The following is a 115,343-nucleotide window of genomic DNA, read 5'->3' as shown; positions in this document are numbered from 1 at the left end:
CGAGTTAACAGCGCTCATTGCTAAAAATCCAAAGATAAACCACGGAATCGGAAGTGATTTCCAAGAAAACTTTTTCTTCGGTTCCCCATTCATCTTTTGTTCCAAACGACTGCTCCAGATTCCTATACCAATCGCGATAGGTACGAGCAGAGCCACTCGAGTCAATTTGACGATCACAGCAATATCTACAGCACCATTTCCGCCAGGTGCTGCTGCTGCAATCACGTGAGCAATCTCATGCAGGGTAGCACCTGAAAAAATTCCATATCCATTGGGTGTAAAACCAAGAATAGGATAGAGAAGCGTATACAGAAGCGTAAAGATAGTGCCTAAAATAGCTACAGTCGCAGCACCAATCGCTGTTTCCTCATCGTTAGCCTTGATTTGAGGAGCAATAGCCACGACAGCGGCCGCACCACAAATAGCTGTTCCACATGCCGTTAAAATTCCTAGCTTCTTCTCTACTTTAAACCAGCGTGTAAATAGATAAACCACAATCAATCCAAAAATAATAGCTAATACTGCCATCGCAAATACTTTTGGACCTGCATGTAAAATATCCATCAGATTTAATCTCATACCGAGTAGAATAATACCGAATCGAAGCAACTTTTTGCTTGAAAAATTTGTACCTGCAATCACTTGTTGCGGAACACCAGCCACAGCACGCCATGTAATACCGATCAAAATAGCAATAACCAATTGTCCCATAATACTCAAAATGGGAAATTGAGCCAAATACCTAGCTACTAAGGCAATGACCAAGGTGATCGCTAACCCTATGATGAAACCAACTGTCCGCTTCTCTTGTTTGACGAGCGTTTTGGCCTCCGTTTTGACTTCCATTGTATCTCTCCATTCTATCTGTCAACAAACATGCTTGCCGTTCATGCTTCCACTATAAGTTCTTTTGATTAACATGTGAAATACAGATCTACAATGCTTATCATTAGAAAAACTTATCATAAGAAAAAGGAAGGTGTACAAATAAATAAAAACGCATGCTTTCCTCCCTAAAAGGAGTTACATGCGTTTGTATAGTACGTAACGTTAATCCACATTTTTATTTGTATCAGGCTCTAACGTCCAATGATCGCCAGTAACACGCCTGGTAAAGATAGTAAGGTAATTTTTTTAGAATCTTCCTCCTAGGACTGTTTTACTGTGGCAACTCCACATAAAAAAAGATCATATTATCACGAGATTCAGCCCAGATTTTTCCGGCATGTAATTCAACGATGCTTTTAGCAATGGCTAGCCCTAATCCAGAACCCTCCTTTGCCATGCTACGAGATTCATCAACCTTATAAAAACGCTCAAACAAACGATCTAGTTCCAAAGAAGTCAGATTGGCTCCCTTATTTCCAATCGAGATACGAATAGAACCTCCCGACTGTTCTGCACTTACTAGAATCTCTCCTGGTTTATCGCTATACTTAATGGCATTAATCAACAAATTATCAAACACACGCACCATTTTGTCTGCATCTACATGTACTAATAGGTGCTCCAAAGGGAAATTTTTCTGAAAGAACAAGTCCTCTTCCTCCGCTTGTGGAACTAGCTCCTCCATTAACTGCTCTAGCATTTCTAACATATCAACTCGCTGTTTTTGCATTCTGACACCATTATTGGACAGCTTGGTATAATCAAACAAGTCTTCAATTAAACGTTTTAATTGTTCCGACTTATTAACAGCGATTCCTGCGTACTCTTCTAATTGCTCATCGCTATGATAGCTCTTATCTTTAATCAGTCGTAAATAGCCCATAATGGAGGTAAGTGGAGTACGTAGATCATGTGAGACATTCGTGATCAGCTCATGCTTCGTTTGCTCTGCCTTGCGCTCCTCCTCTCTAGTATGATGCAATTGCATCGCCATCACATTAATATTGTTAGCCAACTGTCCTAATTCATCGTTACTGTTGACCGGTACACGAATGTCCAAGTTCCCCAATGCCATTTCTTGGATACCCCGTGAAATACTTTGTATTTGGTACATTTTGCGCTTTGTTAGGTAATAAAAGGCGAAAATAAATACACCAAAACCGATTAGACCAGGCAACTGACTATAGCCTGTTCGATAGATAATAGACGGTTCCGGCATACCTCGGACAATTAAATACAATTTTTTTCCTTCTAAATCCACAGGATAGAAGGAAACGAACTCTTTCTCCTCATTCCCATAGCCTTGCTGATAAATACGCATATCCATGGCATTTTGTATAACAGAATGAATATCAATCATAGCTTCAGAGGCTTGTTTACTCTTATGCAACACTTTTCCTTGTTCATCTACCAATAAAATGTGGTACTTCCCGCCATTCGAATGGTCATCTATCATCTCTTGTAGCGTAGTATCCGACTGATAAGTTGAATCCTGTTGTCTCTGTTCATTTTCTAACTGGAAAATTCTTATCAAATCACGCGCTCGATTATCAATACTCTCCATTCCCGACGTATAATCAATATACGCTGTTTGTGTTAGCATATAGGGGTTAAGGACACTCGCTACAAAAAATCCAGCCAGTACACATAGCCCAAATCCAGCAATTAATTGTATACGTAAACTTGTTTTACCCTGTGCAATGACTTTTTTAGTAAGCTTATAACAAGTATAAAATGTATATGGTATCAGCCTAAACGGGTTCCATTTCAACTTTATAACCTACTCCCCATACGGTTTTGATGTAGCGAGGTTTACGCGGATTCTGCTCAATTTTCTCTCTGATTTTGCGTATATGTACCATGACGGTATTATCAGATTGATAAAATGGCTCATTCCAGACTCGTTCGTAGATTTTTTCGGCGCTAAACACGATCCCTTTATGGCGAGTCAATAGTTCTAAAATAGCAAATTCTCGAGGAGTTAGTTTCACTTCTCGCCCATCTATCTTCACTTCATGTGTGGCAACATTGATCGTTAAGTCATCTACTACCAGTTCATCGGTCTTCACTTCTGAAAAACCGCTTAACCGCATGTAACGTCTTAATTGCGACTTTACCCGTGCCAACAGTTCCATCGGGTTAAACGGCTTTGTTACATAATCATCGGCCCCGGTGGCTAATCCAATAATTTTATCCATATCCTCCGCTTTGGCGGACAGCATGATGATCGGGACATTTTGTTTTTCCCTGATCCTCATGCAGGCAGCCAATCCATCCAGTCTAGGCATCATAATGTCGAGAATAATTACGTGTACTTGATTTTGTTCCAGTATTTTCAACCCTTCCAGTCCATCAACCGCTTTTAAGACGTGGAAACCCTCGTTACTTAAATAAATCTCAATCAAATCACGTATTTCTTTTTCATCATCAATGATTAAAATGGTTTCCTTCATCATCGAATTCCTCCTGTGAACTACGTAGCATCCTTGTTCATTCTACTTGCTTCTCATCGAATTTGTCTGTTATTTACGACACCGATAGACAAAAGCAGGAGGGATGTTTAACGGCTCAAAAGAGATAGTTACCTCGCGAAAGGTCTCTTTCAATTGTTTTCTCATTTGTAAGGAATATTGAAAAGCGACAAAAGCTCCACCTGGTTTTAAAGATTGGATGACTTCAGCTACGATCTGTTCCCGAAGCTCCGGTGGAAAGTTCATAAACGGTAATCCACTAATAATGACATCTACTTGTTCAACACCTGCTTGTTCCAAATCCGCTGACAAGCATTGAGCATCGGAGTGATGATGAAAAGAAGGAAACCGATTTTGTAAATCAGCTCGCAATTTATGATCTTGTTCATACACAAACACTTTTGTGTCAGGTAAGATTTTATGTTTCAGTTTCTGAGTAAACACACCGGTACCTGCTCCTAATTCAGCCACTGACGTAACTTCCGACCAGTTAATCCCTTCTAACATTCTTTTGGATAAACGTGCTGAGCTCGGTGTCACACTTCCTACCTCACGAGGTGATTTTACAAATGTAGTAAAAAACCGAACTTTATCTCTAACATAACGTTGCATAGCTAGACAAGTGGTCGTTTCTACAGCACTTTTATTAACTTTCATCTATGCTCTTCCTTTCTTGTCTGATCCTTTGTCTTATTTTATAAGACGGATCTTAAAAAGAAAGGGTACAAGTTCTTAAAAAAAACTTAAGATTTAAAGGTCCTTTTGTTAAGAAAGAGGACGTCCAATTGAGTTATCGTAGTTGAGAAAAGCTAAATGATAGTTGTGTATAGCTGATTCATATTCGTTTTCTCGCTTCTCTAGCTCTTCTTCGGCCGCCATAGTATCCAATGTAGTAGCAAGACCACTTTCATAACGTAACTGTGTTAAACGATAATTCTCTTTGGAAGCTTCTCGGGCTTTATCAAGTGCCTCGATACTTTTCCTAGCCGAGGTCAGATGTTCATAGTTACGAGTAACTTCTAACAAAATATCGTTTTTGAGTTGTTCTTTGTTCATCTCTGCTGTTTCTAAATCATTTTTTGCTAACTGTCCTTGGAAGGAGGACAAGATCGAATATTTCTCAATCGTATCAACATTCTTTTTCGCCGCTTTTAGTTCTTCGTCACTTTTCAGAATTTCAGCTCGTTGTACGACAGCTAAACGCTTGGCTTCCTCCAACGGTGTAATCTCTGCATCCTGCATATCCTTAGGTACAGAAAGGTCCCATTCTTTGACCAAGTCCTCTGCCAAAAATTGATTCAGTGATAAAGTAGAAATGCTGACCTGATTACGAGCTTCTTCATAACTGGCTTGCGCTTGGGCTAATCCCGTTTCAGCTTGCATAACATCATTTTTGGATCTTATTCCCACTTTTAGAAAGGCATTTGCCATATCTACCTGCTTTTGTGCACGCGCTAAGCTTTGTTCCTTCAACTGTAATTCTTGTTTAGCATGCCACAGATCATAAAAAGCTTTCTCTCCACCTAGCTTGATCTTATCCTCCATAGCTTGTAACATATATTTGTGACTGTTTCGTGCCGCTTCTGCTTTGGCTGTTTGCACATATTTCTGCTGTGCTTCGCCAAGCGATGAAATATTAGATTCTTTCATCTTTACCGAAGTATATATGGCTCTATTAGCATTAATATCAGCCGTATCCACATCAAGTTGGTATTTTTTCAGATCAATATTTTGTTTTAAAGCCAACTCACCTGCTTTTTCTGGAGTTAGCTCGCGTTTATTTTCAATCGTTTGGGAGTTCAAAGCCCCCTCATTAGTTGCGTTGACCATTGCAGGATAACTGGAGTGCATCAGCGCAGCTATCACCACTATTGATAACCAGGCTTGTTTTGAATAGGGAACATTCATTATTCGTTGGTTCCTCCTTTTATATCTCTTGATGCTTTATTCAGTAAATTACTTCACTCACAAATCGTAAGCACATACCAACATTCTTTGCCTATTATCCACCTGTATTATGTTACCTTTCAATCAGTAAATGTTTCATTTCCTTCCAATACAAATCCAACATTCCCAGCTTATAGTATGAATAGGCTCCAAAATATTTATTTCCTTGCGATTTCCCATCAAAAAATAGCTTACTTGTTAACCTTTCTTCCTTTTTCTTTGGTCTTCTGATAAGTTAAAATCATATTCTGAAAAATCTACTTTTCAGAAAGAACATAGAAAGAAGGATGTAAGTGACCTCTGAGGGGAAACAACCAATCGTTATCTTATCGCTTATTACAGCCCTATGCCTACTCGGAGACTCGATGCTATACATCGTATTGCCTGTTCATTTTTCTGAAGTAGGGTTAACGTCGCTTGCTCAGGTTGGTCTCTTGCTGTCCGTAAACCGTTTGGTACGATTACCACTCTCTCCTTTTATCAATTGGCTCTATCAAAAAGTTGACCGTAAAATCTGCTTACTTGGAGCCGTTTCTCTGGCTGTTCTCACCACCGCTAGTTATGGCTTTTTGCATTCGTTCTGGATGTGGATAATCATTCGTTCCTTGTGGGGATTAGTCTGGGGAATCTTGCGTTTAGGGGCTTATTTAACCATCGTGGATATTGCTACAGACAAAAATCGTGGTCAGCTAACAGGTACATATAACGGCCTTTATCGTTTAGGTAGTCTGTTTGGCATGTTGCTTGGTGGGTGGCTTGCCGATCAATTTGGTATGCAATTTACAGCGCTTTTGTTTGCTGTGGGAACCTTATGTGGTATTCCTTATATCTTGCGTGTTATTTCCACAAAACCGAAGCTGGTTGCTTCTGATAGGTCTTCTAACGCTTCACCTTCCAGCGAATCTAGTAACACAACCAAATCCCCTGAAGCTCCTGTTACCTATACACAACAGTCAGCGGATGGTATGCCTGACGTCAAAAGCATCTGGAAAAATCGTCAAATGTCGTTTTCTCTACTAACAGGTGCCTTGATCGCCATGCTATTCCAAGGCATTTTTTCAGGTGGTGTGAGTCAATTACTCGCCTATTACTACTCCGAACCGCTACTACTTGCCGGTTTAACGCTGGGGGCTGCTACATTAGCTGGTTTTTTGCAAGCCATGCGTTGGATATGGGAACCCTGGCTAGCTCCTTGGATTGGTAGGGTCTCAGATGGAAAATGGGGAAGAAGACAACTACTGTGGAGTTCTCTGTTCTGTACAGCTATTTGTCTATTTTTCATTCCTATTGAAAAATCCTTATGTTGGATGATTGTGGTTCTGTTACTCGTTCAGCTTTTAGCTACCGCTCTCACTACCTTGTCAGATACGCATGCTTCGGATATAGCAGCAATCCACAGTCAGCATAAAGGGACTATTTTGACTGCCTACACGATGGCAGTTGATCTAGGAGCTGCACTCGGTCCACTAATCGGATTGTCAGTTATTCAGCTTTGGAGTCCTTTACCACTCTATTGGGGAGCTTGTCTAGTCATTTTTCTATTAAGCATCACTTGGTATCTAACGAAAGAGAAGCGACTTGATACTTCCGATCATATAAAAAAGACGTGTAGATAGCCTTTCTCCTGTCGGAGTCGGGCTTTCATACACGTCTTGTACATATATTTTTACCTGTTCAAAGTAGAATTAGCTACTATACGCGAGGCTTTCTACTTTCAGATGATGGTCTGCTGCTGCTAGGTGCTTTACCACCGCTACTACGACGACGGTCATCACTGCTACGACGACCACCTTCTGAACGGCCGCCACCACGATAGTTGCTACCACCGCTACGACGATCACCACTACCACGGCGTGGACCACCACCGCGCTTATCATCACCGAAAGGACGGCGTTTTTTAGAGCGAAGAGGTGCCTCTTCGGTCAAACGAATTGGAGTTACATCAGGCTCTTTTGTCAGCATTTTCAAAGCTGCTGCCACCAACGTAACAGAATCATTTTGTTGAAGCAAGGATTCAGCCAAACCATGGTAATCACGGTAGTTTTCTTCACCGATTACAGACAACAATTTGTCAACTGTAATGCGCTGTGCGCCTTCAATTGCTTCCGTCATTGTTGGTACAGGACGACGATTCATTTTGCGCTTTGTAACTTGTTCAATCATACGCAAGTGATCGATCTCACGAGATGTTACAAAAGTGGTCGCAACACCTGTTTTACCTGCACGACCTGTACGGCCAATACGGTGAACATAGCTCTCAGGATCTTGAGGAATATCAAAGTTGAACACGTGCGTTACACCACTGATATCCAATCCGCGAGCTGCTACATCTGTTGCAACTAGAATGTCGATGGTACCTTCTTTGAACTGACGAAGAACACTATCGCGTTTCGCTTGTGTTAAGTCACCATGGATACCTTCTGCAGAGTAACCGCGTTTGTTCAATGCTTCGCTCAATTCATCTACACGACGCTTTGTACGACCAAACACAATTGCTAATTCTGGAGATTCAATATCCAACATGCGAGTCATTACATCAAACTTCGATTTTTCTTGAACTTCCATGTATACTTGCTCGATGTTTGGAACCGTTACTTCTTTTGCTTTCACGGTAATTTTTTCTGGGTTTTTAAGATAGCGTTGTGCCAAAGATTCGATCTGGCGTGGCATTGTTGCTGAGAACAACAAAGTTTGACGCTCGTCTGGGATTTGCTCTAAAATGCTTTCGATTTCTTCAATGAAACCCATGTTTAGCATTTCATCAGCTTCATCCAATACCAAGGTTTGGATATTTTGTAGACGGATTGTGCGACGGTTGATGTGGTCAATTAGACGACCTGGAGTTGCAACGATAACGTGGGGGTTCTTTTTCAATGCGCGCATTTGACGCATGATATCCTGTCCACCATAGATTGGCAAGGTTTTAATACCTGTGTATTGACCCAGCTTGATCAATTCCTCAGATACCTGTACAGCCAACTCACGAGTTGGAGCAAGTACAATCCCTTGAATGTGGTTAGAAGCGGTATCGATCTTTTCAATCATTGGGATACCGAATGCTACGGTTTTCCCTGTTCCTGTTTGTGCTTGACCGATCAAGTCTTTTCCTTGTAGTGCAACTGGAATGGTTAAAGCCTGGATTGGAGTCGCTTCCTCAAAACCCATGTTACTAATGGATCGAAGTACGGATGGACTCAATCCTAGTTCATTAAATGTAGCCAAATTTTTTCAATCTCCTTTGTTTACGGATGAAATCCTAAATGCTTTTATACATAATAAGTGCCAGAAGACGTAACATCTATAGTTTGCCACTTTATTGTGTATATAAGCCTCTTATATTTTATTTGCTTCTGATAAACCTATCAGTGGAATGATCGTCTGTAAGCACTCGTTTTTCACAAAAAAAAGCATTAAGCAGAATTCACACTTAATGCCTGCACATTCTCGTGTTTTATAAAAAAATGGCATTAAAAAGATGGAACAACAAGTCCATCGCCATTGGTTACTCGCGAATTTCCCACGGATATAGGCGTTTCATCGCAACGTATTAACAATATCATGTCTTTTGATGAAAAGCAACTAATTACAACCGAAGGAACCCTTTTACATTGCTTGATCAAATGGGAACTATGTACTTTAACACCATAATAAAATGAAGTGTAGTTCCTGCCATAACGAACAGATGGAATATCTCATGAAACCCAAAACGGTTGGGGAAAAAATCAAAAATTTTAGTCGCATAGATGATGGCACCTATGGTGTACATTACGCCACCAATAATAATTAGGGCAATGGCTCCGACCGGTAAGTGATTGATTAGTTGGACAAATGGAACGACTGCAATCCAGCCCAATGTCACATAAAATGCTGTAGAAACATAGCGCGGTGCATTAATATAAAAAATTTTCAGGAACATTCCAATCAACGCCAACGCCCAAACTGCACCGAGCATACTCCATTTCCAGCCACCCGTTAAGCCATAGTAAAAAACTGGCGTATACGAGCCTGCAATGAGGAAATAAATAGCCATGTGGTCAATTTTTTTTAACATCATTTCTTTTGCTGGCGTTGTCTTCACCCAATGGTATAAGGAGCTTGCGCCAAATAACAAGATGACACTAACCCCAAAGACTGTTAAAGTGATCAGCTTGGAAACGCTGTGACGGGACAAAACGATCAAAAATACGAGACCAACAATACCAGCCAGGAACGTAATAAAATGCGTCCATGTATTAACAGGTTCTTTCATTTTCCAAAAGCGTTTCATCTTTCCTATCTCCCTTCCTTCGTATCGGACTTGCATAATAATAAGCCCTATTGTATCACTCCATAAGCACGCCGAATAGAAATACTTTCATTTTTAACAAAACATTCATCTTCACCAATAAGATACTTCTTGCGATGTGCTTGGGTTACTGTGGTTTTACTTGCTATTGCGGTACAATATCTGTAAATCAACGGTTTAGAGAAAGGAAGACAGAAATATGGCTCAAACCTTCATGATACTAGGCGGCATAGGTGGTCTTCTATCCGTAGCTCTAGGAGCATTCGCAGCTCATGGTTTGAAAGGGAAACTCAGCAATAACATGCTTGCCAATTTTCAAACCGGTGCACAATATCAGATGTACCATTCCCTTGCTTTAGTGATCATAGCGATATTGGTAAAAGTTCTTGGGACAAGTACACTACTTACTGCTGCTGGATGGTTGTTTGTGGTGGGCATCGTACTCTTTTCTGGAAGCTTATATGCGCTCAGCTTGTCAGGTATTCGTAAGCTTGGTGCCATTACCCCACTCGGTGGACTTGCTTTTCTAGCAGGATGGACTTGCCTACTACTTTGTGGAGTTACTTGGTCCGCATAACTGTTTTTCGATAAATAAAAAACTTGCAGATAATACCTAATTTTTGTATTATTTTTCCATGTCCATTAAATCAATCAATGATAACCAGCGAATAAAAATTTTAAAAGCGCTGGCAGATGAGACACGCCTGCAGATCATTCGGGTTCTTTTTCAAAAAGAACAAGAGGCAAAGTGTGGAGAGGTCGGTGAACTTTGTCATATGTCTAAATCTAATGCCTCTTATCATTTTCGAACCTTGCGAGAAGCGGGACTCATCCATATGCGTAGCGAAGGTCAGTCTAAATTTTTACGTATTAAACAAGAAACTTTTGAACAATATTTACCTTCATTCCTCGATACCTTATAGGGAGAGAGGAATTTTTTGTTCATTACTTCAATACTTATGGAACTATTCAGCACCTTGCTATCCAGAGACGACGTCTAAATCAATCTGTACTGAAAAAAACATACGAATCGGGGTATTTCTTAGCTCCCGATCCGTATACTTGTTTTCTTCAATATCGGTGACAGTTTCATCGCCTATGAACCCTTCGAAATAGAGAAAAGAAGCGGTTCAATGTCGTCAAGAGTGGAGAAAATAGCCTCAAAACGTTTGGGAGGTTCTAAGTCGAATAATTCTTGTATAGCAAAGAATGGGTTTGTCAGAACCGACTTAGTAACTCTGGAAGATATCTATATAGACTGCGATATCAAACGATAGAGCGAAGTTTTGCAGATTCGAAAGAACTGCATGGACTTCGCTACTGCCGCTTACGGGGAAAAGCAAATGTACAGGAGCAGGCGCTACTGACGGCAACTGTACAGAATATAAAAAAGATCGCTCTTCACCTCACTAAGAGTAGCTAAGGTAGAGAACGATCTTTTTTAATGCACTTCGTGCAACGAGAACAATCAAATACTGCTTGAGGTTAAAAAATAAATGGGTTTCTCCACAGTCTGAGGAGCTCAAGTTTATTTGAGCTCCTTTTTGTTATCACAATCATATTTTCTTATTTGCTGCTCTTCCCAAAAATCTCTTCTTGCAGACGACGACCTGTCGGTGTTGCTGCAAGTCCACCTTCAGCTGTTTCACGAAGTGCTACTGGCATTGTTTGTCCGATTCTAAACATCGCTTCAATAACTTCATCACATGGAATTGTACTAGTTACACCAGCTAGCGATAAATCAGCTGCAATCATAGCATTTGATGCCCCCGCTGCATTACGTTTTACACAAGGTACTTCTACAAGCCCAGCAACTGGGTCACATACTAAACCAAGCATATTCTTTAAGGCAATTGCCATAGCTGTAGCTGCTTGATCTGGCGTTCCACCAGCCATTTCAACAGCAGCAGCAGCTGCCATTCCACTTGCTGAACCAACTTCAGCTTGACATCCTCCAGCCGCGCCAGAAATACAAGCATTGTTTGCAACAACCATACCAAAAGCTCCTGCTGTAAATAAAAATTCAATCATTTCGTCACGTGTTGGCTGCAATTTTTCTTTCAGTGCAAACAGTACACCTGGTACTGTTCCAGCTGATCCTGCTGTTGGTGTTGCACAAATGATTCCCATCGCTGTATTTACTTCATTTGTTGCAACTGCTTTACTCACCGCATCCAAAATCGTATGTCCAGATAAGCCTTTTCCGCTCTTCATGTACTCTTTAACTTTCACAGCATCACCGCCTGTTAAACCTGTCGGTGACTTCACTCCTCGAATACCACGTTCTACGGCTTGCTCCATCACGATTAAATTCTTTTCCATTCCGGCAAGCACTTCTTCACGCGTGATACTTCTTGTCTCTATTTCACATTTAATCATAATTTCTGCAATTTTTACATTTTGTTCTTTAGCTTGCGCCACTAGTTCCGCTGCGTTCCGAAACATGCGTGTTCCCCCTGTAATTAATCCATAATGGTTACTTGACAAATATTTGATTGCTCTTTTATTTCCTCAATCATTTCGTCTGCTAATAATTCATCTGTTTCAATGACCATAAGCGCTCTTCTTCCTTTTTCCTTACGTGAAACACTCATCGTACTGATATTAACTTCATGTTTCGCAAGTATAGAAGATACAGATGCAATTGCTCCAAAGCGATCGTTATTTACAATAAGAAGTGCCGGACTTGTTCCTGATAGCTGAAGATCAAATCCATTTAACTCCACAACTTCAATCTTGCCGCCACCTATTGAACAAGCAACGACTTCGATTTCTTCTTCTCCTTTATACAGACGAATTCTCGCTGTATTTGGATGTGGAGCATTTGCTTCTTCTTCAATAAATTCCACTTCAATTTCGTGCTCTTTTGCAATTTCTAACGCATTTGGAATTCGTGTATCATCCGTTTCAAATCCTAATATTCCACCAATTAACGCTACATCAGTCCCGTGACCACGATATGTTTTTGCAAACGATCCATATAACGAAATCTTAACTCTCTCCGGTTCGTGACGAAACAGTTGACGAGCAACTTGCCCCATTCTTGCCGCACCTGCTGTATGTGAACTTGACGGGCCAATCATAACCGGACCAATAATATCAAATACTGTGCGATATTTCATCATAATTCCCACCTAAACTTTTATGATTAAAATTACTTACTACTATTCTATTAAACTGCCGGATCTATTGCTTTTCCAGCCGTACCACGAATTTGCTCCGCTGTACGAATTGGATAGTTTTTGAATAACAGTGAGCCAATATATCCTGAAATAATACCAGATACCATAATACATAAGAAACATAATGTTACTTTCACTGGATCATTGAACCCGTACATAACCATAAGTCCTGCAATTGGCGTTGCTGTTCCTGTTGCATTATTAATAAGATCAAACATTGAAATAATAACTCCCGCTGTTGCTCCACCAATAAAGTTTGTTACATAAACCGGAATTGGATTTGCTGAAATTAGATCCGCTTGCGTTAATGGTTCAATCGCAACTGCAATTGTCGTACGCTTATCTCCAAACTTCATTCGTTTAAAGAATACGTAGTTCATAAAGGATGAACTTGTTACCGCTAATGCACCAATTGCCATCGGTAACCCTGTTAATCCAAGCAATGCTGTTAATGCCATTGAGCTTAACGGTGCAGTTGCAACGACTGTAATAATACCACCTAGTATAATTCCCATAATAATTGGATTTGCATCAGTTGATGATGTAATAACTCCACCGATTTGCTGCAATGTTGCTGTTACAATCGGATCCATTCCTTTTGCAATTAATCTTGTTAATGGTGCTGCAATTACAATACAAGCAATTAAATCTAATCCTTCTGGTATGCGTTTTTCAATTTGTTTTACTAAAAATGATATAAGATAACCAGCAATAAACCCTGGAAGCAATCCAAATTTTAACACAGAAGCCCCTACAAGCATGGCATAAACAGGTGATACGCCCATCGCTAATGCAACTAAAGTTGCACCAGCTACGCCGCCTAGACTACCGGCAGATTCCCCAACCTCTTTTAAAAATGGTATACCGATTAAATCACCACCAACGTATAGCTGAAAAGCTTCAACTAAGAAACTAGCAACTGCTGCACTTGCTAAAGCTCCCATTGCCTTCATACCGTTTGGTGCTTTAAAACTAAAGAGTGAAAAAAGACTTAGTACAAATAATAGTAATATCGTTCCCTTAAGAATCTCCATGATTTCATCTTCCTTTTAATCAATTTTGTTATGAAAAATGACTAAAATGCACTTTAAATTATGATGAATTGTAATACGCCTCTCATTATAGCTCGTTTTTTAGGAAACGCTTACTTTTAGTGAATTTTAAAACTTCTGAATTAAAAACCTTCTACCTTTCTTATATTAATGCTATATAAAAAAACAGCGACAGCCTCGGACGAGAAAACAAAGTCCTAGACTACAGCTGTTTTTTGAACTATCTAATCCGTTAGTGAAGGGATTCACGTTTCTATTCCTTCTTATATATTCTCCTCTTTTACCTTGAAGTATCTATTGCCAGATCCAGGTTTTTACAGCCCTCTCTTTAAATTTACCAATCATGCCCCGTAGCCATCAATGTTCTTTAAGAACAAAATTATTTTATACTTGTGTGAGAAAAAATTTTTTCTAATACGTTATATAAGGTGTAAAAGCGCTCCGGTGTTATGGAAGAATGTATTAACGTTGTTTTTCTTTCGATTTGGAACAATTCGGACAAGTTCAATGGGGATTCGAACGATTTTAAGAAATGGATTTGCGCCGTTGCAAAATTCAAGTCTATTGATTATTACAGAAAGGCCAGTAAGAAAATGGAACCCACCTCCAATTACATGGAATTAAATGCAGGGATTTCTGCTGAAGATGAGCTAATCATGTTGGAAAACAGAACCGAGCTTATTAACCTAATTAACCATCTTGAGCCTGTTGAGCGGGATATTTTCATCATGAAGTTCTTTCTTGGTTTCAAGACCGAGGACATTTCGACAAAGCTCGGCTTGACCAAGGCCTCGGTAGACAATCGAATTTATCGAGGGAAGAAGAAACTGAGCAAAAGAGCCAGAAACCTCATGTTAGGAGAGAACGGAATATGAAAGATATCTACGAATTGTTGAACGACGCTAGCATTGACGCAAACGAATTCGAGGAGATGGAAGTTACTGAGCTCGAAAAGGTCAAAGTTAAAAGCGCCTTAAAGAAATCGATAAGCAAGAAGAAGATGGGTTGGAAAAACAATGTCGCGGTGGCTTCCTTAATGGTCGCCTTGTCGGCTACAACACTGGGATTGGCTTTCCCCGCTTTCGCAAACGGCATTCCTGTCATCGGAGACATCTTCAGATATTTGGACACCGGAATAACAGGACTTCACGACAATTACAAGGAATATTCCACCGAGATGAACATGGCAAAAGAAAGCAATGGCATCAAAGTAACGATAAACGATGCGATCTTTGACGGGGAAACCGTGTCGTTAACGTTTTCCATAGAAAGTGAACAAGACTTAGGCGAAAATCCCACTACGCGAGGCAACCCCGACCTCGAAGGGTCCCGAGGGATCGCAGGACTTTCTAAAATTTCAAAAGTCGGTGAAAACCAATATGTGGGTCTGTATCAAGCCACAGACCTAACCAATAGCGTAGACGATACGTTGGGAATAACGTGGGATCTGGACAGTATTATCGTCCCAGACAAACAGGAAGAAATTAAAGGCGACTGGAAATTTGAATTTACTTTAAACGCTACGAATAGCGATACCCAACTAATCGGCCAAAGCGTAGAGCAAAGCAGAGTAAAGGTGAACCTAGACAAAATATCCATCACCCCAATGTCCTTTATCGTTTGTTACGACCAAGAGGTATCCGAGATTGTAAGAAACAAATGGCACGGGGTCGATGTTGAATTGGAAGTCAAGGATGATTTGGGGAATGCCTACTCAGGCCAAGGTAATGGTGGAACAGGCAGTGATTCTTATAATATCAGCTGGAGCAAAACTTTCGGAAAACTGGATCCGAATGCGTCGAAGCTTATTGTAACTCCTCACGTCACCTTAAGAAGTTATAATTCTGAAAACTATACTTCCGTTGAGCTGATGGGGAATGGACCAAAGCTACTTCCATTACCAACTAAACTCGGAACAGGGAAAGAAGAGTTTGTCCTGAATGACATTGTTATTGAACTAAAGAATTGAACCTCTCATGGCTAAAGCCACGAGATTCCTGCGCTATCACATCCAACGAAGTGAGAATTAGCAGGCTATCCCCGTAGTCCCTACGGTTATTGAAAAAAAGTGTACGTTGGACTCTTCTCTCTGACCTACTGCTTGGTTTTCGCTTTTCGGTCAGAGAGGACGAAGGTGCTTGAATGTTTTACGCCACAAAGCATTCCTTATGGCAACCCCATACATTCAGTTTTCGAAGAAGCTAACTTATAAAATAAGTTAGCTTCTTTATTCTATTATCCTTGTTTCAAAGTTCGCTTCAGGAATTCTTTCGTCCGTTCTTGTGTCGGCTGATTGAAGATGCGCTGTGGTGTGCCTTCTTCGGCAATGACGCCTTTATCCATGAATACGACACGACTGGATACTTCCTTTGCAAATTCCATTTCGTGTGTGACAATCAGCATTGTGAGTCCTGTTTCAGCAAGCTCTTTCATTACCTTAAGTACTTCTCCGACCATCTCTGGATCAAGTGCTGATGTTGGCTCGTCAAACAGCATCACATCAGGCTCCATAGAAAGGGCTCTTGCGATAGCAACCCGCTGTTTTTGTCCACCGGAAAGCTGTCTAGGCTTTGCATTTACATAAGAATCCATGCCTACCTCTTTCAAATATTTGAGGGCGATTTTTTCCGCCTCTTCTTTTGATCTTTTCAATACTTTTACTTGTCCTACTACACAATTTCCAAGGACATTGTGATTATTGAATAAATTAAATTGCTGGAATACCATGCCCAGCCTTCTCCGGTAAAGATGAACATCGTGCTTATCATCAAGAATGTTCTCACCTTTACAGATTATTTTACCGCCGTTCGGTTTTTCTAATAGATTCACACATCGGAGCAGTGTGGACTTGCCCGCCCCTGATGAACCGATGATTGAAACGACTTCTCCCTTGTTTACTGAAAAGTTTATATCCTTTAATATTTCATGGCTTCCAAAGGATTTGCTTAAGCCTTGAATATCAATGACTGTCTCCATTTTATACCCTCCTCTCTCAGCTACATTCCTGGTGTATGATTGGCTTTACGCTTAATATCTTCCGCCGTGTCAATTTGACTGGCAGTAATCATATAATTATCCGAGCCATCCAATTTTCTTTCAAAATAACGCAAGATAAGCGTAATTGAATAAGTCATCACAAAATAGATAATGCATGCGATAAAGAACGATTCGAAATATCTAAAGTTATTGCCTGATACCGTTTTTGTCTGGAAGAATAACTCTGTAACAGAGATTACACTTAGAACAGCGGTATCTTTAATATTTATGATAAATTGATTCCCGGTAGCAGGAAGTATATTGCGGATCACCTGAGGCAAGACGACATTCATCATCGTTTGAATATGGTTCATCCCAATAGCCTGCGCCGCTTCAAATTGACCTTTATCAACGGATATAATTCCCCCGCGGACGATTTCAGCCATATAGGCACCAGTATTAATCGAAACAATGACTACACCTGCGATAATCGGATTTATATGCCAGCCAAATGCTAATGCAGCTCCGTAGAATATGGCCATCGCTTGCACGATCATCGGTGTTCCTCGGAAAAATTCAATATACATTGATAAGATTACGTTCAAGGTTTTTAGGAAAAACCGTTTTACTCCCCGTCCAGGCATTGGTATCGTGCGAATGATACCTGCCAGCAGCCCAATAATCGCACCAACGATTGTCCCTATTAAAGCAATTAGAAGGGTAATTCCTGCACCGCGCAGAAACATCGGCCAGTTTTGCTCAGCGATTCTTATCATCCAATCTAAGCTCATACTTCTTGTAACCTCCTTAAACACTGAAGCCGACTACATCAACATGCAGCCAGCTTCATCATTATTATTTTGCTGCTGGCTGATTCTTAATGGCAGCATCCATAATATTGATTCGATCTTCCTCTGAGATACCTGCTAGTATTTCATTTATTTTTTCTGTAAGTTTACTATTTTTTGCTAAGCCTACTGCAATGGCTGTATCATCTTCTGATGTCTTAAAGCCTTCTGTAAATTCTACCATCGCAAAGTTATCATTTGCTGCTGAAGCACTTACTCCTTCAGGACGTTCAGATACATAACCATCAATTACGCCTGATTCTAAGGCCACACGCATCGCCGGGAAGCTATCCATTGCCGGTCGCTGTGAAACGCCATCAATCTGGTTGATGACTGAATAGTGGAATGTGTTCAATTGAGCTGTAACCTTTGCCCCTTTGAAATCCTGTATAGAAGAAGCATTTTCATATTCTCCGCCTTTTTTAACGACCATCACTAAATCTGATTTGTAATAGTTATCAGAAAAATCAATCGTTTTCTTGCGCTCATCAGTTGGTGACATCCCTGCTAAAATTACATCAATTTTGCCAGAGGTTAAGGCAGGAACAAGTCCATCCCATTCAGTTTTAACAATGACTAGCTCTTTCCCTAATCCTTCAGCAATCTTCTTGGCGATTTCCACATCATACCCGCCTGCGTATTCTACATTGCCATCAATTTTTACACCGCCGTTTGCATCATCCATTTGTGTCCAATTAAATGGTGCATAGCCTGCTTCAAGACCTACTTTAAATGTGCCGCCCTCTGAAGAGTCTCCTGAACTACCAGAATCACTTGTCCCGCATGCTGCTAATAAAATACTAGCTATCAATGTGATAGCCGCAAATAAAGATAACTTTTTTCTCATATTATTTTCCCCCTTTATTTATTATATTAGTTAGATATTCAAAATATAAAAAAGTATACAAAAAAGACCCGAGATGAACTCAGGTCTTTAACATATACCGCTAACCTAAATCCTCTGCCTTTCCCATTTGAGATAGTTCACCTCAATAAACCGGGTCGTTTATTGAGACAGTCCTGCAACTCTTAACTGCAGACCCAATATGCAATATTTAAGGATACTGCATATTTCGGCGACATTTCCTTCTCTCTAGCATCTAAGCTCCTTACGCTCCGCTAAAGACTGTTAAATACCGCGCCTCTACCTCACCAGAAAAAGTGAGGTTATATTCAGTTATTAATATAAGGCTACAATAATATGATTGGATCTGTCAATACGGAATGATAATAGTTTTAGTCCTATCTCCTTTTAACTGCGAAAAATAAGGCTCTATTAATAATAGTTAAATAATTCCTATTGATATACCTAGTACTACGAGGAGCATGCTAATTCCCCACATCCAGAAAAGAGAGTAGCGGATATGACGTCCCATTTCCAGACCGGCTAAACCTAACGCAAGCCAAAGAGCTGGTGAAAGCGGGCTCACAAACGTACCGACGATATTTCCGATAACCATGGCGTACGCAGTGGATAAAGAAGCGACTCCAAAGCTGGCAGCAATTTGATCTACCACTGGAAGCAGCGCAAAGTAATACGCATCTGTACTTAATATTAAATCAAACGGCACAGCTAACAAACCGACGATAATATGCAGGTAAGGAGCAATGGTTCCTGGAAGTACCTTAACGACGTCATTGGCAATTGCATTGAGCATTCCTGTCCCATTTAGTATTCCTAAGAATAAGCCAGCTGCAAGAATGATAGATGCCATTGTAAGAGCATTTGGTGCATGTGCACGCAATCTATCCATCTGATCATTTACCTTTAAGAAGTTAAGCGGCAATGCAATACTTACCCCTATCATGAAAGCCAAGCCTGCTGGGATGATTCCTGCCACAAGCACACCAACTACCGTTAATGCTAAAAAAGCATTTATCCAAAGTAATTTAGGACGAGCCAAATCGTTTTCCTGCTCAGACTTGATTGAAGCATCCTGTTCTTCTACTGCTTCTTCAAGAGATGCTGCAGACTCTAACGAACCATAATTCCTGATGATTTTTCTCTTCTCCCTCATGCCTAGAAGAACTGCTAAAGCAATCATTAGAATCATACCGATGATTTGGATAGGAATAAGCGGTTTCCATAATTCCGTGACATCCATTTCTAAGACTGAAGCTGTTCGTCCTAAAGGACCAGCCCACGGAATCATATTCATGATACTTGCACTTCCCCCTACTAATAGGAGTAACAAATATGGATTCATTTTTAAACGCTTATAAACTGGTAAAAGCGCAGGAATGGTAATTAAAAATGTCGAAGCACCAGATCCATCTAAATGGGCAATCGCTGCCACTAAAACTGTTCCGACACTAACTGTGATCACATTTCCCTGTGAAAAAACAACCATTTTATTAATTAATGGATCAAAGAGTCCAACATCTTGCATAATTCCAAAAAAGATAATAGCAAAAATAAACATAATCGCAACATTTATGACAGAGCTTACGCCGCTTCCAAAAAAACTTCCAATTTCTACGAAACTATAACCCGCCATTAATGCGCCTAGTAACGGTGGTATAACCATTGCAACAATCGGAATCACTTTTCCGCTGATAAGCAATGTGACAATAATTAAAATAGTAATAAGACCAATCAAACTAAGACTCAAAATGATATCCCCTTTCCGTGATAGCAACTTTTCACACTTAACCTCATTCCATATAGAATGAATGCGTTTACAATTCAGTGTAAAAATTATCGTTTTAGATTAGTATGAAATTATCACGGATGCAGCGGAGTATAAATATTCTGAACATAAAAACAATATTTTTTCATTTTAATGATTTTGTTCATAAGTTTCACAGATTATATATCTTCGTTCCGGCCTTCCTACAGTACCATAGATGAGCTTCGTTTTTACCACTTTTAGAGAAACTAAATATTCTAAATAACGCCGCGCAGTAGAACGGCTAATGCCTAGCTCGGAACTTAATTCAACAGCCGTAATTCCACCAATTTCCGTTTTTGTGAATAAGCGATGAATCTTATTCAAAGTAAGAGAGTCAATTCCTTTAGGGAGATCTGCATCAACCCTTGCGGAAGAATCAGGAATACGACGAAAGCCAAATAAAGCATCTATATCACCTTGTTCCATTTCCTTCTTGGATAACAGGATGCCCCGGTATTCTTTATATTTTAATAATGTTTGACTAAAGCGCTCCTCATCTACAGGCTTTACGATATAATCAAACACGCCGCCGCGAAGAGATTCCTGAATAGACTTTACTTCCTTTTCAGCAGTGACGATGATGATATCAGCTTCATGGTAAGAATGACGAATCTGCCAGAATAATTCCATTCCTTCTACATTGGGTATATATAAATCCAATAAAAAGATATCCGGAATAGTTTCACTACTTTCAAGATAATCTAACATTTCTTTTCTGCTCTTTACTATTTTTTGAACGGCAAAGCCAGCTGTTTTTTCAACATATTGACGATTAATATCAGCCACTCTAAAATCATCCTCGATAATAAGTACATAAAATATTTCCTTCACAGCTATCCCCTTCAATCCTTTGGTATGATGATAATAAAACAAGCTCCTCCGAGTTCTCCTTCTTCTAAAAAAATCTCACCGCGAGCACTATTTAGCATCAGCTTCGTAAGAGCTAGGCCTGTTCCTCTATGGTTGCCCTTCTTAGTTGAAAATCCTTGTTCAAAGATGCGAGTGATATTCTTTTCAGCCACCCCCGAACCCGAATCTTCAATTTCAAAAATACAATCGTCCCCAATATCAGTAAAAAAGATTGAAACCTTACGCTGACCGCCTTCCTTTTGTTTTACCGACTCCAATGCATTTTCAATCACGTTACCCAACGCAGTTAAAAGCACATCCTGCTTCACCTCTGAAAATGGATAATCTAACCTGCTGTCTGGATGAATGACCATAGAAATGCCAAGCTGATTTGCTTGGTTAAACTTCCCTTGAAATAATGCCTGAATAAGAGGGTCAGCTACTTTTTCCGATAAAAACTTCAACCTATCTTGCTGGATATTACTTTCTTTTTTTATAAAATCTATCACCTCATTTTTTCGATTGTTTTGCACTAACCCAAGTATGATATGCAGTTTATTGGAGTACTCATGTGTTTGTGCCCGCTGCGCATTAGCATATTGTTTAATTCTAGAAAGTTCCTCTGTCACTTTTTCTAACTCCGTTTTTTTACGGAAAGTATAGACAATCCCCGTGAATGCATCTTCACTAAAAATGGGTGTCTGATTGACAAGAACGACATCTTCACCAAGCACCATTTCCCGGTTAAAAAATCGGCTTCTATGTTTCACATACGCATCAATATCTAGTGAAGGAACAATCACTTTAATTAATGAGCCCACATAATTCATTTGTTTCTGCGCCAATTGTGTGAACAGAATGTCTTTGGCCGCTTTATTAATAGCCGTAATTGCCCCATTATTATCCACTGCAATAATTCCTTCATGTGTTGACTGTAAAATAGTTTCCTTCTGAAGATACAAATGAGAAATCTCCTCAGGCTCCATATCATGCAATAATCCTTTTATATAATAAGCAATAAAGATAGCTCCAGAAATTCCCAATAGAATTATAATACTTAATGTTAACCATAATGATTTACTTTGGTCCGCAACAATTCTTTGTATATCATTATTGAGAAAACCAACAGACACTACCCCCACAATCTTCCCTTCAAAGAAAATTGGCACTTTTCCCCGAATCGATACCCCTAGCGTTCCTTCCTTCTTTGATTCATAGGACTCGCCATGAAGCAAGGCCCTATCATTATCGCCTCCTACCATTTTCTCCCCAATATAGCTCGGATTAGGATGTGAATATCTAATTTCTTCCGTATCCCCAACAACAATAAATTCTGCTCCTGACTCCTGCTGTATCGGCTGAACGATATCTTGAATCACTAAAGAGGGCTCTTCCAATTTAAAAGCTTCTCTAATTTCCGGTATATTCGCTACACTATGTGCAAGACTTAAGGCTCTTTTTCCTATTTGCTCTTCAGCCATATTCAATATAAAACGTTCTAGAAATACAGCAAAAATAATACATATTCCAATAATCAAAAAACTGATGAGCAAGATCATCTTCAGCTTTAAATTAAATTTTATATTAGAAAACCGCTTCATTTTTTCATACTCCTAAAAGTTGAAAGTATTATTTTTCAGCTATGGTTAAAATAATTGCATTAATTCTTCTCGGATCCGGCGCACCACATCACCAAGCGTCAAATCAGTACCATCACTCATCGCTGAAATTCTAGAAAATTCTGCGTCAGGAACTGAACAACTGGCATCAAAGTAGATTCTCTACATTATAAGAAATAAACTCTGGAAAATCATCCAGAAAATCATCAGGGAATACTTTACATATCAGATTTTTACTCAAAATTTCATATAAAAACTCCGTCATTGATAACGGATACTCGTAGTTTTTGGATCTCGAATCATAGGTTAGCAATAAGATTAACATTTTCATCGTTCACAAAAGGGGTTAGAATCCACAAAAAATCATCTATACCACCCGTTCCATACAAACTTATAAACTGTTTATAATCAGATGGAAATTTTGTCCCAATGATCTCTTCAATTTCCTTCCAGCCGTGCACCCCCTCTGTGTTGAATGGTTTAGCTGGGAGCGTTAGGACAAATTGACAGTTTTTTTATGGACATAATTAATCCTTTCTGGACACCGCATCCTCTTCAATCCGAAGGTAATGACTTTATTTTCACAGAACAGTTCCGTTTATACGTTATACGTTTTTCACAATAAAGCAAAAGAAAAAAGCATTACCACAAGCATGTCCCGTAAGGGAAATTGCCATGATAATGCTGTTATTGAATCCTTCTACTCCTCGCTAAAGTCGGAAGAATTCGCCTGTTCGTTTGGGAGGTTTTAAGTCGAATAATTCTTGTATATCAAATAGGCTTCCTTGTTTTATAATAGACACTGGGAGTCATCACCACTTTCTTAAGTTTAGATCGCACTTAACTCATGATACTAAACCTTTATTTTTGCATGAGCGTGTTATAAAAGACTTAATGACTGAACAGGCACCTGTTGGCGTAACCACTTCACCTCTTCGCTCAATACTTTGGCTGGGTTTGGGCCAAACCATTCAATAGAAGCAAAATGCTCTGTCTTGGCAATAACATCTAGAATAGAACTATAGTCTACTGCCCCATATGCTAAAGGTACAATTCCTTCTCGACTTCCACTTGGTGAATACACGTTATTAGGCTGAAAAACACCGAGATGCTCAGAAGAAACGATATTTTTCAAATGATAGTGGCGCACCCATGGTTGTAGCTTTTCAAAGCTTTCAATTGGATCAGCGCCAGATTCCCAGACATGCAGAAAATCGAGATTGATTGCCATTGATTTATGATTAATTTCTTCTAGTAAAGTCAGCGTCGAGGGCAAGTCATCAGTCAGTGTGTTGGGGTGGGTCTCTAAAAGCAATTCCATCCCATTATCACCGCAAAGATCGCATAGTTCGCTCAAATGCTTTACATATAGCGCACGCTCATTGGCAGATACCTCAACACTTGCCTTCTGCCCAGCAAACGTCCGTATTCGATTGACCCCTAACCATTTAGCTAAGGAGATCAACCGTTTGCCTTTATCCAATGTTTTTGAGAATGGTTGGTGTGAAGATATATCTAAATAGTCGCTGAGCATCGATACCTGCATGTCGTGTTTTGCTAAGGTCCGAAGCTGTTCTTCTGCTTTTTCTCGATCCCCATCATACAAGTGCTGAGCGTGAATACCCCATAATTCGATACCGTCAAAATCATGATACCTAGCATATTCAACCATATCGGCAAAAGAGATTAGCTGATGGCGAAAAGAAATTGTGCATAGCGAGAATTTCATCTATCTTACCTCCATTCCTCTTCATTTAGGGTCACAGCTTCTCTATCTATCAGCGTCCACTGTACGAACTGTCTCTCTAGTTCTTCCTTAATTTGTAGCTCAATCGCGTCTGCTTCATCCAGAGCCTCGATGATAGGCGGTAGCAGTGCTAGATTTTTAGTCATAGACATTTTAACTGCCAGATATTGTGCCGTTGTAAAAGCCTGTACAACATCTTCAATTTGATAGGCCAACCGTAAAAATTCATCACGGGAATATTGTAAATAATCTTTAAAAAATAGAAACGCATACTCATAACTATATTTACGAATCGCAATCACTTTCACCTGTTTTACAGCCGGTAGTAGCATATCGAGAGAATATCCATTCTTCTCCTCTGCCATATCTGTGATTAGTGCTTTCAGACTGCTGGTAAATTCATTGTGATTCCGCTGAAATGTGGCATGGAAGTACTGCTCACTCTTTTCATAGGAAGGTGCTACGATATCCCTAGCATCAAACAAATAGCCGCCTCCGAATGGATTTTGCAAAAAAGCTTCTATGACCGTTGACTTTTTTACATTTCCCTCCCAACGAAAATCTGGGTCGAACATAAACCACTCGTCCTCGTTCTCTGTTTTAGAAATCATCAAAAAATGAGGAAACGGTTTTAGGGCGAACTTATTATCACGTTCGGGTATAAGTGACATGTCAATCTGTACAAGCACAAACTGATGCTCATTGTGAGAATCAAGTAACTCTAAAAAGGTTTGCAAATTACTTTCTTTTTCTTTATCAGAATCGTACCATTCCTGTACTTTGGCACTAAAAAGGTGTTCAAATCCATTTATAATTGGTTCATGATTGTCCGTATAGTAGGTAAGAACCCCATCTTCCTTCTTAACAAAATCAGCATCCCAGACACCAAAATAATAGGGCCGGTAGTCCACATGAGTGTATCGTTTGATTACTTCACAAAAGCAACTAATTAAGCAATGAACCTTAATCATGAAATCCCCCTGAGCTGTCCGTATTGGTACAAAATCGATAGAATCTATTTATTAGTAGCAGGCGATAGAGCATTAGAGCTAACTGGCTGCAACTGCTCGATAAAGTCAAGCAATGACCCAACAGTAAGAAAAGTTCGTGGGTCCAGTTCTTTTGCCGGAACCATCAATTGCAAATCTTCCTCAATATAAACAATCAACTGAAGGAGCATGATCGAATCAATCAATAAATCTTCCTGTAAACGCATGGATTCATCTAAGTTGACAACGTGAGTCAATTTTAGCTTTTTCGTAACTATCTCTTTTATCTGTTCTATTCTTTCCTCACGCTTCATGAACAACTTCCTCCATTTCTAACAAGCGACGACTTACTTTACCGTTTGCCGTTTTCGGGATACTCCCTACACATTGAATTTCAAAAGGAACCTTGTAGGCTGGTAACCTTGGTAAACACCAGTCCCGAATAACAGTCGAGGTAATACTCGCATCAGCTACAACCATCGCTTTAACGACCTCACCCATCACAGGATGCTGCCCTCGATAGACAACAGCCTCTCTGACTCCATCCATTTTCAGGATCATTTCCTCTACTTCCATGGGGAACACCTTTAGGCCTGATACATTAATCACGTCATCTATCCGTGCAACAAATTGAATATGACCTATTTGCGACCAATACCCTAAATCCTGCGTATAGATTGTCTTATTATTAATCGTCGCAGTAATTTCTGCCGGACTCTCTGTGTCCATACCTGCCGTCAGAGTCACATGTGACAAGGGCTTACCCAAGTCTACATGAGAGGTCATCTGTTCACTGATACTAATACATCCCGTCTCCGAACAACCATACTGTTGCATCATCGTATCAGTCATACCTTGTAGCTTAGTAAATAATTGCTCCGGCATGGGCGCACCTGAAGTCATGATTCGATGAAAACGAACAGCTTCGCTCGTAAAACTGGATAAAACATGAAACAGCAGTGGGACTCCATAAACAATGTGTTGTGGCGTCTTTTTAATGACTCCCCAAGCAAATTTTGGGTTCTTATGAGTGACCACCATTGGTTTGCTACCCCGTTCCAAGCTAGCTAATACCCCGCAGATCAAACCGTATGAATGGGTAACGGGAGCCATTACAATCGGAATTAGTCCCTCATATGCACTAAATATCTGGTTATAAGCAGTCATTTCTATCTTAATTTCCTTCCAACTACGCCTTACCAACTTTGGCTGGCCAGTCGTTCCCGAGCTGTATTGATAAATAGAAGGTTCATCCTCCGTCGCACCCTCATGTGGGACAAGTACAAAGTTCTCAGGGACGTGATAGATAAGCCCATAGCATTGACCATCCACAGCCATTCGAAAAGCTGTCTCTTCTGGCGTTTCACCATGAATGAGCAAAACAGAACCACCATTGTCACGCAAATAGAGCACGAGACTTATGATGTCTAAAGCATCCGACAAGCATAAGGCATACCTCCTTCCCTCTGGTTGTTGGAAATGAGGCATTCCTAGATATGCTAGCAATCGGGCATCAAATTGATCTGAACCGACTTCATTTTCATTGATGATCAACATTATTTATCCCCTCCGACAGACATAGCTCGCAGGCTTTCTCTAGCTTGGTATAGGGCATTGGGCACTTGGTGCAAGTGCATCACGGTATCCGAATAAAGGCGTCGCTTGGTCAATTGTTCCGCCATGATGCTTGGAACGAATAATTGAAACAGCTCAAATCGCTCTTTTAACTCAGGGAAACGTCTTTGGTGTTGCTCTATCATTTGAACAATCATCATCCAAAACTTACTTTCAGCAAAATCATAATGTTCTGCCATCATAAGCGCCAATTGGCCTACATTTATTAAAAATAGCGTTTCCAACGTCAAATCTCGTACAAGGGAAGGATCATCCATGTGAAACATGACATTAGGCTCCACAGTTGCATAAAATTCATGTACATTCGCAAAATCAGGGCATGCCTCTGGTTCATTCAAATATGGTTTGCAGTAAATTAGGTCTTCATGGAAATCCTTTAATGCGACCCGGACAGGAATACCATTGCGATGAATCAGTACCATATTTTGTGCATGTGACTCCAGCGCAATTCCGTGCTTAACCAGTAGGTGGACGACTGGTAGGATGCTTTTCTCCACCAATTGTCTTAGCCAATTCTCTATACCATGCTCGCGAATCCACGGATCAATAAACGGAACTCCATCCAATTCTTTGGCAGATAAAGCATTAAATGGGACAGCTTCTTCTTCAGGCTCTAAGTATTGATGTAAGCTTTCTCTCCACATGCATCCGATCACACCAAAAGTCACCATCTCTACCAAATCTGCTGGAGGTGGTGGATCATAGCAAACTGTCGCAAATTCACCAAGCATAACCAACTTGATCTCGTCTTTGAGATAGGGGTCTGTATCCCGCATCCCCTTCAGCCAACGCGAAATAAGTGGTGCACTAGCAAGCGAATGTGGAGTTAAGTGACGAGCCGCAGAAGTATTGACCACATTTATCGCTAGCTTCACATAAGGCTTGTTAGGATTGGTACGGTTGGCAAACGTACGAATTGATTGTTGTGGCCGATAACGATCGTCTGAAAGCCCTAGTTCCACAATTCTTTTGGCATGTAAATCAGCCTGAAAAGCGGGGATGATATGCTTGCGCCACTGCCACGGATGCACCGGTAACATGTCATACTTCTCTGGGTCGCATCCTTGCTGTTTTAACACCGAACGAAAAGCTTCTCTCTGTTCTACTCCCAATTCATCCATAAATAATTGTTGAGAATCCATATCCTGATCTGTTTTTACATGAGCATACTGCTTATGTATCGCTATCCATAATAGCTGCATTTCCTGTTTGAACTCTGGTCCATATGCGTAATGATCAAGGTAATCAAAGCCTAGACGAGATTTGTAACTAGGATGATAAGGATGACCGTCCATCAAGTCACCTTCCAGCTCATCGTAAGCCTTTTCCTTTAGCCAAACATTCCGTTCTGCCCGACTATACTGCGCCAATGTATCTTTTAACAGGGTTTGTTCCAGCTCCTGAGCAAATGAGGCTAGCATTTGCTCGTTCACGTCTCTTTTGCGGAACACATCCATTAAAAAGCGCGTAAGAGACTCTGCCTCCCGCTCATTCTTGCTATCGACACGCATCAGCGGTTTAGATGGCAATAGCCGAATCATTCCGAATGTGATAGTTCGTCGCGCCCAGCATTGATAAGCTACTGGTTGATCGTGTTCATCCCACCCCGTTATGGTGATACGTGTGGATTTTTCTTCTAGCTGTGTTTCAGGGGTCAGAATTCCTTCATAGATCATGGATTCAATACACTGGCGAAACACTCTTCTTCGCACCTGCAAGTATTGTTCGGAGCGAATGGCTTCACCAATGTTTACGTCGCAGTCAGTTACTTGCATTACCAAAGCCTCCATTATTAACGGTCATTTCCGTTTCGTTATCGTAGCGCCAGTTGATTTAACGTTTCCAGTTCTTTCTCACGCTGGCTTGCTTTTGCTAGCGGATTATCAATCTGAACAAAAATAGCAGAGGTGATCTCCTCACTTTCCAATTCGTCCACATCATAAAAACGGGTAAGTAAATTTGCCTTGCAAGCAAGCTTTTCAGATGTCAGCAGGCTTTGTAGAAATTGAGATGGCTCTCGGTTTAATGGCAAAAACTCTTGTAAAACGGTACGCATCTCATCTAGTAATTGCTGTTCATCTATTAATCCTGCTGAACCAAAGCCGTTAATGAGACCAAACATATGATTAAAAATCAGATAATAACGTAACCGCTCGTCCACCAAGCTGTCTTCCGTTACGTTTCTACTCTTTTCACCAAGATTCGGAATACTCCGCGACAGCAATTCCTTCATTGATTGGCAATAATAATATCCTTGATTATCCCTGTAATAAAATTGGCTTGGATATCCGTCTTGAAGCTTGACGATACTATTCTGCTGATGAGCCTCTAAGCCAATTCCCCACTTTAGATAAAGCCATACCATTGGCTTGAGTGAAATTTCTAGATAACGCCGGAACCAATCTATACTTACCTCCGCAGGCGTCCGCCCCTCCTGCCTAGCAAGCTGTAGAATAATAACAGCCAGTCTACTTTGTTGTCCTGGTAATGGGTCTTGGATTAGAGCAGCCAGCACAGTGGTATTCTCTGCCTCACTTCCCTGAAAGGGATTCGTGCGTAAGATAACCTCAAATCCTGATTCATCCTGCTCGTCCAGCTTGAGTGTGATGTAAGCAGGATCGTGTATAAAAGCAAACCCCGGAAATTTTTTGCTCATATCTTTTGTAAATGTATCCAAAACCTTTTTTGCTTCTACTCCACTTTCTAACTCTGATAGTTTGTTAACACGTAAAGAATTGGTCACCTTAACAGGCATAGAAAGCTTTATCATAAAGCCTTTATCTGGATGGTAGACCGTTCGCAAAGAAGAAGTAGCTTGATAGGATTCACCTAGAGGACCTACATTGTGCAACAAACCACGCTTGATGTACTTCTGAACAGGTTGTTGTTCTAACAACCATTCTGCTTGTAAGGGATGAAGGGGGATAAGCGAGTAACTATCATTGCTTACGAACTGTTTTACGCCTTCCAGATCTAGCACTCCCTGCCCCAGCTCTGTCTTGATTATCTCAGTAGCGGATTGATCCATTCCTGATCCTTCTAAAACCAAAGAGTGATGGGCTGCAAAATAGTGTAGAGCGAATGCCCCTTTTTGCTCTGGCGAATAGACAGCCTGCTTGGCATCAGGAATACCTTGACGGCTTTTTGGCGTAGGATGGAAAAGATGTCCAAAGAGCAACGCTTGCTCAGCAGTAATGAAATCCATTTCAAAGCCATACAGCTCTTCCCCGTCGTCGTAACGAGCCGCTAAATACCTCTCCATATTTTGGCAACTCTGAATGACTCGCAACACCAATTCGTCTGGCACTGCCTTGGTACCATGCTGTAACGACAGTTCCTTAACCAGTAATACGGTCATTGTGACATAGTCTGCTACAACCAATGGCGCCTCTGCTCCACTCTGATAAAAGGCAGGGTAGTCAAACAGATGCCTTCCTGTTGGCGATTGATAGCTGGCCTTGACGTACAAATCCATTCTCTGAGACACCAACGGCACATGAAGATGCATTTCTCCATTTGTCGTCGTCCACCTACCATTTCCTGTTTCCCGGAGATAGCAGTTCAGAAAGCTTTGCATAGCTGCGTGTTCGGCAATATCTTTAACATGCTTCATATTGCATCTCCTTTTGCTTGCTACGCTTTTTTTGCCATAAAAGTAGATATTTAGGTTATTTAAGAAAAAATGAAAGTTCTCAAATATAAATGTAAACGATTATCATTATCAATACAAGAGAAAAAAGGGATATTTTTCATTTTTTATAAAAAAACAGGCCGTTGAGAGTTATCTCAACAGCCTGTCTATGTTTTATTTATAGCTTGTCCAATACATTAGTCTTGATGTAATCACGAATTTCTTCGCCGCTTTCCAAACTAAGTACATGCTCAGAGATTGCTTTAAGCTCCGCATAGCTTAGTTGTTTTAGCATATGACGAGCACGCAATACAGATGGTGCACTCATGCTAAATTCATCAAGTCCAAAGCCAAGTAGGATCGGCAAGGCATATTCTTCGCCTGCCATTTCTCCGCACATACCAGCCCATTTTCCTTCTTTGTGAGCAGCATCAATCACGTTTTTAATCAAACGCAATACTGCTGGGTTATAAGGATCGTACAGGTACGAAATTTGTTGGTTCATGCGGTCGCATGCCATGGTGTATTGAATTAAATCATTTGTACCAATACTGAAGAAGTCAGCCTCTTTTGCCAACTGATCAGCAATGACAGCTGCTGCAGGAATTTCAATCATCATTCCTACTTCAATCTCCTCGTTAAAGGCAATTCCTTTATCGCGAAGCTCTACTTTTACTTCTTCTAAAATTGCGTTTGCTTGACGCAGCTCTTTCAAGGTAGCGATCATCGGGTACATAATTTTAATGTTACCAAATGCGCTTGCTCGTAAAAGAGCACGCAATTGCGTTTTGAACAAGTCCACTTGATCCAGGCAGATGCGGATCGCACGGTAGCCTAGGAACGGGTTCATTTCATGCGGCAATTGCAAGTATGGAAGCTCTTTATCTCCACCGATATCCAATGTACGTATAACTACAGGACGATTGTTGTCCATCGTAAGTGCTACGGCTTTATATGATTCAAATTGTTCTTCCTCAGTCGGGAAGTTATCACGGCCCATGTACAAGAATTCTGTACGGAACAGACCGATACCTTCAGCGCCAGCTTTATCAGCCACTTCAGCGTCATGCGGGGTACCGATGTTCGCAACTAGTTCAACATGATGCCCATCTTTTGATACGGATGGCTCATTGATTAGTTGTACCCAAGCTGCTTTTTGCGCCTCGTACTCTTCTAATTTTTTCTGGTACGTAGTGATGAGCTCTTGCTCAGGGTTTACGTATACATCACCTGTCTCACCGTCAACAATCAACATATCGCCAGTTTGAACTTTCTCTGTGATATCGCTAAGACCGGTAATCGCAGGAATTTCCATCGTGCGTGCCATAATCGCAGAGTGAGACGTGCGACCACCAATGTTGGTTACAAACGCTTTCACTTTGCTCTTATCAAGTTGTGCGGTATCGGATGGTGTCAGGTCATGAACAACCAGAATCACTGGTTCTTTGGAATCACCAACCAAAGTGTCTTCCATACCAAGCAAGTTCTTTAGAATTCGTTGGCTTACGTCACGCAAGTCTGCTGCACGTTCACGCATGTACTCGTTGTCCATGCTCTCAAACATACCGACAAACATGTCACGAATATCTTCTAAAGCTGCCTCAGCGTTCACTTTATCATTCTCGATGTTACCTTCCATTGCTCCAACGAATTCTGGATCCTCCAAAAATAGTTGGTGAGCTTCGAAGATTTTTGCTTCTGCTTCCCCAATATCACGAAGTGCTTTTTGTTTAATCGCTTCCAATTGGGAGTTGGTTTTGCTCAAAGCCTCTTTCAAACGCGCCACTTCCGCAGCTACTTGATCTGCTGCAAGTGTTTTGCGTGCATAAGAGAGGGTTTCTTCTACCTTTACCAAAGCTCGGCCAAGAGCGAACCCTTGGGCTGCTGCAATACCTTTACAAAGCAAGACGGATCATCTCCTAACTATTCTTTTGCACTTTCTAGGATTGCGCCCAATTCTTCAAGAGCTTGAGCTTCATTTTCGCCACTTACTTCAAGTACGATTTCATCGCCTTTTTTGGCTGCAAGTGTCATAACACCCATGATGCTTTTGCCGTTAATTTTTTTGGTACCTTTGATCAAATTTACATCGCAAGAGAAAGAAGTTGCCTTTTGTACGAACATTGTAGCTGGTCGAGCATGCAAGCCAGCTGGATTTTGGATTACGCAAGTTTTTGTTAACATGGAATATTTCCCCTTTTTCTTGTTAATATAGTTATTCATGAACTTCTTTTTTTAGTATATTGATCATCAAGGCAGTAATCAATGTCCCTACCAAAATTGACACAATATACATTCCAAGATTACCTACAACCGGAAGAACAAACATTCCTCCATGAGGAGCTGGTAGTGTACATCCAAAGAACATTGACAAGCCACCTGCTACAGCGGAGCCCAGAACTGTTGCCGGAATTACACGTGTCGGATCTGCTGCTGCAAACGGGATTGCACCCTCAGTGATGAAGGAAGCTCCTAAAATATATGCGGTTTTACCTGCTTGTCTTTCCTGTGCAGTAAATTTCTTTTTGAACAAAGTCGTTGCGAGTGCAATTCCTAGCGGAGGTGTCATACCAGCAGCCATAATCGCCGCGTGTGGACCAAAGTTACCTGCTGCAATCATAGCAATACCGAACGTAAATGCCGCTTTATTCACAGGACCACCCATATCCACAGCCATCATAGCACCAATTACAATACCAAGAATGACAGCATTTCCTTGTCCCATATTACTTAACCAATCAGTTAACCAGTTATTAAGCGCTGCGACTGGTTGTGAAATAATGCCAAGCATTACTAGACCTGTTAGCAAAATACCAAACAACGGGTACAACAGAGTTGGTTTAATACCTTCAAGAGACTGCGGTAAACCAGAAAACACTTTTTTCAATCCTAACACCAAATAGCCTGCAAGAAAACCAGCAATTAATCCACCCAAGAATCCTGAGCCTGTTTCTGCGGCAAGCCATCCACCAACTAAACCAGATGCTAAACCCGGGCGGTCAGCAATACTCATAGCAATATAACCCGCTAGTACAGGAATCATCAGTTTGAAAGCGGAACCACCACCGATATCGCTTAACATCTTGGCGATCGGATTAAAAGTGGGATCATCTGGCTTGGCTGCATTAATCCCAAACATAAAGCTAATAGCGATGATGATACCCCCACCAACTACAAGTGGTAGCATGTTGGATACACCGCTCATCAAATGCTTGTAAAAACCTGATCTGCCTGACTTATCTTCAAAGGAATCTGAGGAAGACGGTGACGTGCTACCTTGATACACGGGGCCATCTTGATTCACTGCCCGTGTAATCAAGTCCTCTGCCTTACGAATTCCATCAGCTACCGGCACTTCAATCACTATCTTGCCCTTAAACCTGTCCATATCGACCTGTTTGTCAGCAGCGACGATTACGGCATCTGCTTGTTCAATCTCTTCAGATGTCAATTTATTCTTTGCACCACCGGAACCATTTGTCTCCACTCGGATGACAATGCCCATTTCTTCCGCCTTTTTTTTCAAAGCATCGGCAGCCATATAAGTGTGAGCGATTCCTGTTGGACAAGCTGTCACAGCGACAACTTTTACGCGTCCTGTTTCACCTGGTAAAACCGAGGGCTCTTCTACATTATGACTTTCCTTTTCTTTTCTCGCAATCATTTTTAATAATTCTTCCTTGGTCTTAGCCTGAGTCAATTCTTGTCGGAAAGTCTCATCCATCAACATTTCAGACAGATGTGCCAAGGTCTCTAAGTGTGCTTGATTAGCATCGGCAGTAGCTGCAATCATGAAAAATAAATGCGATTTTTGTCCGTCCAATGCGTCATAATCAATACCTTCTCGGGAGTAACCAAACGCAATACTTGGTTTTTTTACTGCCTCTGTTTTGGCATGCGGAATGGCAATTCCTTCACCAATTCCTGTGGAAGCATGAGCCTCACGGGCCAATATTGCTTCCTTCATTCCTTCTTTGTCGTTCAAGCAATCTGCTTGATCCAATTGGTCAATCAATTCTTGAATGACTTCTGCCTTGGATGTAGCAGATAGGTGCATAACGATAGTATCTGCTCGCAGCATGTCTAAGATACGCATTTCCTTGTCCCCCTAATTCTATATTTTTGCCACTTGAATGGTTGGCAAGTAGTTGGAAATAGTCGCTGGTGTACAAAAACCTTCGGACAAAGCTGTCGCTGTACCACAAGCAATTGCAAAATGAAAGGCATCTGCCTCTTCCATCTGCTCGCTTTTGGCGTATAAAAAGCCTGCAACCACAGAATCTCCTGCTCCAATCGAATTAACAGGCTTGCTCTCAGAAAATTGAGCAACATAAGCACCTCTTTGATTCACAAAGACCGCTCCTTTGCCTGCCAAAGAAACAATGACATTCTCCACTCCCTGATCAACTACTCGCTTGGCATACTGATACGCTTCCATCGGTGTAGCTATGGTTACACCAAACAATTCACCCAGTTCATGATGATTAGGTTTGATGAAAAACGGTTTCTTGGTAATACCTCTTTTTAAGGCATCTCCGCTGGCATCTAGTGCAATTTGCAAACCTTTTTTTGCAAGAATATCCATCATTGTTTCGTATGTGTCACTCCTGAGGCTCTTAGGCACACTACCTGCTAACACCAAATAATCATCTTTGTGCAAGTTCTGGATTTGATCCATTAATTGCGCAAACGCTTCTGCTGAAATCTCTGGAGAAACACCACTTATATCTGTTTCTGTCTCCGCTTTCATCTTGACGTTAATTCGCGAATCTCCCTCTACCTTGATGAAAGAAGTGGATATTTCAAGCGCTTCCATTTCCTGAGCAATAAATTCACCTGTAAATCCACCTATGAATCCGAGGGCAACCGACTCTTTGCCTAAGTTTTTTAATACTTTGGAGACATTAATTCCTTTGCCTCCAGCCATTTTCATCTCTTTTGTTGCTCCAGTAATTCTTCCTACTTGCAAGCTCGGCAACCAGATATGATAGTCTATCGAAGGATTAAGACTTACCGTATAAATCATATTTTCACCACTTTGCATCTTGTTAGTTTTCTTAATTTCTCTGCTTCTGCCAGATTTATGCGGTCATCAGTAATAACCATTGCTTCGCTTATGTCGGCTACTCTGGCAAAAGTTACGTCTCCATACTTTTGAGCATCGCACAGCACATACTTCTCATCTGAATAAGAAAGGGCCAACTGCTTGATATAGGCCTCCTCTGGATCGGGAGTGGTAAAGCCATGTGTAAGATCAAAGGCATTCATACCAAGGAAACATTTATCAAAGCGATATTGTCCCATCCCAGTTGCAGCACCTCTACCAATCACGGCCATCGTCCCTGCTTTTAACTCACCACCGATTAAAATGGTCTTGCAATCATATTGACGAGCGGTTAGGGCAATATTAAGACCGTTCGTAACAATTACGATTTGCTTAGCTGTAATGTGTGGAATCATCTGCTCTGTCGTCGTACCTGCATCTAAATAAACGGAATCCTTATCTTTGATCAGAGAAGCAGCATAAGCCGCAATCGCTACTTTTTCCTGTTCACTTTTTTTCACCTTCTCTAGCACGGTTGGTTCTTCGAGTTTGCGGTGTAAGATAGAGGCCCCACCATGAACACGCTTTAAATAGCGCTTTTCTTCTAATTCGCTTAGATCACGACGAATAGTTGATTCAGATGCGTTAGTGGTATCAACCAATTCATGAACCGTGACCACTTCTTTTTCTTTTAACAAAGCCAAAATGAGTTGATGACGTTCTGGAGTTAACATTCATTGTCTCTCCTTTAGGTAAAATCACATGATTGACTGTTTGTGATTATATAAACGATCGTTTGTAATTGTTTGTGATTGTTTTTGATTATATACATAATTCTTCTACAAATCAACGGTAAGCTCTTACAAATCTCGTCCATTTCTTGACAGTCCCACGACTTGCTTGCAAAACTTGTGATGTCTTCCTTTTTCTATTTGCAAAGAGAATATAATTTTGCACACTTTGCACGGTTATTTTCTCGTCCTCGCACAGTTTGCTATTATAATAGGAAGAAACTCGTTTTTTTTCATAAAAAAAGGCAACCTTAATCATCTACGATTGAAGTTGCTCTTCCTGTATATATACATATTTTATTACATTTACTTCGCTCATACTTTGCATCCTTTACCCAAAAAATGCCTATTTAAACATTATACGAAGTTTTTCCATTCCCACATTTGGTCTTTATATTACAAAAAAGCTAGTTTCACTTAACGCAAAACTAGCTTTACTTCTATTTCTTTATTATTGAAACAAAGTAATGATTTTTCCAAGAATAATCCCGACAATTCCAAAGTCAGCATCACCGAATGTAGAACCTTCAAAGCCTAATCCACCTAGTACCGGTAGTAATAAAGCCGGCAAGAAGGAGATCAACAAACCATTCACAAAAGCACCGATGATCGCACCGCGTCGTCCACCTGTAGCATTCCCGTACACTCCAGAAGCAGCACCTGTGAAGAAGTGACCCACAACACCAGGTACGATAACCTTAAGACCAATGATTGGCAAGATAAACATGGAGATTAAACCTGCCACAAAACTAGCTAAGAAACCAATAATAACTGCGTTTGGTGCAAATGGGAAAATGGTTGGGCAATCGAGCGCCGGTTTAGCATTTGGGACTAGTTTATCTGCAATCCCTTTGAAAGCAGGGATGATTTCAGCAATCAACATACGTACCCCAGCAAGCACGATATACACACCAGCTGCAAAAGTGATTGCTTGAATAAAGGAGTAGACAATGAAGTTTTGCCCGTTAGAAAGCTGTGTCTCGATAAAGCTTTGACCAGCAAAAGGGGCAATGATCAAATACAAGAGCGCCATCGTTAAAGAGATAGAAATAGATGTATCACGTAGGAAGCCAAGAGATTTTGGAACTTTAATATCTTCCGTAGACTTGGTTTTATTGCCAAATTTTGAGCCGATAAAGCCTGCTGTTAGATAACCGAATGACCCAAAGTGTCCCATCGCAAAATCGTCAGAACCTGTTACTTTACGTGTATATGGTTGCATAATCGCTGGAGATAGAACCATCAAAGCCCCTAATAGAACCGATCCAATGATAACTAACGGTACACCGGTAAAACCACCTGTGGATAAAACCGCAGATAACAGGCATGCCATGAACAGCGTATGATGACCAGTTAAGAAAATGTATTTGAAAGGAGTAAAGCGAGCAAACAAAATATTAGCTACCATACCAAAGAACATGATCATCGCTGTTTCTTTCCCAAACGTTTGCTGGGCAATTGCTACGATCGCTTCGTTGTTCGGGATAACCCCATTAATGTTAAAAGCTTCTGTAAATATTTTGCTGAATGCATCTAAGGAACCAATTAGAATACTAGCGCCACCACCGAGAATAATAAAGCCCATAGTGGTTTTCAGCGTACCGGCAATGATGTCAGCGATATTTTTCTTTTGGAGCAACAAGCCAAATAAAGCGAAGAGTCCGACCAAGATTGCGGGCGTTCCTAAAATATCGTTCATGAGAAAGTCTAGCATGGGCAATCCCTCCACTGTTTCAATTTTTCATGGTGCGCTAACGCTAAGAGGAAGCCAAACACTTCTAGCTTTAGAAGTGTTTTTTCAGGACTTCGCGGATTTCATTCTGATCCAAAATGTTTGTTAATCCTTCAACAACACGAGTACCGTCCTCTAGATTCCCAACAATATCTTTAGAGCCTAGATATAGATCTGCTCTCTCGGTTTTGCTGGAAGCCAAATCAGTATGGGATACCTCTGCCTCGATTCCTAACTCACCTAGGATTTTTTTCACGTTCATTTCTACGATAAAGCTACTTCCCAATCCGTTTCCGCATACTACCAAAATCTTTTTCATAAATAATTCCTCCTCAAATGTAGTTGTTATTTTTACTGATTGTTTTTTGCCTGAATAAGGTGAAGAACCGCCTCAATAGAATCTGTAGTTAACAGGGTCTGTAAAGACTCTGGATCAGATAGTACTTCTGTTAATTGAGATAATGCGCCTAAATGGGATTCATTATCCGTAGCTGCCAGAACAAAGAACAGTCTGACCTGATGCTCTACCTTTTCTGAAAAGGCAACAGGCTTATGACACTTCAGAAAGCTCATGCCTACTCTGTTCACTCCATTCTCAGGACGCGAATGAGGAATAGCAATGTCTGGCGCAATCACAATATACGGACCTATATCCTTCACATTTTGAATCATGGCCTGAATGTAGGAATCTTGGATACTTCCATCCTTTAGTAATGGTTGGGCAGCCAAACGTATAGCTTCCTCCCAAGTAGAAATTTCATCAATAAATTGAATGCTGTCTCTGGTTAATAGTTCACATAGCATGGTGATCTTTAACCTCCTTCTCCATGTTCCAGTGTTTCGTCACGCTACATCATTGTTTTATTGCATATGTGTTTAAATAACAAAATTAATGTTAGCGCTTTCTATATGTTTTTTATAATTATTGTAATCTCTTTATGGCTTTATTATATCGCCTAACTGATGAAAGTTTTAGTCCAAATGTTCGTTATGCATTTGTGCAAGAATTAGACTGAAAGTTTGAGAATGATTGCACAAAAATATATTCAGTTGACTACTAGCTTCTTCTCATAAACTTTTATATTTCACAAAATTTAACTTTTCATTCTATTCGGACTATTGTATATTTAAACGAACTAATCTAATCTAACAACAATTACACGCGCTGAATTAAGTAAAAAACGAAAGCAAGGAGATGAGAAAGATGTATCACTTGATTACTGTTTTTCAGTCAGTCAGAAAATTCAGTTTTTTGGTGTTAGTCCTAGTTCTTTTTGCAAGTATTTTTCCAACGATTCTTCCATCCAATGCCTCCGCAACTACGATTTGTTCTGCCGCATGGGCCAGTAAAACGATTTATACTGGAGGGGAACAAGCATCTCACGACGGACATGAATGGAAGGCGAAATGGTGGACACAAGGTGAAACACCTGGTACTAGCGATGTATGGCAAGACCTTGGTATCTGCTCTACTGATCCTACTAATCCAACTGACCCTTCTAATACACCCCCTACCGTACCTGCTAATGGAACTGTAACAGCCAAAACCTCCACAAGTGTTTCTCTCAAATGGGACGCTTCTACCGATGACAAACAAGTGATAAGCTATTCCGTTTTTTATAACGGTGGTTTGCAAACGGTTACAGAAACCAATGCTACGATCAATCTGACCCCCAATACTACGTACACATTCACAGTAAAAGCAAAAGATAATCAGGGACTAGAATCTGCTGCTAGTCAAGCTATAGAAGCCACTACAAATAAAGACACATTACCACCTAAACCCGCAGTACCTTGCCGTCCAGCAGGTCTTTACGATTCTGGTGTGAAAAACATCCCTTATTGCCAAGCATATGACCAAGATGGACGTGAAAAGCTAGCTAATGATTCCAAGCGACGTATCATCGGATATTTTACTAGCTGGAGAACAGGGAAAAATGGACAAGCCAAATATCTAGCCTCCGATATTCCCTGGAAAAATATTACACATATTAACTATGCCTTCGCACATGTTGACAGAAGCAACCGTGTGTCTGTTGGTTCTGCTACTGATACGACTAATCCTGCACTTGGAATGACTTGGCCGGAATATCCAGATGCAGCTATGGACCCCACCTTGCCTTACAAAGGTCACTTCAACATGCTGACTCAATTTAAGAAAAAGAATCCCGGTGTAAAAACTCTTGTTTCTGTTGGAGGTTGGGCTGAATCGGGAGGATACTTGGATGAAAATGGGAAGCGAATAGCCTCTGGGGGCTTTTACACGATGACAACCAAAGCAGATGGTTCGGTCAATCAAGCTGCTATTGACACATTTGCTACTTCTGCTGTGGAATTTTTGCGCAACTACAATTTTGAAGGAGTAGACATCGACTACGAATATCCGACCACGATGAATCAGGCAGGCAATCCATTAGATTGGCAATTCTCTACTCCACGCCTAAAAGGGCTCATGGCAGGATATGATGCCTTATTAAAAACCTTGAGAATTAAGTTGGATCAGGCATCCGCTGAAGACGGAAAATATTATATGTTAACCGTGGCATCTCCCTCTTCTGCCTACCTATTACGTGGTATGGAATCTTTCCAAGCTTTGCAGTATCTCGATTATATAAATGTAATGTCCTATGATCTTCATGGTGCTTGGAATGAATTTGTTGGACCCAACGCAGCTTTGTTTGACGATGGAAAAGATGGGGAACTAATCAAGTATAACATCTATAACACACCTCAGTATGGAGGTATTGGCTATCTCAATACAGATTGGGCCTATCATTACATGCGTGGAATGATGCAGGCAGGACGAATTAACATCGGTGTTCCTTACTATACTAGAGGTTTCCAGAATGTTGTGGGAGGAACCGATGGATTATGGGGAAAAGCGGTTGGTAAAGATTGTCCAACTGGACTAACCACTTGCGGCGATGGAGCTACAGGTATTGATAATATTTGGCATGATAAAGATGAGAACGGAAAAGAGCAGGGGGCCGGCTCCAATCCGATGTGGCATGCCAAAAATCTAGAAAAAGGAATTGCTGGTTCCTATCTGAAGGATCATGGAATTCCAAATCCAGTTTTGACCGGTACCTATAAGCGTAACTATGATTCTACACTTGTTGCCCCATGGCTCTGGAATGCTCAAAAGAAAGTCTTCCTCTCTACAGAAGATGAACAGTCTATCAGTGCCAAGGCAGATTATGTAATGAAAAACGGGATTGGTGGAATCATGATCTGGGAGATGGCAGGTGACTACGACTGGTACACCGAACGCAACGGCGGTAAGGGAGAATACTATATGGGTTCTACTTTAACCAAATTGATGCATAGCAAATTTGTAGCAGCAACGCCATATGCCACTTCTAATAGCAAGACTCCACAACCAGCCGATAAACTAGCCATCAAGGTAGATGTAAATGGATTTCAACTGGGTGATCAGAATTACCCAATCAATCCTACACTAAAAGTAACCAATAACAGCACTCTGACAATTAAAGGTGGCTCTGTCATAGAGTTTGACGTTCCTACCTCTACCTCAGCCCAATTTAGTAGCTATAGTGGAGATTCCGTAAAACTGATTTCTGCTGGGCATACAGGTCCAAACATCGGTGGATTAAAGGGTGATTTTCACCGTGTGGCAATTACCATTCCTACTTGGAAATCAGTAGCTCCTGGGCAAAGCATAGATGTGAGCATCGTCTATTACGTGCCAATAAGCGGACCTACAAACTATACCATTACGATTGATGGCAAAAAATATGCCATTAATGATAAGTAAGAATAACGAAAAAATAATAGGATGAATCAGGCGCAAAGAGATCACTGATCAGTGGGTGGTCTTTTTGCTTTACATCTATTATATTTGGGAGATTGTTTTAATGAATCAGGAAAAATGTCCCCTATTAAAACAGCGGAATTTTTTACAAGTTGTATCAGAGTAGAACGATATGACATTACAAAAAAGATTATGGCATTAATCAACGAGGATACTGACAGAAAGAGACTTCTTGATAATACCTTTAAGATGGCAGAATATATTTTTTCCTCCGATCAAAGAAATTACAGCCTCCCTTTGTATGACATTGTAATAGCCAATGGTACAACACGGAATGAACGATTAGCGATTGCCTATTTAAGACGATTTATCATAGCAAGAGATGTAGACCTTAGTGTCTCTGGATATGAAACGTTACATCAACTCCAAGAATATCTCCCTTTACTTCCACAGGAACATAAATTTGAGGCTTACTATAAAATATTGACTTTCTATAATGTAGTAGAAAAATGGGATAAATTGCTCCATTACTCAAAAGAGTTAAAAACATTTGCAATAGTGGAACGTAACGAAAAATATATTGCAGAAGCTTTACTTCATGAATCTTTCAGTTATAAAGAGTCGAAAGATTTTGATACCGCTTTACATATTACTAAAGAATACGCTGTTTATGGTGACTACTATAAGGAAATCTCTCACTTGAATGAACTTCTGATTTTGGTGGAAATGGGTAAGTTAGAGGTTATTGATGAAATCCTTAAATTAATCTCACCCGATCAGACAAAATTATTTTCATTTTTACCTGTTGCATTTGAATCATATCTTCAAAAGGAAATGTTCCAAAACATTCTTGAATTTTTACAAATATACGAAAGAGAAATCGAGCAATTATCCTGTAAAACAGACAAACTCAATCAAAAATTTAGATTAAGGCTATTTCAAGCATTATCCTCGTATTATTTAATGAGGGGGGAAAAAGATAAGGGGTTCCATTATAATTTAGAGGCCCTGCAATTAGCACTAATGTTTAAAAATGTAGAGCGAATTAGAAGCATCATTCTTATGCATTATAAGTATAATCCTTCGGAAGAACACAAAGAAATGTTTATTAACGTTATGACAAGGGGGAATAACCAAAATGAAAAAGATATTAATATCCTCACTAATGATTCTGTCCTTCTTAGGCTTTATCGGAATGAGTTTTGAAGTACCAACGTCTGGTCTAATTACGAACCAATCCGCTTCAACAAATAGTTTCGGTGAAGGTTGGTAGAGAGGGAGGGCATCCTCTCTTTTTTTTTAGGGAATTTTGTCTATCTTGATATATAATTAAGCCAACAAATGGTAATCTATGAAAAATATAGAATAATACATTGTTTTTATCATTTTTGTGGTTGCCAGAGAAAGGAGGGTAGCAAAAAAGGAATATTCATAGAAAGGAGTTGGCACATGCTAGTATGGGACAATAAATGTCCAGAGAAGGAATTTAAGAAGGCAATAAAAACGGGATGTTCCCATATGCCCTCAGAAAGCTTAGGAACACCCCGATATACCAAGCATCTAGAAAATGCTCCATTCAAGTTTATCATGCCCTTGCGTTCAAAGGGGAAAAAATATTTTTTATTAGAACAGTAGTTGTCGGATATGAGAATAAAGCTGTACGGAAAAACCTTTTAGAAAAAGACAGCCGTGTTTCAGCTTTTCCATTAAGACGTCAGGAGGATTGGTTTCATGAATATGTTGGTATGGGGTGACTCTTATCAAGAAGTTGAAATTGAAAGAGCCAGCTAGGATATTACGAAGACAAGAATTAAAACAAGAATGGTCCGAACGTCGTCATGAGTTGAAACGTGAGGCTAAGGACATTTTGCTTGATAAAAGAGTAACCTATCAAAAAGTCACGACAAATTAATATTCGTGGATTTAAAAATATATAGTGAAATGAGGTTTTTGTATGTTCTCTAAAAAATTTTTAAATGGCGTGTTAGCCTTAACAGTACCAGTATTAATGCTGTCAGCACCGTCTAGCTATGCCCATGCAGAAAAGAATAATAGTAGTACGGAACAAATGGATAACAATACTGTACATGTTGAAACCGTTACAATTGGCAATGAGGATCATACGTTGGTTTTTGATACAGCTACCAACATTGCAACTCTGGATGGTAAGAAAGTTAAAATAACACCATTTTTTGATGAAGCATTGAGAAATGACGATAAAACCCAAGGAGTTTCGGCAAAGGGTATTTATGATCCGGTTTATTATATGTCATTCAAAATAGACCTTGATGAACAAGTAACCTCTATAGGGGAAATTGCTACAGCTATTGGGGGAGCTATCCTTGTCGGAGGTTATATCGGGGGAAAGAGAGGAATTTTCATTTCTCATAAAGAAATACTTAATGTAGTTTCAAATTGGGCTACTTTTGTTGGATTTGTTACTTTAGCTGTGGGCAAATCAATGGATGGACATATTCAATTTAATCAATATAAAACAAATGGGAAAGTTCAAACAGGAATGGGAGGGAAAGAACTCTATCAATATCGCTTCCAAGATACCTCAGTTTATTTTAAACTTTTAAATTTTAAAGCGTTCAATCATCAGTTTAATGATGTAGGCGATTGGTTTTTTGCTGAAAAACCATATTTTAATGTTGCAACAAAAGATGAGTAAAAAACTGAGAATAAATACCATGTCAATTTGGCATGGTATTTATTCTCAACGGGGGAAGGAGTATTGCGTATGATTTCAAAAATAGTAAAGACAATTGTATTGATTTTTACTGCATTTGGTCTTTCATATGGTATTGCATCCAACCAGCCTCTTATTGATTCTAGCTCTCTTTTTCGGACTTTCTTAATGCATGCTTTATATATAATCTTGTCTTTATATTTACTGTACAATTTTTATAAAAGAAAGGAAAAAATTCTAGCTTTTCTTACCTTATTTATTTTCATTTTATTGATTATTTATACATTCATGCTTTTTTAGCTATCAAACGTCCGAATCCTAAAATGAGGAGTATTCTACCGATTGGGCATTAGGGGCAGCAATCGCTGGGCTGGTTCCAGGTGGGCAAAGTGCGGCTATTGCTGGAGCAATTATATCATGGGAAAACGCAAAATTTGCAAAAAAAACTTAATAGCAAAAATGAAGGTAAAGGTGTAAATGTCGATATAGCTTGGCTACCAGTAGTTATCTCGATCTATGGTAGATAGTATTTACTTTTAAAGATAGCTGGAGGGAGAGTATACTATGGCGTCTTTTTTGACAGCTGTCGTCCTGTTTAGTTTATTAGGTTGGCTATATTTTAATTCTGAAGTAAGCCCAATGGTACTAATTTTATTAGGGGTATCAGCTTCAGTAAACGTGTATCGTGGGTTTAGAGAATTTAAAAAAAGATCGTAGGAAATTAAAATACGATTTACAGATCGTGTCCCGATAATAACTTCTATATAGACAAACGTCAGAGCCTCTTGTATTCTGACGTTTGTCTTGTTATTCAGGTTTGATACTTCTTTTTTATCTACAAACTAAATTGGTTATTAGTAACAGTAAAAAATCGGACTCTTCTCGAAGAAAATCAAGAAGAGTCCCATGTGTTAATCGTATGAACAGAACTTCATTAACTAAAAATTTTTCCTGGATTTAAAATTCCTTTTGGATCAAAAGCTTTCTTGATTGTAGCCATCAAATGATATGCTTCACCATGCTCTTTTTGCTGGTATTTTCGTTTACCCAGCCCTACTCCGTGCTCACCCGTACATGTGCCACCTCGCGCCAGCGCGAATTCAACAATACGGGCATTTGCCTCTTCCGCACGCGCCAGTTCTTCAGAATCATTCGGATTTAGTAAGAGCAAGGTATGGTAATTACCATCGCCGATATGTCCTAGCACTCCGCCCTCCAATTGCAATTCTTGTACGATTTGTTGGGCATTGCGTACAGCCCCTGCCAATTCTGACAGAGGTACACATACATCGGTCGTCATGACACGCTTGCCTGGTACCGAGTGGGCAAACGCATAGTACAGATGATGCCTTGCTTCCCATAATTGTGCACGAGCTTTTGAGTCTATTTCCTGTTGAAAAATAAGACATCCTTTATCCAGAGCCAGCTCTCTAGCAAACTGTGCATCCTGAACTAGTCCTGCTGTATTTCCATGAAACTCAATGAATAACGTAGGTGTTACTTCGTATGATGTACCATTGTGCGCATTAATTTTTTGAATGGATAATTCATCTACCAACTCAATCTTGGCTACTGGAATTCCTACTGAGAGAATGGTAACCGCAGTCTGAACAGCACTTTCCACATCAGGAAAAGTAGCTCGAACAGCCATCATTTCTTCAGGAATTCCGTATACACGCAGGGTCAACTCGGTAAATACACCCAACGTCCCTTCTGAACCAACAAATAAACCATTTAGATGGTAACCAGACGACGATTTTGCTGCTAAACCACCGGTATGGATGATACTCCCATCCGCTAATACTACTTCTAAGTCTCGCACCTGATCGCGCATAACACCATATCGAACCGCAGTAGTTCCACTGGCATTTGTAGCTGCCATTCCCCCAAGCGTAGCATCTGCCCCTGGATCTACTGAGAAAAACAGTCCGTATTTTTTCAGTTCTTTATTTACTTCCGTTCTGGTTATCCCGGGCTGAACACGTATCAACAAATCATCTGGTCGCACCTCAAGTATCTGATTCATTCGTTGAAAATCCAAAGAGACCCCACCATGCACGGGGATCGCATGTCCCTCTAGGCTACTTCCGATGCCAAATGGAACCACAGGTATCTCACGATCATTCGCAAAAGCAACCAAGCGTGATACATCCTCCGTAGACTCTGGAAACACCACGACATCAGGTAAAGCAGGTGTGTGATAGGATTCATTTTTACTATGTAATTCTCGGACACTTTCACTTACAGATACTTGGTCATCTCGAAGTAGTTGCCGCAAATCATTTAGGTAATTCATTTGAATTCCTCCTAATTGCTTTTGACAAGTAATTGTTAGACGTTAAACGGTGATGGTGAACATTCATTTTCTATCCAATTACTGGTGTAGACTCCTAGATGTTAGTTCTATTATAAAGGATCAAGTAGAATTACAGGTATAAATAACGAAATATCCTTTCAAATAAACAGACGATTAGTTTGATTCATCATTTCTTTGCGTTTCAAGCATTACGCAAGCGCTTTGTAATCAGAAATAACCAAGTTTAATTCACTGGACAAATCCACTTCATAGGGGGTTATTTTAACATGGTCTTCATTTTTCAAAATGTGAACAATAGGTCGTGATGGCATACCTGGGTTATTCTTGACAATAACTCCTGAGTAGCCTGAACTTAATGTGACATAAAAGCCTACAGGGTATAGTGAAATGGAGTTACGGAAAGCTTGCAATACCTTCTGACAAAACTGAGTGCCTGAACCTGCAAAGAGAAATTCCATGGCATCATTTGGCAACATTGGTTTTCGATATACGCGATGGCTAGTTAAAGCTTCGAATACATCACACACCCCAATTATTTTTGCATATAAATGAATATTGGCCTCATGTAATTTACGGGGGTATCCTTGTCCATCTATTCGTTCATGATGCTGATAAGCACATTGAGCAACCAATTCTGGGATATCTGTCTCTTGTTGCAACAGTTCAAATCCCTTGCTAGTGTGCGTTTTGATCATGTCATATTCCTCATTAGTTAATTTGTCTGGTTTATTGAGAATCTCCGTAGGAATCAGTATTTTTCCTACATCATGTAAGAGTGCTCCCAGTCCTAATTCTAATATTTGCTCCTCATTCAAGCCCATTTTTGAACCAATTAATACAGTATAGATCATTACATTGAAGGAATGGACAAAAATATTTTTATCAACGGTACACACTGTTGCAAGTAACTTCATGACCGTTGGGTTATTCTTACATTTATAAATCAGGCTAGATAGCTTTTCTTGAACAATAGAGCATATTTGTTTCCCAGCAATAACTTGACAAAATTTTTGAGGATTTTTTCGGGAATCAACAAATATAGACAAAACAAAATCTATGGCTTCCTTCTTCGTTTGTTCAGATACGATGTCCTTAACAAAGATATCCTTTGAATTTTTATGTTCAACATATATAGAATTGATATTTAATTCATTAAGTCGTTCAATCAAACGTAGGGATAAAATTGTTCCATTTCCCACTAAAATTGAACCGTTGCTATTATAAATATCACGCGAAAGCTTCATACCAGATTCACAGTGATTAATAGATACTAACTGCATTGCTTCTCACAAATCCTTCCTATAAAATAAAATCACATAAGACTTTATACCTATCTTGTAATAAACATATTACATATGAACTGATTTTCCTATCAAGAGTAATAATTGCCGTTACTAAAGGTAATTTTTTTACTTACTCGATAAAAACATAACCATTTAGCCATTTTTATGATGACTTTCTTTATGTAAAATCACGTTTTTCCGCGTTTTTTATTAATCTGATATTGATACCTAATGGAAATAAAAAAGATGACTTCTTTCATTACTAAAGGAGAAATCATCTTTTCCATGTCTGAATAGATCAAGAAGTATTAACTCATTGTTTGTTGTGAATAAATTGCTGGAGGGTATAAAAGTTACGTTGGGATAAAATCGGTTGAACCCGAATGACGGGGATGGATTGTATATCAATAGGAATGGTAGTAATGATGACATCTATATCTAAGGTTTCGATTTGCTCCTCTGTTACATTATACAAATACTGGTCTAATACTTGTAATTTTTCTCCAAATCTTTCTCTTAGGATAGCTTCCATATATCTTTTCCAGCTTGTGCCTTCTCCCGATATAATGAGGGCTTTTTTAGATTCAGGTTTGAACGATATCGTAGCTTCTATTTGCATTGTGACATTGGCAATTTCATCATCAATGATATGATCAGCTATCCCATATTTCTTTGCCCATTCGTTGTACACTTCTTGAACATGTAGAAAAGTTTCCCGATGTTTTTCTCTAATATATTTGGTAATGGTTTTTTCTCTTACTTTTATCTTAGAGAAATACTTTAGGGTATATATGGTTCGTTTAAAATAATCAATTATCGCAAAAATAAATTCCTCATCATGGATAAATGTTTTTCCCATTCGTTTTTCCAACATGTAAATAAAATCCCTGAGATATTTGAATACTTGTATTTTGCCTTCTTGGAAATATTGAAGTCCTTCCCTTTTTACTTTGTTAAAGTCCTTATATACATGCTTTGAGGATTTAATAACAATCGTTAGGATAATTTTATCTTCAGTCGTTAAAGAGGTGCTATATTTCGACGTTAAATTTTCGATTATTGTTGATATTTTTTGGTAATAAGGAGCTTCAATATTATTATTTGAAAATTGATTATCTAATTTGATCTGATATCCTTGTTGTTTTCTTATTAATAAAATAGCTAAAAAATAGAATAGCTTATGTTTATCATATACATCAAAAGTAATACCTAATGCTTCTTCCACGTCATCAAAATATTGGAGACATAAAGCCTCATATTCTAAAAACGGCCATTCTTTATTGCTATAGGCCCTTATATATAGTTCATAAAACATCATGATGATCTGAAGTTCATTTCCTACAACTTGAAGCGGGTTTTTCTGAAGATGTAATTTATACGTCTTTAAATGCTTCTCCACTCTTCCCAATACGTTTTGAAGAGAAGGGCCTTGTATAAATAAACGATCTGCTAATTGGGAGACTGTTTTAACATTGCCTTCAAGTAACTGTTGAAATACTTGAAAAGTGAAAGAGTCTCTGACAAATAATGAGATCACTTCATTTATAGAGGAGCTTTCAGGTAAAAACAATTGAACTCCCCTACCTTTTACAGAGCAAATCTCCCACCCGGGTGGCAAAAAATCTTTAATAATTGAAATCTCCTTCGCAACGGTTTTATACGAACAACCTACTCTTTCAGACAATTCCTTAACCGTAAACCATCTATTTTCTCCACCGAGGAGCTTCATTATTTGGATTTGGCGATGTTTTTCTTTTCTCATATCCATTTATTACTATAAAATCTCCTTTCTTGTCTGTTAAAATAGCTTCTACCAAATCACTCAAATACTCTGTAATTTGTTAATAGCCATTACTCTCCTATTAACATAATACAGAATATGTGAAAAAAGGTTACATATTTTTCAAAACTAATAACTAAAAATGATAAATAAGCCCCGTTTTTCTTGTTTATTAAAACAAGGAAAACGGGGCTTAACTAGTTCTTCACCACATTCGTATTGGTACAACCTATTCTTCTTTACTATTACCTCAAACAACGATTTAGTAGACACAAGTGCTCCCTATTCATATCTCAATGCATCAATTGGCTTCATATCCGCTGCCTTTTTAGCCGGATATACTCCAAATATCACACCCACAAATAAAGATGACAAGAAGGCATACAGCATAGGAGTTACTGTAATCGCAATATCCACTCCACCAAGCTTGTTCACGATCCAAGCCGCTCCCACTCCCAGTAGAATTCCGATCACCCCACCTAACAGACTCAGGGTAATTGACTCAATCAAAAATTGCTGCAAAATCGCTCCCTTGGTAGCTCCAATTGCTTTACGAATCCCGATCTCACGAGTACGCTCCGTTACCGAGACCAGCATGATGTTCATAATACCGATACCGCCCACCACTAGAGAAATAGCAGCAATTCCTGATAACAGTGAAGTCATGACACTGGTCACGTTTTGTGCCGTTTCCAAAATATCTGATTGAGATCTTATGGTAAAATCATCCTCTTTGCTAGGCATTAGCTTATGCTGCGCTCGCAAGGTTTGTTGGATATCAAACTGAGCCTGAAGCATCTCATCTGATGAAATAGCTGACACATAGATCGTGTGTAGGCTACTTTGTCCTAGACGCTCCATCGCCGTTGTAATCGGAATGATTACCCTTTCATCATTATTGGTCATGCCTGAGCTACCCTGACTTTTCAAAACACCTATTACTGTAAATGGAATCTGGTTAATTTCAATCGTTTTGCCAATTGGACTTTCATTGGAACTGGCAAAAAGGTTAGTGACAACCTCTGAACCGATCACCACCACATTTGCCTGCTCGCTGACCTCAAAGCTAGTAAAAAATCTTCCCTCTTGTAAGCTAGCGTTACGTACTTCTGGAAAAGATTCCATCGTGCCTTCCAAGCTGGATGAATAGTTGTCATTCTGATAAACCAACTGCGCTCGCATGTTAACGGAAGGGGCAACACCTGCTATCGAATCCTTTTGTTGTAGGGCTTTAGCATCCTCTAAAGTTAGTTGAGCGCCACCCTTTGTTAGTTCTGCTGTGACAATCAGCAGATTACTTCCCAAGCCATTAATTTGTTTGGCTACACTAGATTTTGCCCCTTCCCCTATTGCTACCATCGTAATCACAGCAGATACACCAATTATGATGCCTAACATGGTTAAAAAAGACCTCAATTTATTAGCTGTTACACTTCGTAGTGATACTCGCATGGCTTCCAAAAAATTCATCCTACCACTTCCTCGAATTTCGCTATTCTTCGCTCTTGGATCACATCATTTGCGATTATCTGTCCGTCACGGAAATGGATGACTCGCTTAGCATATTCAGCGATATCTGATTCATGCGTCACCAAAATAACGGTTTTTCCTTCATCATTTAATCGCTGAAATATCCCCATAATCTCTTGACTAGTCTTGGTATCAAGAGCGCCTGTAGGTTCATCTGCCAAAATAATCACGGGATGATTAACCAAAGCACGGGCAATGGAAACACGTTGCTGTTGCCCTCCTGATAACTCATTGGGTTTGTTGTATAACCGATTGCCAAGTCCCACACTATTTAGGGAATCAATAGCTCTCTTTCGTCTTTGTTTGGCATCTACACCTGCATATAAAAGTGGTAGTTCCACATTTTCTACCGCTGGTGTACGCGGAAGTAGGTTAAAATTTTGGAAAACAAAACCTATTTTTTGATTCCTAATTTTGGCTAAATCCTCATCTTCTGCCTCCGAAACAGGATCGTCATCTAAATAAAAGGCTCCGCTTGAGGGTTGATCCAAGCAACCAATAACGTTCATCATGGTAGATTTACCTGAACCAGATGGACCCATTATGGCTACAAAATCCCCTTCTTCAATCATAAGATTTACTCCACGTAGGGCATGTATCTCTTGATCTCCAATGGTATATGTCTTTTTAAGATCAGTAATGCGAATAACCGCTCTAGCTTTATCTAATTCTGATACTACCTCCACTTGGCATACCTCCTCCCATTCCGGGCATACTACTCATACCTGCGCCTTGACGCATTTGACGGTTATCGGAGGAGCTAGGTACCTGCATGATTAATAGAATCTGATCCCCTTCTTCGAGACCAGAAGTAATTTCGACGCTATTTGAGCTGACCAGTCCGGTCGTTACTTCCTTGAATTGATAACCTGACACATTTTGTCCTCTGTCACGTGATTTGCTTTTTGAATCTGTTATTGCCTTCCCTTCTTTATTCGTAGTAGCACCATCTTCTCCTTTCACCAAAACACCTGTTTTCCCACCTTGTTCTCGCAAAGCAGCCGTTGGGACATAGAGCACATTCTTTTGTGTTCCTACATGAATTGTTGTCTGGAGCGTCATGCCTGGTTTTAACAATCCTTCTTTATTTCCGACAGTAAGGAGTACTTTGTAGGTTGTCACTCCTGAGTCTGTAGTTCCTTGTGGATATATCGTTTTCACTTTTCCTTGGAATTTTTTACCACTAAAGGTTCCGATGGTAAAAGTGGCTTCCATGCCTTGCTTGATTTTACCAATTTCGCTCTGACTGATCTGGGCCAGCACTTCCAATTCTTCGGCATTCGAGTTATCCATAACCAAAAAGGGGGAGGCTGCTGCTTTACCTACATCCCCATTCACCTGTAAAACGACACCATCCATTGACGCTTTTAACGTTAATTTTTCTAATTGAAGCTGTAGTTCTTGTAGTTTAACCTCAGCTTGAGTAACTGATGCTTTCGCTGTTTGTAGAGAAGAATCTTGTGCCGGAGCTTTCGCTTGATTCAACTGTGCTAGCGCAGAATCGTAGGCAGCTTGTGCCTGAACTACACTATTGTGGCTCTGATCCTTTGTCTGACTGTATTGCATGCTAGACGTTTGGTATTCCGCCTCTGCCTGATTGAGACTATTTTGAGCCTGATCTAATTCACTTTTCGAGATAGCTCCCGCTTCATATAGTCTCTTTTGCGTTTCAACATTTTTTTTGGCCTCTTGCAAATTACTACTTGCCTTCTCTTGATTGATTAACGCCTTTTGATTGTCGTAGCTTTTCTTAGCAGCTTCCAATGATGCTTTTGCTTTCGTCACATTAGTCTGTAATACTAGAATTTCATTCTCATCTTTTGTTTGCATTTTTTCCGCTAGGCTTGCCTTGGCTGATAACAGGTTGGCTTCTGCAATCTTTACTTGCATCAAAGTAGCGGACTGATCCATAGTAGCGAGTACCTGCCCTGCTTTTACAGAATCACCTATTTTTACATGTATTGCCGTAATGACATCATCACCACTGGGGAAGTTTAAAGTCTCTTGTTGAGCGGCCTGCACCGTACCAGAAGCAGCAACAACCTCAGAAACATCCCCTCTCTGGACGGGAATTGTTTGCATAATCGAAGCTGCACTAGAAGGCGAGACAAACTTACTATAGGCAAAAATACCCGTCCCACACAGCAAGGCTCCCGCTAATGTAATCATGATAATCTTTTTCTTTCTCTTGCCCATTCCCCTAAGAAATGATTTATTTGTTGTACTTTCAATCATTGAGATTTCCCCCAAAAGACTCATATTTTCTACAAACAACCTTCGTAAACTAACTATAAGGCCGCTGTATGTCAGCTAGATGTCTGTTCAGTGGGAAAATGGAGGGAAAGGAAGGAAATCTCTGCTACTGTTCGTATAAAAAAATGTCCACAAATACCTTTTTACTCGGTATTTGTGGACATTTCTTATCAATTAGATCGTTCGCCTGTGGATATTGGTTTTAAATCACTCACTTTTTTAGTGACAGTGTAAAAATGGTCTTCTCTCTAACACTCTCAGTCAATTGAAGATCGCCACCAAGTGCCTTTGCCATCATGTTGCTAAAAGGTAATCCTAGTCCGAGACCCCTTACCTTATGTTTCTTCTCTTCCCCGCGATAAAATCGTTCAAAAATATTTGCCTTCTCTGCTTCTGGAATTCCAATGCCATTATCTTGCACAGAAATCTGAAGAACTCCTTCTTGATGTAATAGAGTGACTTGAATGATTCCATTTGGTCCCGTCGCTTGTTTGGCGTTATTTAATAGATTGTATAAAATTTGCTGAATACGTAGCGGGTCCGTGTCGATCCATACCTCCTGTTCAGGAATATACGTCTGAAGCGAAAGCGTATTCTCCTCTTGTCCAATCAACCACTGATGCGTGATCTCTTGCACGAGATGATTCAAGTTCTGTGGTTGTTTGGTAACCTTAATATCTCCCACCGCAAAAGAATTGAAATCCAATAAATCTTCGACCATTTTTTGCAAACGAAAAATCTCTTTTGAACAAACCTCCAGAAACTCTTGGGCTACTTCACCTGTTACTACTTCATCCTTGACCGCTTGTAGCAGTCCACTGATGGAAGTTACTGGCGTTTTAAGCTCATGGGTAACTCCCGCGAGCAGCTCCGTTCGCATCATTTCTAACTGACGTAGCCGATCCGCCATATCTTTGAACGACTGAATAAGTTCGTAGATTTCCTTTTCTTTGATATCCTTTTTCAGTTCGATATCATATTGTCCCGTCAAAATCTGTTTTGCCGCATCTGCAACATCCTTAACAGGTTCCGATAATTTTTTCGTCAAATAATAAATAACAATCCAACCTAACACTCCAAGACCTATTAACATAATACATAATTGTTGCATCGCCTCTACACTATGAGACATCTCTTTTTTCGGGGAAAAGAGAAAGACCCAGCCCAGCGTTTTGCCATTGTTCTCTATCTTCTGGGTGAGAAAGAATACATTTTCCCCTGATCGCATCTGTATTTCTTGCACAGATTGATTTTGCTCCCAATTAGGGGAGAGTCGCGGGAGTATATCGTCAAGAAAACGATTTGATGTGTTTGCGCTTGTGGCTGCGGATGTGTGAAGGATGACACGTCTCTGTTGATCTAAAATTAGCACCATGGGCTTAAATCCTCCCATGAAGCGTTGACGATTATCTAGTAAACGTGGCAAGAAAGGGGGTATCACAACCGTCCCGTCCGCTGCGACAATTTGCTCAGAAATGTCCATTGCCATGTATTTCATGACGTCGAGCCGTTTTTGCGTTTCATTGTAGCGTATCCACATGCTAGAGAAAAGACCAATGACGACAAGACCAACACATATAGTGAGTACATAACGAGTTGTCCAATAGGTTAATAGCGTCTTCCGCTCTTTATTTTTCATTGACACAGAACTGATACCCCAATCCCCGTAGTGTACGAATCTCTCCTTCATCGGTTGGCCAGTTTTGCAAGGTTCTCCTGATCCGTTTCACCGCTAGATCAACAGCACGATCACTGCCCTCATAATCCATACCCCAGACGTGTTCGATTAACTGTTCTCTTGTAAAGGTCTGATTGGGATGCTGTGCGAGAAATAAAAAAAGAGACAGATCACGTGGTGTGAAAGTAAGTTCAATGCCGTGCAACATAACAGAATGAGCCTGGTAATCTACTTTTAAACTACCAAAAATCCGTGCCTGATAGTCACCCATGACCAGCAAAGAACGTCGCATGACAGCATTGACACGTGCCACAACTTCCTCACCAATGAAAGGCTTGGTAATGTAATCATCAGCACCCTGATTTAACCCAGTTATCTTCTGGTCCAGTTGTCCTAACGCTGTTAACATGATGACGGGACAACTACTTTTAGTACGTATATACTCCAATACCTTCCAACCGCTCTGCCCTGGTAGCATGACGTCCAATAAGACCAGAGAAGGTGTCACACGATCGAATGTAGTAATGGCTTCTTCCCCGTCAAAGGCAAGCTCCACCTGATATCCCGCTTTTTCCAAATAGACTTGTAGAACCCGAGAAATCGGCCCTTCGTCTTCTACGATTACTATTGTTTGCATATAATATGCTCCCTTCCAACTGTATAACGTGAGGGCTCTATCAAAAGCATACGAAAAACATACCGAAAGGAAAAGAGGGTATGTTTTGGTAGTTAATGTAAAGTCAACCAAACGCAGGCATGGCCTTCCGTTATCAGGGAAAGCCATGCCTTATGACATCACACATTTATATAGAGAGAGTCGGAAGGTACTTAAAACATGAGGCTACTGCGAACTTCACTGTTTTACTGACACATTTCCGCTCTTCTTCTAGGCTCTCCTGAAGCTTACTTATTGACTATTTGTTAGTCTCTATTTGAGCTTTTCCAACTACTTACACGCTTCAATTACTCAGCCTTTGCTTCAGAGTGTAGCAGTTTGTTCACTGTATCTGCATCATCCGCATCAGCCGCTACTTTATCTGTTCCATGATATTAGCTTCTTTGAAATCGTTAGCTAGATCGGGGATTGTTGTCTATCTTCAAGTGAATAGAGTACGCGTTTTTGATGAAAGGTTTGCTCTACTTTTGTTGCATCTACATTTGTATTAGTCTTACTTCGTTGCTCCATCCGAGTCAAATCCTTGCACACCAAGCTTATCCATGACTTCTTCCTGAGTTAATGTACCATTCTCCACTTGTTCCCTCAATCCATCTAGCTCTTTCTTCGTTGCTTCATCCAATTGTACTTCTTGCATTTCCTCCTGCTCAAAGCTGTTCACATCATGCTTATCAAAGGATAGTTCCTGAATTAGCATAAAAGCCACAGTTGGTACAATGACTGCTAGTGCTAATGATCCAATTATCCATTTTAATGCTTTTTTATTCATTCGAATCAAACTCCTTCCTAGTTAGTTTTGCTAAGATAACTTCTTACAAGTACCACTCTACTAGGAAAGTATGTCAGATGAATGTCCACCTAAAGGAAATGCTGTGGAAAGCTGAGTATGTCTACTACATCTTACCCCTCTCTAAAAGTTGACAATTCAATGAACCGTTTGATGCCTATGCTGAGCGCATCAAAAAAAGACCGGTCAAATAGATTGATCGGCCTCCTTTAAACGTAATTGGCAGTTAACGTCAACTAAACGCAGGCATAGCCCTCCCGTTATCAGGGAAAGCCATGCCTTATGACATCACACATTTATATAGAGAGTGGGGGTTACTCTAAAACAAGGGGCTACTGCTAATTTTACTGTTTATTACCGCTCTACTTCTAGCTAACCTTTTGCCCGACTTGTGTGCTCTATTTTGAGCTTTTCCCATTACTTACACGCTGCAATTACTCAGCCTTTGCTTCAGGGAATTTCTTGTTTTGCATTTTTTCTAACCACTCTTGTAGTAGTTTGTTCACTGTATCAGCATCATCCGCATCAGCGGCTTCTTTAATCTGTTCCATGATATTTTCTTTTCCTTCACGAACAGCGTGCTTGAGGCCCAGTTTTTCCATCTCTTCTTTTGCTTGTTCCTTCGTCAATGTTCCTTCTTTTACTTGCTCTTGAATTTCATCAAGCTTCTTTTTCGTTTCTTCATCGATTGTTTTGCCTTCACGAACCATGTGCTTCAGGCCCAGTTTTTCCATCTCTTCTTTTGCTTGTTCCTTCGTTAATGTTCCTTCTTTTACTTGTTCTTGAATAGCATCAAGCTTCTCTTTTGTTTCTTCATCGATTTCTTTGAACTTATGAACCTTAAACTTCAGATTCAATTTTTCCATCTCTTCTTCTGCTTGTTCCTTCGTTAATGTTCCTTCTTTTACTTGCTCTTGAATAGCATCAAGCTTCTTTTTTGTTTCTTCATCGATTTCTTTGAATTTACGAACATTAAACTTTAGGCCCAGTTTTTCCATCTCTTCTGTTGCTTGTTCCTTCGTTAATGTTCCTTCTTTTACTTGCTCTTTAATTTCATCAAGCTTCTTTTTCGTTTCTTCATCGATTTCTTTGCCTTCACCAATAGTCTTTAGCTTTATGTTTAGGCCTAGCTTTTCCATCTCTTCTTTTGCTTGTTCCTTTGTTAATGTTCCGTCTTTTACTTGCTCTTGAACATCAGCAATTTTCTTTTTCGTTTCTTCATCGATGTTTTTGCCTTCACCATTAATCTTTATCTTTAGGCCCGATTTTTCCATCATTTTATCCTGCTGGTCAAATAGCTTCTGGAAATCGTCAGCTAGATCGGGATTGTATTTGTTGATAATCTGCATTAATTCCTGTTGGTTGGCTTGTCTATCCTCAGATGAATAGAGTACGCGTTTTTGATGAAAGGTTTGCTCTACTTTTGTTGCATCTACATTTGTATTCGTTGCCGCAAAAGCCGCAGTTGGTGCAAAGACTGCTAGTGCTAGTGCCCCAATCATCCATTTTGATGCTTTTTTATTCATTCGAATCAAACTCCTTCATAGTTAGTTTTGCAAGAACAACTTCTTACAAGTACTAATGTACTAACGGAGTATGTCAGGTAAATGTCCACCTTGAGGAAAAGTTGTGGGAAAGCTGAGGATGTCTACTACATTTCGACTCTTTATAAAAGTTGACAATTCAATGAATATTTCGTATATTTTGTGGAAATACACGGACAACTCCGACTATGGAAAGGACGTTTTTCTATTGAAAAAGAATTTAGGCTTCATCATTGCTCTTTTGATAGGAAGTGTAGCTTTGGCGGGTTGTGAGCAAGATCAATACAATGTTTTAGGTAATGAAACAGAGTTTTACGCTGCCATGTTAAGTGAAGGTAAAGACCTGACTAACCAAGGTAAGGAATACACTCTCCCCACCTATGATAAAGACGGGAATAAAAAAGTCCTTACTTACACCACAGATTCTAAATTACCAGAAGGCTCTTTAGTCAAATTCACAATAAATCATCAAGGCGATGTGACAAATCTCGATAACGTATCCATTAAAGACATTCCAGCACCAGCTCAGCAACAACTACATATTCAATAGAAGGTAACCGTACAAATAGAAATAGCCACCTTTCATTATGGCAGATGAAAGGTGGCTGTTTGCAAAGAGAAGTAGTGCTTCACAAATCCATTAGGCTACTTCGTTATCACATTTTCCCTCAGTAAGAAAGCTGTACAAGTTTTCATAAGAGATTTCTACCATGTTGGTCAATGCTTCATCTGTGTAAGAACCGATGTGCGGTGTTACCAACACTCGTGGGAACATATTGATCAGCTTTTCAATGGTTTCGTTAGGCAAAGTCTGATCTTTCAGGTTCTTGAAGAAGAAAGTAGACTCATTTTCGAATACATCGGTACCAAAACCAGCTAGTTTATTCGCTTCCAACGCTCGTAGAATCGCTTCGTTGTCCTGCAACTCACCGCGAGATGTGTTGATAAGCACAGCTTGATCTTTCATTTTCGCTAGGAATTCATCGTTGATCATTTTGTAGTTCTGATCTTTGAAGAAAGGAACATGTACAGAGATCAAATCAGATTTCGCTAATACTTCATCTAAAGGTAGATATTCTACAATTTCTTTTGCCGCTTCATTTTCAAAAACATCGAATGCCACTACGTGAGCTCCCAAGCCTTTGAATAATTTCGCTGTAGTTAAACCAATTTTACCAGTACCCAAGATACCTACTGTGCAATTACGAATTTCTTTACTAAACATAGTAGCATCAACCGTGAAGTCTTTTTCTTTTGTTTTATTAGCTGTATAAGAAGCATTACGCATCAACATCATGCCAAGTGTAAGTGCTAGTTCAGAGATTGCATTGGGGGAATAAGATGGCACGCGCGCTGCTTTCATACCGCAATCTTTCACCGCTTGTAGATCGATATGATTAAAGCCTACCGTTCTAGTCAATAAATATTTCACTCCGTAGCTAGCTAGTTTTTCGATGTTCGTACGAGTCGCCTTACAATTACCGCGAATCATAACCGCGTCTGCACCTTTAGCCATCTCAACATTCGTATCGTTCATTAAGTCTGCTATCAATGTTAAATTGTAATTGAATTTGTTTAGCTTTTGAAAGAATTCTACCTCTACATCTCGCACACCATAGCAAACTAGATTAATTTTTTTCATGTGTAATCCTCCCTCTCTTGGTAAACCTAATCACAATTTCTCGCGTCTTCGTTGTTTCTTTTATACAAACAATCCCAAAGTTTTAATCATTTCTAGGACAACAATCCATAAAGGCATTATCAGAACACCTACTATCGTGGATAACAAGGAGCAGTTGGAAGTTAATACTGCTTCTTTATCAAAGCTGATGGCATAGGCTGCAGCGACTGTTGCTGTTGGTGTAGCCATCATGATTACTACCGTTGCCAAAGCTACATGAGAGATTGGCAATAGACCAGTCATTGTTAGAACAGTCAAGATCACAATGTTAACAATTGGAACGATGATAACTTTGTTTAAGCTGTAGTACCAAGCATCTTTTACTCGTACAGCATCTTTTAAAGAAATCTCAGCCAGTGTAGCACCAATAGACAACCAAGCAAGTGGAGAAGCTAATTTAGCTAGATAATCCATTGGCTTGAACAACCACAATGCTGTTTGATCTAAGCGCAAGAATGCGTAGCTTACTTCTTTTCCATCCGCCATCATGTGTACTTGTGGAATATAGTTTTGGAACATCCAGATAAATAATCCAGCAAAAGTAGCTATTACGATTGGATTTAAAAACATCGTCTTGATGTTTTTGGCTTCCATTTTTAAACCAGACATCTTGATGTATCCGTAAGAGTAAAGGAAAATACGATATCCAATGTTAAAGATAGAAGCGTACATAACCCCAACTGCACCATACATAACTTGTACGATTGGAATACCGAAGAAGGTAGTAGAACCAAAGATCGTTAGAACACGTAGTACGTCTTGCTTATCGCCTACATATTTCGCAAACAGTGGTTTAGAAACAAAGATCAGAACGATGTAAACCAAGATCCCCCAAATGAGAAGGTTAATCCCTTGTTTTAAGGATTCTGTATTAATGTCGGTCATGAAGGCCGTAAATGCCAGTGCTGGCAAAGCTACAGACAAGATAACGTTACTTAGAATCTTGGCTGTTTGTTTTGATAACACTTCTTTCTTGCGTAAAAAGAATCCTAAGAAAATAATGAAGACAGAAGAACTAATGGCACTAACAATTTTGCTATCTGTTAATGTACTAATAAAAATTTCCCCGATATTCATCGAGCACTCCCCCTTGTATCAATAAGTTCCCCCAAATGAGAAGGTTAATTCCTTGTTTCAAGTATTCTGTATTAATGTCGGTCATGAAGGCCGTAAAATGCCAGTGCTGGCAAAGCTACAGACAAGATAACGTTATTTAGAATCTTGGCTGTTTGTTTTGATAACACTTCTTTCTTGCGTAAAAAGAATCCTCAGAAAATAATGAAGACAGAAGAAATGGCACTAACAATTTTGCTATCTGTTACTGTGCTAATAAAAATTTCCCCGATATTCATCGAGCACTCCCCCTTGTATCAATAATGTGAATACTTTCACATGTAGGTTCAAAAAAATAAGTAGGCTATTAATTTATTCTTGTGAATCAATTCACATTCTTTATGCTTTTATCATAACCCCACTTTCCTTTTCTGCATACCTTATCTAAATTATTAAAGCGATTATGTAACTAATGTAACTAAAGAGTCTGGTTCTCTACTTTCATAAATAAAAAAAACGACCAGCTGAATGCTAGTCGCTTTTCCCCTACATATACTGTCTGATACGTTCGCTGCTATCCTCTACCGTCCGGTGCTTACATACTGGGCGTCCTACTGTGCCGTACATAATCTCAGCCTTTAACACTCCAATCTCACTTAAAAAATTCAAGTATTTCCGCATGGATACGCGCGATATACCTACCTCATGGGCCATCTCCTCAGTGGAGAAAGCTTGCCCTCTTCGCTTAGTAATATGATCCCAAATCAATTGCAACGTCGTACGTGTCAACCCTTTGGGAAGCTCCACTAAGATAGGTGTATGCTCTTTATCCTTTGCTAACAACAATTTATCCAAATCGGTCTGATTCAATTTATTTTGTCGTTTCATCACGCTAACTTTTTCTTTATAACCTTGCAGAGCCTCTTGTAAGCGTTCGAACTCAAACGGCTTAATTAAATAATCAACAGCACCAAAATGCAAGGCTTTACTAATGCTTTTCGTATCACAAGCTGCTGTAATCATAATGACATCAATGCTTCTTTCCCGTTGACGTATTTGTGTGAGAAAGTCAAATCCACTCTTTCCAGGCAAATAAACATCGAGAAGCACCAGGTCAACATCTATTTCTTCAATAAGCTCTAATGCCTTACTGACATCATTGGCTACAGCCTGAACGGTAAAGCCTTCCATCATTTCTAAGTATCTTTTATTAAATTCTGCAACCATTGGGTCATCTTCTACAATTAGCACCTTAATCATCATATTCATCCTTCATTATGTAAGGGAGGGCTATTACAAAGCTTGTTCCTTTCCCCTCAACAGAATGGATAGCAATCTCACCCTTCCACTTATCCACATGCTGAGCTACGAAATACAGCCCCAATCCTCTATTTTCTCCTTTAGTCGAGAATCCTTTAACAAAGATTTCTCGTCTAAATGTTGGTGGAATGCCATGTCCGCTATCGGTTAGTTCAATGAAAATCTGTTCTTCTGTTTGTTCAATTTTCAGCTCTACCTTTTTAACATCTGCGTGAATAGAAGCTTCCATGGCGTTATTAATCAGATTTCCTACAATGGTAATGAGCGAATGTATCAGCTCTGAATCCTCGGTTTCAGCTAAATAGCTGTCTTCTTTCAAGATCAGTTCCACATCATCTTCTCTAGCATCACTAACTTTCCCCAATAGGAATCCGGCAAATACGGTGCTTTTAATTCTTCTCACAATAAAACCTATCTCTTTTTGGTGTTGGATAGAAATTTGCTTAATATATTCGCTGAGTTGGTCGTAGTAGCCCATATGTATCATGCCTTGAATGACATGCAATTTATTTTTAAATTCGTGCGATTTGGCCCGAAGTGCATCAGCATAGAGCTGTATTCCTGTAATCTGTTCTACCAGCTGCTGAATCTCTGTCTTATCCCGGAACGTAGCCACGACTCCTACTACATGATCATCTACGACTACAGGTACACAGTTAATCACTAGTGAAATTCCATTGATGCTATAGTGCTCGTCCAACTGTGCCTTGCCCGTACGTAATGTTTCCTCCAATATCCACATATGGTCGCTAGCAGACTTACCTACAATTTCTTCAGAGCTATCGGCTAGTTGTAATAACCTTCGTGCTTCTGAATTCACCAAGGTAATAAGCCCTTCCCGATCTACAGCAATAACACCTTCCCGTACGGATTGAAGCATCGCATTTTGCTCTTCCAGTACTTTGGCAATAGCAAAGGGCTCTAGTCCAAACAGAATTTTTTTAATATGTCTGGCAAACAACAACGCCCCAATAATACCAATTGCAATTCCAAGTATCATGCTTAGATAAATAACAGATCGGCTCTGCTTGACCGCTTTTCCTACATCATCTAATGCTATTCCGACCGTCACTACGCCAATCTGTTTGCCATCGTAATCATATACAGGCGTAAAAACACGTAATGCCTCGCCCAGCACTCCTTCTGCAATGGAGATGTATTCCTTACCTGACAACGAGGCGTTAGCGTCTTCCCGATCCATAAAGGATTCCCCGACTCTGGAAGGCAGCGGATGAGATTTTCTAATTAAATTCATATCAAGCACAACCACAAAGCTCACATTCGTCAGGTCTTTGATGCGGTTCGAATAGCTTTGAATTTCTGCTTGGTCACGTTTACCCGTTAATCCATCAATTACAATGACTGAATTAGCTACAATACGTCCAATGTCTGTCACCTTCTCAGACAAACTATGACCCGTTTGACTGGCAATATCCCTACTGATCAGCACATTAGTAACCAAGAGAGAGCTAATAACGACAATTCCAATAAGCAAAATAATCTTTGTGTGTAAGCTAAGCTGTAACTTCCTTTTGCGAGGTTTGTTCATGAACAGGTTAAGCTCCTTCTGCTCGAGATGTCTAGTTTTTTACGGGTAGGTTAAGGTGCTAAATTCCCTGTGTCGCTATTTACCAATTCCTAACTGATACAACTTGGTTACTCCTTAGTTTTTTACGCTATCTTACCTATTATACTAAACTTCAAACATGTGTGATGTTGTTAGCAAAAAAGGTTGTTAGATTGTCGATAATAGAGGGGGATTTTATGAATAGTCAAGCAACAAAAAAAACATCCCGTCTCACCATTATAGATGATCCGAGATGCAAGCTTTATCCTATAAAAACCTCCGATGAACCTTTTTTCCATCATAGCTAAATACTACGGTTCGATCATCTAATGCAGTTTCAATATGTGCATTTTTTCCCCATAATGTGTAAACATACGGTAAGGTTTTCTCGATGTATTTAACATCTAACTCTAAACCCTCATACAGATGCTTGATATACAACTCTCCACTACGCAGATAGTCACCATCTTGCACGGTTAGGTACGGGAAGCCTCCATTTACACGGGAAAGTGCCAATTGATCACGCACCAGTTCCCATTGCTTCTGTGTAACCACCCAGTCATTACCCTGCTTTCCAAATGAATACATATCCAGTTCCTTCACTAGGTTTTCTGTCAGATAGTTACGGATAAAGGAAATGTCCCCATCTAGTTCACGTACCTCAAAGATTTTTTCCATTCCTTGATTTGGTTTGCGCCCAAAACGCTCCTGTTCTTCCTTCGTCGGATTATTGTAACGCTTCTCAATATCTTCATACATTTTCAGACCTAAATGATACGGATTAATGCTGGTAGTAGATGGCTGTATGACGGAAGAGTGTAACTTGGCAAACTCAATTGTCTCTGCTTCGGTCAAATCCATTTCCCGAAGAATCCGGCAGTGCCAATAGGAAGCCCAGCCTTCGTTCATGATCTTGGTTTCCATTTGCGGCCAGAAATATAACATTTCATCGCGAATAATGGTCATGATATCGCGTTGCCATTCCGCCAAATACGGACTATATTCCTGAATAAACCAGAGCAGATCTTTCTCAGGTTGCACAGGAAACCGTTGCGGTTGGTTAGGAGAAGCGTCTATCTTTGTTATTTCTTGATCTAGCTTCCACAAATCATCATAGGGTGAACTAGGCTTATACATTTTAGGAGCTTCTATCTCGTTCCCATTTGATTTGATTCTCTCTTTGTTGGGATGAATCAGTCTTGGATCAATATGCTCTTGTATCCCGATGCAAGCATCCAATAATTCTTCTACTTTCTCTTTCCCGTATGCGATTTCGTACTCTCGAATACGGTCAGCACTAGCGGCCATGCTCTCTACCATATTACGATTAGTATTGCTAAAGCGCACGTTGTTTTTGAAGAAATCGCAGTGAGCCAGTACATGTGCCACGATTAGTTTATTTTGGATCAAGCTATTGCCATCTAATAAAAATGCATAGCATGGATTAGAGTTAATCACTAATTCATAAATTTTGCTGAGATTTAAATCATACTGAAGCTTCATTTTGTGGAAATTTTTACCAAAAGACCAATGCGAATATCTGGTCGGCATTCCGTAAGCCCCAAACGTATAAATAATTTCCGCCGGGCATATCTCATAGCGCATGGGATAAAAATCTAAGCCAAACCCTTTGGCAATTTCGGTTATTTCATCAATTGCATATTCCAGTTTACGTTGTTCCTCCTGGTTCATCCAAACCCCTCCTTTTCCCCTCTACACCATGTATATGTAAAATGGGGAAAAGAATATAAGGTAAATAAAGAAAAAGCACATTGTTTGACTTATGGCGCCAAAAAAATGTGCTTCTTTGTCATTTTAAAAATCATCTTCTCATCAAAACAGCCAGCTTTTTGGTTTTCTGTATTGTTGTACATTTAATACAAGCTTAACACCGTTCCTATACCTTCTTGACGTGCTTTTTTATAAATTTCATAGGCGCAAGAGATATCTTCTATGGCCATCCCCATTGGATTTAAAATGATAATCTCGTCATCTGTTTCTCTGCCTGCTTTTTTATTGGTAATAATATCTCCTAGCTCTGCATGCAACATTTCTTTTGAAAATTTTCCTTCCAGCACCAATTGATTTATGATCTTCTTTTCTCTATTTGATTGATCCCAGTCATCAACAACAACTTTATCTGCACGTAAGAATGCCTCTTTCTCTATGTCCATAATAGAAATATTACTTACAAATGTCCCTTTTTTAATCCACTCTGATTTAATATACGGAGTTGCTGTTACTGTGCAAGTTACTAATACTTCAGCATTCTCTACCGCACTTTGAGCTGAATCATGGATACGGAACATAATATGACTAAAGCGCTGTTGTATTTCTTTGACAAACGCTTCAGCTTTTTGCATATCTAGATCAAACAAATGTACATGCTTAATATGATCAAACTGTTCCAGCAAAGAATTTATTTGCATTTTAGCAATTAATCCACAACCTATCACAGATAAATGGCTAAAACCCTTTTTCGCTAAATATTCAGTCGCTACTACTGTTACTGCCGCAGTTCTCATGGAACTGATGACACTTCCCTCTAATATGGCAATAGGAAAGTTCGTTTCAGGATCATTTAAAATGATCAAAGCACTAGCTCTTTCCATATTTTTTTTAGTAGGATTCGTAAACTTACTTCCAATCCATTTGATACCTGAAATAGAAGGTTCACCTAAGTAAGCAGGCATAGCTATGATTCTATCTGCGATATGCTCATCCTTTTTATTTGTCTTCAGATATGGTTTTAGTGGCTGACTAAAGTTCTTCTCAGAATGTAACGTAAGAGCTTGCTTTATAGCTTGTACATAAACCTCGGACTTATAACCACCTACATTTATAATATCTTGCTTGTTCAAATAGATTAACTCTGGCTTTGTTTCTACTAACATCATAATCCCTCCTTTAAAATTGGGTGTAATTAAATAGAAACGGATTTATATATAGATTGAGGTAATCTAATCTCATTTTGATTCATCCATTCATCAGAAAAAATAGTGCTATAATATCTATCTCCTCTGTCTGGCAAAATGGCTAATACTTTTTGTCCTTTTGGTAAATCCTCTAGTAATCGTAACGCTGCACATACTGTTGCACCCGATGAACCTCCAACTAGGAGTCCCTCCTGTAATACTAGTTCTCGTGTCATAAAAAACGCATCTGCATCATTTACATAACTTAATCGATCATATAAACTCTTATCTAAATTGCCAGGAACGATTGCATTTCCAATACCGAGCAATCTTCGTGCACCTGGCTTTCCACCGAAAATAACCGAGCCGACAGCATCCACTGCTAAAATTTTAACAGAAGGATTTAGCTTTTTCATTTCTGCTGCTACTCCAGTTATTAATCCTGCTGTGCCAACTGGGCATACAATCCAATCTAAGGTATCCTGAAAATCACTATAGATTTCGCGGGCTAATGAATGCATATACGCTTTTGGATTTTCTGGATTGTTATATTGATTTGGCCAATAAGCACCCTCTATCGAACTTTCTAAAAGTTGTGCCGTAGCTAATCTTGTTTTTAAGTAGTTCCCATGCTCATCTGATTGATCTACCATATGAACCTGTGCACCAAATGCTTTAATAAGATTTAGATTAACCTTGCTTATTTTAGGATCTACTACACATATCATTTTATAGCCTTTCATTTTAGCCACCATAGCTAATCCTATAGCCAGATTACCCGATGATGATTCAACAATTGTTCCATTGGCTTCTAATTTTCCCGTTTTTTCAGCATACTCAATTATACGTTTTGCAACCCTATCCTTGGAACTTCCTCCTGGATTAAACCCTTCCAATTTTACATATAATTCGCTATTTTCAGTTTGTACTAGATGATTAATCTTTACTACTGGTGTATTGCCTATCAATTCTAGTGCATTTTCATAAATCATAATATCGCCTCCTATGTTCTTGAATTACATTTGAGACTTTTTCATTGATAAGAATTGATCTTCCGCCAGATATTTTTTACCTTCATTAAAATTTTTGCTCAAAAAGTTTTCCCCCATTATATTTACATCACATTTTATCCCCACATAATGTAAATCCGGATTTTCTACTTCCTGTTTTGCCTGGTTAACTAAAAGCTCAAAAGCTAATTGATAAGAAGCAGCTTTTACTTCCCAAATTGATTCATAATGAAATGGATCCTTTATCCTCACCGCTCTGATAATTGGACCTGTATCTATTCCGTTATCTACAAAATGTATGGAAGCTCCGGCAGCTTTTTGAAAATCCTTACTATTTCCTTTTACAGCCATATTTTCAATGGCATACATTCCCCTCGCATAGGGAAGAACTGCCGAATGGGCATTAATAATGTTTCCCTCTGTGTACTCAATCCACCAAGGTTTTAATATTTGATCTAAAAAAACGTATACGGTGAGATCATACTCCCGCGTCACATTTTTTAAGAAATTTTCCATATCATCATGATTCAAGCTGTGTCCACCATAATGAATATGTGGAATTACATCAGCAGGATAGGACGGTATTCCGTATAATGAAACCATACTTTTTTCTGCCTCACTGATGGTTCCATATAGCGCACAAAGCTCATCCCACTCATTCTCTGTTACTAATTTTTTACCAGAGTGTTCATTATGGAATTGTACCTTTTGTTGACTATTTTCTTGGGTATCTCTAATAACGATTCCCTTGAATGAAGTAGTATGCCCTACATTTTCATACCATTTTTTAATTAAATAGACTGCGTGAAAACTTCCTTCTGTCATTAAAATTTGAGCTTTGGTCTTTTTCGTCCCCACGTGATGTTCCCTCCCCCTTTTTACATTTCTAATACCTAAATCTCGCACAAATAGACTGGATCAGTATATAACCTCATGGAAGACCTCCATAATTCCAGCAATTCCCTCCAATCCTCCTCTACGTAATCTTCTCGGATTAAAAAGCTTAGGGGGATGTTTAAATTCAAAATGCGTCCGCAATGTAGAGTAAATTTTGTTACACCAGCTGGTAAGAGGAGGTTTTCATCTACGATATTTTTAATTTGATTTATATGAAAAGCAGGGTAATGAAAAACAATGCCACTATCAATAGGCGGTTGACTAGCAGATATTCTATTAAATGTATATTTAGTCGAATAAGAATTAACAATTTCCTTCCAAATCGTAATCCTCTTTTTTATATCCATGTGAACATCTGCAGCGGTATATACATAGTGTTTCTCATTACTAACGAAGATGGTTGCAATTGGATCTACAGAATATGTTTCTTTTCTCCACATTAAATCTGGATTCTGGAGTAATTCCTCAATAAGATTTTCGGCATCCAAAATGTGATGTGCCCAAGAATCAATTGATAAATACTCTAAGTCAACCACTTGTATCACGATTCTTTTACAATTCAATTTCTGTAAGGATAATGTGCGGTGAGCTCCATCAAGAATCAAATATTTGTTATGCTCAAGTTGTAAAGCAATAGGAGGATTTTTTACTTTTTGCTCATTTTTAATTTTAGAGCAAAGTTTTTCTAGCCTTTCTATTTCATACTCTTCATGTAAAAACACTTGACTGATCGGTACTACTCTTAGCTCAGATAACACATTTTTTCCCCCTTTACAGCTAAATAGAGAATGATAAGTTTACTATATATACGAAACACACTTGTAAATAATTTAAAATATTTATAATGTTTTTAACCCATTTCATTTTAACATCACTCATGATATATTTCATTATATATTTGTAGTTTTTTGGATATTTTGTAAAAAGGAGGGGTACAATTGAAAGAAATAGATGGAAATCGATTTAAAGGAATGGTGATGGTAATTACAGGTGCCGGTTTATGGGGTATATCAGGTACCGTTGCTCAACAGCTTTTCCAACAAGTAAACATTTCTACAGAGTGGCTTGTTACAATTCGACTATTGATTTCAGGAATGATTTTGTTGCTTCTGTCATCATTTAGCCCAAAAAGATATCAAATATTTGGCATATGGAAAGATAAAAAAGAATCAGTAAAAATTATTCTTTTTGGAATAGGAGGCATGCTAGGGGTCCAATACACGTATTTTGCTTCGATTAATGCGGGAAATGCTGCTGTTGCAACCTTATTACAGTACTTAGCTCCTATATTTATTACTTTCTATCTTATTATGAAATGTAAAACTTTTCCTACAAAAATTGATACCATATCTATTTTTTTAGCTTTATTAGGAACCTTTTTATTACTTACGAATGGATCAACAGATAATTTAACAGTATCTAAACCAGCAATCATTTGGGGTATTTTATCTGGTTTAACTTTAGCGTTCTATACACTTTATTCAAAGGGATTATTAGATAAATGGGCTTCTTCTATCGTTGTTGGCTGGGGTATGATTATCGGGGGGATTGGATTAACGCTCCTAAGCTTTATCTCTACAAGAAAAATCATATTTTTATCTCGTATCGAGAATCTAACCTTAGAAACTTTTTTATTAATTGGGTTCGTTGTTATTTTCGGTACATTAATCGCTTTCTACCTTTATCTTGAAAGTATAAGATATATTACTCCAAAAGAAACAAGTTTACTAGGGTGTACGGAGCCACTTGCAGCTATTATTTCATCCGTTCTACTTTTACATGTACCTTTTGGAATTTTCCAATCCGTAGGGACTCTATCTGTTCTAGTCATGGTTTTCTTGCTAAGTCAAAAACCTTCTACATCAGGAAAAAATTCGAATGTAATCGATAGTTGAAAAGGCTTGAATCTATGTAAAACGATTTCAGCGTTCACCCATGCTTTTTCTTCTTTTCCTCAGAAATAGCACATATTCTCGCTACAACACGTGCCAAGAACATGTGCTTTTCTGTTTGGGGAAACCAATAGGAAAACCAATCGCATTACTAAAGTTTTTCTCTATGATGAGAAAAGTCGATTATTAATTCACTGTTTCTAAAGATTCATTTTCGTCCGCTCCCGACCCTCTTGCAAAACCTGCATAACCATTTCAACAATCTCTAGAGATGCCAGAATTCCACTTTTTTGTGTAAATTGAATATTTCCCCTATCCCGTAGTTGAAATAGTTCTCCATGTGGTGGTGCAATCGAGATGTCTGAGGCATCTAGCAAAGGAAAGTCCAACAAAGAATCTCCCGAAGAAATCAGGGTGGTAAGACCCTCACGTTCTTGGATGGCCCTTACTGCATCCCGCTTGTTCACTGCATGTGGAACGATATACACTTTTCTTCCTTGAATAGATAGATTCCAACCCTTCTGATTCGCCCAGTCTCCAAAGACCAGAATCTCTTCCATCGGCATGGTAGTTCGATTCACTGTACAATAGTAGAAAAGCTTGTCAGCGATGTATTCATTATGTAACCACTCACTACTTTTTATTTCAGCAAAAGCTTTTATAAGCTCATGAAGGGGAAGAGAACTGTCCTCGATTTTCTGAGTCACCGAATGGTTCCACGCCATATCTAGTTGACCGTTATATAAAATATGCCCACCATTACTAGTGACAGCGTATGTAGGCCGTATCTCTTTATAAAATAGATGAATCCGACGATATTGTTCTCTGGTCCGAGTCGTCACAGGAACAAACATCATCTGAGCTGCGATCTCTTTTAATACATCTGTCGCTCTCTGCACCATGAAAGAAATCTCTTTTTCCCCTCTCATCTCTACTAGACGGATTTTCTCGCTATTTTCATCAAAAGCTCCGAATGATCTACGTGAATAAATAAGAGTTTGATCTAGGTCACTAGCGTAAAGCATTTACTCTTCCCCTTTCATAGGACGAATCAATCCGCAACATGAATAGGACAGCTCAGGAAATTCTTCCACTGGAACGCCACGATCCTTAGCCAACAACAGAATGTGTTTTACATGGGGATTATCCAGACGATTTACGAGAATCTTCCAAGGCACTCTTCGCAGTAGCACACGAGTCGTCTCACCTACTCCTGGTTTCACTAAGTTACTATCCTCAATGTGAAAATGCTCTTGAATTTTTTGAATATCTTTCATTCCTTTCCAGGTAATAGGTAGGTTCGCTTGTAACGTTTGTTCCATTCGTTGCTTTGCTTCTCCTGCTATTTCTGCAAAAAAACTAGAGACAGTGTCGATAAAATAGTTTGAAAGGTCTTCTGCTTCCCACTCTTTATAATATTTGGCCCCGTGAAACTCTTTTTCTGAAAGTAAATCTGCTCGGTGTACCGTGCGACTCATTAATCCTGATACCGTCGAGTTCAGGCAAGCACTCGGAATAATGAAGTCCTCTCGTGTTCCAAACGTCTCCACACAATGACCTGGATCAGCCAAGACAGCCAAATCAGAGTGTAATAAATAGCCGTATGTTTCATAGAAAGATTGGCAAGCGTCATGTAGCACTTGTGTAATGGCTCCTTTGCCCGTCCATCCATCTACAAACTGAATGTCAGCCCCCTCATGCTGTTGAAGCATATACATGACCGCATTTTCATCTATGCCTTTTCCACGAATGATCGACATGCTGTAGTGGGGAATATCGAGGTTATGAATTTGCTTGATATACCGCTTTATTAAAATTCCAATAGGTGTTCCTGCTCTTGCTAGGGAAGCTAGAACAAGATTTTTACCCCGTTTTTTCACAATCAGCTCAGCTACGATTCCAGCCGCCATTGCTACTATATGGGCATTTTCTTGTAAGGTTTGATGAAAAAGTTCCAGATAAGCCTGCGTTGGTTGATATTCAATCGGTAACATTTCAGAATAATGTACACCGCCCTGAATCAATTCTTCACGATCTTCTGTATCTCTCTCTAAACTTACATGGCTAATGTCTTTTAACAAAAATACAACATCTTCGGGTTGATAGCTTCCTACAGGAGTTGGCGCAGGAATTGTTTTATGTTGCCATAACATGTTCATTGTCTTTCCTCCTGCTTTCCATTCTTTGATGAACAAACAACCAGATATAGCTGCTCTATACCTGTTTGTAGCAACGCATCCACTGTTGGTTGCAGGCGCGACATAGGTACATCACGCTCTATAAATAAAAAAACATCCTGATAAGTGTTAAACGGAATATTGTATAGATAATTGGTAACCTGAGGATCTTCATGGTTTGCAAAAACAAATTTATTCTGTGCTCCGTATCCTGTTTCAACATGAGGATGAATCGGGCTTCGCGTAGTGGAATGATACAGAACATTCTCTCCCATATAAGAGGCTATTAACATTGGAAGATACATGAACTCCCCAGTTCCTAGACAAAGCGTAGGCTTTCCCGTTGATATGCGATACGTTATTAATTTCGTAGCAGCCCCTTGAGCAATGGTATTTATGTGTTGATTTCTCTCACTTGTTAGACCAAAGCGACCGGTCTCTGCCAAATAAGGCGTATCATTTTGTTCTAGCAAAGCATTAGTTGAAATGCCTTCTACAACAGCCCATGGTTCTGTGTCTAGATAGATGGTTTGAACAATAACCTCTCGTAGTTCTGTGTCTGGACCGCAATCTTGCCTATCTTCTATTATTCTTTCATTTTTATTTTCTGGCTGACTGTCTCTCTTCTCACTTACAAGCTCGTTGTTATTGAACTGTAATTTTCCACGTAGTAACGAAATGGTTTTGATAGTAATTCCAAGTTCCTGCTCCACCATAGCAAAACGCTGCTCATCCGCATCTGACCGCCAATCCAGCAAGGAAGCAACCACATAGGTTTTCCGTGGGAATGCCTGATGTAATTCAGCGATCATGTTTAGAGCCGTTTTACCTGTAGTAATTTCATCATCTACCAAAACAATCGGCTGATGATGATCCAAAAAAGCTGGATCAAGCGTGTAAAAACGGTGGGAAGTCGCATGAGAATGCTCTTCTTCAAATGTAAGAACAGGCGAGAGATTCTGTATTTGTTCTCTCGTAGTATGAATATATGAAGCTTTGTCAGTAAAAGCGGCAAACATGCTATGTCCAAGCGCCGTTGCTGTTTCCGCAAAACCGATGAAAGTTACCTTTTCCGGCAAAGGAAAACGTTCTTGGGAAAAAGCAGCATATACGTCTCTACTACTATCAGGTGATTGGAGACCTGTCAGTAGATCTAATAGATTTGCTTGTCGAATCCCATACACATCTTGCAGGAGCTGTCCTGCTAAAATAGCGCCACCCAATAACCCGATTCCTGGCTGTATAGGTAGATGCTTGCCTAATACCTTACTTACAAATAAGAAACCACGCTTTTTATTGATACGCGCTGCCATGGAGAAGAGTGCATCCATTGGAACTTGGTAGGGATTATTGGTAATCGTGACTTGAACAGACAAATGTTCCAAAATGGAGAAGTTATATTCTTTCGGCAAGTAAGTTGGTGAAGTTGTTTTGAGCATGATACACCCCATATATGTTAGCTCGCATTAGAATTTTATTAGACCAGTTCAAATGCGGTTTGATTTCATTCATCTTGTTTGCATATTCGCTTTTCATAACTCCCTGCTCACCATCATTCTTTTGCACGATGGCAAGTGCATCCATATATTCCTCATGAGACACTACATACAGAGACTGTACTGCACGAATATGGCTCGGGTGAATAATTGTTTTTCCTAATAAACCATTTTCTTTATCCAGCATCACTTCACGAATAAGCCCCTCTTCATAATCCACGACGGTGTTACGGTTAAAAGGAGAGAGGGGCGCCGTTTTGGGAGGGAGATTCGTACTATTAAAATATTCCCAAACAGGTCCTGAGACCACATAATCACTATCTTTGCGGCTAAACATATTTACGATATCCGCTATACAATCACGAATGACAGATAAATCATAAATCGTAATCCCTGGATTTCTACGTAACCCGAACAAGCTGGAGAAATCAGTAGCTCCAATTCTCACATTGAGGACTACATCACGGTATTTATCTAGTATATTTCTCACTTCTACGAGAGCGCTTACTCTAGTTTCCTTGTAAATAATTTCAGACGACTCTAAAATGGGCATGCCATAAAGCTTTCTATTTATCTGTTTGTTGCACTCTATCAATGTTTCAAAATATCTTTCACCATTTGAGCTAGAGAATTTGGGAAATACAAAACCAGTCACATATAGAGAATGTTCTCCTAATTGGTTGACTAAGCGATTAATCTGCTCTGGTTCTCGAACACGAATAAAGATAAGTGGTACATCTTCTTCCTGTAAACGCCCATTTTTGATCAATAAAGCAATCTGATGAACTTGTGCAATCAAGGAATTCTCTGCATCAAGTACTTCGTTATCTCCTATTGCGTCCTCTAAGCATAAAACCATGGATATTAAGCCTCTATGTTTTTTTACAATAATGTCATCAACAATCTGTTTTCGCGTTCCAGGCATATATAACAAAGCACCTAACGAATGAGAAAGTAAGTACTTGTCTGAAAATCTGTCAAATGAACCGGGACTTTGATAAAAAATAGATTGTTGTTCTTCGGCTGTTAAATAATGAAAGTATCTCAATATCCTTCGTTCCTTCCTTGGAAAATCTAGATGGTACAGGTATGCCATGTTGTATGCTGTCGATACTTTGTTCTATAATAGAAGATAGTCTCATTTTTCATATATTCTTAAAGGAGGTTATCGAATGAGCATGGTTAATTCGGTAAAAGGTTGGTTTCAACAACAAGGTACAACATTAGGAGAAGCCGTCAAAAAATTTAAAAATAAAAATTTTTTAGAGGCAATTGCTGCGGGATGTGCATTAGTTGCTGCCGCGGATGGTAAAATTGAAAGCTCTGAAAAACAGAAAATGGTTGGCTATATTTCACGTAATGATGAATTGAAAGTATTCAAAGTTTCTGAGGTTATCGATGTATTTAACAAACATACAGAGAACTTTGAATTCGACCACATGGTTGGCAAAATGGAAGCTTTGAAAGTAATTGGCGCCTTCAAAAACAATCCAGAAGTAGCGCGTGTTATCGTAAGCGTATGTTGCGCTATTGGTGCAGCTGACGGAGACTTTGATCAGCAAGAAAAAGAAGTGGTCCGAGAGATTTGTCAGGCTCTTAATTTAAATTCAGCAGACTTTCAACTATAAACCCTTGGTATCCCACATTTCGTGGGATTTTCCTTTTCTTATCCTACATCAGTCTTTGTACCAATAACTCCTTTTCAAAATGGGTAGCCCATGTATCTAAATGAGGGACTGGTACATCCGCTTCTCCCGTTAGAACAGCTTTATTGCTAGATAAGGAAAGGCAATACCTGACAAGCAGGACAGATAAAGTCCTCCAGACGCACGAGGATTTAATTTTAGTAAATGAGGAATTCCATCTTGATAGATTACCTGAATGTTATACAAATAAGGGAGATTACACGTCTGGGCTACAACTTGAGCTATCTGTAGAAGATCTTTATTCGCTTCTAATAGACGAATTCTACCTTCCACTTTTTTACGCGGAACAGCCGTTAGCAATTTCCCAAATTCCTCAGCATTTCGTACCCATCATACAGGTACGATTAAACCAGATTCTCTTTTTCACTCTTGTTCGCTCTCCACGTTTGTAGGAGAGAAAAAGGCATCTCCTTTTGAGTACGCCTTTTTCTCCACACATGTTGCTTATTCTTCTTCTTTTGTAGCTGCCACTTCATCGCGAGCAAGCTGAACATCTTGGTTCTGAACCTTGGCAACCACAAAAGTACCAAGGAAAACAGAAACGAGAACACCAAAGAACAACCAATGGTCAATGTGCACCCATTCGGAGATCCCCATTTTAACGGCAATGATGGCAATCAAAACGTACGCAGTAGTTTCCATTTGTGGTATCCGCTCAATTAAGCGTAAGAATACACCTGCTACAGCCCGCATCATTAAGATACCGAGAATCCCCCCTAATAAAAGGATGGGAAGTTGATTAGATACCGCTAGCGCTGCTAAGATTGAATCTACGGAAAAGGCTAAATCCATACCTTCGACACGGATAACCGTTGCCCAAAACATTCCAAACACTGCTACCATCCAGCCTTTGTCAGCTTTAGAGACATCGTATCCCTCTTCTTGTTCCACTTCGTTCTTCTTCGTAAAATGGCTAATCGCTAACCAAGCTAGATAAGCCGCACCTACTAGCTTTATCCACAAGATAGAGGTCAAATAGTTTCCTAGTCCGATAAAGAAGAAACGGAAGAGTATAGCACCTGCAAATCCATAGAACAATGCTTTTTTACGCTGGTGAACGGGTAGAACGGCTACCATAACCGCTAGTACAAGCGCGTTATCCGCCGATAGTAAACCTTCTAATCCTACAAGAAGTAAGATTTGCGACCAACTTTCCCAACTGCTGAGAAAATTAATCCACATCTGACCATCAAAGGCAGATGCATACACATTCAACATACTTTGAAACACTGATACAATACCCGACCACACTGAATCCAACTTCCCATTCCTCCTTACTTACTTCCCGGTACCCATTTCAGGCCAAAATTGTAATGCTTGTCCATTTGTTTATGACCCGCAAAATACTCTACCAACCTACGAATGCGTAGTGTATCTCCCTCTGTTTCAATCATAGCGATTGCACACATAATTTTTCTTGGATCATGAACATCCAGCTTTACGACTATTTCCGGATTATCTTCTTGTTTGATAGTCACAATCCCATCAGCATCTGCCCAACTCGCTACACCATCATAAATGTAGGCGTAGAGCAAAATACGGCGAAACTCCTTTACATATGAACCGTTGATTCGAATATTCTCGCCTGTTGTTACATTTCCACTTCGATCATCGCCATCCAACAAGATATAAGGATAATCTTCGTAGAATCCAAATTGATTACCTAAAGCTTGAATACACACCTTACTACCATCCTTATGTTCAAAAAGACAACCAAGATCTAAATCTACACCTGCTTTCTTCCCCATACCAAAGAATCCTGTGGAGGATTGCTTTTTATTCCAATTGAGGTTAACAACAACTTCCCCCAATGTTTTTTTTGTTTTTTTCAGACTAACGACATCATCTTTTTTTGTTAATTCAATCTTAGATAATTGGATAGTCGGAGTAGGGACCGGGACTGGCGCAGATGTCGATGTAGTTGGAACGATCGTCGGTGCTGGAGGAACGAACGTTGGTGATGTCGTTGACGGAACTGGGACTGGCGCTGGAGGAATTACCGGTAGCGATTCTTCTACTTCTACACCGAAATTTCCACATAAGGCAGCTAATCCCCCAGAAAACCCTGCGCCTATTGCATTAAATTTCCATTGGCCATTGTAGCGATACAATTCTCCAACCACAATAGCGGTTTCTACTGTAAATGGATCCACTTGAAACCGAATGATTTCTTGAGATGTTGCCTGATCCAGAATCCGAATGTACGTATTTTTGACCTGAATGAAGTTCTGCTGCCGAAGTTGTGCTTCATAAATGGTTAGTGTAAAAGCGATTTTTTCGACGACGGAAGGGATTTGTTGCAAATCAACTAGGAATTGCTGGCGATCCCCTTTCCCCTCCTGCATCTGAAAAGAGTTATTTCGGTTTACAGGATTACTATAGAAGATAAAATCTTCTTCTGTATGTACTAACCCATTGGTGGCAAGTAAAAAAGCGGATGCATCAATTTCGACTCCCCGTGCTTCCTCCCACCCTAATCCCACACTGATTTTGGTTAGATGAGGATAAGGTTTTGTTACATCTGTCTTTTGCCCTTTAATGAGAGTTACCATTTAAAGTTACACCATCCCCCATTTGCATTGTAAAAAGAGAGATGCTAGCAGTAAAGAAACTAGCATCTCTGTCGGGCTTTTATCCTGCTTGCAATCCATAGTTTGCGCAAAGAGCTTGTAGCCCTCCAGAAAAACCAGAACCGATTGCTGCGAATTTCCACTCCCCACCGTGACGATACAACTCGCAAACGACGATAGCCGTTTCTACAGAGAAATCTTCTCCTAAGTCGTAACGAAGGACTTCTTGTCCAGTCATCTCGTCAACAACTCGAACAAAAGCATTACTTACTTGTCCAAAGTTTTGGCTGCGACTAGCCGCATCATGAATGGTAACCGTGATAGCAATTTTCTCAATGTCAGCAGGTACACGGCTAAAATCTACCTTAATTTGCTCATCATCTCCATCGCCCTCACCAGTAAGGTTATCTCCCGTATGAATAACAGAATCATTGCCGCCTTTTAAATTGTTGTAAAAAATAAAGTCTTGAACCCCAGTTGCTTTATCTCCTGCGCGAAGTAAAAAGGCAGATGCATCAAGATCGAAAGCTTGTCCACCAGAATATTTATTGGTATCCCAACCCAGCCCTACAATAACCTTCGTTAAATTAGGATTTCCTTTTGTTAAATCGATCTTTTGTCCTTTTTGCAAACTAATCATTTTCAATCACCTTTCCTCTCTAGATATAGATAGTACGAGTTTCAAACGAGTGTCTTACCCTACGTTTACACCATAATCACGAGCCAGACCAGCTAAACCATCTTTATAGCCTGCTCCAATCGCATTAAATTTCCACTCGCCGTTATGGCGATATAACTCAGCTACTACCAAAGCTGTTTCAACAGAGTAATCTTCACCAAGATCATAACGAATCAGCTCTTCACCGTTTGCTTTGTTTAGAATGCGCACGTATGCATTAGAAACTTGACCAAAATTTTGGTTGCGAGCAGTCGCCTCATGAATCGTGATGGTAAACGCTACTTTTTCGTAATCAGTTGGAATCGCTGGCAGGTTAATATCGATTGTCTCGTCATCTCCATCGCCTACACCAGTGCGATTGTCTCCAGAGTGCACAACAGAACCATTTCCACCCGTTGTGTTATTAAAGAAAATAAAATCCGTATCAGACAGGACTTTTCCTTGGCCATTTAACAAAAAAACAGATGCATCCAAATCAAAATCTTGTCCTCCGTCATATTTGTTTGTGTCCCAACCAAGACCTACTACGATCTCTGTTAACCCTGGATTTGATTTCGTTAAATCAACTTTTTGCCCTTTGGATAGAGAAACTGCCATATGTAATCACTCCATAATTCAATTTTTACAAAATTAACTTAATTTATCATCTAATGTATCTATTTACCAACTGAGTTATGGATGAGTCTGTAGTTCCTTCCCCTTTAGCAAAGAATTTCCATTCACCATTATGGCGATATAATTCGGCTACAAATAAGGAGGTTTTCCCAGAGTAATCTTCTGACAAATTATATTTGCATAACTCTTGTTGATTAGTCGGATTTACAATGCGAATGTATGCATTTTCAATCATTCCAAAATCTTGGGAACGTTTTAAACAATCATAAATATTTACTATAAAAACAAGCTTCTTAATATTTTGAGGAACACGCGATAGATCAATCGTTATCGTCTCATCGTCCCCATCCCCATCGCCTGTCAGGTTGTCCCCTGCATGGATGACACTTCCGCACGCACTATTTTTATTGCCGAAATAAATAACATCCTTGTCTCTGCTTAATTGATCATTTTCCGCAAGCATGATTACAGAAGCATCGCAGTCGATATTCGCTACTTGTCCGCCGCCAAACAAACCACCTAAAAATCCAGCAGATTTTTTAACTGGGTCCCATCCTAGTCCAACCATTACTTTTGTTATACTTGAATCTCCTTTGGTTAAGTCAATCCGTTGGCCTTTTTGTAAACTTATAGCCGGCATGATCTACCCTCCCCCTGTTATGTCGAAAAAGAAAAAAACTACACGTTGCTACAAAATATGTTGCCTATCTATTATCCTATGTATCAACATAAAATACCATATAAAAACATTAATTCTAATAAAAATGACAAAATCATCTCTCTTTTCGTATCTTTTTTTACAATTTGTTGTCGAAAACATTAGAGAAACCACTTGACACTTTTTATCATTTGACATCATATTTCTACAAAATATGTAATTCCAAAAAAGTTTTAGGCAAAAAAAAGACCCGTACTAGGTCAATGTAATTTCTCTGGTTTTGGGTTTGGTGCATCCTGTTTCTTTTCCTTTTTTACCCTTCGCTGATCACTCGTTATGATATAAAATGCTCCAACTCCAAAGATTACAGTTCCAAGTAGCACTACATCGACGATATATTCTGTGTAAAGCATCCTGTCATCCTTTCTTCTTTTGTCAAAGGCTGACGCTTTCCTTCTTCTGATTTATACGACTTGCCTAAAAAGATTAGAACTACCTACCTTTGCTACCATCTGTAGCTAGAGCACATTAAAACGAGTTTCAGGAGCAAGAAAAGGTTACAATAATAGAAAGGCAATCATGTAGCAAAAACAAGGAGGGTAATCATGCGCTTACAAGGTAAACAAGTAGTATGCTATGTGGAGGATGAATTCGAAGACTTGGAACTATGGTATCCAGTTTATCGATTGCGCGAAGAAGGTGCTACTGTTCATTTAGTGGGACCAGAAGCAAATAAAAAGTATATGGGTAAATACGGTGTTCCTTGCACCTCTGATAAATCAATCACCGATGTGAAAGCAGAAGACTACGATGCCGTTCTCGTTCCAGGGGGATGGGCACCAGATAAATTACGTCGTTATCCAGAAATCATTTCATTCATTCAACAGATGGATCAGGCAAAAAAACCAATCGGTCACATCTGCCACGCGGGTTGGGTACTTGCCTCAGCTAAAATCCTGAAAGGCGTTACTACAACTTCTACACCAGGTATCAAGGATGATATCGAAAATGCCGGGGCGATTTGGGTTGATGAAGAAGTAGTAGTGGATGGACACATTGTCGGTTCGCGTCGTCCACCTGACCTACCTGCCTATGCCAAAGCTTTTGCAGACCTATTAGCAATATAGAGACCATCATCAAGTATAAAGCTATCTAAAACATACAAACGGAAATAGGGTTCTAACTCCTATTTCCGTTTTTTATGTTGTTACAGATTCAGAAGATGTTTTCGATCTATCAACTATTTCTTCTCGCCATTTATTTCTCAAGCAATCTCATTTTCTGCAATAATGCCAAAATTTTGCCTGACTTAGGTAAAAACTGAATATCTTCTCGTGTAATCCCGCCGAACTTTATCAGTGAAATTCCATAAACAAGAACTCCTAACCCTACAGAAGCTAGGGAAACAATGGTATACAACAAACGTCCCGTACCAATTGCAGCAGGTAATACAGCCATTAGTCCAAATGCGACCACAGCCACAATAATTCCCATCATCACTACAGCCAACGCCGAGCGTCCATATTTCCCCTTGTCCTGCTGAGTCACCTGCGTCAGTCGTCCAATTGCGCGTAGGTTTAGGATCGTGGATGCTAGGTAAGCAAGTACTGTACCGATCGCTGCCCCTGCAATACCAAGAATCGGTAATAAAATGAGGTTAGCTGCAAACTTTACAAGTACCCCAATTAATAAATACTTGGGTGGCAAGTTCACTTTGCCCATCCCTTGTAAGATACCAGCAGACACAATACCAAGTGTAGAGAAAAGAATGGCAAAAGCATTGATGGCAAGCGCCAGCGTCCCATTTACATCTCCAAACAACATGATATTAATTGGTTTAGCTAAGATAGCCAAGCCTACTGTAGCTGCCGCCCCCAATAGGAAGGTTAAACGAATCGCTGTTTGCGTGCGATAGTGAATAAGATTGTCCTGTTTTCGTACAATGGCTTCACTTATTGATGGAACAATAGCAAGCGAGAGAGACGTGGCAAAGAATGTTCCAAACTGTAATAAAGGCTGAGAACGGTCAAAAGCACCTTTTAACAATATCGCTGCCTCGTTATCCATTCCTTTGTAAACCAGCATGTTAATAATCGTGAAACTATCGGCAAGCGGTATTAACGGTAACACGAGTGAAGCTAGGCAAATGGGAATCGCATAAGTAACAATACGTTTAAATACTGCTCCATCTGAAAGACTCGGTATTTGTTCGTCTGCTTGATTTGATACATTTGCTATCTCCCGCTTTTGTTTTCGATAAAAATAGCCTAATACCAACAGAGCAATAATTGCCCCTGGCGTTGCCGCAAAAACGGCTATAGTACCAGCAAAGTAAGGATCATCATAGAGCCTCATCACGATATAGGCTCCTACAATGATAATGATTACTCGGAAAAATTGCTCCGTTACCTGTGATACAGCCGTTGGAAGCATGTTTTGGTGACCCTGGAAGTATCCCCTTGTATTGGCTATTAATGGTACTAAAACTAATGAAACAGAAATAGCCCGAAGCGGATTGGTCAAATTAGGGTCACCGATCAAGATCGCGATCGTGGGCGCAGTGATAAAAGTCAATAAAAAGAAAACAACCCCTAAAATCCCTAAAGTAAGCGATGAAATTCGAAAAATTTGTTGCACACCCTTGACATCACCTACTGCGGAACGATCCGCAATCATTTTGGAAATAGCTAGAGGAAAACCAGCCGTAGCCAATGCGATTAGAGTGGTGTAGAGCGGATACACAGTACCGTACACGTGCATACCGATATCCCCGGTAATGTTTTGATAAGGAATTTTATAGGCAGCGCCTAGAACCTTGGAAATTAATCCTGCAATCGCTAAAATAGCTGCTGCTTTTATAAAATGATTGGCTCCTTTAGCCGTATTGTTCATATTCTTTATCCTTTCTATCTAAATAGCAAGTCTATCTGGTATTATATCAAATTCTCAACAAGGAGCAGTAAAAAAGCGATGATTCTCATGGAACCATCGCTAACTTATCATAATTTAAAACAACAAATGTGCCACACCAGCTATAATTGGCAACGTAATTAGCGTTCGCAACAAGAAAATGAGCAGTAAATCTTTGACCGTAACTGGCAATCTAGAGCCTAGTAACAGCCCACCCACTTCAGACATATAAATCAATTGAGTAACAGAAATACAAGCAATTACAAATCTAGTCAATTCGCTCTTAATACCGCTGGCGAGTACGGTTGGCAAGAACATATCAGCAAAACCAGCTACTAGTGCTTGAGAAGCCGCTTGTGCTTCAGGGATTTGCAACAACTCTAACAGAGGAGTAAACGGCAATCCTAGCCAGGCAAATATAGGAGTTTGATCCGCAATAATCAGAGCAATGGTTCCTACCGCCATAATGATTGGTGTGACACCAAGCCACATATCCAATACGTTATGTGTGCCCTCCCGCAAAAAAGCAGAGACACTTTTATTTTGCCCCGCTCTCATCACGGCTAGCTTTATCCCTTTTTTAAATAATGGTTCTTCGCTTTCCCCATTCTCTTCATGTGGGGCTACGCCTTCATGATACGTATCTGCTTTACGCGACAATGGCGGTATACGTGGCATAATAATGGCTGCAATCAGTCCTGCAAATGTAACAGTCAAATAAAAAGGAACAAACATATGCGCAAGATTAACTTGAGACAACACAACAAAACAAAATGTAATTGATACAGCCGAAAACGTCGTACTAATAACGGCAGCCTCACGTTTGGTGTAATACCCCTGCTCATATTGCTTGCTAGTTAGTAATACCCCGATCGTTCCGTCCCCCAGCCAAGATGTAATACAATTGACAGAGGATCGTCCCGGCAATTTGAATAAAGGACGCATGATTTTCATAAATAACGTACCGCAAAATTCTAATAGTCCAAAATTCAATAAAAGAGGCATAAATAATCCTGCGAACAAAAAAACGGTAAACAACAACGGCAACAAACTGTACAAAAGCATGCCACCAGTACTTTCAGACCAAATCCATTCTGGTCCTAGCTGGAACAATGTACAGATAGCCAGAATCATTCCCGCCACTCGCATTACCAACCAAAAGGGGGAAACCTGACATAAGCTCGTCCAAAAAGAGGATTTAGTCAGAGCCGCTGGGCGAAACAGCTTGGCCCACAAACTCAACAGAGCTGTGATACTAATAAAGCTTGTTACCAGTTGTGGTAAGACAGTAGCCAATTGTTCCTGCAATAGTCTGGACAATAAGGCTATTGGAATAGTAACTTGTCCATCCCAAGAAACGGGGGTGATAAATAATAACACCCCAATGATAGATGGAAGCAGAAATCGTAGTATCTGCTTAGATGTAGCTATATGAAGATAGGTCTCTCTCTTTGCTGTCTGCATGAAAGTCTCCTTGGAAATATGTCATGGTGTTTACCACTAAATAATTATTCAACGATATACATCTTAATACATTCCTTCCCTCTACTCAACCATTAAAAATGTTAGGACTCTAAAAAATATAAAAACGTTTGCTGAAATAGTGCCAATTCCTCATAAAATACTCCATGGCCACTTTGTTCAAATGGGAATAATTGCGATCCATAAATACCTTGATTCATCACCAAAGCAAATTCAAACGGACAAACCTTGTCATGTTTACCATGAAAAATTCCCGTAGGTACATGAATCTTGGCTAGGTCTGAACGTAAATCCTCATCGCGTAACGATATAGCTGTCATCGCTGTAGAATGGTTAGAAGCTGCCATACCAAGACCCCAAAACCATAAACGCAACTCCTCACTGACAGGAAGATGGAAAAATATACTTCCAAAGTCACGCATCATAGCTGGTCGATCAGTATACGTCTTCTGAATTAGATCGTCTACTTGCTGTCTGGTCATTCCATATGGATAATCTTTTCGTTTAACAAATGATGGGGCTGCTGCTGCTAGCAAAGCCAGTTTTCCTACCTGATATCCCCTATGTCAAGCCATATAACGAATGGAAATAGCTCCTCCCATGGAATTACCTCGATGCAAGCCATACTGTCTCCTCCTTTTTTTCATTATTTATAACTTTACATTTAACACTTACCTACCAAAAAACCTCGACCATATGATCCCAGTCGAGGTTTTTCACTTCTTATTATGTCGGTTCAGATGAGGGAAATATAGCTTAGTTGATACCAACCGCTTTGTAAGCATCTTTCACTGCAGTTACTTCAGCGGATGTAGCACCGTATAAATCTGTTGCTGCGTTGATTGCCGCTTGACGCATTTGAGCAAAATTAGAAGTTGAAGTTAGGTAAACAGTCAATGCACGATAGTAAATTTTTTCAGTTGCTTCACGTCCTACACCTTCAACCGTAACTCCATAATGCGTGCCACCTTCAGAAAGTAGGTAAGCTGCTTTGTTATTGATACCGCTGTTGGTGTGAACTCCACCATTATCAGCAGAGCCTGTATACTTTTTGCTCAAATGATCAGGATGGTTATATTTTGCTGGGTCAGATAGCGAGCGTAAAGCATCTCCAGGGATATCAGGAGTATAAATATCTTCACCCAGTTCCCAATCATCACGGTCTACCATTACTCCAAAAATGTCAGAAATGGATTCATTCAATGCACCCGACTCATTTCTATAAATCAAGCCTGCTGTTCTTTCTGTTACAGCATGAGTTAATTCATGAGCAATTACGTCAAGTGCACCAGATAAGCTGATGAATTTTTTACCATCCCCGTCACCATACACCATCTCAGAGCCATCCCAGAAAGCATTGTTATAGTTAGTAGCATAGTGAACAATAGAATTTAATTTGGCACCGGCATTATCAAAGCTATTACGATTAAAGGTGTCCTTATAATAGTCATACACTCTACCCGCATAAGCATGGGCATCAACTGCTGCTGGATCGTCAAAAGTGTTATTTGTACTTGTTACTGGATACATATAAGAGGTACCATTACGCGCAGAATATGTTTCGACACCATTACCACGAGTAGTATCTTTCAAAGAATAGGTACCATTAGCCAATGTGGTTTGGAAAGTTTTTGTATCTCCTAACACCCCTTTACCTGTTCCTAATGAATTTGGTTCTACTGAGCCAGCTCCATCTGCTTGTCCATCCAAAGATTGAGCATCAGCAGTTGAATCTACTGCTTCCCCTACTTTGATATTGGACTTATGTGCCTTTGTTACATGCTCCATAATGTTATATTTGTCTATTACTTTCCCACTTTGAGCGTCAATTGCATAGAACCAACGACCTGGTTCTGGCTCAAGGAAGGTTACTTCTGTTACATAAGCTAAAGAAACTTTATTCTCTTGAGGATAGATAAATAGATCTGCCTCTGGTTCAACGCTAAACTCTTCAACTTCTCCTACTTCTTTCTTCAAATCCTTTTTAATAGCTTTAATCGCATCATTTTTTTTCAATTTGGGTGCTGTTTTTACTTTTTTCAAAGATTCTGTAGGAACTACTTGTCCAAAGAAGGAGGTTACGTCCCCATCTTCATTTAAATGCACAGTCTGATCTGACCCGTACACTGGAATTCCTTTATACACCTCACGTAGACGATAATGAGTTGTGTCAGTCTCTTCGTCTTGTATTTCGTTTAGCAACTCAAACTGATTCTCTACTTCCCCTTGCACTTTCAGAACTTCACTCTTGTCGGCTAAATATTTCCATACAATCTCTTGTTTTTTAACTTTCTTAGGAGCTTTCCATGTCTCACTCATGTATGAAGGAGTTTCCCAGTCACTGTTATACATGACATCGCTTTTTGCGAATGCTGGAAGTCCACCTCCCAATAAGCTAGACCCTAACAAAACAGTAGCAATAATACTAGACGATATCTGATTTTTTTTCAAAATAATTCCTCCATTTCCAATATTTTTTTGAATACACTATCATTTTTAAATATTTTGAAAATAATGTCAACTTATTTTTTTACATTTTTCAGCATTTTTTTATTTTGTTATATACAGATATAAAGTACTTATAAATTATAATAAATAAATGTGATGAACAATTCAAAAATGGGCAAACCTAGTCACATTGGATAAAAATAACTATTACTAGCTTGATGACCAATAGAAAAAGGCAACTCCCCTGTCAGATGACCAGAAAGTTGCCTGTTCCCACTATCTTTTTACTTATTTTACTTCTACGATACGACCTTCTACTTTAGGTGCGATTACTTTGCGCTCTTTAAATGCGTCTTCCATGATGCTGTAAAGGGTAAAGCCTGTATCAAGCGCTGGTTTTTTCAGCGTCGAGTATCCGTCGCCACCAGTTGCAATGAAGTCGTTTGTCGCAATGCGATATGTTTTCTTTAAATCAATTGGTTTATCCGCTACCTTAACTTCAACAAGGCGCTCACCTGCAGGTTTTGTCGGATTGTAAGAGAAGGACATTCCACTGATGTGAGGGAAACGACCTGCACCTTTCTCTACTTCACTTACACCTACTTCCATTGCCTCAACAATCTCTTCCCCAGTCGCTTCGATGACTACGAGCGTGTTCGGGAATGGTAGCAACGTGTACAAGTCTTTCTTAGAGATATCTCCTGCTGGCAATTGCGTACGAATTCCACCGCCGTTTGTAATGGCAATATCTGCTTCGTGTCCTTTGATGGATTTCGTCTTTTCAAGCATAACATCCGCAATTAAATTACCAACATTCGTTTCTTTTTTACGAACCAATTCACGGTCACCATCAAGTGGTACTTCTGCTTTTGCAATAACTTCCTTCATAGCGCTGTCTACTTTATTTACTACTTCTTTAACCAGTTTTTCTACTTCTGGGTCTGCTTTTATATTTTTATCATATTCAACCAAACCCCCGCTGAAGCCAACTAGTTTGTTTTTGTAGTAGAACAGATCAGCACGACCTAGTGATTTACCATATTCCCAGTCTTGAACGATGTACGTATCATTTACTTTTTCTGGTTGTTTTAATGGTGTATGAGAATGACCACCTACGATGAGATCAATACCATCAACCGCTTTTGCTATTTCACGGTCAACATCGACACCAATGTGGGAAACGATTACAACATGATCTACTTCCTTCTTCAACTCAGGTACCAATTTTTTGGCAACTTCTACTGGCGCTTTGAAAGTCAGACCTTTTACATTATCAGGATGCGTCAAAATTGGCGTATCTTCAGCTACAAAACCGAGAAAAGCAAACTTTTTGCCATTAATTTCTGTTTTGTATACCGGAACCAAAAGATTAGTACCATCCTCTTTGTATACATTCGCATTGATGACTGGATATTTTAATTGATCACGCAATTTCAACAGTTGCTCATAACCGAAGTCAAATTCATGGTTACCAGCTGCCATCGTATTGTAATTTAAGTAGTTAAGGATCGGAAGAATAGACTCACCTTTAAATTGGTTAACAAATACCGTTCCTTGGAAGGTATCTCCAGCATCTAGCAACAAGAAGTTTTGGTTTTCTTGACGCCATTCTTTGATTAGGGTAGCCATTTTTGCATAACCGAACTCTTCGCCACTCTCGTTCTCGTCGATGTGACCATGCACGTCATTCGTATGTGCAATCGTTACATGAGTCGTGATGGCATTACCTAGTGCTTGCAAGAAATCACCACGAGTTAGCGTAGCCTTTTTGTCAGCTTTCAGGTCATACCCTAGCTTTTTCGCGATTGCAATCGCTTTGTCAGAAGAAACGTTCGCTGCTGGCGTTTTTACTTCTGCTGCTGTTAGTGCGCCTTGTTTTTCCAACCATTGCAAGGCAGGAGTTGCCCAATGTGCCTTTCCTTGCGCTGCACCTAGGCTAACACCTTTCACCTTTGCCATCGTTGCTGCTACTTCTGCTACTGTTATATTTCTTTCCAAAGACAAATCAGAGATAATGTTCTGTTCCTTCATCCAGTTCGCGTGTGTAACCGGTTGAAGAGGTGCTGCAAATGCGCTTGTAGCGAATAAGGAAGAAGCTAGTAAACCTGTTAAGAGGGAATATCCAGTAATACCCTTTTTCATAATTTGAGTCTCCTCTCAAAATATAAATATAATGTCGTAGCTATTATACCAAGTTTTTTTGCTTTCCCCTATCCTTTTGTCGCAAAATTGGTAATGTAAGCGAGTTTATTCAGGTTTTTTCCGTACGTTTATGTAAAGAGTCGATCATATCTTCCATTTTTACTTGAATCTGTCTTTTTATTCGTACGAAAGGAATTCTCATCAAACGATTTTCTCCCTTATGCTTCCATAGTACAAACGTCTCCCCTCCATCCTCCTCTATGGCAAGCATTCTTACATCAACTTTTCGTAAGTCTTTCGCAGATGCCTGTTCCATTGCATAAGCTAATTCGCATAAAAAGGAGAGCAATTGCCCATAAGCTTTCCCAAGCTTTAATGGAGAATTGATTAGCAACTCTATATCACTTTTGAGATGCTTTCCTGCTTCTTTCCAAATCACATAAGCAAAAATTTGTTCTTGAATTTCCATTTATTATCACCTATCATAATATAAGATCATACGTTCTTATATTATGACGGATAGAGCTATTTTGATGCAACAAAAAACCAATACAATTTATATCCAATAAGGATCAATTGTACTGGTCATATTTATCAAGATTATTACCTATTATTCTTTAAGCATAATCGTTTGCAACATAGCCCATAGTTTTGGAAGAATAACAGGATTATCCTTATCTTTAAGCGCAAATAAAGTGAATTTGAACCACCTTTTTTCAATTTGCGTCACTATAATTTCCTTATGATCGTTCTTGGTATCCACTCCGAAATGAAGAGTAGTTTTTTGCAAAAAAGGGTCTGTTTCCTGCCCCTTTTTCAGGTTTTGTACCTTGCCTATATCGCTTAATTCAACTTCTATCAGTTTCTTTTGGGCAGGTAGGTCTACTTTATCTGGCATTCGCTCAATACGCACAGCATAATGGTCGTTCTTCTTAGAGAATAACATATCTTTACCAGGCTCTTCACCGGTTGCTTCAAAGCCAGGCAAATAATAGAGATAATATCCTAAATGACTTTCAAACAGCTTCGCTTGCTCACTCACCTGCTTACCATCAATCATATAAGTTAATTCTTTTGTTTGAGCTGGCGCTTGAGTCTTACTACCAGCTTGATTACTAGCAATTTGATTTGTTGATGGGTCAGTCGTCTTATTTAGATCGTCTTTGTTTTTGTTTTCTTGCGTGACAGTAGATGCAGCACCTGCCCCAACTATCTGCTCTGATTTGTCTGAGTCAGGAATGGCCTGAACCCCGTTGCCGCAACCAGCCAACAATATTCCCGTAATAGCTAGAGCTATCATATGTTTAGACAATCGTTCATGTTTTAACATATTACATTCCCCCTTGTTCGGAAATCATTTGTTTGTCTGTTGCCTACCTAGACAGAATGATTTCACTTGAATCAAAGCTGTACTTCCTCTCTCTTCTACTATATGAACGAAGAGCATGAAGTATTCCTAGTTTTGAGAAAAAGTTGAGAGAGTAGGGTATATATCTTCTCTTTTTAAAAGAAAAGACTGAACAGTGTAGCTTGTCCAGTCTTTACCCCTTTTCAGCTTTTTTGAAAATCAAGGGGGATCTTTCATTCATTCTATTAAGTAGCACAAGGTTTTGACGTAGTAACGCTTTTACTTTTTCAGAAGAAACCGGCTCTTGAAACAAGTAGCCCTGATATTCATCACAATGGTGTTTGCTTAAATAATTTAGTTCTTCCTGGGTTTCTACCCCTTTTGCCAGTACAGTCCAATCTAGCTGATGAGCTAACGCAATCACAGACAAAACAACTGCCTGATTTTTAGTCTCATATGGTAATTCATAGATAAACGGGCGATCAATGTTAATCCGATCAACTGGCAATCCAATCAATTGGCGTAAAGAGTGAAAATCACTGCCAAATTGGTCAATGCTTACTTGTACCCCTAGCTCTTTTATCTGATGAACGAGCTGATATCCCCGATTGTTATTTAATAGCATATTCTCTGTAAGCTCGAGCTCCAGATATTCTGCCTTTAGTCCCGTCTCTTTTAAGATTGCGGCTATCATTTCGATAAAGTTATGTTTCCAGACTTGACGATTGGCAAGATTAATAGAAATTCGTATTGGAGGATAGCCCTGTTGTTGCCATTCTACTGCCTGTTTGCAAGCAGTACGTAATACCCATTCACCGATCGGAACAATAAGTCCTGTCTGCTCTGCTAGCGGGACGAATTCATCTGGTACAATTAAACCTTTAATGGGATGATCCCAGCGTATCAAGGCTTCCATAGCTACAATGCGCTGTGTCTCTAATGAAACTTTTGGTTGATAATATAACCGTAGCTCTTTATTTTTCAATGCTCGCTGTAACTCACTTTCCACATGTGACCGTTCAAAATCTACATCATTCATTATTGGAGAAAAAAGTTTATAATGGCTACCATTTCGGCTTTTTGCGTGGAACATTGCTGTATCAGCCTGTTTAATAAGAGCTTGTACATTTTGGCCGTCATCTGGGTAAGAAGCAACTCCAATACTCGCTGTTACATGTACTTCATGACCTTTAATTAAACAAGGCTGTTCAATGGCTTGAATAATTTTATCTGAGATAAGTAGAAGTTCATCTTGCATAATGCTCGGTAATAATAAAATAAATTCATCTCCATCCAACCTTGCTACTGTATCACAATCACGTACACACGCTTTTAAACGATTAGCGATTGTAATAAGTGCCAAATCACCAAATTGATGACCTAGAGAATGATTGATTCCTTGAAGACTATCTATATCTAAAAACATAACAGCCAGTTTTTCCATCTGCTCTGAATTCTTCATCGTTTGTAATGCTTCTTGAAATCTAAATTCTAGCAAACGACGATTAGGCAGGTCTGTTAAAGCATCGTAATATGCCTGATGGTAAAGCTGTTCCTCCATATTCTTTTGATCAGTGTAATCACGTATCATCAGAATACCTCCTAAGACCTTTTTTCCTCTGGTCAAAGGCAGGAATGTTACATTTACATGTAAGGAGCGGTTACTTTTTATAACTAAAGTAACATTAGCATTCAGTGTTTCGCCTTGGAACATTCGATGTAAATGCTTTCGAATAGCTAGTACTTCTTCTTGTCCTATATAATCCATAATTGTTGCGATCGAATGTCCATTTTCCGCAGAATCTTCAAAATCTATCAGATTTCTCAAGGCAGGGTTTACTTCCAAAATCTCTCCGTTGGTGTTAAGAAGTAAGCAAGCATCACTATTTGTTTCCCAAAACATTTGGTCACGATTCGCTTTTTTCCAAATGGTTCTTTTCTCGATGTCTAATTTCCCCTGTTTACCTCTGCGTAACAGTCCGATGGCCCACCCAATGAGTAGAGTTGTCGCCATCCCGACAAGAAAAGAGAGGATGAGCGAATTCATCATTACTGAAACGTCATTCATTGCAACTTCTCCCTCTGTCGTAATCTTCATTATTTACTCTATCATGCTTTCCACAATACCCCATCTTGTATCAAGATAAAAGGGTCGGAGTGACTATGATTTAAAAATGTTACTAGGCTTTTCCCCTTCTTTGTTACTAGTACCGCTTTATCTGTTGTAAGCGTAAAAAAACCTGAAGCAGTGCTCCAGGTTGTAAGTCTTTTCTTCTTTTCTTCGTTACAGTCCAACTCACGAATGAAAGAGGGGGTTCCATGTAAATTATTCTTAGATTGAAACGGTTGGCAAGATAATCCGTACAGTCGTTCCCTTACTTTGCTCACTTTCAATCTGTATTTCACCATTATGGTTTTCAATAATTTTGTAGCTAACCATTAAGCCCAGTCCGGTTCCTTTTTCTTTGGTTGTAAAGAAAGGCTCGCCAACCCTTGCTAGTTTATCCTGAGGAATTCCCTTTCCTTGATCTGTAATCTCAATCGCAACTTTTCCTCCCGCTTTTTTACGGACATGCACATCGACCTTGCCACCTGTTGGCATGGATTCAATGGCATTTTTCAACACATTAATCAGCACTTGTTTAAGTTGATTTTCCACACAATGTATCTTCGGTAAAGGAGTTGGAATTACTGGGATAATATCCACTTGATTCATCAAAGCATGTGTTTCGATTAACATTAATACATCGTTTAGAATAATTCCTAGATCCTCTGTTTGGAAGCTAAGAACATGGGGCTTAGATAACAAGAGCAATTCCGTAATTATTAATTCGATGCGATCAAACTCGCCCATCATAATTTGGAAATACTTCTTATTCCCCTGTCCATCTGCCATCATTAACTGTATAAATCCCTTTAACGCTGTCAATGGATTACGTATCTCATGAGCGATACCAGCTGCTAACTGACCAACAGCAGATAACATTTCCGATTTACGCAGCATCTCTTCTGCCTTCTTCTGTTGGGTAATATCTTCACCAATTTTAAGGAAATGAATGGTTTCGCCCTCTTCATTTTTAATTGGTAAAAATGCTGTTCTTTCCCAGAATGCCTCATCATTTTTCCGTTTGCTTTGTAACTCACCATACCAGTTCCTACCCTTGGCTAATGTCTGGATAATTTCTTCCTGTATGTTCTCCTCATAATCCTCGTGATCTTCAATGAGATTAAGCTCTTGACCAATCACTTCTTCTCCTGTGTAGCCCGTCTTTTCTGTAAAAGAAGGGTTTATATACTGAATTTTACCATCAAGACCAGTAATGATAATACTATTAGGTATTTGATGAATAGCATAGGAAAGCTTCTGTAGCTCTTTGTTTGCCATTTTCAGTTCCGTAATATCCACAAACGTAATGACAACACCTTTAATAAAATGATCCTGTGTCTGGTAAGGCAAAATCTCCATGCTATACCATTGGCCGTTCAGATTTTGAATTTCTTTTTCCAACGGCGTTACGTTATGTAAGACATATTCAGCATCTTCTACCAGATTGTTATATTTTAATTGATGAGTAATATGACTAATCGAACGGCTAATATCCATATCCATTAGATTAATAATGGTGGTCACTGCTGGTGTAAATCGGCGAACACACATATCCTTGTCCAAAAATATAGTACCAATTTTCGTACTTAACAGGAAATTATCCATGTCATTATTTAAATCAAGTAGTTCTTGTATTTTTGCTTGATGTTCCGTATTGACCGTAATTAGTTCTTCATTAATGGATTGTAATTCTTCGTTTGTAGATTGCAGTTCCTCATTCGCAGCAATTAACTCTTCATTCGTAGACTGTAGCTCTTCATTCGAGGTTTCTAGTTCTTCTATGGTTGCCTGTAGACATTCCTGGGCATATTGTAATTCTTGCTCCAACTCACGGATTCGTTGTGTTGTCGTGCTTTGAATATCAAAACTCTGTTGAGTATGCTCCTGATTTATGACAGGTTTCACTTCATCCTTAAATGTAATCATCATATATTGCCCGTTATACTTATGTGGAGCAAAAGTATTAATAGTTAATGTTACCAGCTCTGAACCATCATCTTCCCTTTTTACTTTTACATTTGTAATGGTAATCTCTTTATTTTCTTTTCTGGCTTTATGCATAGCTGTGCCAATTGCTACAGATAAAGTTGATGAAACTAGCTTAAAAATATTGAGTGTAATTTTGCCACGTGGTAAGGTTAAATACTTATTAACGGGACCTGAAGTATGAACGATGTCATAGTTACGGTCTACAATTGCACAAGCCGGCAAATACTCCTCTATGATCGTAGCATATATGTCATCCGCCTTACTAATTCCAACAGTCATTTCTCTTTCCCCTGTTTTCACCGTTTGAGTCTGTATGATAGGGCGGCCACTTTCTTTATCAATACGTATGGAATTATTCGGCATGCTTTGATCAGATTTCCTAATGGTGAAAATATTCCATTTACGATTGAGCGGAATATACAGATTCGCTAGTTTACCTATACTTTCACTTGGCCCTAAGAATAAATATCCCTTGGGATGTAAAGAAAAATGGAATAAGCTCAGTACCTTTCTCTGCACATCTGCTTGAAAATAAATCATCATGTTACGACACGTGATAAAATCCATGTTGACAAAAGGTGGGTCTTTAATAATATTATGTGCGGCAAAAACGATCATTCTTCGTATATTTTTAATGATCTGATATGTATCACCCTGTTTCTCAAAATACCTATCTAACAAATCCTTGGAAATGTCCTTCTCGATTGTTGCTGGGTAAATGCCTTGAGCAGCATAGTACACGGCTTCTTTATCTACATCGGTAGCAAAAATTCGTACATCAAGCGTAATTTCCTTTTTACATAAATATTCGTCAAACAGCATAGCTAGGGAATAGGCTTCTTCCCCTGTAGAACAACCCGCTACCCAAATACGTACATGTTGTTCGCCATTTACTTGCTTATTTTCAATGATAGCTGGTATTACTTTAGCTTTCACGATGTTAAATGCTTCTCGATCTCGGAAAAAATGGGTAACATTAATAAGCATATCATTCTGTAAAGCTTCTTGTTCCTCTTGTGTTTCCTCTAAATAGTGAATGTACTCCGCTAAGGATTCCTTGCTATTCAGCTTCATACGTCGTTCAATTCGTCGGATGACACCATCGCGTTTATATCCAGTAAAATCTACCCCACTATACTGATTAAGTAGAGTAAGTATTTTTGTTACCTGATCGTCTGCAACGCTTTTTACCTCTTCCACTTCACCGAATATATAGCGTTTTACATAGTGTATTAAATACTCTCCTAACTGATACGGAGCGCAAATAAAATCAACTACTCCTGTAGATAGTGCACTTCTTGGCATACCATCAAACTTGGCTGAATCACTATTTTGTGCCATAACCATCCCCCCATATTCGTGGATGGCCTTTATTCCATTTGAGCCATCTATTCCTGTTCCTGAGAGAATAATAGCGATAGCACGCTGTTTTTGCTCAGTAGCCAAGGATACCAAGAATACATCTATAGGTAAATGAATACCTGATATTTCAGGATATTTCGTTAAAGAAAATTGACCATTCATGAGCCGAATATACTTCTTAGGCGGATTCAAATAAATAGAGTCAGGTTCAATTTTCATTCCCTCAGTCACTTGCTTAATCGTAAGTGTTGTATGCTTTTCCAACAGTTCAGCCATAAAACTTTTATAATGTGGTGATAGATGTTGAACAATAACAAACGCCATGTTTGACGTCTCTGGTAAATGCTCAAAAAATTCCTGTAACGCTTCTAATCCTCCAGCAGATGCACCTATCCCTACTACAATTATTTCCTCATTACTTTGCTCGTTCATCTCATTCCTTTGGATAGAATCTTCTTCTCGATTTGACATCTCAATTCACCTTTCCTTGCAAAAATACTGTGACTTCGTTCTCTATCTTCCCGTTTCCCGATGATAGAAGAGAGAAAATTCGTCGAGCCTAAAAACGAGGGAGACACTTCCAAAGTTTTTCATAAAAATTACCAAAAAGAACTATTACAAGTTTAGCAGAACATCTAACAACATAACATATTGTTTTCAAATTATGACAGGAGCAAATAAACCCCTCCCGTTTGCGAATAAGAATGAAAAGGCTTCCATAAAAATAGCAAGGAATTTTTGTATACGAAATCTATTGACTATAACCATATATTACCATATACTACCATAAACAAACACTAATTTACTGTATATTCGTAATGTTTGTTATATATTATATAAGAAAGGGTGATTATCTATAAAAAAGTAGTAAAAGTAAATTCGTCACAGAACGCTGCTGCTAAAAAAGATGAAGGCTGTCGCTACCCCTTATTTTTTCTATAAATAACAACAGTTTAAAAAGATCGTACTCTGTTAAAATAGGGGACACCTATTTAGGGTGCTCTTCTTTTTGGAGTTAGTATTCTAGTACCGAATATCAAAAAGGAGGTCATTTCGTGCAATACACCCAACTAATTGAAAAATATCAAGAGATTCGTTCTCTTACTCATGATCATGAAGCATGGATGAATTCCTCTATTGGTGGAGACCTGTGGATTGATGGCTTACAAATTTTCCTAACAGTAGAACCTGCTGATTTCAAAGCTACTTATATACAATACGTTGAAAACTATACATATAATTCCCATTCCTTTATACAAAGTTTAAATGCCCTACATCAATTCACTGTTGATTGTGCTAATGAAAGTGAATTTGAATTATACAAAGCACTCGCTTTGGGGATGACTTGGCTATCTTTATACCCTCATTATCAGAGTGATTTTTTTAATGTTCCTGGTCGAATTACTAATCATTCGATTGCACTGTTGCTAAGTCCTACCTATCAAGCAATTTGGATTACTAGTTATAACGAGGGACTTACTCTATACATCGCAGATAAAACCACCTCACAGTCCTCTTCTTTTCGCCCTGAACAGGGACGTATCTATCAAAATCATCAATACTTTCGCCAATCAGATTACGTCAATTTTCCCTATCAAAGCTACTTTCATGAAATGGCTCATATTCTGTTCTGCTACGACCTCTATTCGCGAACCTTGGGTGATGAAAATGAAGAGATAAGTTATCTTACCCATATGGAGACAAGCATTATTGCTCTTGAAGAAACCGTCCTTTCTGAGCTTATTTCTGTTCGAGATGATTTACATGTGACTCATGATGGATTTAATGGATCAATTTTTCCCGAATTTGCAGAACATCGCCTTAGCGTCATGCGGGGAGAAATTCCTACAGTATCTGCTCGCTCTCTGCAATGGTTCACCAAGGCTTACATGCAATTGGAAACAGAAAATAATTACATATCAGATAATCAGATTAAGCGGCTCGTAGTAGCTAATCATCCACTCACAGAGGAGGAAATTTCATCTATCATGCCACCTTATCAGCCATATATTGATAATATCCAACAGCATAGTCCATGGGGAATTTGTAGTGAAGCACGTAAACATATTGCTGCCTATCGAGAAGTAATTGAATTAATGGAACCTGATTCGTACTGTATTACAAAATTACAAGAATCCATGCATCCAGATACATGGCCTACCCCACTTTCGCTGTTGTCCAAACCAACACTGCCAGAACCTAATCCGTGCCAACGAGAACAAAAGAAACAATTATGGAGATGGCGAGAAGCCTATGCTCGTCTGGCTAAGATTCGTGGATATATTGAAATGGAGGCTCCTTTCGCAGATGCCTTACTAGATGTTCAGCATCGATTGCTGATCGTTGCCAAGCGAAATGCTCGTCATTTGAACGCACATCTTTCTGCCGAGGACACGTTACTTAAAAATCACTCAGGTGAAATCATGCCTGTTGAAAATATGCTAAGAGAGGTTCGTATCATTCTCTGTGGATTACGCCATACGTCCACTCGTGAGCTGTTGCTATCGATGTTAGACGAGCCATTTATGCATGTATTAGAGCCAAGATAAGCTTTTTATCAGTACTAGTGCTAATATATAAAAGGACTTTTTCTCAATCAGGGAAAAAGTCCTTTTATATATTACTAAAAAATGATGATTACCTCTCTTGATTGAATTTCCCTTCCATTATTTATATTCTTGTCTTACCCCTTCTATCTTACTTCCTTTTTTACTTATCTCAATAACTGCTTCGTCTTTTTCCCTACTACTTTTTGCACTTTAATTTGTAGTCCATTAGGGGGGGAATATCTACAGAAGAAGTTTCTGTTAACCCAAAAGCAGCGTCTTTTAATTGAATGCGGGCTTTCTCCGCATATCCGTCACTCCAAACGATATTTTCCACTCCATTATGTGTACGCCATTCTACTAGATAATAGTTAGGATGATAAGTAGGTGATCCATCCATTTCAATAAATCCATCTAGTTTAAAACGCCCCAGCACATTTCATTTCTGGTGGGAAAATGATTGAAGAGTTGCCACTAGATGCTTTTGTGGGAGAAGCGATACTAGTCGATGCAAGGCACATCCGAGAGAGATAACTCCCCAAAGAGGTATTGAAAGAAGCACAGATCAAAGAAGGGGATATTGTTTTGATATTTACGGACTTGTCCAAGCAATGGAACAGCGAAGAGTACATCCATCAAGCACCTTATCTATCGAAAGAATTAGCTGATGAACTAGTACGTCTGAAGATCAAAGCCATTGGATTAGATTTCATTTCTCCTGATGAAGTGGAGACGACAACCTCACCAATCTCGATCATATTGGCCAAGAACGTTTTTTCTTTCAGCCGCTCCTTTAAAGATAAAAAACAGTGATGGTGCTTTTGCCCGCGCCTATGCTGTGATTTTTACCTAATTAATTACATCCGATAAGGTACACTTAGAACTTATTAACCAATTCTTTAGCTCACATAAAAAATCCCCTTCTGGTCAATTATGTCTTTTCCCACTTAAATAAAGGGTTTATACACATATTAGCCATAGGGGATTCCATTACAATGTAAAAATTTTATTTAACATCTATTTCTTTTTTGCCAAAAAACTGTTTTAAAGCTTTGTAAACCTCACCTTTTTCTCGAATGATCGAGTACATGAATTTTGGGTCTTTAATGTGACGATAGGCTGACATCAGTGTGCTATGGCGATTATACTGATTTACTTCTCCATACCCAAACATATTAGACCTTTCCATCAATTCTTTCACCAATTTCACGCACCGTTCATTATCCGAAGTCAGGTTATCCCCATCGGAAAAATGAAACGGATAAATATTGTATTGGCTTACCGGATATCGTGCGTCGATAATTTCCAAAGCTTTTCGATAGGCAGATGAGCAGATGGTTCCGCCGCTCTCTCCTTTAGAAAAGAACGCATCCTCCGTCACTTCCTTCGCTTCCGTATGATGCGCGATGAAGGCGATCTCCACCTTTTCATACTTGGTACGCAAAAAGCGAAGCATCCAAAAGAAAAAGCTGCGGGCTACGTATTTTTCAAAAACTCCCATAGATCCACTCGTATCCATCATTGCCAAAATTACGGCATTGGAATGTGGCTTCACAATCTCTTCCCATGTTTTAAATCGCAAGTCATCCATAGAGATACCTAGCTCCAGATCGTCATACCCAGCTAGTGCATTTCGGCGAATTGCAGACATCAAGGTACGCTTTTTATCAATGTTACCCATTAAACCTTTTTTCCGCACATCATTAAACTGAATATCTTCTATGGTAATTTTCTGTTCGTCTTTCGTTTGGAGATTAGGCAACTCCAACTCAGCAAACAGCATTTCCTGCAACTCTTCTACTGTAATCTCCGCTTCATAATAATCGTTACCAGGTTGATCGCCAGCTCCTTGACCTTGGCCCGCAGTAGCATCAGCCGGTTCACCGTCTTTAGCTACCACATCTCCTATCTTGGAATTCCCTTGACCTTGGCCTGTATGCTGGCCTTTATTAAAATTGTAACGGAAGCGATACTCATCCAGCGATCTGATTGGTATTTTAATAATTTCTCGCCCATTAGACATAATGATGTTTTCTTCGCTTACTAAATCAGACAGGTTTTTCTTGATCGCCTCTTTTACCTTTTCCTGATGTCTGCTCTGGTCCTGATGACCTTTGCGATGCAGAGACCAGTCTTCTTTGGAGACGATAAACGAGGAGTCGTTCATCATTCCCCCTCCTATCGATTCAGCAAACTACCCACATAACGCAGCAGTTCATTTGCTGAAATTGGCGTATATCCGTGTTCTTCAACCAAACGACGTGTCACTTCATTCACTTTCTTCAATTGATGCTCATCTGGTGTTTTCGTGGAGGTTGTTATTTTAACCACATCTTTTAAATCTGCAAATAATTTTTTCTCAATCGCTTCCCGCAGACGATCATGCGTGTTGTAGTCAAAACGTTTACCTTTACGCGCATAAGCTGATATCCGAATAAGAATCTCTTCACGGAATGCACGTTTGGCATTTTCAGAAATACCAATCTGCTCTTCAATAGACCGCATGAGACGTTCATCTGGTTCCAATTCTTCACCTGTTACTGGATCACGTAAGCGGTTAGAGTTGCAATACGCCTCAACATTATCCAGATAATTATCCATCATGGTTTTAGCTGATTCCTCATAGCTGTACACAAAAGCCTTCTGAACTTCTTTTTTCGCAATCTCATCGTACTCTTTACGTGCGATAGAGATGAAATTTAAGTAACGCTCTCGCTGTTCCTTGCTAATGGAAGCATGCTGATCGAGCCCTTCTTTTAATGCCCGCAAAATATCCAAGGCATTAATAGACTCAGTATCACGACGAATGAGTGCACTGGAAATCCGGTTTATGACATAACGAGGATCAATTCCAGACATTCCCTCATCCACATGCTCATTACGTAATTCCTCGATGTCAGAGCCTTTGAAGCCTTCAACCGATTCACCATTATACAAACGTAATTTCTTTAATAGATCAGCGCCTTGTTTCTTGGACTCTTTTAAACGGGTTAAAATAGAAAAAATGGCCGCCGTATATAGCGCATGTGGAGCAATATGAACATGGCCTAAATCAGATTGCTTAATTAATTTATCATAAATCTTTTCTTCTTCTGCTACCCGCAGATTGTAAGGAACTGGCATGACAATCATTCTAGACTGTAATGCTTCATTCTTTTTATTTCCGATAAAGGTTTTGTATTCCGTTTCGTTTGTATGAGCAATTATAAGCTCATCAGCCGAAATTAAAGCGAATCTTCCCGCTTTAAAATTGCCTTCTTGAGTCAATGACAATAAGTGCCACAGGAATTTTTCATCGCATTTCAGCATCTCTTGGAATTCCATGACACCACGATTCGCTTTGTTTAGTTCCCCATCAAAACGATAGGCACGAGGATCAGACTCAGAACCATACTTCGTGATCGTGGAAAAATCTATAGTCCCGGTTAAATCAGCGATGTCTTGCGATTTCGGATCAGATGGACTAAAGGTACCAATCCCCACTCGTTTTGACTCGGAAAAGAAGATTCGCGTCACAGGGAAATCTTCCATTCGACCACCATATTCTGTTTCTAATCGCATCCTGTTGTAAGGAGTAAGCTCTCCTTCAATCTTCACACCAAATTCTTGCTCAAATTCAGGACGTAGTTCATTGGGAATCAAATGGAGGGGTTCTTCTTGCATAGGGCAGCCATCTAAGGCATAAATTGCACCTTCATCTGTACGGGAATACTCCTCCAAACCACGCTTGAGCATCGTTACGATTGTCGATTTTCCCCCACTGACCGGCCCCATTAGCAACAGGATTCTTTTTCTTACATCCAATCTTCTTGCCGCAGAATGGAAATACTCCTCAACCAGTCGCTCAACACTACGATCCAAACCATAGATTTCGCGTCCGAAAAATTTATAACTTCTGCTGCCGTCTTCATTCCCTTCGATTCCATGGCTTTTGATCATGTTGTAGACACGTGAATGAGCTGTCTGTGCAATCTGTGGATGTTTGCGGACAAGCTCAAGATATTCAGCAAACGTGCCTTTCCACGTTAACTTTTCTTCACGGGCCCGGTGCTCTGCAATTCTTTTTAAAATATCCATGCAAGTCACTCCTCCCTATACCGACCAATTCTTCACTCGCAAATTAGGTTATCTCGACAAACAAATATATGTCCCGATATTTTTCTACATTCTTGGAAGAACTCGAAATATCAGGTGAAAATAAGGTTCTCTCCTAAGAGTATGCAGATGTGCCCATCATGTTTCGCTCAAAGTACCTAGAAGTTTTTGTGAAAGCTGAAACAATTCTGTCAAGTCATGCAATAGGCAAAAAAGTCAGTCTACGTTATAATGGATGTACTACAGTAAAGAAAGGAGCTCTACTCTATGGGTACGTTTATTGTTGGTGGAGTATTCGTCGTCTTTCTATTCTTCATCTTGACGGCGGGTTATAACGAGGATAAGACCTGGAACATGTAAAGTAGGCAGGTCTGTACGATTCTGGAATCTTATGGTTTTTTAAAATCTTATGCGTCTTTAGAATCTTATGCGCTTCCAAATTCTTATACGTTTCCAGATTCCTCAACGCTTTGATAACCAGACGAGCCACACATTTTTGTGAACTTGTGCTGGTTATTTTTATAATAAGGAAAAGAAAGGTGAAGCAAACATGCTTCTCGTCAGCTCCTGTCTAGCTGGACTCAATTGCCGTTATAACGGTAGCCACAGCCTTGACGAAAAGGTGAAAGAATTAGTCACTCAAAACAAAGCAGTCACGGTTTGCCCTGAACTACTCGGCGGCTTCATTACACCACGAGAGTCAGCAGAGATCGTGGGGGGCAATGGAGACGATGTCTTACGGGGCACAGCAAAGGTTGTGGAGAAATCAGGACGTGATGTAACCCATTTATACATTGACGGGGCTTATCAAACTCTTCAGCTTGCTAAACAATATCAAGCAACCCATCTTGTTTTAAAAGAAAACAGCCCATCCTGTGGTAGCCATAATATTTACAATGGGCATTTTTCCAATCAACGTATTCCTGGACAAGGAGTGACGTCAGCCTTATTACGCCAAGAAGGCTTTATTGTCATTTCAGAAAATGAATTAAGTGATGTTATCGAACTTTGAAAAGAAATTTATACACAAAAAAGCTGCCTGATTGTTTGGCAGCTTAGGCTTTCCTTCATATGGTCCTGCTTTAGTTGTATATTCCTTATTAGCATTTTTTTATAGCCGTTTTGTTTTAGTCGAATCAAATATATTAGACTTGTTTTGAGCCATTATTTTGATTCGTTTTATTCATGTTAATTTGCTTTATTACTTCAATTCACTTTATTTATTTCTGTATCTTGTTTTCTTCTTTTTCTTTTTGCTTTTTTCTTTCTTATGCTTTTGCTTTTGCTTTTTCTCTTCTTTTTTCTTATTAGTTCTTTTCTTCTTCTATTTCTTCGTTCCTTTTATGTGTTTTCTCTTTTCTTTGTTCACGTTTCTATTATTTTCTTATCAAGCTTTAGCAAATACACCTTTACGCTTTGTAATTGCTTGATATAATTCCTCTATCGTTCCCCGCTGGTCTACCTGATAAGTAGGCTCCCCTCGATCTTCCATATAGTTAGTCACCAAAAAGGTTTTTAGGCCTAATTGGCTGGCCACCATGTCTTCCTGCATATGATTCCCCACCATAATGCACTCTTCAGGTTCTACTTGCAAACGATCGCAAACCTCTCGATAATACTCTACATTTGGCTTTGTGAAGTGGGATGTCTCGTACACCGTTACCCATTCAAAATCCTCTGGAGTCAGCTCAAGCCAAGCTAATCTTCCATAGATAGCTTCTTTAGGAAAAACGGGATTGGTTGTAACAGCCACTCGATAACCTGCCTCTTTAGCTGCTTCCACTAATTTTTTACCCCAAGGAGATGGATTAGTGTAGTGTGACAAACTCGGAAATAGTTCTACATAAAATTTTTCAAAGATAGGCCATACATCTTCTTGTTTCATACTACTCAGTTGTACAAAATTCTCAATAAATATCTGTTCGTTCGTTTTATCAGCTTCTTTGTTAATAATCATCGCTTTCGTGGATCCCCATAGCCAACCAATCAACTGCTTTGCTTCGAATTTATCGCCAACAAACACGGCTAATTCTTTTAAATAATTCTCTACAAACTGATCTGTATGCATTTCTAATAGGGTTCCATCTAAATCAAAAAATACTGTGCTTGCCTGTGACATGTATTTCTCCTCTTTTCCGTTCCTATATTTTTACTTAATCTCTAAATCAGGCCTTCTATAATTTGGCTTATTCTAGTCCTGGAAACCCAATCTGTCGTAGTCCTTCGAAAGTAACAATGGCAGCACAATTGGATAAATTCATGGACCTAGTTGCTCCACCCATAGGGATACGGACAATTTGATTGGGGTTGTATCTATCCATAATTTCTTGCGGGATGCCACTGGTTTCCTTACCCAAGATAATAAAATCTCCAGGCTGAAAGTCTATCTCACTATAAGGTCTTGTCCCATTTGTCTCTACAAAGAAAAAGCGATCAGTTTTATGCTCATGTACATGAGCAAAATGCTCAAAATTGTCGTAGTAACTGATGTTTACTGCATGCCAGTAATCCAACCCCGCTCGTTTAAGAGCTTTGTCATCGGTTGAAAAGCCAAGCGGACGTATTAGATGCAGATGAACCCCAGTTGCCGCGCAAGTTCTAGCAATATTCCCTGTATTGGCTGGAATTAATGGTTCATGTAGTACGATGTGTAAAGACATAGACGTTATCTCTCCTCCAACTAACTCACTATCATATTATCGTATAAAGGGTCATTTCGATATATTTTGAAAAACTTCAGTAAGAAAACCCTAAAGAACAGCTCCCCACCCCAATCTCAAAAGAAGCAAACTACTCTTTAAGGTTTTTGACCATGCCCAGAGGTTTTAACTCCAAATTTTTTATGGTTCTAGATTTTTTATGGTTCTAAAAGGCTTTATTGTGACGTTCTTCCATCCTAGATGATTTAGTAAACCCAAGTGAAGTTTCAATTTCCGACAGCCATCACATGAAAGTAACGGTACTTAATAGAAGGGGTGTAGGCAGTAGAATCTAGGTACTCCCAGAAACGATACTGCGCATTAAACGTGTGCGCGTTCACTAAAGGAAATCCCTGCTCGTCTTTTGCTACCACAATCGTATTGTGATCCCATCTTCCGTCCCCAGTAAAATCATAGCAAATGATGTCGCCAATCTCCAATTCTTGCGGAGTTTCTCTTTGTTGGGCGTAAAATGGAGCTCCCCCTTTAGCCAACAATGATTCTAAACTATTTGCAATCGCCCAGCTAAAACTCCAGCCTTCATTCCGATGACGATACCACCATCCTTTTGCCCTATTATTGGTAAAAATCATAGGGATTCCCCCTGCATGTAAGCATTGAGAAATAAAATTCGTACAATCATCTTGAAAATAAGGATACGCTGGGTTGGGTGTTTCCCAATACCTATTTGCATAGGCAACAGCAGCTTCTCGATTATAGCCATAGGACAAAACAACAGGATGGACAGCTGATTCTACGTTAGTAATGGGGACATTATCATCTAAGGAAACTTTCGTCTCTTCGTTATTCATTGGATATGAAGAGTTGGAATTATTGCCACCATGGAATAATGGCATAGGCATACCCCACACTTGTTCGAATTTCCAAATATCCCCATCAGCAGTGATTAATTTAATCTGTTCGGTGGTTTGCATTTCATAAAACTCAAGGGACGCAGAGGGATTAGATCTGTAATAAATCCTTCTGTGAAGAAGACCTGATACCGTAACATTTGACGAGAACAAAGCCACATAAATGGGGGTTAACTTTGTGTGGACAGCCTGTAATGAACAGCTTCCTGAATCGTCTTGTGTGTCCTTCCATCGAAGCCATTCTGCTTGCCAACACCTAAGAGCTTTCTTTGTTTTTTCTGTGACATTCATTTGTTTAGACGAAATAGAAAAATTAAAGTTTATGAGTGCCTTGTCTATTTCTCCAAGATATTGGTCTACTTCATTCCTCCAAGTTTCTCCAGCCATACGTATGCTCCCTTCCATTTCGGGATGTACGCTTCCGATCAAGACTTCTCAAAGTTTATAGCACTCTTGATCGAGCAACTAGCATCTATTGATAAGTATATGGATAGGAGACTTGACCCATGAACAATCACATAATTATAGCTCATACAGTTGGTAAACCCTATTTAACTCTTTCTTGTTTTCGAACTGTCGGTAATGCTCCTTCTAGTGAAAGAAGTTGCTCCTTTATAGATAACCCACCGCCATATCCGACCAATGATCCACCCGCCCCAATTACTCGATGGCACGGAACAAGTAATGAAACAGGATTTTTGTTATTAGCTCCCCCTACTGCTCTTACTGCCTTTTCTGATCCAATACTACATGCAATATCTTTATAAGAGCGTGTCTCACCGTATGGAATGTCAAGTAATGCATGCCATACCTTTTTCTGGAACACTGTTCCGTGAAGGTCTATTTGTAAAGTAAATGTTTGACGTTTTCCTTGGAAATAATCATGCAGTTGTTGATGAAGCTCTTGATGTTTTTCTGGAGTGGGCTGATCAGATAGGGTATACTCCCATTTCTTTGCCCAGTTATGGATGGCATGCATGCTTGTTTCATCTTGTCCAAATTGGATATAACAGACACCTATATTATTAGTTACTAAAGTTAATCCTCCAATGGGTGCATCCATATAAGAGTAATGTAGTACATTCATCCTTACTCTCTCCCTTTTGTTTAAGAGCCTTGTTGCTCACGGTTTTTACTTTCTAACTTTTTTATTGCTTTTTGTATCTCAGGCAACACAGACTCATCTTGTTCCTTCTGGCATGCTAGTTCTAATGCTTCCATTGCTAACTCTCCACCAATCCGCCCTAATGCCCAAGCAGAAGTCACACGGATTACTGGACGAGTATCTTTGTGTAAAAGCTCAATTAAGTCTGGAACTGCTGACTTATCTCTAAAATGTGCTAAACCCAAAATCGCATTTCTTTGTATAGGCTTTTTACCACGCCAAGCAGCAGAAGAAGTTCCGAATCTTTCCTTAAACTCTTTGTTGCCAATTGTAAGTAAAGGTTTTAACAAAGGCTTAACTAATTCTGGGTCTGGTAAAGTCTCTGGATGATGCGTAAAGTTCATACCTTTATTTTTAGGACATGTCGTTTGACAGGTGTCACAGCCATACAATCTATTTCCTATTTTTTCTCGAAATTCTTCTGGGATTTCATTTTTGACTTGTGTCAGAAAAGCTACACATCGCTGTGAATTTAGTTGTCCACCTTGAACTAAAGCCTGAGTAGGGCATGTATCCAAACAAAGCGTACAATCACCACACTGATCTTCTATCGGCTGATCAGATGGGAATGGGAGGTTCGTAATCATCTCTCCCAGATAGACATAAGAACCGAATTCTGGAGTAATGATGGAACAATTTTTTCCTACCCACCCTATTCCTGCTCTCTCAGCTACAGCACGATCAGACAGCACACCCGTATCTACCATAGATTCTAAGCGTGCATCTGGTTCCAGTTCTTGAATAAAATCAGCAAGTCGATTTAATTTATCACGTAAAACATGATGGTAGTCCAATCCCCATGCGGAACGAGCCAGAATTCCTCTATATGCCTCAGGCTCTGATTTAGGAAAATTGGTCATTTTGGATGGATAGGCAATAGCAATAGCGATAATAGAACGTGCCCCCTCAAGAGTGAGCTCCGGATACACACGCTTATTAATATCCTTCTCTTCAAATCCTGACTCATATCCTTTTTCCCGATGGACGATCAATCTGTCTTTTAATTCTAAAAAGGGATCTGCTGAGGTAAATCCAATTTTATCAATACCTATTTCTGCTGCATATCGTTGAATGGTTTCTTTTAATCGTTGCCAGTATGTTGGGTCTAGAGTTGACTTCACCGGTGTTTAATCGCTCCCGTAGCCAATTCGTCACAACGATTATTCCATTCATTGTCTGCATGACCCTTTACTTTTACATAACTGACTTGGTGTACCTCCATGAATGACAGAAGTTCTTTCCATAGCTCCTGATTCTCTACAGGTTGGTTTTTACTGTTCTTCCATCCTCGCTGTACCCAACCTACATGCCATCGTTGCTGAAAACAGTTCACAACATAGGCACTATCACTATATATAGTAACTTTGCAGGGCTCTTTAAGAACCTTAAGTGCTTCAATAACAGCCTGTAGTTCCATTCGATTATTCGTTGTTTGTTCAGCATATCCTGACATTTCTTTTTTATGTTCACCATAAAATAGAACTGCACCCCATCCACCTGGACCTGGGTTACCCGAGCATGCTCCGTCTGTATAAATCGTAACTTCCTTCATCGTCGTTCTGTTACCTCCTTGATTCCTATATCTATTGTACAAAAGGACAGAGCCTTTCACAAAAATATTTCAATAAAATCTATTCCTCATGTTACGTGATCCGTTGCGTAAAAACAAACTGTTTTTCCTTCCTTTTCCATACCTGTTATTGGCTTTTCATTTTACCATGATTAAATGGAAGGAATACTGCATTTCATCTGGTGTACGAAAAGTTTTCGCTGTTATAGATGTATTTTATAAGTCTCTTAGCACTGTGATATACTATTCCCATAAGGTTTTATTTGGAAAGGAGCCTTTTCATGTATGTAACCATTGATGCTACTCTGTTAGAGAAGCTCCCAGGATTTTCTTTAGGTATGATTCATTATTCGGGGATGTCACTCTCTACCTCTCCCAAAATGCTAATGGGTCGCATGAATTATTTTATCGAGTCTCTTCGTTTAGAACATTCTCTCGAAACCCTAAAGGATATACCTAATCTAAGCTCTTGGCGTGGAGGATTTAAAAAATTAGGTATTGATCCTACTCGATATCGCCCTTCTTCTGAGGCGTTGCTACGACGGATTTTACAAGGAAATCCATTTCACTGGGTAAATTCTGCTGTAGATATCAATAATTTTTTGTCTCTTATACATTTTCTTCCTTTTGGTCTATATGATGTTCACAAATTACAACTTCCGATACGTTGTCAATTAGGCACAGAAAATGATACGTATCCAGCTCTAAATGGTCGTGATGTTACTATGAAAGGCAAAATTATTTTAGCTGATGAAAATGGAGCCTTTGGTAGTCCCATTGTTGATTCTCTTCGGACGAGTGTGTCAGTAGATAGTACGGAGCTATTACAGATCATCTTTGTTCCACCAAATGTATCACCAAATGAACAGGAAAAAATCATTGGTTCCTCTGCCAGAATGATGATCGAAATAAATAGCGGCGATGTTGCTGAATCAGCTATTATTTCAACAAAATGATACAAAAAAAGACGAATTGCCTAGGAAGCAGATTCGTCTTTTTTTGTATCTACAGTTTGCACAGCACCATTAGGATAGATAACGTGCTCCAATAACAAAACCAGAAGCACCCCGACTAATAGTCCATTACTACATAAAAAACTTAGCATAGGATGTAATGTACCCCATGCATCGGGGGAAATGAACATGATACCCAATCCTAATAACAAAGAACAACCTACCACAATAATAGTTCGTTCATTAAAAGGAAGTCTTTTAAAATCTCGCAAACCAAATCCTAGGATTTGGGCATACGTCACAAACATAGCCGCATATGCGACTGGTGTTGGCAATGTCGCTAGTACATTGGAGATTGAGGGCATCAAACCGATCATCATCATAAAAGACATAGCTAAAATAAATGGCAGTCTGGATGCAATCTTTGTAGTTTGTATAAATGCCGCAGCTAGTGTAAGTGGTATCATCCCCACAACCCCTGCCAAACCAGAAATTAGATGAGACACACCTGTAAATACCCCACCTTTATCAAAGTGTTTCTTTTCTGCCTTTTCTTTAGTTGCTTCCCCAATAACAGCTATGCTAGTAATTAAATTAGTTAAAAGAATTAAAGTGGTGAGAACACACGTCACCACAATTCCCAGATCCCAGTGAAAAGGTCCCCAGAAAAACAAACGTGGTAAGGTTATCAAAGCAGATGACTCTCTAATAGGATCTGTCCATCCCAATAAGGCATATGTTACCCAACCTGCTAACATCCCGATTAATACAGCAAAACTAGCGATAGCTTTTATTTTTTGACAAAGTAAAACAATCATAATAATAACAATAGAAGCCAATGCAATGTTAGGAAGCACAGTAGTTGCACCATGATAACCTACCCCTAGCATCCCTTTAATAAAATTGCTAGCTAGTGATATTGCTAGTAAAATCATATAAGTACCTGTTACAGAAGGAGTAAATAGTTTTTGTAACTTACTTATGGAACCCGTGAAACCTAGAATTAAAAAGATCAAACCTGAAATGACCATACCTACTTGAAAGGATTGTCCTATTTCCATTGGAGCCAATCCCATGGTGGCACCTATTTGGGCCAACATCAGAAAAATACTCCACCATAACCCTGCAGGAGCCTCCATCATAGGGTATCTATGCCCGATCCAGGCCTGAATGAGAGAAGCTAATCCAATATAAAACAAAGTTTGTTGAATAAACAAAGCTGTTTGGGTCTCACTTAATCCATAAACTTCACCAATTACAATAGGGACCGCAATACTACATGAAAGAGTTACAATAAACCACTGTACAGCTGCCGGTATTGTTACCTTCCAAGGTGGTGTACTATTTAAGCCATACTTCACAGCGTCTTCCCCTCCTTCCTCTTTACTCCAAACTACTCTGTGCTATTATCCAATACAAAATAACATGTGTTATAAGTAGCAATAAGTCAATAAAAAAAATGCCCTCTTCAAAATGAAGAAAGCATTTCCTTTACATATGGTGCCGGTAGAGGGACTTGAACCCCCACGGTTTCCCTCACGATTTTGAGTCGCGCGCGTCTGCCAATTCCGCCATACCGGCATGTTATATTGCAAATGTCATTACATTTTCTTACTCTAGCATTCTATCATATTTATCTATGTAAATCAACATATACTGCTAATATCTTCATAAAAAATATGTAAGAACTTAAATGGAGGAGGTACCCGGATTTGAACCGGGGATAAGGGTTTTGCAGACCCGTGCCTTACCACTTGGCTATACCTCCATAGATGGAGCGGACGACGGGTCTCGAACCCGCGACCTTCGCCTTGGCAAGGCGACGCTCTACCAATTGAGCTACATCCGCATAAAAAAATGGGGCGATCGATGGGAATCGAACCCACGAGTGTCGGAGCCACAATCCGATGCGTTAACCACTTCGCCACGACCGCCATAAAAAAATTATAATGGCAGGGGCAGTAGGAATTGAACCCACACCAAAAGTTTTGGAGACTTTTGTTCTACCATTAAACTATGCCCCTACACAATAAAGGTGGCTCGGGACGGAATCGAACCGCCGACACGAGGATTTTCAGTCCTCTGCTCTACCGACTGAGCTACCGAGCCAAACATGATTGCCATATTCTAAATAAGAAATGGCGGAGCTGACGGGACTCGAACCCGCGACCTCCGGTGTGACAGACCGGCGTGAACTCCAACTTCACCACAGCTCCAAAATTTGGTTGCGGGGACAGGATTTGAACCTGCGACCTTCGGGTTATGAGCCCGACGAGCTACCGAGCTGCTCCACCCCGCGACAATATGAAAATAAAAATGGTGGAGGATGACGGGATCGAACCGCCGACCCTCTGCTTGTAAGGCAGATGCTCTCCCAGCTGAGCTAATCCTCCGAAGATATATGGTGACCCGTAGGGGATTCGAACCCCTGTATGACAGCGTGAAAGGCTGCTGTGTTAAACCGCTTCACCAACGGGCCTAATTATGGCGGATGGAGTGGGATTTGAACCCACGAGACGAGTTGACCCCGCCTACACGATTTCCAATCGTGCTCCTTCGGCCGCTCGGACATCCATCCATATGGCTCCTCAGGACGGACTCGAACCGCCAGCCTACCGGTTAACAGCCGGTTGCTCCACCATTGAGCTACTGAGGAACAGTATGAAAGAAAGGTTGTTCTTTCAAAACTGGATAATGAAAGTCAGCATAAAGGCAATGTGGATAAGTCCTCGACCGATTAGTATTCGTCAGCTCCATGCATTACTGCACTTCCACACCGAACCTATCAACCTCATCGTCTATGAGGGGTCTTACTAGCTTGCGCTATGGGAAGTCTCATCTTGAAGGGGGCTTCACGCTTAGATGCTTTCAGCGCTTATCCCGTCCGCACATAGCTACCCAGCTGTGCCACTGGCGTGACAACTGGTGCACCAGGGGTGCGTCCATCCCGGTCCTCTCGTACTAAGGACAGCTCTCCTCAAACTTCCTACGCCCGCGACAGATAGGGACCGAACTGTCTCACGACGTTCTGAACCCAGCTCGCGTACCGCTTTAATGGGCGAACAGCCCAACCCTTGGGACCTACTTCAGCCCCAGGATGCGATGAGCCGACATCGAGGTGCCAAACCTCCCCGTCGATGTGGACTCTTGGGGGAGATAAGCCTGTTATCCCCAGGGTAGCTTTTATCCGTTGAGCGATGGCCCTTCCATGCGGAACCACCGGATCACTAAGCCCGACTTTCGTCCCTGCTCGACTTGTAGGTCTCGCAGTCAAGCTCCCTTGTGCCTTTACACTCTACGAATGATTTCCGACCATTCTGAGGGAACCTTTGGGCGCCTCCGTTACTCTTTAGGAGGCGACCGCCCCAGTCAAACTGCCCACCTGGCATGGTCCTTCCACCCGATAAGGGCGGCAAGTTAGAAACTCCGTACATCAAGGGTGGTATCCCAACGACAGCTCCACGAAGGCTGGCGCCCTCGCTTCACAGCTTCCCACCTATTCTGTACATGATGCACAAAGTTTCAATACCAGGCTACAGTAAAGCTCCATGGGGTCTTTCCGTCTTGTCGCGGGTAACCTGCATCTTCACAGGTATTATGATTTCACCGGGTCTCTTGCCGAGACAGCGCCCAAGTCGTTACGCCTTTCGTGCGGGTCGGAACTTACCCGACAAGGAATTTCGCTACCTTAGGACCGTTATAGTTACGGCCGCCGTTTACTGGGGCTTCGGTTCAAAGCTTCGCTTACGCTAACCCATCCCCTTAACCTTCCAGCACCGGGCAGGCGTCAGCCCCTATACTTCGCCTTGCGGCTTCGCAGAGACCTGTGTTTTTGCTAAACAGTCGCTTGGGCCTTTTCACTGCGGCCTCCTCGGGCTATAAACCCTACCGAGGCGCCCCTTCTCCCGAAGTTACGGGGCCATTTTGCCGAGTTCCTTAGCAAGAGTTATCCCGCGCACCTTAGGATTCTCTCCTCGCCTACCTGTGTCGGTTTGCGGTACGGGCACCTTGTTCCTCGCTAGACGCTTTTCTTGGCAGTGTGAAATCAGGGACTTCGGTACTATAATTTCCCTCGCCATCACAGCTTGTGCTTACTGGTGTGCGGATTTGCCTACACACCACACTTACTGCTTAGACGGCCATCCAATAGGCCGCTCACCCTATCCTCCTGCGTCACGCCATTGCTCAAACGGAACAGAGGTGGTACTGGAATATCAACCAGTTGTCCATCGCCTACGCCTTTCGGCCTCAGCTTAGGTCCCGACTAACCCTGGGAGGACGAGCCTTCCCCAGGAAACCTTAGGCTTTCGGTGGACAAGATTCTCACTTGTCTTTTCGCTACTTACACCGGCATTCTCACTTCCAAGCGCTCCACCGCTCCTTACGATACGGCTTCACTGCTGCTTGGAACGCTCCCCTACCCAGTCCATAAGGACTGCCATAGCTTCGGCGGTATGTTTAGCCCCGTTACATTTTCCGCGCAGAGTCACTCGACCAGTGAGCTATTACGCACTCTTTAAATGGTGGCTGCTTCTAAGCCAACATCCTGGTTGTCTGGGCAACTCCACATCGTTTCCCACTTAACATACACTTGGGGGCCTTAGCTGATGGTCTGGGCTGTTTCCCTTTTGACGATGGATCTTAGCACTCACCGTCTGACTCCCGGATATAAGTACTTGGCATTCGGAGTTTGACTGAATTCGGTAACCCGATGAGGGCCCCTAGTCCAATCAGTGCTCTACCTCCAAG

At 39.8% G+C, this 115,343-nt stretch carries 94 protein-coding genes, 12 tRNA genes, 1 rRNA gene and 8 pseudogenes (2 of these 115 only partly in view); 21 read left to right on the top strand and 94 right to left on the bottom strand.

All coding sequences use genetic code 11. The features are described from left to right. The 5 genes from EEL30_10755 to EEL30_10735 form a co-directional block, all read right to left on the bottom strand. Positions 1 to 846 carry the 5' portion of a YeiH family putative sulfate export transporter gene (locus EEL30_10755; protein QDX92742.1) on the bottom strand. Its footprint begins 207 nt before the window's first position, so the window shows 846 of its 1,053 coding nt (coding positions 1-846); it begins with the start codon at positions 844 to 846; its stop codon lies beyond the left edge, outside the window. A 313-nt stretch (positions 847 to 1,159) separates the two neighbouring features. Continuing rightward, positions 1,160 to 2,659, bottom strand: coding sequence for a sensor histidine kinase (locus tag EEL30_10750; GenBank protein QDX92741.1), 1,500 nt, complete (start codon positions 2,657 to 2,659; stop codon positions 1,160 to 1,162). Beyond that, positions 2,640 to 3,344 (bottom strand): DNA-binding response regulator, encoded by a 705-nt coding sequence (locus EEL30_10745; protein QDX92740.1) that lies wholly within the window; start codon positions 3,342 to 3,344, stop codon positions 2,640 to 2,642. Before EEL30_10745 ends, EEL30_10750 begins: the two co-directional genes overlap by 20 nt. 66 nt (positions 3,345 to 3,410) lie before the next feature. After that, complete coding sequence (locus tag EEL30_10740; GenBank protein QDX92739.1) at positions 3,411 to 4,016, bottom strand: methyltransferase domain-containing protein; 606 nt, start codon at positions 4,014 to 4,016, stop codon at positions 3,411 to 3,413. Between the two features lie 108 nt (positions 4,017 to 4,124). After that, the gene (locus EEL30_10735) at positions 4,125 to 5,267 is read right to left on the bottom strand and encodes a TolC family protein (GenBank protein ID QDX92738.1); all 1,143 of its coding nucleotides are present in this window, start codon (positions 5,265 to 5,267) and stop codon (positions 4,125 to 4,127) included. Between the two features lie 332 nt (positions 5,268 to 5,599). Here EEL30_10735 and EEL30_10730 point away from each other — a divergent pair, with 332 nt between their 5' ends. After that, on the top strand, positions 5,600 to 6,922 hold the full coding sequence (locus tag EEL30_10730; protein QDX92737.1) for an MFS transporter: 1,323 nt from the start codon (positions 5,600 to 5,602) through the stop codon (positions 6,920 to 6,922). A 76-nt stretch (positions 6,923 to 6,998) separates the two neighbouring features. Here EEL30_10730 and EEL30_10725 read toward each other — a convergent pair whose 3' ends face one another. After that, on the bottom strand, positions 6,999 to 8,528 hold the full coding sequence (locus EEL30_10725; protein ID QDX92736.1) for a DEAD/DEAH box helicase: 1,530 nt from the start codon (positions 8,526 to 8,528) through the stop codon (positions 6,999 to 7,001). A 394-nt stretch (positions 8,529 to 8,922) separates the two neighbouring features. After that, positions 8,923 to 9,573, bottom strand: coding sequence for a hemolysin III family protein (locus tag EEL30_10720; protein ID QDX92735.1), 651 nt, complete (start codon positions 9,571 to 9,573; stop codon positions 8,923 to 8,925). 217 nt (positions 9,574 to 9,790) lie between these two features. On the opposite strand from EEL30_10720, the gene EEL30_10715 reads away from it, so the two are divergent. The 3 genes and pseudogenes from EEL30_10715 (at position 9,791) to EEL30_10705 (ending at position 11,014) form a co-directional block, all read left to right on the top strand. Continuing rightward, positions 9,791 to 10,168 (top strand): DUF423 domain-containing protein, encoded by a 378-nt coding sequence (locus EEL30_10715; GenBank protein ID QDX92734.1) that lies wholly within the window; start codon positions 9,791 to 9,793, stop codon positions 10,166 to 10,168. Continuing rightward, positions 10,146 to 10,514 (top strand): annotated as a pseudogene (locus EEL30_10710) (ArsR family transcriptional regulator). The gene EEL30_10715 and the pseudogene EEL30_10710 overlap by 23 nt, the downstream one beginning before the upstream one ends. A 278-nt stretch (positions 10,515 to 10,792) precedes the next feature. Beyond that, positions 10,793 to 11,014, top strand: a pseudogene (locus EEL30_10705) (IS5/IS1182 family transposase). A 143-nt stretch (positions 11,015 to 11,157) separates the two neighbouring features. Here EEL30_10705 and sdaAA read toward each other — a convergent pair. The 3 genes from sdaAA to EEL30_10690 are packed head-to-tail and all read right to left on the bottom strand — an operon-like array spanning position 11,158 to position 13,807. Next, positions 11,158 to 12,036, bottom strand: a complete 879-nt coding sequence (sdaAA, locus tag EEL30_10700) for an L-serine ammonia-lyase, iron-sulfur-dependent, subunit alpha (GenBank protein ID QDX92733.1) — start codon at positions 12,034 to 12,036, stop codon at positions 11,158 to 11,160. Positions 12,037 to 12,053: 17 nt separating this feature from the next. Beyond that, positions 12,054 to 12,713, bottom strand: a complete 660-nt coding sequence (gene sdaAB, locus EEL30_10695; GenBank protein QDX92732.1) for an L-serine ammonia-lyase, iron-sulfur-dependent, subunit beta — start codon at positions 12,711 to 12,713, stop codon at positions 12,054 to 12,056. A 50-nt stretch (positions 12,714 to 12,763) separates the two neighbouring features. Then, positions 12,764 to 13,807, bottom strand: coding sequence for a transcriptional regulator (locus EEL30_10690; protein QDX92731.1), 1,044 nt, complete (start codon positions 13,805 to 13,807; stop codon positions 12,764 to 12,766). A gap of 467 nt (positions 13,808 to 14,274) precedes the next feature. On the opposite strand from EEL30_10690, the gene EEL30_10685 reads away from it, so the two are divergent. After that, positions 14,275 to 14,700 carry a sigma-70 family RNA polymerase sigma factor gene (locus EEL30_10685; protein QDX92730.1) on the top strand — a complete coding sequence of 142 codons (426 nt, stop codon included), beginning with the start codon at positions 14,275 to 14,277 and terminating at the stop codon, positions 14,698 to 14,700. Further along, positions 14,697 to 15,794, top strand: coding sequence for a DUF4179 domain-containing protein (locus EEL30_10680; GenBank protein ID QDX92729.1), 1,098 nt, complete (start codon positions 14,697 to 14,699; stop codon positions 15,792 to 15,794). The genes EEL30_10685 and EEL30_10680 overlap by 4 nt, the downstream gene beginning before the upstream one ends. A 266-nt stretch (positions 15,795 to 16,060) precedes the next feature. Here the strand turns inward: EEL30_10680 and EEL30_10675 are convergent, their stop codons facing one another. The 7 genes and pseudogenes from EEL30_10675 to EEL30_10645 form a co-directional block, all read right to left on the bottom strand. Further along, positions 16,061 to 16,801, bottom strand: coding sequence for an amino acid ABC transporter ATP-binding protein (locus tag EEL30_10675; GenBank protein QDX92728.1), 741 nt, complete (start codon positions 16,799 to 16,801; stop codon positions 16,061 to 16,063). A gap of 20 nt (positions 16,802 to 16,821) precedes the next feature. Beyond that, entirely contained in the window at positions 16,822 to 17,592 is a 771-nt protein-coding gene (locus EEL30_10670; GenBank protein ID QDX92727.1) for an amino acid ABC transporter permease, read from the bottom strand. Positions 17,593 to 17,656: 64 nt separating this feature from the next. Further along, complete coding sequence (locus EEL30_10665; GenBank protein ID QDX92726.1) at positions 17,657 to 18,496, bottom strand: ABC transporter substrate-binding protein; 840 nt, start codon at positions 18,494 to 18,496, stop codon at positions 17,657 to 17,659. A 439-nt stretch (positions 18,497 to 18,935) separates the two neighbouring features. Next, positions 18,936 to 20,261: a citrate transporter gene (locus tag EEL30_10660; GenBank protein ID QDX92725.1), complete on the bottom strand. Its 1,326-nt coding sequence runs from the start codon at positions 20,259 to 20,261 to the stop codon at positions 18,936 to 18,938. Positions 20,262 to 20,429: 168 nt separating this feature from the next. Then, positions 20,430 to 21,152, bottom strand: coding sequence for a response regulator (locus EEL30_10655; GenBank protein ID QDX95735.1), 723 nt, complete (start codon positions 21,150 to 21,152; stop codon positions 20,430 to 20,432). An 11-nt stretch (positions 21,153 to 21,163) separates the two neighbouring features. Further along, entirely contained in the window at positions 21,164 to 22,771 is a 1,608-nt protein-coding gene (locus EEL30_10650) for a sensor histidine kinase (GenBank protein QDX92724.1), read from the bottom strand. Positions 22,772 to 22,937: 166 nt separating this feature from the next. Then, a pseudogene (locus EEL30_10645) lies at positions 22,938 to 23,250 on the bottom strand (hypothetical protein). A 108-nt stretch (positions 23,251 to 23,358) separates the two neighbouring features. Between EEL30_10645 and EEL30_10640 the strand changes: the two are divergent. After that, entirely contained in the window at positions 23,359 to 23,541 is a 183-nt protein-coding gene (locus EEL30_10640; protein QDX92723.1) for a transposase, read from the top strand. A 128-nt stretch (positions 23,542 to 23,669) separates the two neighbouring features. Here the strand turns inward: EEL30_10640 and EEL30_10635 are convergent, their stop codons facing one another. The 15 genes from EEL30_10635 to EEL30_10565 form a co-directional block, all read right to left on the bottom strand. After that, positions 23,670 to 24,518 carry a sugar phosphate isomerase/epimerase gene (locus EEL30_10635; GenBank protein QDX92722.1) on the bottom strand — a complete coding sequence of 283 codons (849 nt, stop codon included), beginning with the start codon at positions 24,516 to 24,518 and terminating at the stop codon, positions 23,670 to 23,672. 5 nt (positions 24,519 to 24,523) lie between these two features. Further along, on the bottom strand, positions 24,524 to 25,507 hold the full coding sequence (locus tag EEL30_10630) for a Petrobactin biosynthesis protein AsbE (GenBank protein QDX92721.1): 984 nt from the start codon (positions 25,505 to 25,507) through the stop codon (positions 24,524 to 24,526). 44 nt (positions 25,508 to 25,551) lie between these two features. Then, entirely contained in the window at positions 25,552 to 25,839 is a 288-nt protein-coding gene (asbD, locus tag EEL30_10625; protein QDX92720.1) for a petrobactin biosynthesis protein AsbD, read from the bottom strand. Next, the gene (locus tag EEL30_10620; protein QDX92719.1) at positions 25,829 to 27,082 is read right to left on the bottom strand and encodes an acyl-CoA synthetase; all 1,254 of its coding nucleotides are present in this window, start codon (positions 27,080 to 27,082) and stop codon (positions 25,829 to 25,831) included. The genes asbD and EEL30_10620 overlap by 11 nt, the downstream gene beginning before the upstream one ends. Continuing rightward, the gene (locus EEL30_10615) at positions 27,082 to 28,935 is read right to left on the bottom strand and encodes a siderophore biosynthesis protein (protein ID QDX92718.1); all 1,854 of its coding nucleotides are present in this window, start codon (positions 28,933 to 28,935) and stop codon (positions 27,082 to 27,084) included. The genes EEL30_10620 and EEL30_10615 overlap by 1 nt, the downstream gene beginning before the upstream one ends. A gap of 38 nt (positions 28,936 to 28,973) precedes the next feature. Then, a complete protein-coding gene (locus EEL30_10610; GenBank protein QDX92717.1) occupies positions 28,974 to 30,773 on the bottom strand; it encodes an IucA/IucC family siderophore biosynthesis protein in 1,800 nt (599 codons plus the stop codon). A gap of 196 nt (positions 30,774 to 30,969) precedes the next feature. Continuing rightward, positions 30,970 to 32,697 (bottom strand): phosphoenolpyruvate--protein phosphotransferase, encoded by a 1,728-nt coding sequence (gene ptsP / locus EEL30_10605; GenBank protein ID QDX92716.1) that lies wholly within the window; start codon positions 32,695 to 32,697, stop codon positions 30,970 to 30,972. A 17-nt stretch (positions 32,698 to 32,714) separates the two neighbouring features. Then, on the bottom strand, positions 32,715 to 32,975 hold the full coding sequence (locus tag EEL30_10600; protein QDX92715.1) for an HPr family phosphocarrier protein: 261 nt from the start codon (positions 32,973 to 32,975) through the stop codon (positions 32,715 to 32,717). 31 nt (positions 32,976 to 33,006) lie between these two features. Beyond that, positions 33,007 to 34,887 (bottom strand): PTS fructose transporter subunit IIA, encoded by a 1,881-nt coding sequence (locus tag EEL30_10595; protein QDX92714.1) that lies wholly within the window; start codon positions 34,885 to 34,887, stop codon positions 33,007 to 33,009. An 18-nt stretch (positions 34,888 to 34,905) separates the two neighbouring features. Further along, entirely contained in the window at positions 34,906 to 35,817 is a 912-nt protein-coding gene (gene pfkB, locus EEL30_10590; protein QDX92713.1) for a 1-phosphofructokinase, read from the bottom strand. Continuing rightward, complete coding sequence (locus EEL30_10585; GenBank protein QDX92712.1) at positions 35,814 to 36,569, bottom strand: DeoR/GlpR transcriptional regulator; 756 nt, start codon at positions 36,567 to 36,569, stop codon at positions 35,814 to 35,816. The genes pfkB and EEL30_10585 overlap by 4 nt, the downstream gene beginning before the upstream one ends. 112 nt (positions 36,570 to 36,681) lie before the next feature. Further along, entirely contained in the window at positions 36,682 to 36,885 is a 204-nt protein-coding gene (locus EEL30_10580; GenBank protein QDX92711.1) for a hypothetical protein, read from the bottom strand. A gap of 192 nt (positions 36,886 to 37,077) precedes the next feature. Beyond that, entirely contained in the window at positions 37,078 to 38,340 is a 1,263-nt protein-coding gene (locus tag EEL30_10575) for a PTS ascorbate transporter subunit IIC (protein QDX92710.1), read from the bottom strand. Positions 38,341 to 38,410: 70 nt separating this feature from the next. Then, positions 38,411 to 38,677, bottom strand: a complete 267-nt coding sequence (locus EEL30_10570) for a PTS sugar transporter subunit IIB (GenBank protein QDX92709.1) — start codon at positions 38,675 to 38,677, stop codon at positions 38,411 to 38,413. 32 nt (positions 38,678 to 38,709) lie between these two features. Then, the gene (locus EEL30_10565) at positions 38,710 to 39,162 is read right to left on the bottom strand and encodes a PTS sugar transporter subunit IIA (GenBank protein ID QDX92708.1); all 453 of its coding nucleotides are present in this window, start codon (positions 39,160 to 39,162) and stop codon (positions 38,710 to 38,712) included. Positions 39,163 to 39,553: 391 nt separating this feature from the next. Between EEL30_10565 and EEL30_10560 the strand changes: the two genes are divergently transcribed. The 6 genes and pseudogenes from EEL30_10560 (at position 39,554) to EEL30_10535 (ending at position 45,349) form a co-directional block, all read left to right on the top strand. Beyond that, positions 39,554 to 42,133: a chitinase gene (locus tag EEL30_10560; protein ID QDX92707.1), complete on the top strand. Its 2,580-nt coding sequence runs from the start codon at positions 39,554 to 39,556 to the stop codon at positions 42,131 to 42,133. 81 nt (positions 42,134 to 42,214) lie between these two features. Further along, a pseudogene (locus EEL30_10555) lies at positions 42,215 to 43,336 on the top strand (XRE family transcriptional regulator). 243 nt (positions 43,337 to 43,579) lie between these two features. Then, positions 43,580 to 43,765, top strand: coding sequence for a hypothetical protein (locus EEL30_10550; protein QDX92706.1), 186 nt, complete (start codon positions 43,580 to 43,582; stop codon positions 43,763 to 43,765). Positions 43,766 to 44,084: 319 nt separating this feature from the next. Then, positions 44,085 to 44,804 carry a hypothetical protein gene (locus tag EEL30_10545; GenBank protein QDX92705.1) on the top strand — a complete coding sequence of 240 codons (720 nt, stop codon included), beginning with the start codon at positions 44,085 to 44,087 and terminating at the stop codon, positions 44,802 to 44,804. Between the two features lie 69 nt (positions 44,805 to 44,873). After that, positions 44,874 to 45,122, top strand: a complete 249-nt coding sequence (locus EEL30_10540; protein QDX92704.1) for a hypothetical protein — start codon at positions 44,874 to 44,876, stop codon at positions 45,120 to 45,122. 25 nt (positions 45,123 to 45,147) lie between these two features. Further along, positions 45,148 to 45,349: pseudogene (locus EEL30_10535) on the top strand (hypothetical protein). A gap of 407 nt (positions 45,350 to 45,756) precedes the next feature. On the opposite strand, the gene EEL30_10530 reads toward EEL30_10535, so the two are convergent. The 10 genes from EEL30_10530 to EEL30_10485 form a co-directional block, all read right to left on the bottom strand. Further along, positions 45,757 to 47,118 carry an FAD-binding protein gene (locus EEL30_10530; protein ID QDX92703.1) on the bottom strand — a complete coding sequence of 454 codons (1,362 nt, stop codon included), beginning with the start codon at positions 47,116 to 47,118 and terminating at the stop codon, positions 45,757 to 45,759. A 209-nt stretch (positions 47,119 to 47,327) separates the two neighbouring features. Then, entirely contained in the window at positions 47,328 to 48,383 is a 1,056-nt protein-coding gene (locus tag EEL30_10525) for an HD-GYP domain-containing protein (GenBank protein ID QDX95734.1), read from the bottom strand. Between the two features lie 352 nt (positions 48,384 to 48,735). Next, a complete protein-coding gene (locus tag EEL30_10520) occupies positions 48,736 to 50,190 on the bottom strand; it encodes a PRD domain-containing protein (GenBank protein QDX92702.1) in 1,455 nt (484 codons plus the stop codon). Positions 50,191 to 50,484: 294 nt separating this feature from the next. After that, on the bottom strand, positions 50,485 to 51,672 hold the full coding sequence (locus EEL30_10515) for an FtsX-like permease family protein (GenBank protein QDX92701.1): 1,188 nt from the start codon (positions 51,670 to 51,672) through the stop codon (positions 50,485 to 50,487). Next, positions 51,669 to 52,418, bottom strand: a complete 750-nt coding sequence (locus EEL30_10510; GenBank protein QDX92700.1) for an ABC transporter ATP-binding protein — start codon at positions 52,416 to 52,418, stop codon at positions 51,669 to 51,671. Before EEL30_10510 ends, EEL30_10515 begins: the two co-directional genes overlap by 4 nt. Continuing rightward, positions 52,393 to 53,967, bottom strand: a complete 1,575-nt coding sequence (locus EEL30_10505) for an HlyD family efflux transporter periplasmic adaptor subunit (GenBank protein ID QDX92699.1) — start codon at positions 53,965 to 53,967, stop codon at positions 52,393 to 52,395. Before EEL30_10505 ends, EEL30_10510 begins: the two co-directional genes overlap by 26 nt. A 229-nt stretch (positions 53,968 to 54,196) precedes the next feature. Continuing rightward, positions 54,197 to 55,624: a sensor histidine kinase gene (locus tag EEL30_10500; protein ID QDX95733.1), complete on the bottom strand. Its 1,428-nt coding sequence runs from the start codon at positions 55,622 to 55,624 to the stop codon at positions 54,197 to 54,199. Beyond that, positions 55,614 to 56,300 (bottom strand): DNA-binding response regulator, encoded by a 687-nt coding sequence (locus EEL30_10495; protein QDX92698.1) that lies wholly within the window; start codon positions 56,298 to 56,300, stop codon positions 55,614 to 55,616. The genes EEL30_10500 and EEL30_10495 overlap by 11 nt, the downstream gene beginning before the upstream one ends. Positions 56,301 to 56,832: 532 nt before the next feature. Next, on the bottom strand, positions 56,833 to 57,108 hold the full coding sequence (locus EEL30_10490; GenBank protein ID QDX92697.1) for a hypothetical protein: 276 nt from the start codon (positions 57,106 to 57,108) through the stop codon (positions 56,833 to 56,835). Positions 57,109 to 57,560: 452 nt separating this feature from the next. Beyond that, positions 57,561 to 58,652 carry a hypothetical protein gene (locus EEL30_10485; GenBank protein QDX92696.1) on the bottom strand — a complete coding sequence of 364 codons (1,092 nt, stop codon included), beginning with the start codon at positions 58,650 to 58,652 and terminating at the stop codon, positions 57,561 to 57,563. Positions 58,653 to 58,878: 226 nt separating this feature from the next. Here EEL30_10485 and EEL30_10480 point away from each other — a divergent pair, with 226 nt between their 5' ends. Further along, complete coding sequence (locus tag EEL30_10480) at positions 58,879 to 59,220, top strand: YxeA family protein (protein ID QDX95732.1); 342 nt, start codon at positions 58,879 to 58,881, stop codon at positions 59,218 to 59,220. A gap of 90 nt (positions 59,221 to 59,310) precedes the next feature. On the opposite strand, the gene EEL30_10475 is transcribed toward EEL30_10480, so the two are convergent. The 10 genes and pseudogenes from EEL30_10475 to EEL30_10430 form a co-directional block, all read right to left on the bottom strand. After that, positions 59,311 to 60,312: a lactate dehydrogenase gene (locus tag EEL30_10475; GenBank protein ID QDX92695.1), complete on the bottom strand. Its 1,002-nt coding sequence runs from the start codon at positions 60,310 to 60,312 to the stop codon at positions 59,311 to 59,313. A gap of 60 nt (positions 60,313 to 60,372) precedes the next feature. Then, positions 60,373 to 61,428, bottom strand: coding sequence for an AEC family transporter (locus EEL30_10470; GenBank protein ID QDX92694.1), 1,056 nt, complete (start codon positions 61,426 to 61,428; stop codon positions 60,373 to 60,375). A gap of 19 nt (positions 61,429 to 61,447) precedes the next feature. Beyond that, positions 61,448 to 61,703, bottom strand: a pseudogene (locus EEL30_10465) (AEC family transporter). Between the two features lie 247 nt (positions 61,704 to 61,950). Beyond that, on the bottom strand, positions 61,951 to 62,664 hold the full coding sequence (locus EEL30_10460) for a response regulator (GenBank protein ID QDX92693.1): 714 nt from the start codon (positions 62,662 to 62,664) through the stop codon (positions 61,951 to 61,953). After that, positions 62,657 to 64,273, bottom strand: a complete 1,617-nt coding sequence (dcuS, locus tag EEL30_10455; GenBank protein ID QDX92692.1) for a two-component system sensor histidine kinase DcuS — start codon at positions 64,271 to 64,273, stop codon at positions 62,657 to 62,659. The genes EEL30_10460 and dcuS overlap by 8 nt, the downstream gene beginning before the upstream one ends. Before the next feature lie 285 nt (positions 64,274 to 64,558). Next, entirely contained in the window at positions 64,559 to 65,983 is a 1,425-nt protein-coding gene (locus tag EEL30_10450; protein ID QDX92691.1) for a SpoVR family protein, read from the bottom strand. 182 nt (positions 65,984 to 66,165) lie between these two features. Next, positions 66,166 to 67,185, bottom strand: coding sequence for a 2,3-diaminopropionate biosynthesis protein SbnB (sbnB, locus tag EEL30_10445; GenBank protein ID QDX92690.1), 1,020 nt, complete (start codon positions 67,183 to 67,185; stop codon positions 66,166 to 66,168). Positions 67,186 to 67,214: 29 nt separating this feature from the next. Continuing rightward, on the bottom strand, positions 67,215 to 68,198 hold the full coding sequence (gene sbnA / locus EEL30_10440) for a 2,3-diaminopropionate biosynthesis protein SbnA (GenBank protein ID QDX92689.1): 984 nt from the start codon (positions 68,196 to 68,198) through the stop codon (positions 67,215 to 67,217). 24 nt (positions 68,199 to 68,222) lie between these two features. After that, a complete protein-coding gene (locus EEL30_10435) occupies positions 68,223 to 69,074 on the bottom strand; it encodes a hypothetical protein (GenBank protein QDX92688.1) in 852 nt (283 codons plus the stop codon). A gap of 35 nt (positions 69,075 to 69,109) precedes the next feature. Continuing rightward, positions 69,110 to 69,871: a hypothetical protein gene (locus tag EEL30_10430; protein QDX92687.1), complete on the bottom strand. Its 762-nt coding sequence runs from the start codon at positions 69,869 to 69,871 to the stop codon at positions 69,110 to 69,112. A 189-nt stretch (positions 69,872 to 70,060) separates the two neighbouring features. Between EEL30_10430 and EEL30_10425 the strand changes: the two genes are divergently transcribed. Continuing rightward, positions 70,061 to 71,008, top strand: a complete 948-nt coding sequence (locus EEL30_10425; protein QDX95731.1) for an EamA family transporter — start codon at positions 70,061 to 70,063, stop codon at positions 71,006 to 71,008. 197 nt (positions 71,009 to 71,205) lie between these two features. On the opposite strand, the gene EEL30_10420 is transcribed toward EEL30_10425, so the two are convergent. The 4 genes from EEL30_10420 to EEL30_10405 are packed head-to-tail and all read right to left on the bottom strand — an operon-like array spanning position 71,206 to position 75,726. Beyond that, positions 71,206 to 72,030: a hypothetical protein gene (locus EEL30_10420; protein ID QDX92686.1), complete on the bottom strand. Its 825-nt coding sequence runs from the start codon at positions 72,028 to 72,030 to the stop codon at positions 71,206 to 71,208. After that, positions 72,031 to 73,164 (bottom strand): hypothetical protein, encoded by a 1,134-nt coding sequence (locus EEL30_10415; GenBank protein QDX92685.1) that lies wholly within the window; start codon positions 73,162 to 73,164, stop codon positions 72,031 to 72,033. Then, complete coding sequence (locus tag EEL30_10410; GenBank protein QDX92684.1) at positions 73,161 to 74,633, bottom strand: hypothetical protein; 1,473 nt, start codon at positions 74,631 to 74,633, stop codon at positions 73,161 to 73,163. The genes EEL30_10415 and EEL30_10410 overlap by 4 nt, the downstream gene beginning before the upstream one ends. Further along, positions 74,578 to 75,726 carry a citrate lyase subunit beta gene (locus EEL30_10405; protein ID QDX92683.1) on the bottom strand — a complete coding sequence of 383 codons (1,149 nt, stop codon included), beginning with the start codon at positions 75,724 to 75,726 and terminating at the stop codon, positions 74,578 to 74,580. Before EEL30_10405 ends, EEL30_10410 begins: the two co-directional genes overlap by 56 nt. A 130-nt stretch (positions 75,727 to 75,856) precedes the next feature. Between EEL30_10405 and EEL30_10400 the strand changes: the two genes are divergently transcribed. Further along, positions 75,857 to 76,306 carry a Tellurite resistance TerB gene (locus EEL30_10400; protein ID QDX95730.1) on the top strand — a complete coding sequence of 150 codons (450 nt, stop codon included), beginning with the start codon at positions 75,857 to 75,859 and terminating at the stop codon, positions 76,304 to 76,306. Between the two features lie 129 nt (positions 76,307 to 76,435). On the opposite strand, the gene EEL30_10395 is transcribed toward EEL30_10400, so the two are convergent. The 6 genes from EEL30_10395 to EEL30_10370 all read right to left on the bottom strand — a co-directional run bounded on the left by EEL30_10395 (position 76,436) and on the right by EEL30_10370 (position 80,888). After that, positions 76,436 to 76,684, bottom strand: a complete 249-nt coding sequence (locus EEL30_10395; protein ID QDX92682.1) for a hypothetical protein — start codon at positions 76,682 to 76,684, stop codon at positions 76,436 to 76,438. Positions 76,685 to 76,828: 144 nt separating this feature from the next. Continuing rightward, positions 76,829 to 77,602, bottom strand: coding sequence for a hypothetical protein (locus tag EEL30_10390; GenBank protein ID QDX95729.1), 774 nt, complete (start codon positions 77,600 to 77,602; stop codon positions 76,829 to 76,831). Between the two features lie 56 nt (positions 77,603 to 77,658). Then, on the bottom strand, positions 77,659 to 78,936 hold the full coding sequence (locus tag EEL30_10385) for a tellurium resistance protein TerA (GenBank protein ID QDX92681.1): 1,278 nt from the start codon (positions 78,934 to 78,936) through the stop codon (positions 77,659 to 77,661). 79 nt (positions 78,937 to 79,015) lie between these two features. After that, a complete protein-coding gene (locus EEL30_10380; GenBank protein QDX92680.1) occupies positions 79,016 to 79,594 on the bottom strand; it encodes a TerD family protein in 579 nt (192 codons plus the stop codon). 54 nt (positions 79,595 to 79,648) lie between these two features. Then, positions 79,649 to 80,230 carry a TerD family protein gene (locus tag EEL30_10375; protein ID QDX92679.1) on the bottom strand — a complete coding sequence of 194 codons (582 nt, stop codon included), beginning with the start codon at positions 80,228 to 80,230 and terminating at the stop codon, positions 79,649 to 79,651. A 46-nt stretch (positions 80,231 to 80,276) separates the two neighbouring features. Beyond that, positions 80,277 to 80,888, bottom strand: coding sequence for a TerD family protein (locus EEL30_10370; GenBank protein ID QDX92678.1), 612 nt, complete (start codon positions 80,886 to 80,888; stop codon positions 80,277 to 80,279). 623 nt (positions 80,889 to 81,511) lie between these two features. On the opposite strand from EEL30_10370, the gene EEL30_10365 reads away from it, so the two are divergent. Then, positions 81,512 to 82,033 (top strand): type 1 glutamine amidotransferase, encoded by a 522-nt coding sequence (locus EEL30_10365; GenBank protein QDX92677.1) that lies wholly within the window; start codon positions 81,512 to 81,514, stop codon positions 82,031 to 82,033. Between the two features lie 130 nt (positions 82,034 to 82,163). Here EEL30_10365 and EEL30_10360 read toward each other — a convergent pair whose 3' ends face one another. The 9 genes and pseudogenes from EEL30_10360 to EEL30_10320 form a co-directional block, all read right to left on the bottom strand. Further along, positions 82,164 to 83,798: a polysaccharide biosynthesis protein gene (locus EEL30_10360; GenBank protein QDX92676.1), complete on the bottom strand. Its 1,635-nt coding sequence runs from the start codon at positions 83,796 to 83,798 to the stop codon at positions 82,164 to 82,166. Positions 83,799 to 83,912: 114 nt separating this feature from the next. Further along, positions 83,913 to 85,280, bottom strand: coding sequence for a YjiH family protein (locus EEL30_10355; protein QDX92675.1), 1,368 nt, complete (start codon positions 85,278 to 85,280; stop codon positions 83,913 to 83,915). A 101-nt stretch (positions 85,281 to 85,381) separates the two neighbouring features. After that, positions 85,382 to 85,909, bottom strand: a pseudogene (locus EEL30_10350) (alpha/beta hydrolase). Positions 85,910 to 86,054: 145 nt separating this feature from the next. Next, positions 86,055 to 87,749 carry a peptidase M4 family protein gene (locus tag EEL30_10345; GenBank protein ID QDX92674.1) on the bottom strand — a complete coding sequence of 565 codons (1,695 nt, stop codon included), beginning with the start codon at positions 87,747 to 87,749 and terminating at the stop codon, positions 86,055 to 86,057. Positions 87,750 to 88,034: 285 nt separating this feature from the next. Further along, positions 88,035 to 89,888: a bifunctional metallophosphatase/5'-nucleotidase gene (locus EEL30_10340; GenBank protein ID QDX92673.1), complete on the bottom strand. Its 1,854-nt coding sequence runs from the start codon at positions 89,886 to 89,888 to the stop codon at positions 88,035 to 88,037. A gap of 109 nt (positions 89,889 to 89,997) precedes the next feature. Next, positions 89,998 to 90,357, bottom strand: a complete 360-nt coding sequence (locus EEL30_10335; protein ID QDX92672.1) for a hypothetical protein — start codon at positions 90,355 to 90,357, stop codon at positions 89,998 to 90,000. 141 nt (positions 90,358 to 90,498) lie between these two features. After that, on the bottom strand, positions 90,499 to 91,218 hold the full coding sequence (locus tag EEL30_10330) for a hypothetical protein (protein ID QDX92671.1): 720 nt from the start codon (positions 91,216 to 91,218) through the stop codon (positions 90,499 to 90,501). 211 nt (positions 91,219 to 91,429) lie between these two features. Further along, complete coding sequence (locus EEL30_10325) at positions 91,430 to 93,334, bottom strand: bifunctional diguanylate cyclase/phosphodiesterase (protein QDX92670.1); 1,905 nt, start codon at positions 93,332 to 93,334, stop codon at positions 91,430 to 91,432. 234 nt (positions 93,335 to 93,568) lie between these two features. Then, positions 93,569 to 97,165 carry a PAS domain S-box protein gene (locus EEL30_10320; protein ID QDX92669.1) on the bottom strand — a complete coding sequence of 1,199 codons (3,597 nt, stop codon included), beginning with the start codon at positions 97,163 to 97,165 and terminating at the stop codon, positions 93,569 to 93,571. 584 nt (positions 97,166 to 97,749) lie between these two features. Here EEL30_10320 and EEL30_10315 point away from each other — a divergent pair. Then, on the top strand, positions 97,750 to 99,243 hold the full coding sequence (locus tag EEL30_10315) for a hypothetical protein (GenBank protein QDX92668.1): 1,494 nt from the start codon (positions 97,750 to 97,752) through the stop codon (positions 99,241 to 99,243). 196 nt (positions 99,244 to 99,439) lie between these two features. On the opposite strand, the gene EEL30_10310 is transcribed toward EEL30_10315, so the two are convergent. Then, positions 99,440 to 99,640, bottom strand: coding sequence for a hypothetical protein (locus EEL30_10310; protein ID QDX92667.1), 201 nt, complete (start codon positions 99,638 to 99,640; stop codon positions 99,440 to 99,442). A gap of 56 nt (positions 99,641 to 99,696) precedes the next feature. On the opposite strand from EEL30_10310, the pseudogene EEL30_10305 reads away from it, so the two are divergent. Beyond that, a pseudogene (locus EEL30_10305) lies at positions 99,697 to 100,093 on the top strand (hypothetical protein). 153 nt (positions 100,094 to 100,246) lie between these two features. Here EEL30_10305 and yhbH read toward each other — a convergent pair. Both yhbH and EEL30_10295 read right to left on the bottom strand, forming a co-directional pair. Further along, positions 100,247 to 101,407, bottom strand: a complete 1,161-nt coding sequence (gene yhbH / locus EEL30_10300) for a sporulation protein YhbH (protein ID QDX92666.1) — start codon at positions 101,405 to 101,407, stop codon at positions 100,247 to 100,249. Positions 101,408 to 101,418: 11 nt separating this feature from the next. Continuing rightward, positions 101,419 to 103,317: a PrkA family serine protein kinase gene (locus tag EEL30_10295; GenBank protein QDX92665.1), complete on the bottom strand. Its 1,899-nt coding sequence runs from the start codon at positions 103,315 to 103,317 to the stop codon at positions 101,419 to 101,421. 568 nt (positions 103,318 to 103,885) lie between these two features. On the opposite strand from EEL30_10295, the gene EEL30_10290 reads away from it, so the two are divergent. Continuing rightward, a complete protein-coding gene (locus EEL30_10290) occupies positions 103,886 to 104,347 on the top strand; it encodes a DUF523 domain-containing protein (protein ID QDX92664.1) in 462 nt (153 codons plus the stop codon). A gap of 375 nt (positions 104,348 to 104,722) precedes the next feature. Here EEL30_10290 and EEL30_10285 read toward each other — a convergent pair whose 3' ends face one another. From EEL30_10285 to EEL30_10260, 6 genes are all read right to left on the bottom strand, one after another. Next, entirely contained in the window at positions 104,723 to 105,454 is a 732-nt protein-coding gene (locus EEL30_10285; GenBank protein QDX92663.1) for an HAD family hydrolase, read from the bottom strand. Between the two features lie 67 nt (positions 105,455 to 105,521). After that, on the bottom strand, positions 105,522 to 105,995 hold the full coding sequence (locus EEL30_10280; protein QDX92662.1) for a tRNA (cytidine(34)-2'-O)-methyltransferase: 474 nt from the start codon (positions 105,993 to 105,995) through the stop codon (positions 105,522 to 105,524). A 266-nt stretch (positions 105,996 to 106,261) separates the two neighbouring features. Beyond that, positions 106,262 to 107,293, bottom strand: a complete 1,032-nt coding sequence (locus EEL30_10275) for a hydrolase (protein QDX92661.1) — start codon at positions 107,291 to 107,293, stop codon at positions 106,262 to 106,264. 160 nt (positions 107,294 to 107,453) lie between these two features. Continuing rightward, the gene (locus EEL30_10270; protein QDX92660.1) at positions 107,454 to 107,993 is read right to left on the bottom strand and encodes a methylated-DNA--[protein]-cysteine S-methyltransferase; all 540 of its coding nucleotides are present in this window, start codon (positions 107,991 to 107,993) and stop codon (positions 107,454 to 107,456) included. Positions 107,994 to 108,013: 20 nt separating this feature from the next. Further along, positions 108,014 to 109,192: a tRNA epoxyqueuosine(34) reductase QueG gene (gene queG / locus EEL30_10265; protein ID QDX92659.1), complete on the bottom strand. Its 1,179-nt coding sequence runs from the start codon at positions 109,190 to 109,192 to the stop codon at positions 108,014 to 108,016. Then, positions 109,189 to 109,623: a ribonuclease HI gene (locus tag EEL30_10260; protein ID QDX92658.1), complete on the bottom strand. Its 435-nt coding sequence runs from the start codon at positions 109,621 to 109,623 to the stop codon at positions 109,189 to 109,191. The genes queG and EEL30_10260 overlap by 4 nt, the downstream gene beginning before the upstream one ends. 299 nt (positions 109,624 to 109,922) lie before the next feature. Here EEL30_10260 and EEL30_10255 point away from each other — a divergent pair, with 299 nt between their 5' ends. After that, positions 109,923 to 110,597 carry a hypothetical protein gene (locus EEL30_10255; GenBank protein QDX92657.1) on the top strand — a complete coding sequence of 225 codons (675 nt, stop codon included), beginning with the start codon at positions 109,923 to 109,925 and terminating at the stop codon, positions 110,595 to 110,597. 20 nt (positions 110,598 to 110,617) lie between these two features. Here EEL30_10255 and EEL30_10250 read toward each other — a convergent pair whose 3' ends face one another. From EEL30_10250 to EEL30_10185, 14 genes are all read right to left on the bottom strand, one after another. Continuing rightward, the gene (locus tag EEL30_10250; protein ID QDX92656.1) at positions 110,618 to 111,955 is read right to left on the bottom strand and encodes a permease; all 1,338 of its coding nucleotides are present in this window, start codon (positions 111,953 to 111,955) and stop codon (positions 110,618 to 110,620) included. Positions 111,956 to 112,092: 137 nt separating this feature from the next. Next, positions 112,093 to 112,175, bottom strand: a tRNA-Leu gene (locus EEL30_10245). Positions 112,176 to 112,288: 113 nt separating this feature from the next. After that, positions 112,289 to 112,362, bottom strand: a tRNA-Cys gene (locus EEL30_10240). A gap of 5 nt (positions 112,363 to 112,367) precedes the next feature. After that, positions 112,368 to 112,443, bottom strand: a tRNA-Gly gene (locus EEL30_10235). A 9-nt stretch (positions 112,444 to 112,452) separates the two neighbouring features. Further along, positions 112,453 to 112,528: transfer RNA gene (locus EEL30_10230), tRNA-His, on the bottom strand. A 16-nt stretch (positions 112,529 to 112,544) separates the two neighbouring features. Further along, positions 112,545 to 112,618 (bottom strand) — tRNA-Trp (locus EEL30_10225). 9 nt (positions 112,619 to 112,627) lie between these two features. Next, positions 112,628 to 112,703, bottom strand: a tRNA-Phe gene (locus EEL30_10220). A gap of 30 nt (positions 112,704 to 112,733) precedes the next feature. Next, positions 112,734 to 112,810, bottom strand: a tRNA-Asp gene (locus EEL30_10215). A 6-nt stretch (positions 112,811 to 112,816) separates the two neighbouring features. Next, positions 112,817 to 112,893, bottom strand: a tRNA-Met gene (locus tag EEL30_10210). An 18-nt stretch (positions 112,894 to 112,911) separates the two neighbouring features. Continuing rightward, a tRNA-Val gene (locus EEL30_10205) sits at positions 112,912 to 112,987 on the bottom strand. A gap of 9 nt (positions 112,988 to 112,996) precedes the next feature. Further along, a tRNA-Glu gene (locus EEL30_10200) sits at positions 112,997 to 113,073 on the bottom strand. A 6-nt stretch (positions 113,074 to 113,079) separates the two neighbouring features. Then, positions 113,080 to 113,172 (bottom strand) — tRNA-Ser (locus EEL30_10195). Between the two features lie 3 nt (positions 113,173 to 113,175). Further along, positions 113,176 to 113,250, bottom strand: a tRNA-Asn gene (locus tag EEL30_10190). A gap of 60 nt (positions 113,251 to 113,310) precedes the next feature. Continuing rightward, positions 113,311 to 115,343: ribosomal RNA gene (locus EEL30_10185) — 23S ribosomal RNA — on the bottom strand (it continues 900 nt past the right edge of the window).

The sequence above is a fragment of the Brevibacillus laterosporus genome (genome assembly GCA_007833815.1).
Taxonomy (GTDB): Bacteria; Bacillota; Bacilli; order Brevibacillales; family Brevibacillaceae; genus Brevibacillus_B; species Brevibacillus_B laterosporus_D.
Note: the sequence above shows the minus strand (reverse complement) of the source record. Positions and strands in the feature narration are given on the sequence as shown.

Bases quoted from the DNA above. Each gene is read 5' to 3' on its own strand.
- EEL30_10560 (QDX92707.1), top strand. From the start codon at position 39,554: ATGAGAAAGATGTATCACTTGATTACTGTTTTTCAGTCAGTCAGAAAA.
- EEL30_10340 (QDX92673.1), bottom strand. From the start codon at position 89,888: ATGAAAAAGGGTATTACTGGATATTCCCTCTTAACAGGTTTACTAGCT.
- EEL30_10275 (QDX92661.1), bottom strand. From the start codon at position 107,293: ATGGCTGGAGAAACTTGGAGGAATGAAGTAGACCAATATCTTGGAGAA.
- EEL30_10375 (QDX92679.1), bottom strand. From the start codon at position 80,230: ATGGCAGTTTCTCTATCCAAAGGGCAAAAAGTTGATTTAACGAAATCA.
- EEL30_10365 (QDX92677.1), top strand. From the start codon at position 81,512: ATGCGCTTACAAGGTAAACAAGTAGTATGCTATGTGGAGGATGAATTC.
- EEL30_10475 (QDX92695.1), bottom strand. From the start codon at position 60,312: ATGAAAAAAATTAATCTAGTTTGCTATGGTGTGCGAGATGTAGAGGTA.
- sdaAB (QDX92732.1), bottom strand. From the start codon at position 12,713: ATGAAATATCGCACAGTATTTGATATTATTGGTCCGGTTATGATTGGC.
- EEL30_10640 (QDX92723.1), top strand. From the start codon at position 23,359: ATGACTTTATTTTCACAGAACAGTTCCGTTTATACGTTATACGTTTTT.
- EEL30_10575 (QDX92710.1), bottom strand. From the start codon at position 38,340: ATGCTAGACTTTCTCATGAACGATATTTTAGGAACGCCCGCAATCTTG.
- EEL30_10740 (QDX92739.1), bottom strand. From the start codon at position 4,016: ATGAAAGTTAATAAAAGTGCTGTAGAAACGACCACTTGTCTAGCTATG.
- EEL30_10565 (QDX92708.1), bottom strand. From the start codon at position 39,162: ATGCTATGTGAACTATTAACCAGAGACAGCATTCAATTTATTGATGAA.
- EEL30_10550 (QDX92706.1), top strand. From the start codon at position 43,580: ATGCTAGTATGGGACAATAAATGTCCAGAGAAGGAATTTAAGAAGGCA.
- EEL30_10335 (QDX92672.1), bottom strand. From the start codon at position 90,357: ATGGAAATTCAAGAACAAATTTTTGCTTATGTGATTTGGAAAGAAGCA.
- EEL30_10615 (QDX92718.1), bottom strand. From the start codon at position 28,935: ATGCAAGTAACTGACTGCGACGTAAACATTGGTGAAGCCATTCGCTCC.
- EEL30_10610 (QDX92717.1), bottom strand. From the start codon at position 30,773: ATGAAGCATGTTAAAGATATTGCCGAACACGCAGCTATGCAAAGCTTT.
- EEL30_10270 (QDX92660.1), bottom strand. From the start codon at position 107,993: ATGAATGTACTACATTACTCTTATATGGATGCACCCATTGGAGGATTA.
- EEL30_10665 (QDX92726.1), bottom strand. From the start codon at position 18,496: ATGAGAAAAAAGTTATCTTTATTTGCGGCTATCACATTGATAGCTAGT.
- pfkB (QDX92713.1), bottom strand. From the start codon at position 35,817: ATGATTTATACGGTAAGTCTTAATCCTTCGATAGACTATCATATCTGG.
- EEL30_10630 (QDX92721.1), bottom strand. From the start codon at position 25,507: ATGATTAAGGTTCATTGCTTAATTAGTTGCTTTTGTGAAGTAATCAAA.
- EEL30_10330 (QDX92671.1), bottom strand. From the start codon at position 91,218: ATGTTAAAACATGAACGATTGTCTAAACATATGATAGCTCTAGCTATT.
- EEL30_10515 (QDX92701.1), bottom strand. From the start codon at position 51,672: ATGAATTTTTTGGAAGCCATGCGAGTATCACTACGAAGTGTAACAGCT.
- EEL30_10450 (QDX92691.1), bottom strand. From the start codon at position 65,983: ATGAACCAGGAGGAACAACGTAAACTGGAATATGCAATTGATGAAATA.
- EEL30_10585 (QDX92712.1), bottom strand. From the start codon at position 36,569: ATGTTAACTCCAGAACGTCATCAACTCATTTTGGCTTTGTTAAAAGAA.
- EEL30_10595 (QDX92714.1), bottom strand. From the start codon at position 34,887: ATGCGTATCTTAGACATGCTGCGAGCAGATACTATCGTTATGCACCTA.
- EEL30_10525 (QDX95734.1), bottom strand. From the start codon at position 48,383: ATGAAGCTTTCGCGTGATATTTATAATAGCAACGGTTCAATTTTAGTG.
- EEL30_10295 (QDX92665.1), bottom strand. From the start codon at position 103,317: ATGGATATTTTAAAAAGAATTGCAGAGCACCGGGCCCGTGAAGAAAAG.
- EEL30_10400 (QDX95730.1), top strand. From the start codon at position 75,857: ATGGTTAATTCGGTAAAAGGTTGGTTTCAACAACAAGGTACAACATTA.
- EEL30_10745 (QDX92740.1), bottom strand. From the start codon at position 3,344: ATGATGAAGGAAACCATTTTAATCATTGATGATGAAAAAGAAATACGT.
- EEL30_10680 (QDX92729.1), top strand. From the start codon at position 14,697: ATGAAAGATATCTACGAATTGTTGAACGACGCTAGCATTGACGCAAAC.
- sdaAA (QDX92733.1), bottom strand. From the start codon at position 12,036: ATGTTTCGGAACGCAGCGGAACTAGTGGCGCAAGCTAAAGAACAAAAT.
- EEL30_10495 (QDX92698.1), bottom strand. From the start codon at position 56,300: ATGCAAACAATAGTAATCGTAGAAGACGAAGGGCCGATTTCTCGGGTT.
- EEL30_10280 (QDX92662.1), bottom strand. From the start codon at position 105,995: ATGTCTTTACACATCGTACTACATGAACCATTAATTCCAGCCAATACA.
- dcuS (QDX92692.1), bottom strand. From the start codon at position 64,273: ATGAACAAACCTCGCAAAAGGAAGTTACAGCTTAGCTTACACACAAAG.
- EEL30_10530 (QDX92703.1), bottom strand. From the start codon at position 47,118: ATGAATTACCTAAATGATTTGCGGCAACTACTTCGAGATGACCAAGTA.
- EEL30_10320 (QDX92669.1), bottom strand. From the start codon at position 97,165: ATGTCAAATCGAGAAGAAGATTCTATCCAAAGGAATGAGATGAACGAG.
- EEL30_10255 (QDX92657.1), top strand. From the start codon at position 109,923: ATGTATGTAACCATTGATGCTACTCTGTTAGAGAAGCTCCCAGGATTT.
- EEL30_10500 (QDX95733.1), bottom strand. From the start codon at position 55,624: ATGAAAAATAAAGAGCGGAAGACGCTATTAACCTATTGGACAACTCGT.
- EEL30_10715 (QDX92734.1), top strand. From the start codon at position 9,791: ATGGCTCAAACCTTCATGATACTAGGCGGCATAGGTGGTCTTCTATCC.
- EEL30_10310 (QDX92667.1), bottom strand. From the start codon at position 99,640: ATGGATGGATCACCTACTTATCATCCTAACTATTATCTAGTAGAATGG.
- EEL30_10505 (QDX92699.1), bottom strand. From the start codon at position 53,967: ATGATTGAAAGTACAACAAATAAATCATTTCTTAGGGGAATGGGCAAG.
- EEL30_10490 (QDX92697.1), bottom strand. From the start codon at position 57,108: ATGAATAAAAAAGCATTAAAATGGATAATTGGATCATTAGCACTAGCA.
- EEL30_10420 (QDX92686.1), bottom strand. From the start codon at position 72,030: ATGCTTTACGCTAGTGACCTAGATCAAACTCTTATTTATTCACGTAGA.
- EEL30_10650 (QDX92724.1), bottom strand. From the start codon at position 22,771: ATGAAGCGGTTTTCTAATATAAAATTTAATTTAAAGCTGAAGATGATC.
- EEL30_10260 (QDX92658.1), bottom strand. From the start codon at position 109,623: ATGAAGGAAGTTACGATTTATACAGACGGAGCATGCTCGGGTAACCCA.
- EEL30_10380 (QDX92680.1), bottom strand. From the start codon at position 79,594: ATGATTAGTTTGCAAAAAGGACAAAAGATCGATTTAACAAAAGGAAAT.
- EEL30_10635 (QDX92722.1), bottom strand. From the start codon at position 24,518: ATGAAATTCTCGCTATGCACAATTTCTTTTCGCCATCAGCTAATCTCT.
- EEL30_10360 (QDX92676.1), bottom strand. From the start codon at position 83,798: ATGAACAATACGGCTAAAGGAGCCAATCATTTTATAAAAGCAGCAGCT.
- sbnB (QDX92690.1), bottom strand. From the start codon at position 67,185: ATGTTAGTAGAAACAAAGCCAGAGTTAATCTATTTGAACAAGCAAGAT.
- sbnA (QDX92689.1), bottom strand. From the start codon at position 68,198: ATGATTTATGAAAATGCACTAGAATTGATAGGCAATACACCAGTAGTA.
- EEL30_10570 (QDX92709.1), bottom strand. From the start codon at position 38,677: ATGAAAAAGATTTTGGTAGTATGCGGAAACGGATTGGGAAGTAGCTTT.
- EEL30_10670 (QDX92727.1), bottom strand. From the start codon at position 17,592: ATGAGCTTAGATTGGATGATAAGAATCGCTGAGCAAAACTGGCCGATG.
- EEL30_10485 (QDX92696.1), bottom strand. From the start codon at position 58,652: ATGAATAAAAAAGCATCAAAATGGATGATTGGGGCACTAGCACTAGCA.
- EEL30_10675 (QDX92728.1), bottom strand. From the start codon at position 16,801: ATGGAGACAGTCATTGATATTCAAGGCTTAAGCAAATCCTTTGGAAGC.
- EEL30_10410 (QDX92684.1), bottom strand. From the start codon at position 74,633: ATGGGGTGTATCATGCTCAAAACAACTTCACCAACTTACTTGCCGAAA.
- asbD (QDX92720.1), bottom strand. From the start codon at position 25,839: ATGAAGCGTGAGGAAAGAATAGAACAGATAAAAGAGATAGTTACGAAA.
- EEL30_10545 (QDX92705.1), top strand. From the start codon at position 44,085: ATGTTCTCTAAAAAATTTTTAAATGGCGTGTTAGCCTTAACAGTACCA.
- EEL30_10370 (QDX92678.1), bottom strand. From the start codon at position 80,888: ATGCCGGCTATAAGTTTACAAAAAGGCCAACGGATTGACTTAACCAAA.
- yhbH (QDX92666.1), bottom strand. From the start codon at position 101,407: ATGAACGACTCCTCGTTTATCGTCTCCAAAGAAGACTGGTCTCTGCAT.
- EEL30_10290 (QDX92664.1), top strand. From the start codon at position 103,886: ATGCTTCTCGTCAGCTCCTGTCTAGCTGGACTCAATTGCCGTTATAAC.
- EEL30_10620 (QDX92719.1), bottom strand. From the start codon at position 27,082: ATGTTGATCATCAATGAAAATGAAGTCGGTTCAGATCAATTTGATGCC.
- EEL30_10460 (QDX92693.1), bottom strand. From the start codon at position 62,664: ATGATTAAGGTGCTAATTGTAGAAGATGACCCAATGGTTGCAGAATTT.
- EEL30_10390 (QDX95729.1), bottom strand. From the start codon at position 77,602: ATGTTGAATGTGTATGCATCTGCCTTTGATGGTCAGATGTGGATTAAT.
- EEL30_10325 (QDX92670.1), bottom strand. From the start codon at position 93,334: ATGAAGATTACGACAGAGGGAGAAGTTGCAATGAATGACGTTTCAGTA.
- EEL30_10540 (QDX92704.1), top strand. From the start codon at position 44,874: ATGATTTCAAAAATAGTAAAGACAATTGTATTGATTTTTACTGCATTT.
- EEL30_10520 (QDX92702.1), bottom strand. From the start codon at position 50,190: ATGGATATGAGAAAAGAAAAACATCGCCAAATCCAAATAATGAAGCTC.
- EEL30_10690 (QDX92731.1), bottom strand. From the start codon at position 13,807: ATGGAGATTCTTAAGGGAACGATATTACTATTATTTGTACTAAGTCTT.
- EEL30_10285 (QDX92663.1), bottom strand. From the start codon at position 105,454: ATGTCACAGGCAAGCACAGTATTTTTTGATTTAGATGGAACCCTATTA.
- EEL30_10580 (QDX92711.1), bottom strand. From the start codon at position 36,885: ATGATTAAGGTTGCCTTTTTTTATGAAAAAAAACGAGTTTCTTCCTAT.
- EEL30_10600 (QDX92715.1), bottom strand. From the start codon at position 32,975: ATGTTAACAAAAACTTGCGTAATCCAAAATCCAGCTGGCTTGCATGCT.
- EEL30_10735 (QDX92738.1), bottom strand. From the start codon at position 5,267: ATGAATGTTCCCTATTCAAAACAAGCCTGGTTATCAATAGTGGTGATA.
- EEL30_10385 (QDX92681.1), bottom strand. From the start codon at position 78,936: ATGGTAACTCTCATTAAAGGGCAAAAGACAGATGTAACAAAACCTTAT.
- EEL30_10355 (QDX92675.1), bottom strand. From the start codon at position 85,280: ATGCAGACAGCAAAGAGAGAGACCTATCTTCATATAGCTACATCTAAG.
- EEL30_10720 (QDX92735.1), bottom strand. From the start codon at position 9,573: ATGAAACGCTTTTGGAAAATGAAAGAACCTGTTAATACATGGACGCAT.
- EEL30_10685 (QDX92730.1), top strand. From the start codon at position 14,275: ATGGAAGAATGTATTAACGTTGTTTTTCTTTCGATTTGGAACAATTCG.
- EEL30_10470 (QDX92694.1), bottom strand. From the start codon at position 61,428: ATGAATATCGGGGAAATTTTTATTAGTACATTAACAGATAGCAAAATT.
- EEL30_10415 (QDX92685.1), bottom strand. From the start codon at position 73,164: ATGAACATGTTATGGCAACATAAAACAATTCCTGCGCCAACTCCTGTA.